Raw genomic sequence first — 99,296 nt, 5'->3', positions numbered from 1 at the left:
GATTCCCGTGTGAAAGTAGGTAATCGTCAGGCTCCCCTGCAGCATCAGAAACCCCACCCCACAAAGGTGGGGTTTCTGCGTTTACGGCGGCGCTGAACTCACTATATAAGTGAGAGCTATGAGTTTGGAACGGTCAAGCAAGCCTTGACAGCAAGCGGTTGTTCCCTCATAATCATCAGTTCTCTGCGGAGGGGTGCCCGAGTGGCTAAAGGGGGCAGACTGTAAATCTGTTGGCTTACGCCTACGTTGGTTCGAATCCAACCTCCTCCACCAGAATGCAAGCTGTAGCAGTAGTTGGGAATCCATGAATCCTTGCGGGTGTAGCTCAATGGTAGAGCAGAAGCCTTCCAAGCTTACGACGAGGGTTCGATTCCCTTCACCCGCTCCAGTAACAAAGAAGTAGCGCCCATGTGGCTCAGTGGTAGAGCACTCCCTTGGTAAGGGAGAGGTCGGCAGTTCGATCCTGCCCATGGGCACCAGAAGTACTCGGTGATTGTTTGCGCGCGGCGCAACGTACGGATAAATCCTCTTAGGAGTCGAAAATGGCCAAGGGTAAGTTTGAGCGGACCAAGCCGCACGTGAACGTCGGCACGATCGGTCACGTTGACCACGGCAAGACCACGCTGACGGCAGCGATCACGACGGTGCTGACCAAGAAGTTTGGCGGCGAAGCGAAGGCATACGACCAGATCGATGCGGCGCCGGAAGAAAAGGCGCGTGGTATCACGATCAACACGGCGCACGTCGAGTACGAAACGGCTAACCGCCACTACGCACACGTCGACTGCCCGGGCCACGCTGACTATGTGAAGAACATGATCACGGGCGCAGCGCAGATGGACGGCGCGATCCTGGTGTGTTCGGCTGCAGACGGCCCGATGCCGCAAACGCGTGAGCACATCCTGCTGGCGCGTCAGGTTGGCGTGCCGTACATCATCGTGTTCCTGAACAAGTGCGACATGGTGGACGACGCTGAGCTGCTGGAACTCGTCGAGATGGAAGTTCGCGAACTTCTGTCGAAGTACGACTTCCCGGGCGACGACACGCCGATCATCAAGGGTTCGGCCAAGCTGGCGCTGGAAGGCGACACGGGCGAGCTGGGCGAAGTGGCGATCATGAATCTGGCCGATGCGCTGGATACGTACATCCCGACGCCGGAGCGCGCAGTGGACGGCTCGTTCCTGATGCCGGTGGAAGACGTGTTCTCGATCTCGGGTCGCGGCACGGTAGTGACGGGTCGCGTTGAGCGCGGCGTGGTGAAGGTCGGCGAAGAAATCGAAATCGTCGGTATCAAGCCGACGGTGAAGACGACGTGCACGGGCGTGGAAATGTTCCGCAAGCTGCTCGACCAGGGTCAGGCAGGCGACAACGTGGGTATCCTGCTGCGCGGCACGAAGCGTGAAGACGTGGAGCGTGGCCAGGTTCTGGCGAAGCCGGGTTCGATCAATCCGCACACGCACTTCACGGCTGAAGTGTACGTGCTGAGCAAGGACGAAGGCGGTCGTCACACGCCGTTCTTCAACAACTATCGTCCGCAGTTCTACTTCCGTACGACGGACGTGACGGGCTCGATCGAGTTGCCGAAGGACAAGGAAATGGTCATGCCGGGCGACAACGTGTCGATCACGGTGAAGCTGATCAACCCGATCGCGATGGAAGAAGGTCTGCGCTTCGCAATCCGCGAGGGCGGCCGTACGGTCGGCGCTGGTGTGGTTGCCAAGATCCTCGAGTAAAATCGCGGGTTGAGGTTGCAGTAAGTGGTGCCCGGAGCCGGGCGCCAGCACCTTAGCAGGTGCCCGGCTCTACGTTCTTTTACTATCTGGCGGCGCAATACCGCCTCGCTCTTTCCAAGGAATTGTCATGCAGAACCAGAAAATCCGCATTCGCCTGAAGGCTTTCGACTATCGCCTGATCGATCAATCGGCAGCTGAAATCGTCGACACGGCAAAGCGGACTGGCGCTATCGTTCGTGGTCCGGTGCCCCTGCCGACCCGCATTCAACGTTTCGACATCCTGCGTTCGCCGCACGTCAACAAGACGTCGCGCGATCAGCTCGAAATCCGTACGCACCAGCGTCTGATGGACATCGTCGATCCGACGGACAAGACCGTTGACGCACTGATGAAGCTGGACCTTCCGGCTGGCGTGGACGTGGAAATCAAGCTGCAATAAGGCTTCTAACGCTTGCCTGGCATGCCGGGCAACGCTAAGTCATTGATTGCTTGCGGAAAACGAAGAGCCTTGCTATAATAGTGGGCTTTTCGCGCATTTGCGCAAAAAAGTCGGTGTGCTGCAGCATGGATTCATGCCCGAAACGGCACCGGCATTTTGTAAATTAGCCCCGACCAATCGCAGTCGGGAATGGAGAAAACGATGAGCCTTGGACTCGTAGGTCGCAAGGTTGGCATGACCCGTATCTTCACGGCAGAAGGGGATTCGATTCCCGTTACCGTGCTGGACGTGTCCGACAACCGCGTGACGCAGATCAAGACTGTTGAAACCGACGGCTATACCGCCGTGCAGGTTGCATTCGGTACGCGCCGTGCATCGCGTGTGACGAAGCCGTTGGCCGGTCATCTCGCCAAAGCCGGTGTTCAAGCCGGTGAAATCCTCAAAGAATTCCAGATCGATGCTGCCAAGGCTGCCGAGTTGTCGAACGGCACCGTGGTCGGTCCCGACCTGTTCGAAGTAGGCCAGAAGGTCGACGTGCAAGGCGTGTCGATCGGTAAGGGCTACGCCGGTACCATCAAGCGTTACAACTTCGCATCCGGCCGTGCTTCGCACGGTAACTCGCGCTCGCACAACGTGCCGGGTTCGATCGGTATGGCGCAGGATCCGGGTCGTGTTTTCCCGGGTAAGCGCATGACCGGTCACATGGGTGACGATACGGTAACCGTGCAAAACCTCGAAATCGCTCGTATTGACGCTGACCGCAAGCTGTTGCTGGTCAAGGGCGCCGTTCCGGGTGCGAAGGGTGGCAAGGTATTCGTTACGCCGGCCGTGAAGACGCGTGCCGTGAAAGGAGCGAAATAATGGAACTTAAGCTCCTGAATGCCAATGGTCAGGAAGGTGCAGGCGTTAGCGCGTCGGACGTAGTGTTCGGTCGCGATTACAACGAAGCCCTGATTCACCAGGTCGTGGTGGCGTATCAAGCGAATGCCCGTAGCGGTAACCGCGCGCAGAAGGACCGTGAGCAAGTCAAGCACACGACCAAGAAGCCGTGGCGCCAGAAGGGTACGGGCCGTGCCCGTGCCGGTATGTCGTCGAGCCCGTTGTGGCGCGGCGGTGGCCGGATCTTCCCGAATTCGCCGGAAGAAAACTTTTCGCACAAGGTCAACAAGAAGATGCATCGCGCAGGTCTCTGCTCGATCTTCTCGCAGCTGGCCCGCGAAGGCCGCATCTCGGTGGTCGACGAGCTGACGCTCGAAGCGCCGAAGACGAAGCTGCTGGCCGAAAAATTCAAGGCGATGGGTCTCGACTCCGTGCTGGTGATTACCGACACGGTTGACGAAAACCTGTACCTCGCGTCGCGCAACCTTGCCCATGTGGCGGTTGTCGAGCCGCGTTACGCCGACCCGCTGTCGCTGATCTACTTCAAGAAGATCCTGATCACGAAGGCTGCGGTCGCCCAGATCGAGGAGTTGCTGTCATGAGCGAGATTCGCAAGAACGATCATCGTTTGATGCAGGTCCTGCTCGCGCCGGTGATCTCCGAAAAGGCGACGCTGGTGGCCGACAAGAACGAGCAAGTTGTGTTCGAAGTCGCGCCCGATGCCACGAAGCAGGAAGTGAAAGCTGCAGTCGAGCTGCTGTTCAAGGTGGAAGTCAATTCCGTCAACGTGCTGGTCCAGAAGGGTAAAGCAAAGCGCTTTGGCCGTTTCATGGGCAAGCGTAAAGACGTGAAGAAGGCGTACGTCTGCCTGAAGCCCGGCCAGGAAATCAACTTTGAAGCGGAGGCCAAGTAATCATGGCAATCGTTAAAGTTAAGCCGACTTCGCCGGGTCGCCGTGCGATGGTCAAGGTGGTCAACAAGGATCTGCATAAGGGCAAGCCGTACGCACCGCTGCTCGACTCGCAATCCTCGACCGCCGGCCGTAACAACAACGGCCACATCACTACGCGTCATAAGGGTGGTGGTCACAAGCATCATTACCGCGTCGTCGATTTCCGTCGTAACAAGGACGGCATTCCGGCGAAGGTCGAACGTCTTGAGTACGATCCGAACCGTAGCGCGAACATCGCGCTGGTTCTGTACGCAGACGGCGAGCGCAAGTACATCATCGCTCCGAAGGGTGTGACGGTTGGTCAGCAACTGATGTCGGGTTCGGAAGCTCCGATCCGCGCAGGCAACACGCTGCCGATCCGCAACATTCCGGTCGGTACGACGATTCACTGCATCGAAATGCTGCCGGGCAAGGGCGCGCAAATGGCGCGTTCGGCTGGTACGTCGGCGATGCTGCTGGCTCGTGAAGGCATCTACGCACAGGTCCGCCTGCGCTCGGGTGAAATCCGCCGCGTTCACGTTGAATGCCGCGCGACGATTGGTGAAGTTGGCAACGAAGAGCACAGCCTCCGTCAAATCGGTAAGGCTGGCGCGAACCGCTGGCGCGGTATCCGCCCGACGGTACGTGGCGTTGCAATGAACCCGGTCGATCACCCGCACGGTGGTGGTGAAGGCAAGACGGCTGCAGGTCGCGATCCGGTGAGCCCGTGGGGCACGCCTGCTAAGGGTTATCGCACCCGCAGCAACAAGCGCACGACGAGCATGATCGTCCAGCGCCGTCACAAGCGTTAAGGAGTAGGCAATGGCACGTTCTGTAAAAAAAGGTCCGTTCTGCGACGCCCATTTGCTGAAGAAAGTTGAGGCGGCTGCAGCTTCGCGGGATAAGAAGCCGATCAAAACCTGGTCGCGCCGTTCGACGATTCTGCCGGATTTCATCGGTCTGACGATTGCTGTGCATAACGGCCGTCAACACGTCCCGGTGTATATCTCGGAAAACATGGTCGGCCACAAGCTTGGCGAGTTTGCATTGACCCGGACGTTCAAGGGTCACGCAGCCGACAAGAAGGCTAAGAAATAAGGGGCTCATGATGGAAGTGAAAGCAATTCATCGCGGTGCCCGCATCTCGGCGCAGAAAACGCGCCTTGTGGCTGACCAGATCCGCGGTTTGCCGGTCGACAAGGCGCTGAACGTTCTGACGTTCTCGCCGAAGAAGGCTGCGGGAATCGTGAAAAAGGTCGTGCTGTCGGCGATCGCGAATGCGGAGCATAACGAAGGCGCCGATATCGATGAGCTCAAGATCACGAGCATCTACATCGACAAGGCTGCGTCGCTCAAGCGTTTCACCGCGCGCGCTAAAGGCCGCGGTAACCGCATCGAGAAGCAATCCTGTCACATCACTGTGACGGTCGGGAATTAAGGGGTCATACGATGGGACAGAAAATTCATCCGACTGGCTTCCGTTTGGCCGTCAGCCGCAATTGGGCGTCGCGTTGGTACGCGAACAACAACAATTTCGCGGCGATGTTGCAGGAAGACATCGGTGTTCGTGAATACCTGAAGAAGAAGCTGAAAAACGCTTCGGTTGGTCGCGTCGTTATCGAGCGTCCGGCGAAAAACGCGCGCATCACGATTTATAGCTCGCGTCCGGGTGTGGTCATCGGTAAGAAGGGCGAGGATATCGAGCTGCTGAAGTCGGAACTGCAACGCCGCATGGGCGTTCCGGTTCACGTCAACATCGAAGAAATCCGCAAGCCGGAAACCGATGCGCAACTGATCGCGGATTCGATCACGCAACAGCTCGAGCGCCGGATTATGTTCCGCCGCGCGATGAAGCGTGCGATGCAAAACGCAATGCGTCTGGGTGCTCAAGGCATCAAGATCATGAGCGCTGGCCGCCTGAACGGTATCGAAATCGCTCGTACGGAATGGTATCGCGAAGGTCGCGTGCCGCTTCATACGCTGCGTGCTGATATCGACTACGCAACTTCGGAAGCGAAGACGACGTACGGCATCATCGGCGTGAAGGTGTGGGTCTACAAGGGCGACACGCTTGGCCGCAATGACGCACCGGTGGTTGAAGAAGTCGCCGAAGAAAAGCGTCCGCGCCGCAACGCACGTCCGGGTGGCGATCGCCGTCCGCGTCGTGATGGTGAAGGTGGTGGCCCGGCAGGTGCACGCCGTGGCGCTCCTCGTCGTGCTGGCGGTGCCGGCGGCGACGGGAAGACTGGAGAATAACGATGCTGCAACCGAAACGCAGAAAGTATCGCAAAGAGCAGAAGGGTCGTAACACCGGTATCGCTACCCGCGGCAACGCGGTGTCGTTCGGTGAGTTCGGCCTGAAGGCTATCGGTCGTGGTCGTTTGACCGCGCGCCAGATTGAAGCGGCACGTCGTGCAATGACGCGTCACATCAAGCGTGGTGGCCGCATCTGGATCCGCATTTTCCCGGACAAGCCGATCTCGCATAAGCCGGCTGAAGTACGGATGGGTAACGGTAAGGGTAACCCTGAGTACTACGTCGCAGAGATTCAACCGGGCAAGATGCTGTACGAAATGGACGGCGTAACCGAAGAGCTGGCACGCGAAGCGTTCCGTCTGGCTGCAGCTAAGCTGCCGCTCAAGACGACGTTTATCGTGCGTCAGCTCGGCGCCTAAGGAGCAAATGATGAAGGCTTCCGAACTTCACCAGAAAGATCAGGCCGCGCTCAACAAGGAGCTGTCGGACCTGTTGAAGGCGCAATTCGGCCTGCGCATGCAACTCGCGACCCAGCAGCTCACGAACACGAGCCAGCTGAAGAAGGTCCGTCGCGACATCGCACGTGTGCGGACCGTCCTGACTGAGAAGGCGAACCAGAAATGAACGATAGCGTAAAAACCTCGCTCAAGCGGACGCTGGTCGGCAAGGTCGTCAGCAACAAGATGGACAAGACCGTTACCGTGCTGGTTGAGCACCGCGTGAAGCACCCGATCTACGGCAAGTACGTTGTGCGTTCGAAGAAGTACCACGCGCACGACGATGCGAACACGTACAACGAGGGTGACCTCGTTGAAATCCAGGAAACGCGTCCGATTTCGAAGACGAAAGCTTGGGTTGTGGCTCGCCTGGTCGAGGCTGCTCGCGTCATCTGACGCCGCGAAGTTGTAGAAGTAATTGAAATCGCAGTAAGTTTCGCTTGCAAGACCGAGATTATTTGTTATAATCTCGGTCTTCCCTCTTTTATGGGAGCCCCGTCGCGGGCGAAGTTGGTGGGGGAAGCGGTTCAGGCGCCAGTCTGTTCCGAAGGATTCACCGGATTGCGATGGCGGGTTTCGTTTGCCGTCGCTGCTGTTCATACCCAAGCAGCCGATTGGCTGACGGGACCAAGACTGACCGGGTACGCCATGGTGGTGTGACCGGATTAAGTTGGGAAAGATAAACCATGATCCAGACCGAAACTCGGCTTGAAGTGGCCGACAACACCGGTGCGCGTGAAGTCATGTGCATCAAGGTTCTCGGCGGCTCGAAGCGTCGTTATGCCAGCATTGGCGACATCATCAAGGTGACCGTCAAAGAAGCAACGCCGCGCGGGCGCGTGAAGAAAGGCGAAATTTACAACGCCGTGGTGGTTCGCACCGCCAAGGGCGTACGTCGTCAAGACGGCTCGCTGATCAAGTTCGACGGCAATGCAGCAGTGCTGTTGAATGCCAAGCTCGAACCTATTGGCACCCGTATTTTCGGGCCTGTTACGCGCGAGTTGCGCAGCGAGCGATTCATGAAGATCGTTTCGCTGGCACCTGAAGTGCTGTAAGGAGTCGCGATGAACAAGATTCGCAAAGGTGACGAAGTTATCGTCATCACCGGCAAAGATAAAGGCAAGCGCGGCGTCGTGCTGTCCGTTGGCGAAGACAAAGTAATTGTCGAGGGTATCAACCTCGTCAAGAAGCACGTCAAGCCGAACCCGATGAAGGGTACGACGGGTGGCGTGGAAGCCAAGACGATGCCGCTGCAAATTTCGAACGTCGCATTGGTCGACGCGAATGGCAAGGCGTCGCGTGTAGGCATCAAGGTCGAGGGAGACAAGAAAGTCCGTTTCCTTAAGACGACCGGTGCCGTGCTGAGCGCCTGACGCTGCGGAGTAAAAAAATGGCTCGTTTGCAAGAGTTTTACAAAGAGAAGGTTGTACCCGGCCTCATCGAGAAGTTCGGTTACAAGTCCGTGATGGAAGTGCCGCGTATCACCAAGATCACCCTGAACATGGGTCTTGGCGAAGCGGTTGCTGACAAGAAGATCATCGAAAACGCCGTTGGCGACCTGACGAAGATCGCAGGCCAGAAGCCGGTGATCACGAAGGCACGCAAGGCAATCGCTGGCTTCAAGATCCGTCAGGGCTATCCGATCGGTGCAATGGTCACGTTGCGTGGTCAGGCAATGTACGAATTTCTTGACCGTTTCGTGACGGTTGCGCTCCCCCGTGTGCGCGACTTCCGTGGCGTGTCGGGTCGTGCGTTCGATGGTCGCGGCAACTACAACATCGGTGTGAAAGAGCAGATCATTTTCCCCGAAATCGACTACGACAAGATCGACGCACTGCGTGGGCTGAACATCAGCATCACGACGACTGCGAAGACCGACGACGAAGCAAAGGCTCTGCTCGCCAGCTTCAAGTTCCCGTTCAGAAACTGAGGTTACCGTGGCTAAACTGGCACTGATCGAACGTGAAAAGAAGCGTGCTCGCCTGGCCGCTAAGTACGCTCCCAAGCGTGCTGAGCTGAAAGCGATCATCGGCGATATGAGCAAGTCGGACGAAGAGCATTACGCAGCACGTCTGGAACTGCAACAACTGCCGCGCAACTCTAACCCGACCCGTAAGCGCAATCGTTGCGCAATTACCGGTCGCCCGCGTGGCACGTTCCGTAAATTCGGGCTGGCGCGTAACAAGATTCGCGAAATCGCGTTCCGCGGCGAGATCCCTGGCCTGACCAAGGCGAGCTGGTAATAGGAGAAACGTAAATGAGCATGAGTGATCCTATCGCCGATATGCTGACTCGCATCCGCAATGCGCAGATGGTTGAGAAAGTTTCGGTGACAATGCCCTCGTCGAAAGTCAAGGTTGCGATTGCGCAGGTCCTGAAGGACGAAGGCTATATCGATGATTTCGCAGTGAAGTCCGAAGGTGCGAAGTCTGAATTGAACATCGTGTTGAAGTACTACGCTGGCCGTCCGGTGATCGAGCGCATTGAACGCGTTTCGAAGCCTGGTCTGCGTGTGTACCGCGGCCGTAACGACATCCCCGTGGTCATGAATGGCCTCGGCGTGGCAATCGTGTCGACGCCGAAGGGCGTGATGACGGACCGCAAGGCGCGTGCAACGGGCGTTGGCGGCGAAGTCATCTGCTACGTCGCTTAAGGCCGAAAGGAGAGAAACATGTCTCGAGTAGGTAAAAGCCCGATCGCGCTGCAAGGCGCAGAAGTGGCCCTGAGCGACGAACGCATTACCGTCAAGGGCCCGCTGGGTACGATTTCGCAGGCTGCAAACAGCCTCGTGAAGGTGGTGAACGACAACGGCACGCTGAAGTTCGAGCCGGTGGACGAAAGCCGCGAAGCGAATGCGATGTCGGGCACGATGCGCGCACTGGTTGCGAACATGGTGAACGGCGTGACGAAGGGTTTCGAGCGCAAGCTGACGCTGGTTGGCGTTGGTTATCGCGCACAGGCGCAAGGCGACAAGCTGAACCTGTCGCTGGGTTTCTCGCACCCCGTGGTGCACCAGATGCCGGAAGGCGTCAAGGCTGAAACCCCGACGCAAACCGAAATCGTGATCAAGGGGATCAATAAACAACAAGTTGGCCAGGTCGCTGCAGAAGTGCGCGGCTATCGCCCGCCGGAGCCCTACAAGGGCAAGGGTGTGCGTTACGCCAATGAGGTTGTGATCCTCAAAGAAACGAAGAAGAAGTAAGGGTGCGCAATCATGGATAAGACTCAATCTCGCCTGCGCCGCGCTCGTCAGACGCGTATCAAGATCGCTGAGCTGCAGGTCGCGCGTCTCGCCGTGCATCGCACGAACACGCACATCTATGCGCAAGTGTTCTCGCCGTGCGGCACCAAGGTGCTCGCCAGCGCGTCGACGCTCGAAGCCGAAGTGCGTGCGCAACTGGCTGATCAGACGGGCAAGGGCGGCAACGTCGCTGCTGCGACCCTGATCGGTAAGCGCATTGCAGAAAAGGCTAAGGCTGCCGGCATCGAATCCGTCGCCTTCGACCGTTCGGGTTTCCGTTACCACGGCCGCGTGAAAGCGCTGGCTGATGCGGCGCGCGAAGCCGGACTCAAGTTCTAAGGGAAGAATTCGTCATGGCAAAGATGCAAGCGAAAGTTCAGGCTGACGAACGCGACGACGGCCTGCGCGAAAAGATGATTTCGGTCAACCGCGTGACCAAGGTTGTGAAGGGCGGCCGGATTCTCGGTTTTGCCGCACTGACCGTGGTTGGCGACGGTGATGGCCGCGTCGGTATGGGCAAGGGCAAGGCGAAGGAAGTGCCGGTCGCTGTTCAGAAGGCGATGGAACAGGCTCGCCGCAACATGTTCAAGGTGCCGCTTAAGAACGGTACCCTGCAACACGAAGTGCACGGTAAGCACGGCGCATCGATGGTCCTCCTGGCTCCGGCCAAGGACGGTACCGGTGTGATCGCTGGCGGCCCGATGCGCGCAGTGTTCGACGTGATGGGCGTGCAGAACGTTGTGGCCAAGAGCCACGGTTCGACGAACCCGTACAACCTCGTTCGTGCAACGCTCGACGGTCTGCGCAAGCAGTCGACGCCGGGTGATATCGCGGCGAAGCGCGGCAAGTCCGTCGAAGATATTCTGGGCTAAGGTGGACACCATGTCTGATAAAACTGTCAAGGTCCAGCTCGTCAAGAGCCTGATCGGCACCCGTGAAACGCACCGTGCAACGGTGCGTGGCCTGGGTCTGCGCCGACTCAATTCGGTTAGCGAGTTGCAGGACACGCCGGCTGTGCGCGGCATGATCAACAAGGTTTCGTACCTCGTTAAGGTCATCGGCTAAGCGGCTGACCAGGACTCAAGGAGTTGATAATGGAATTGAATAACCTGAAGCCGGCTGAAGGCTCGAAGCACGCTAAGCGTCGCGTCGGCCGCGGTATTGGCTCCGGTCTGGGCAAGACTGCTGGCCGTGGTCACAAGGGTCAGAAGTCGCGTTCGGGCGGCTTTCACAAGGTTGGCTTCGAAGGCGGTCAAATGCCGCTGCAACGTCGCCTGCCGAAGCGTGGCTTCACCTCGCTGACGAAGGAATTCGTCGGTGAAGTGCGTCTCTCTGATCTGGAAAAGCTGCCGGTCGATGAAATCGATCTGTTGGCTTTGAAGCAGGCCGGCCTGGTTGGTGACCTGATCAAGAGCGCCAAGATCATCGCGACGGGCGAGCTGAAGCGCAAGATCGTTGTGAAGGGTCTGGGTGCGACGAAGGGTGCGCGCGCTGCTATTGAAGCAGCAGGCGGCTCTTTTGCCGAGTAACGCGCAAGTTATTTGCCGTCACTAGCATTTGCATCGGAGAAGGTACTTGGCTAACAGTCCGAGTCTCGCAAAACCCGGTCGCAGCGCGGCGAAGTTTGGCGATCTGCGTCGGCGTGCAGTGTTCCTGCTGCTGGCGTTGATCGTCTACCGTATCGGCGCGCACATTCCGGTGCCGGGTATTGACCCGGACCAACTGGCAAAGCTGTTCCAAAGCCAGTCGGGCGGCATCCTTGGCATGTTCAACATGTTCTCGGGTGGTGCACTTTCGCGGTTCACGATTTTTGCGCTGGGGATCATGCCGTACATTTCGGCGTCGATCATCATGCAGTTGCTGGCGATTGTCTCGCCCCAGCTGGAAGCGCTGAAAAAGGAAGGGCAGGCTGGACAACGGAAGATTACGCAGTACACGCGTGTCTTTACGGTTCTGCTGGCGACGTTCCAGGCGTTCGGCATTGCCGTCGCACTGGAAAATCAGCCGGGCCTGGTGATTGATCCGGGGATGGTGTTTCGGTTGACGACGGTCGTGACGCTGGTAACCGGCACGATGTTCCTGATGTGGCTGGGTGAGCAGATCACGGAACGCGGGCTTGGTAACGGTATTTCGATCATCATTTTCGGCGGTATTGCGGCCGGCTTCCCGAACGCAATCGGTGGTCTTTTCGAATTGGTGCGAACCGGCTCGATGAGCATCATCTCGGCGATTATCGTGGTCGCGCTGATTGCTGCAGTGACGTATCTGGTTGTGTTCATCGAACGTGGCCAGCGCAAGATTCTTGTGAACTACGCCAAGCGGCAAGTCGGTAACAAGATTTACGGCGGACAGTCTTCGCATCTGCCGCTGAAGTTGAATATGTCGGGCGTGATTCCGCCGATCTTTGCATCGTCGATCATTCTCTTCCCGGCAACTATCCTGAACTGGTTTAGTTCGGGGTCGCGTACCAGCTGGTTCGCAGACACGTTGCACAACGTGGCCGAAGCCCTTAAGCCCGGTCAACCCGTGTACGTGTTGCTGTACGCGTTGGCGATCGTCTTCTTCTGCTTCTTCTACACCGCACTGGTGTTCAACAGCAGGGAAACGGCCGACAACCTGAAAAAGAGTGGCGCTTTCGTCCCAGGCATCCGCCCGGGCGATCAAACAGCGCGATATATCGACCGTATCCTGACGCGTCTTACGCTGGCTGGTGCGATCTACATCGTGTTTGTTTGTCTGCTGCCTGAATTTTTGGTACTGCGCTGGAACGTGCCGTTTTATTTTGGTGGAACGTCGCTGCTGATCATTGTCGTCGTCACAATGGATTTCATGGCGCAGGTGCAGTCGTACGTTATGTCGCAACAGTATGAATCGCTGCTGAAGAAAGCTAACTTCAAAGGCGGCGGCGTCCCGATGCGTTGAAAGGACTTATGGCCAAAGACGATGTTATCCAGATGCAGGGTGAAGTCATCGAAAACCTGCCTAACGCTACCTTTAGGGTGAAGCTGGAAAACGGCCATGTCGTATTGGGACACATATCCGGCAAGATGCGGATGCACTACATCCGAATCCTGCCGGGCGACAAGGTGACGGTTGAATTGACGCCTTACGATCTGTCGCGTGCGCGGATCGTGTTCCGGGCGAAGTGATTTGAAAAAAGGGTAATATCATGAAAGTGATGGCATCGGTTAAGCGCATTTGCCGCAATTGCAAGATCATTAAGCGCAAAGGCGTTGTGCGCGTGATTTGCAGCTCTGATCCGCGCCACAAACAGCGTCAAGGCTGAACGCCGCGCTTTTTGCTGCGCTTTTTGTTTGAGGAAAAACAATGGCTCGTATCGCAGGGGTTAACATCCCGAATCACCAGCATACCGAAATCGGCCTGACGGCAATTTACGGTATCGGCCGCACGCGCTCGCGCGACATTTGCGTCGCTGCTGGTGTGGCATTTTCGAAGAAGGTCAAGGACCTGAACGACGCAGACCTCGAAAAGCTGCGTGAAGAAGTCGGCAAGTTCATCGTTGAAGGCGATCTTCGCCGTGAAACGACGATGAACATCAAGCGCCTGATGGATCTCGGCTGCTACCGTGGCGTGCGTCATCGTAAGGGCTTGCCCCTGCGTGGCCAACGCACGCGTACGAATGCCCGTACGCGCAAGGGTCCGCGTCGTGCAGCGCAATCGCTGAAGAAGTAAGCGGAACTGACAGTTACAGGAAAACGTAATGGCTAAGGCTTCGAACAACTCCGCGGCGCAACGCGTTCGCAAGAAGGTCAAGAAGAACGTCGCCGAGGGCGTGGTTCACGTTCACGCGTCGTTCAACAACACCATCATCACGATCACCGATCGTCAAGGCAATGCACTTGCTTGGGCAACGTCGGGCGGTCAGGGCTTCAAGGGTTCGCGTAAATCGACCCCGTTTGCAGCCCAGGTGGCAGCCGAATCGGCTGGCCGCGTGGCGATGGAATACGGCGTGAAGAACCTCGAAGTGCGGATCAAGGGCCCAGGCCCTGGCCGTGAGTCCGCGGTGCGCGCGTTGCATGGTCTTGGCATCAAGATCACCGCGATCTCCGACGTGACGCCGGTACCGCACAACGGCTGCCGTCCGCCGAAGCGTCGTCGTATCTAAGACGCTTGTTTCGCTAGCGCCTGTTGCCGCCGGGTTATGTGCCGGCGACGACGGGCTGCTTGCGTTATTGAATTGACTAAGCCCACCGTTCGGCCCAAAGGGTTCGGACTAGCGCGAGCGCAAGTTTGCGTGATTAATCACAGAAGGAATCAACGTGGCACGTTATATCGGCCCTAAGGCCAAGCTGTCCCGCCGTGAAGGCACTGACCTCTTCCTGAAGAGCGCCCGTCGTTCGCTCGCTGACAAGTGCAAGCTTGACAGCAAGCCTGGCCAACATGGCCGCACGTCGGGTGCACGTACGTCCGACTACGGTACGCAGCTGCGCGAAAAGCAAAAAGTGAAGCGCATCTATGGTGTTCTCGAACGCCAGTTCCGCCGTTACTTCGCTGAAGCCGACCGCCTGAAGGGCAACACGGGTGAAAACCTGTTGCAATTGCTCGAATCGCGTCTCGACAACGTGGTGTATCGCATGGGCTTCGGTTCGACGCGCGCTGAAGCACGTCAACTCGTGAGCCACAAGGCGATCACGGTGAATGGCGTTGTGTCGAACATCCCGTCGATGCAAGTTAAGGCAGGCGACGTGGTCGCAGTGCGCGAACAAAAGAAGAAGCAGGCGCGTATTGTCGAAGCGCTGTCGTTGGCTGAGCAAGGCGGTCTGCCGAGCTGGGTCGCTGTCGATTCGAAGAAATTTGAAGGCACGTTCAAGTCGAAGCCGGAACGCAGCGACATCGCTGGCGATATCAACGAAAGCCTGATCGTCGAATTGTATTCGCGGTAATCGGATTAACGGCCGGGGCACCCCGATTGCGTTGCGCAAGGGGGCGTCTCGGCTGTTTATTTTCAGGTTGTTACCGGTCAGCCTTATCGGTGTAACGAGCCGAGGGTATTGAAAAGGAAAACCTATGCAAACCAGTTTGTTGAAGCCCAAGATCATCGCAGTTGAATCGCTTGGTGAGAGCCACGCGAAAGTGGTCATGGAACCGTTTGAACGCGGTTATGGCCACACCTTGGGTAACGCGCTTCGGCGCGTGCTGTTGTCGTCGATGGTGGGTTACGCGCCTACCGAAGTGACGATCGCAGGCGTCGTACATGAGTATTCGACGCTCGACGGTGTGCAAGAGGATGTGGTCAACCTGTTGTTGAACCTGAAGGGCGTAGTGTTCAAGCTGCATAACCGTGACGAAGTGACGGTTACGCTGCGCAAGGAAGGCGAAGGCGTTGTCACCGCTGGGGACATCGAACTCGCGCACGATTGCGAAGTGATTAACCCGGATCACGTGATTGCGCACCTGTCGAAGGGCGGCAAGCTCGACGTGCAGATCAAGGTCGAAAAAGGCCGTGGTTATGTGCCGGGCAATGTGCGTCGTTACGGCGAAGAATCGGCCAAGATCATCGGCCGTATCGTGCTGGACGCGTCGTTCTCGCCGGTTCGCCGCGTGAGCTACGCCGTTGAAAGCGCTCGCGTCGAACAGCGTACCGACCTCGACAAGCTCGTGATGAACATCGAGACCAACGGCGTGATCTCGCCGGAAGAAGCGATCCGTCAATCGGCGCGTATTCTGGTTGATCAACTGTCGGTGTTCGCTGCACTGGAAGGTACCGAAGCAACGGCTGAAGCGCCGTCGCGTGCGCCGCAGATCGATCCGATCCTGCTGCGTCCGGTTGATGATCTCGAACTGACGGTTCGTTCCGCGAACTGCCTGAAGGCCGAGAACATTTACTACATCGGCGACCTGATCCAGCGCACGGAAAACGAGTTGCTCAAGACCCCGAATCTGGGTCGCAAGTCGTTGAACGAAATCAAGGAAGTACTGGCGTCGCGTGGTTTGACGCTGGGCATGAAACTCGAAAACTGGCCGCCGGCAGGTTTGGACAAGTAAGTCGAGAAGTCATCCCGGGATAGAACCCGTCGCTGCACTGGCAAAGACGCGGATTTTCCTTTAAAATCCGCGTCTTGTCTTTTTTCACTACCGGCCCGTGCACTCGCAAACCTCCCGGTTCGCCGAGCGCGATAGAAGAGCTGGACCAAAACTTTGAATCAAAGGAATTAACATGCGTCACCGTCATGGTCTGCGGAAACTGAACCGCACGAGCAGCCACCGTCTGGCAATGCTCCGTAATATGTCCAACTCGTTGATCGAGCACGAAGTCATCAAGACGACGCTGCCGAAGGCGAAAGAACTCCGTAAAGTCGTCGAGCCGCTGATCACGCTCGGCAAGAAGCCGTCGCTGGCAAATCGTCGTCTGGCGTTCAACCGCCTGCGCGATCGTGACTCGGTCACGAAGCTGTTCGAAGTCCTCGGCCCGCGTTACGCTACCCGTCCGGGCGGCTACCTGCGCGTCCTGAAGTTTGGCTTCCGCGTCGGCGACAACGCACCGATGGCACTGGTCGAATTGCTGGACCGTCCGGAAGTCGAAGAAGTTGAAGTGCAAGAAGCTGAGTAAGCTTTCTTGGCATCGAAAAAAAGCCAGGCGCCAAGCCTGGCTTTTTTGTTTGTGGCGACGAATTTCATCGCAAGCCGTCGATTGCGGCGGCCAAATGCCGCACGCCTGCGGCGGGAGCGTCTGCGGCATCGCAAGGCTAGGTGATACGATATCGGCACTTGAATCGTGCCTGTCCGGAGCCTTTGTGAGCGTGAATGTAACCTTGATTCTGACGACGGTACCCGATGCCACCGTTGCTCAGAAGCTCGCCGCGGATGTGCTGGCCGCACGCTTGTGCGCGTGCGTCACCCAGTTGGGGACGGTTCAGTCCAGTTACCACTGGCAGGGCTCGATCGAAGCGGCGCAGGAGATTCAGTTATTGTTCAAGACGAGCAACGCACGCGCGCTGGAACTTGAGCAGTACATTCAGGCGCACCATCCGTACGACACGCCGGAAATCCTGTCGTGGCAAGCTACGGCATCGGCCGCTTACGGCCAGTGGCTCACCGCCGAAACTCAACGTCCTCTCCATGTTTAACGGTTCCGCCCGAGTTGCGCGCAATGCGCTGCGCACGTTCCTTGTTCTGCTCGGCTGTCTGATATTCACGCAGTTCGGCACGCTTGCCCACGCCGCAGACGATTTCCTCGATCCCGCCGTCGCCTTCAAGTTCAGCGCGACCGAAAAACCCGGTGAAGTCGACGTCACCTACAAGATTGCGGACGGTTACTACATGTACCGCGAGCGCTTCGCCTTCGCGACGCGGAATGGCGCGGCGACGATCGGCGAACCGCAATTGCCGGCTGGCCACGTCAAGTTCGATGAGACTTTCAACAAGAACGTTGAAACGTATCGAAATGAACTGACGATCCGTATCCCGGTGAAACAGGCAGCGGGGCCGTTCGACCTTGCTGTCACGTCGCAAGGCTGCGCCGATGCCGGTATCTGCTATCCGCCGATGGAGCGTGTGTATCACGTGAGCGGCGAGGCGTTGCAGCCGGCCGGGAGCGCCGCCGCGGCAGCCTCCACGCAGCAATCCGTAGCAGCCGGCGCGCCATGGTATGAGCGCGCCACCAGCGCTGACTATGCACAATCGCTACTGCAAGGCGGCGGTTTTTTCGCAATCATCGGGCTCTATTTCGTGGCCGGCGTCGTGCTTAGTTTGCTGCCGTGCTCGTATCCGATGATTCCAATCCTGTCCGCGATCATCATCGGCGAAGGTGCAAGAGTGACGCGGGCTCGCGGTTTTGCTTTGTCGCTGGCATATGTGATCGGCATGGCGCTCGTGTACACAGCGCTCGGCATTGCCGCCGCGCTGGTTGGGCAGAGCCTCGGTGCCTGGCTGCAGAACCCCTGGGTACTCGGTACGTTCGGCGTATTGCTGACAGTCTTCGCGCTGACCCTGATCGCGGGCTTCGACATCGCCTTGCCGCAGCGCTGGCAGGACGGCGTCTCGCGCGCATCGAGCGGACGTTCTGGCGGCAAGTTTGCCGCGGTGGCCGTAATGGGCGCGCTGTCCGCGCTAGTGGTTGGCGCCTGCATGACCGCGCCGCTATTCGCGGTACTGGCCTTCATCGCGCATACGGGCGACGCTTTGCTCGGCGGTGCGGCGTTGTTCTCGATGGGACTTGGGCTCGGCGTGCCCCTGCTGATCATTGGTCTCGGCGCCGGCACGTTGCTGCCGCGCGCAGGCGCGTGGATGAACGGGGTCAAAGTGTTTTTCGGCGTGGTCCTGCTTGCCGCGGCTTTGTGGATCGTCTGGCCGGTACTCGGCGCGACTGCGACGATGCTGTTGAGCGCGCTGTGGCTGCTGATCGCCGCAGCCGGACTTGGTCTTTTCTCGGCACCCGTAGCGGGGGCTTCCGTCTGGCGCCGGCTCGGCCGGGGTGTCGGCGCGGCGCTGGCAATCTGGGCGGCGGTGTTGCTGGTTGGCCTCGCGGCAGGTTCGTCGGATCCATTGCGTCCGCTCGCCGTTCTTGCCGCACGCGGCGGTGGGCAAGGCAACACCGCAGGCGCGTCCGGTGCCCCGAATGCGGGCTCACAGAGCGATCTGACGTTCGCTCCGGTTCGTTCCTCGGCCGAACTCGACGAGGCCGTCAAAACGGCTGCGCAGCCCGCCATGCTCGATTTTTACGCAGACTGGTGCGTGAGCTGCAAGGAGATGGAGAAGTTCACGTTTAGCGATTCGCGTGTCCAGGCGAAGTTGAAGCAGATGAATCTGCTGCGCGCCGACGTCACCGCGAATAACGCCGACGATCAAACGCTGCTCAAGCGTTTCAGCCTTTTCGGGCCGCCGGGCATCATCTTCTTCGATCAGGGCGGCAAGGAAGTGCTGCGCGTCGTCGGATACGAGTCTGCGGACAAGTTCTTGCGCAGTCTCGATCGCGTGAGTGCGTCCGGCGCCTAGCCGCCGCGGCGCGGTTCAACCGCGCGGGTCTGCATAAGGAAACGGAGGCTGGACTGAAAAGTCCGCCTCCGTTTCTTATCAAGCGTTCAGATTAGCGCCGCCCGCGAGACCGGCGTGTCATCGAATCAGATTACTTCTGTGCGCGCAAAATTCGCGCGGCATCCAGTGCGAAGTAGGTCAGCACGCCATCCGCGCCAGCCCGCTTGAACGCCAGCAGCGATTCCATCATCGCCTTGTCGTGATCGAGCCAGCCGTTCTGCGCGGCGGCTTTCAACATCGCGTATTCGCCGCTGACCTGGTACACGTAAGTCGGGAACTTGAATTCGTCCTTCACGCGACGCACGATGTCCAGATACGGCATGCCGGGCTTGACCATCACCATGTCCGCGCCTTCCTCGATGTCTGCCTGCACTTCGCGCAGCGCTTCGTTCGAGTTGGCCGGGTCAATCTGGTAAGTCATCTTGTTGCCCTTACCGAGGTTCGCCGCGGAACCGACGGCATCGCGGAATGGGCCGTAAAACGCCGAAGCGAATTTAGCCGCATAAGCCATGATGCGCGTGTGGATATAGTCCTCGCTCTCGAGCATTTCGCGGATCGCACCGATGCGCCCGTCCATCATGTCCGAGGGCGCAACGATATCGACACCCGCTTCAGCTTGCGCACGCGCCTGGTCGACGAGGATTTCGACGGTTTCGTCGTTGATCACATAGCCGGCTTCGTCGAGCACGCCATCCTGGCCGTGGCTCGTATACGGATCGAGCGCGACGTCGGTCAGCACGCCGAGCCCAGGGAAGTTCTTTTTCAGTTCGCGAACCGCGCGCGGGATCAAACCGGCGGGATTCGTCGCTTCGCGGCCATCGGGCGTCTTCAGCGAAGGCTCGATTGCAGGAAAGAGCGACAGCACCGGCACGCCCAACTCGACGCATTGCTCGGCGACACCCATCAGCAGATCCACCGACACGCGCTCGACGCCCGGCATCGACGGTACGGCTTGCCGCACGTTGGTGCCTTCGACGACAAACACGGGATAGATCAGATCGTTCGTGGTCAGGATATTTTCTCGCATCAGACGGCGCGAGAAGTCGTCACGGCGCATGCGGCGCGGACGGTAGTGCGGGTAGAAGCTCATAAACGAATCGAAGAAACGTGGATGTGTGGAGTGGACAAGTAGCGCCTGCCTCCGCTGCCGGAAACTTTTCGAGACAATGGTATATCATACCGATCGAGCAAGGCGCCCTGCGCTGACCTCCCCGCTTCTCCTCCCTGAGCGGGTGCCTGTCGTTTTTCGATTAGGCTGTTTGACCCGCCGTTAAAGCGGCGGGTTTTTTTATGGGCGGCCGAAAAGGCGTGTTTTCGCGCGCCGGGACGGCCGTTGCGCTTACTGTTGTGCGTCCGCTTCGCCTTTTGCGTTGGGGATTAGCCAACTTTCGATCAGTTCGTGCGCCTCGTCGATGCCGACGCGTTTGAGGGCCGAGAAGAGTTGCGCGGTCAATTCGCCCTGGTAGCCGGCGGTACGATATTCAGCCAAACCTTTCTGCGTCGCGCGCAACGCGTTGATGCTTTCTTGGCGCGTCAATTTGTCGCACTTCGTCAGCAATGTGTGGATCGGCTTGCCGGTCGGCGCGAACCACTCGATCATGCGCCGGTCCAGATCCGTCAACGGGCGGCGCGAATCCATCATCAGGATCATGCCGCGCAGTTGCGAGCGCGATTGCAGGTAGGTGGAGAGCAGCGCCTCCCAGTGAGCTTTGGCCGCGCCCGGCACCTCCGCGTAACCGTAGCCCGGCAGGTCGACCAGGTGTGCGGTCGGCTCGTCCGCCTTGCCCACCGAGAAATAATTGATGTGCTGGGTGCGCCCAGGGGTCTTACTGGCGAACGCGAGGCGCTTTTGATTGCACAGAATATTGATGGCCGTGGATTTGCCCGCATTTGAGCGTCCCGCAAAGCAGATCTCGGGCTGCGCGGTGGCCGGCAGGTCACGTAAGTGATTGACGGTCGTGAAAAAGCGGGATTGGTGGAGCAGGAAGGACATGATCAGGCCAGGATTCGAGACGCCGGGGAACCCGGAGTGGGGACGGGTCAAGCCCGACTGGCGTCTTAGCGATTAGCGAGTTATTGTACAATACGATGGTTTACTGAAAACCTGAGGGGGCCAGCCAGCGTGCCTTGGCGGCTCTTAGCGGTCACTCAGTCGCTGTCGTATCTTGCAAAACCTCTAAAATCCCACAAGACGAGACAGGGTGTGCGAATGAATCGACTGTGCAAGAGTCTGATGGTGCTTCAAGTAGCAGCGGGTCTTTCAGGTTTGGCAATTCAGGCACGAGCAGCAGATCCGGCAAAGCCGGACGTCAATCGGGGGCAGGCAATCGCGGTGCAGGTTTGCGCGTCATGCCACGGTGCAGACGGCAACAGTGCTGGCGGTGCGTATCCCAAGCTGGCGGGCCAACATCCCGAGTATCTCGTCAAGCAGTTGAAGGATTTCAAAACACAACCGGGCGCCAAGCAGCCCGCGCGCAACAATGCGATCATGGCGGGCATGGCTGCGGCGCTGTCCGATCAGGACATGGTCAACGTGGCTGCCTATTTTTCGACGCAGACCCCGAAGCCAGGTTACGCGCATAACAAAGATACCGTTCCGCTCGGTCAGAAGATTTATCGCGGTGGCATAGCGGATAAGGGCGTGCCGGCCTGCGCTAGCTGTCACGGGCCGACCGGTCAGGGGATTCCGTCGCAGTATCCGCGGCTGTCGGGGCAATGGGCCGAATACACGGTGGCGCAGTTGATGGCGTTCACTCAAGGTCCAGGCGCACGTAACAACAATGAGGCGATGCATGCAGTCGCGTCGCGTCTGTCGGACAGCGAAATCAAGGCTGTAGCCGATTACATCGCGGGCTTGCACTAGGAAGTCCGCACGCAAGTGCAACCGGCCCGACGAGGCCGGTACAAAACAAGAAAAGGGTGAGGGCGTCGTGTCTACGACAGCCGTTCACCCTTTTTTGCTGTTCAGTCGGAGTATGAATGATCCGCTCCGACGCGCGTCCAGCAAGGCACAGCAGGGAGCAGATTGTATCATCCGATGCAGTGCTGTGGTACAAGGCGCAGCCCGCTCCGCCTTGCCGCGCGGGTACTTACCGCGCTCTACTGCTGAGCTAATCGCCTTGAATTTGCCCGGATGGCCCATGACAGCACAGGCGCTTAATACTATTGGCTTGATCGCTAACATGCTCGGCGTGTTTCTCGCGTTCTTCTTCGGCTTTCCTCAGCCGGATCACAAAGAAGGTGGCGCGCTTGCTTTGATGCCCGCCACGACGCGAGTAGACGACAAGAGAATTCGTAGTCGGAGGAACCTGTACAAATGCGTGTCCACGTTGGCGCTCATTCTGATGTTCGTCGGCTTTGGCGTACAGGTAGCCGCACTGTGGCTAGGTCGCTAGCCTCGGTGGTAGGACCGCACGCAACCGGGGAGACATACATGACACGCGTGGTGGTGAAACGCACTGCGGCAATCCTTATCGCGATCACTGCTCCAACTGTATTCGCGCAGGCATCGATTGATCAGTTAAAGCAGCGTTGCGCTGAATACGGTTTCGCCCCGGGTTCGTCCGAACTAGCGGGCTGCGTCCAGAAGCTCGACATGCAGATGCATCAACAAGCATGCGAGCGAATAGCCCAGCAGGCGCGGTTCTTTTGCAATGGCGGCGGCTCGGACACAATTAGCCCAGCATTCTCGGCCGGTAAATGCGGAGAGGCTCAAGACGCCTTTCAAGCTAACTGCCAATAAAGTAGTCGGACCCAATTTTGCTCTGCTAATCCGTGGGCACGGTCACCTAGAACCTCGGTTTGACGAAACTGCAACTACCTGCGTAGCGGATCGAGACTAGGAAGGGCCGTACAGTGGCCTTCCTGCTTTGCTTGTCGAAGTCTGTCCTAGCGTAGTTGCTTATGTTCTCCTCGTCCACGCGCAGATTTATGCGGTCAATGGTGATTATGTCCAAGGACCAAGGGCTGTCCTTGTACTTCTTGGCGAACGAGCTAGTGTCCGAGTAGATGTCCGTTGCTCCGAGCCAGTCCGTGATGTACCGATTGCGTTGGGCTTTGCAGTCGCTGGAGAAGACATAGGTTGTGCTCGTGGCGCTGCATAGCGCATAGCGTCCGTCCGCGACGACCCCATCGCCGCTCTCAATCAGTGTGTCGCCGTGTATCGTGTATGTGCCGACCACGTGCGGGTCACGCGACGGGATCACGGCGTCTTTGGGTGCGTCGATGCCCTGTCCCCACTGCTCCCCGTCGCATTGAAGGATGGTCTTCTGAGGCGCTTCCGCGTTTGCCATGTGGCACGCGACGGCGAGCAAGATGGCGGCTGGCAAACGTCGTGCATTCTCATTCTTATTCTTGGTCATTGGCAATCGGCCCCCGATGAGTTATTTGCCCGCGTAGAACCGGATGACGGCTAGAAGCTGTTCTTCGCTTGGTGCGGCTGAAACGTACGAGCCGCCGACAGCCTGATGGACGGCGACATGCGATTGCGAGGAGGGCCAGTCTCGAATCACGGTCCCGTCACAGGTTATGCGCAGACCGCCCGTGCTGATGTCCCAAACGGCCTCGTAGTTCGACGCTCCGATTTTCTCCACGACCGTGATCTTGTGTTCGCTCATGACAGAAGCCCTTCGGAAGTTGGCACACGCAGATCATACCAATGGGAACCCCGCACCGAAATTTGTCATCGCAATCCGTGAGCACTGCGCCGACGCCTGCGCACCCAGTAACCACCGGAATGGTTCGACCTAATTTATCCCCGCGATCAGGGACCGTAGCCGCCGTGTCCTTGTCTCCAGATACTGATGGCTGGCGAGCGCCTTCAAATCTGCCAGCAACACCACGGCACGTGCATCACCCCTATTGATCGTATCGAGGCACGAGTTGAGGCGAGCCAAAATCTCGGCGTCCTTCATCTGCTCATGCTGGGACAGTACTAAGACGAAGTTCAGTCGGAAGGCGCGAATCTGCTGGTACGCGAACGCAACGTCCTCCGCCAGCTTGCCTCCGAGCAAACCGAGCTTGCCCACGTTGCTCTCATAGATAGGATCGTTCGGTGGATCGAAGTGCCGAAGCGCCGGTCGCTCCCCCTGTTCAACCGCAGTTTTCAGTGAGGTCAGCATGGTCCGTAGCAGCGGGAACGCCTGCATGTGCGAACCTAGCTCACCCGCCAACGCACCCGCCAGCGCAGTGCTATCTCGGAACCGGCGATAGTCCTCAGCCAAGAAATTGTTGACGTAGCCACCTGCCAGCACGCCAATAAGCGCGATCAACGCCGCATTGCCGTCCGCCATCATTCCCCCGATTTGTCTTATTAGACGCAGGGGTATTGTGCTGGATTCCTGCGTGGCACGGACCCAATTTTGATTCGGATTTCTGCGGGGCCTTACACGCCGCGCCCGCACGCGTACGCCCCCGTCGGCGCGCCTGAGCGCACGCGGGCGACTGCTCCATAGGGAGGGTGGGATGGTCTATGGTCGGGCTGGATGCGTGCGCCCAGGTTGGCTCATAAGGTGTACCTTGTGAGTGGGATGCAACAGAGCCGAATCGGTAGGTTCAAAAGGTTGACTGTCATTCTGAGCTATGTAAGTATTGAGCCGTACACCTTTTGAGCCACGAGGGCACAGCATGAGAACGCTTTACTACGGACGGATCAGCACGACGGACGGGCAGACGAGCGCGAGCCAATACGCAGACGCGGCGACGCAGGGAGTCGAAGCCGAGGACGTATTCATTGACGAGGGCGTGAGCGGGTATCACGTAGCTCCCAGCGACCGCGAGCAATGGGCAATTGTTGAGCGGGACTTGCGCAAGGGCGGCGTGCTGTACGTGCGATGGTTGGACCGGATCAGCCGCCGATACGATGAGCTACACGAGACGATGCAGCGCCTTATGAAAGCCAAGGTCAAGGTAGTGTGCACGCTGAACGGCATGGTGTTCGACGGCGGCGCTACGGACGCGATCAGCAAGGCGACACGTGATGCAGTGCTGGCATTCATGGCGGCACAGGGCGAGGCCGACTACCTGAACCGGCGAGAGATGCAGCGGCGAGGCATCGAGACTGCCAAGGCGGCAGGCGCGCACCTTGGACGACCGAGGGCGAGCGATCCGGCAGCGATCCGCGCATGGCGCGCAGAGCAGGGCGCAAGCATCGCAGAGACGGCGGAACACTTCGGCGTATCGGTGGCGACGGTGAAGCGGGCACACGGAGGAGAGAAGGCCCGGAGCGTGAGGGAGTCAACCGAGCAATAGGCGTGTTGGAGGCGTTGCACAGGGCCAGTCAGGAGTGATCCGGCTGGCCTTTGTTGTATCTGCGCTACAGCGATGCTGTCCCGCACCGTCTCCGGCGTGTTGTCCGATGCTTTATCCAGCAGTCACTGTCCACTGCCGTCCAGAGGCAGGCGACACAGCGCGGCGCGTTGACCCGGCGAAGTTGCGTCATTAACCTGGCCTTTCGCGGTGACTGAGCCGCAACAACCAAATAGAGGTGCAAATGGCTGTGCTGGAAGAACTTCACGTCGAGGCTTACAACGAAGGCGCGTTCTACGCGGACACGGATTGGCAGTGGGTGCGGAAGGATGAGGAGGGGCCGTCCAGCATGGCGCAGCATTGCGCCGTGTCGTGGGCGTTCATCGCCGGGACGGTTTGCCCGGAGTGGGACAACGAGCGCATGCGCCTGTCGTTCTTCATTGGGTACGAGGATCGGGCGACGGAGTTGGCGGATGCTGGGGAAGCGGGTTATGAGGCGCTGGCGGAGGCGGGGAGTGTTGCTGAAACGGAGGGATGGGTCGTGCAATCCGAGCCGTGGTCGGAGAATGCGAGCGATCAGGAGAAGGCGATGCGGGCAGTGTGGGCAGCGATGGAGGGCGCAGCGGCGCGACTCGCGAAGTTCGATTGGACAGGCAATGAGAGCGACCGGCACGCAGCCGGGGAGGCGAAGATTCGGGCCGCAAGCATGACGGAGAGCCAGTTAAGCAGTCGGACGTACGCAGAAGATGCACAAGCGCGACGGGCGATCCAGTAGCGGCGCGGTGACACAGACGAGAGCGCGAGGCCCGCCATTGAGCGGGCTTTTTGCTATCTGGAGGGCTGCGCTGAAGGGGCGCGGCGCACCACGCCGCTAAGTGATTGATTGTTAGGGACTCTCAATTTCGGTCGACTATCCAGACACAGAGCGCCGGTTGGGATTCGCTATTTCGATGGACCCACAGGCACATAGCGTTCGAGCGAAGTCTTGGGAATCCAATAACGGGACACCCACAGACACATAGCGTTCGAGGGAAACCTTGGGAATCCAATAACGATGGATGAACAAGACACATAGAAGGCGCGCCACTGCGTGCCGCTTCAGCGTTCTCGCCTATGTGGAACATCAATCAAAGCGTTGCGCCGGTGCGGCGTTGCGCGACTTCAATCACAGGAGCAGTTATGACGAGGGAAACGAAGCACGCAGAGCGCGCCGCCAAGCATCCGCTGGAGCGGAACAACGAAGCACGCGCCTACTTCGAGGCGCTGCAAGCTAGGGCGAGCCGGGGGCCGGTGGCCGTATGGCGTGAGGTAGTGGAGACGCTTACCGGGTCGTTGCCTAGCTGGGCAGCGCGTGAGCGCCGGGCGCAGACGAAGAAGGTGGCGGCGTGAGGCGCGCCAAGGCCGATGTAAGGCCTGTGCTTGCTGCTCAGGGTGGTTTCTGTGCCTGCTGCAAGACGCTCGTATCGTGGCGCAAGGCGTATCTGGCTTCTGATGGCCGGGGTGTGTGCGTGACGTGCAAGGCATCCGACAACAACCATGCGCGATGCAGTCGCGCCGCTGACCATGATCGACCGCACGCAGTTTGAAGAACGGCTCAACGCCGCCGAATGCACTGCGTGGGACAGCGTTCTCGACGGTGCCGAAAAGGCGCTTGGCAAGCTGTTACCGCGTGGGTTCAAGCGTCCCGAGATCGACAGCCGAGATGATGCGCTCTGGTCGTTGAGGTTCGCGTGTGAGGTGTCCGGCCTGACCGAGTTCGGTGATTCGCACCCGTGGAACCGACGCGATGTAGTTGCCGCGATCAAAGCCGCCGACAGTGTGAAGCTGCGTCCATTCGTCAAGCGCATGGCGCGCATCGCGTTCTGGTCGAAGTACCGGCTGCTGTACATGCCGCCCGGAGTGCGACCGCCGATGTGGCGACTGCTGGAGGAAGGCGAAGACCCGCCGCCGCCGTCCGGTCTGCGTGCTGCTGTGCCAATGGCCGAAGCTCAACCGGCTGACGATGATGGGCATCCGCTGGGCGTTCTGCATCGCCTGCGTGCGCTCTTCGACGCGCAAGACCCAGCGTTACAAGCCGATGTGATTGCGTTCGTTGATCTGGTCTACGGCTCGCACCCTGACTGGATGGTTCCCCGAGTTGCTAAACGCCGTGGCCGACCGGCTGGATCGAAGCAGCGCACGCATGCTGAACGCGCCGCCGCTGCTACGAAGAAGTCGAGGAAGACGCTGACCGAAGACGAGCGCAAGGCGAACGCCCGTAAACACTGGAATGGTCGTGTGCTCGATACGCGACGCAAGACCGGCTTTGTCGCCGATGCCGTGCTTGAAATGCGGGCCATGGACGATGCCGAGTTGTTTGAACTACTGGACATGCTCGGCGCTGATGACGCTGGCACTTTTGATTTGGAGATCGCTTGGAAACACGTGGAGAACACATCAACCCTGAAGCTGTACGCTGCAATGATTGCGTACCGATGCCCGCTGCCACTGCTGACACCGGAGACGAGCGCGAATGTGCTGCCTCGACCTTGGCGCGTGCGCCTGCTGGAATCACGATGCTGACGGACAAGCCGCGCTACAACATGGCCGGGGCGGATACCACGGACCACCGACGCGTTGGCCTGCTAGCGCAGTCCGGTTTGTGTGCGATCTGCGCGAAGAAGATCACGCTGGCAACGGCTGCATCCGATCACTGCCACCGGACGAACATGGTGCGCGGCGTTCTGTGCAAGCCGTGCAATGGCGAGTTAGGACACTGGGAAGCGGGCCGCGCTGTACCGGCGAAGTTCAACCGACGACCACGCGGGGCTGCTGCCCGCGAAGCTGCTGCCCGTCGATACCTTGCGTACTGGCATCGTGCCGCCGCGAACTGGCAAGGCGTCCATGCGTGGATTCGCTCGACGTGGGGCCAACGGACGATCACTGATGAACAGGTTGCCGAGGGCTTTGCCGCGCTGGCTCAGGCTATCCAGTGGCACGAGATCGCGCCGCCATCGTACGGCTACAGCAAGTCCATGCTCGACCTGACCGGGCCGCTGGGTGCGAACGGGAAGCCGTTGGTGCCGGTTGACCGGGATGCACTGATTGCCGCGATGCCTGAGCATGTGCGCGACCTGATGCGGGTGTTTCTGGCCGGGATCGACGCGAACCGGACCGAGAATCGGACCGAAAACCGTGCTGATCGTGCGCGCTCAAACTGGCCTGCTGACGCCTCTGCGCCCGTGCGACCGGTTAACGATGAACTGGCGGGGAACAAGCTGTGAGTGCGCCGATTGGATACGTCCGAGTCCGTCAGCCGGTTGAGCCGCCGCATGTCTCCATCGCCAATGGGAAGCTGCCGGTAAAGCGGGCCGCGACTAAGACCAGTGGGCCGGGCGCGCCGATGTCGATGGTCGCTGATCGCTACCGCGCCGCCGCGCTGCATGCGCGCCAGCATGTCGCCGGGTGCGCCGAGTGCCAACGCCGGATTGCGGGACAGATTGCCGATGTCGAACGCCTGAAGGCTTGGCTGGCTGGTTCCACCGTCTACACCGGGGCGCGCTGTCCGAAGTGCCTGACGACTGGGCGGGTGGTGCGAGATGGTAGCTGCTGGGGCTGTCGCCGGAAACGGCTGGCGGGGCGCGAGTTCATCCGGGGTTCGAAGTCTGGATACAGCGCAGACACCCAGCAAGCTCACGCCGAAGAAGCTGCTGCCCGCGTTGCTGGTGCTGGCGTGCGGTTGCGCGAGGCGTCTGTGGCGCGGCATGGATACCACGCGAGCGGCGAGTGCTGGGGCGATGGCCGTCTAGTCGTACGGCTGGTGTGCTTGCTGCCGGTCAATGGCGTCTTCGGCGCGGAACGGGTGCTGATTGATGACCCGCATTTTGAACAATGGGGAGGGGTTGAGATTGCTCGCCTCATTGAACAATACGGCGGCGCGATGGGCGCGCTGTCCGAATTACTTTACAAGCTGAAGGGCGACTGATCGCCCGGAACTGAAAGGAGAATGACATGAATGATCTGACGAAACTGCTGGGACTGTCGAAGGCCGATGCCCTGATCGTGTTGCAAGCTGAGCCCGAGGTTGAGCGCTGGGAGCGCGAGCATGGCGAGAAGTTGGAGCCGGGGCAGGTGCCCTTCGAGGGATCGGTGAACGACCCGCGCACGAAGTCCGAGATTGCCGAGAGCCGCCGCGTGCGCGATCTTGCGTGGCTGAAAGAGCGAGGCTTCTGACCGTATTCTGATACGGCATCGCGCAACCTGACGGGCGCGGGAGGCTGCTGGATCGGCCTCTCGAATCCGGTTTCTCATGAACCGCCGAAATGCTCAGAGCCTTGCTGGATAAGGCTTTGAGTGGCAATTAATTAGGTAGGTTGGTTTAGGAGTCACGCACCCCGCTTCGGAAGATTTAAAGCGCACAACCGTTCGTAAATACCCGCGCATCTGTTGCGCGCTCCCGTCAGGGCGGCGGCGAAGCTATGCCGCGAGCGCCAGCCTTCACGGGTAGGCAGTCGGATCGAAGCCTGCGAACCGCACTTGTTCCATTGTCTCCACGAGGGGCGCGAGCGGGTACGCGCCGCCGTAGCGCCGATGCACCGAGCCACCCACGTGACCCATCAGCGCCGCCGTTTCGTTCTCAGGCAGACGGCAAGCACGGCAGGCGGCGGCGAAGCCGTGGCGGAAGCTGTGGCCGGTGAGGCGCTTGTCCGTTATCCCGACGACCTGACGCAGGAACCGGGAGAGCCATTTAACGTAGCCGGTTGACTCGTGACCATCCGGGGCAGGCTTCAGACCGAACAGGCGGGGATGACCGTCGCGAGAGCGGGCGAACGCCACGAAGCCGCGCCGGATCAGTTCCGGGTGTAGTGGCACGGTGCGGACGCTCCCAGCAGTCTTGACGCCTTGACCTTCCCCAGCATCCGTGATGCGTAGTACGGGCGACGTGCGATCCTTGCCGGTGCTGTCGGTGAATGTCACCTCTGTTACGTCGGACGGGGCAAGCTGGGCCAATTCCTCAACGCGTGCGCCCGTGAATAGCTGGAGCCACGGTAGCCAGTACTTGGCGGCGGCAGGCAGGCGACCATCTACCGCGCTGCTGCGATTACGCCCGGCGGCGGCGAAGAACACGCGCAGATGGTGCGCCTCGAAGGGTTGCCGGGTAGCAGCGGCTGTGCGCTTCGCGGTGACTTTCACGCCCTTGACCGGATTCGCTTCGATTGTCCCGGCAGCAGTGGCGAAGTTCAGCAGCGTCCCAAGGCCTGTAAGCTGTTTGTTGGTGTTGACCGGGCTTTGTCCCTGAGCGGTAAGCCAGTCACGAAAGGCCAACACATGAGCGCGGATGATGGACTGGACCGGCAGCGGGCCGCACGCCTCACGGAATCTACCGATGACGAGCCGCACGAAGCGCGCCGAGCGTGGGGCTGGTGCTTTCTCCCTTTCCCATGAATCGCAAAGATCGGGCAGCAGCAGCTTGGGTGTGACATCGTGCCGCATGGCGCGGGATTGCTTGACTGGCTGTGGGATGCCAGCGAGCTTGTGGGCCTCTCGAAGCACCGCTGCTGTGCGCTGTACGGCATCCTCAAAAGCCTCTGCCTCTGCCTCCTCGACGCCCTCATCCTTTACGTGCCGGAAGTAGTACTCGTGTTCCTCTGCCTCCTCACGAGAGCGGGCGGCTATGTCCCATCCAGCGGGGCGAGGAGATACAGGGGCATCGCGTAGAGCCTGCCATTCCTGATCGAACTTGACCGACTCTATGCGACACAGACGACGAGCCTCTGTCGGGTCGGACGTGCCGAGCGCCCGTACTATCTCGGACTTGCCGACGATGCGGACCAGATCGAGCGGCACGCGCCGCCGTATGTAGTACCGTGAGCCACGGCGAAGCAATCCCGTACACATGCGATAATCTCCCATCATTGGATTTTACCCAGTGTGGTACAGCCACAAGGCACATGAAAGCCCGCAAAGCCTTATCTGGCGGGCCTCTCCAAGCTGGGCAAGGGTCCGGCATTACAAAGAGCATTCTGAATGAGCGTCACCACGTCGGGTTTGCAGTCGAAGTCGGGCAATCGCATCGCGCGCAGCATCATCGAGGTCTTGAGTTCGATGCGTTTCGCGATTGCGCTGCTCGTGATTCTGTCGATCGCCAGTATCATCGGCACCGTCCTTACGCAGGACGATCCCTATCCCAACTACGTTAATCAGTTCGGCCCATTCTGGGCGGACATCTTCCGCTCGCTGAGCCTGTACACGGTGTACAGCTCGTGGTGGTTCATGCTGATTCTCGGTTTCCTGATGGTATCGGTGTCGCTGTGCGTGATCCGCAATGCCCCGAAGATGGTCGCAGACGCGAAGAGCTGGAAGGACAAGGTCCGCGAAGGCAGCCTGCGCGCGTTCCATCACAAGGGCGAGTTCGCGGTGCACGGCTCGCGCGCGCAGACCGCCGCGGTGCTCGCCAAACTCTCGGCGAAACTCGGCTACAAGTTCGTCACGCGTGAATCGGACGGTGCCACACTGATCGCCGCCAAGCGCGGCGCGCTGACCAAGTTCGGTTACATCTCCGCGCATATCGCGATCGTGGTGATCTGCCTGGGCGGTCTGCTCGATAGCAATCTGCCGATCAAGCTGCAAATGTGGCTGTTCAACAAGTCGCCGATCAACGCCAACACGGTGATCAACGATATCCCGCCGGAACACCGTCTATCGCAATCGAACCCGACGTTCCGCGGTTACGCGTGGGTGCCGGAAGGCCAGCATGTGTCCACGGCGATTCTGAACCAGCCGAACGGCTCCCTGATTCAAGACCTGCCGTTTTCGATCGAACTGAACAAGTTCATCGTCGACTATTACTCCACCGGCATGCCGAAGCTGTTCGCGAGCGATATCGTCGTGGTCGATCATAAGACGGGCGCGCGCGTGCCGGCGCGTGTCGAGGTGAACAAGCCGTTCACTTACGACGGCGTGTCGATTTACCAGTCGAGCTTCCAGGATGGCGGCTCGCAGATGCAGATGACCGCTTACCCGATGTCCGGCGCGAGCGCGAAAACCGCGCCGTTCGGCGGCACGATCGGCGGCAATGCGCCGTTGAGCGCGGCCACGCCGCTGGCCGACGGGCAAACCGTCGAATTCACCGATTTCCGTGCAATCAACGTCGAAAATGTGTCGAACGGCAGCGGCCAGACCGACGCCCGTGGGGTTGCCGCGCATCGCACGCTGAAGGAGGCGTTCGACGAACGCCTCGGCTCCGGCGCCAAGACCTCGAAGCCACTCGATCTGCATAACGTAGGCCCGTCGGTGCAGTACAAGGTGCGTGACAAGGACGGTCAGGCGCGCGAGTACAACAACTACATGCTGCCGGTCGACGTTGCGGGCGAAAAGATGTTCCTCGCCGGCATGCGCCCGAATCCGGACGACCCATTCCGCTACCTGCGCATTCCCGCCGACACCGGCGGTACCGTCAAGGAATGGATGAACCTGCGCGCCACGCTCGAAAATCCGGCCATGCGCGCCGCTGCTGCTCACCGTTTCGCACTGCGTTCCGTGCCGGGTTCAAATACCGAACTGCAGCAGCATCTGGAAGAAAGCGCGCTACGTGTCCTGACCCTGTTTGCGGGGGCGGACAACAGCATCAAGATGCCGAACGGCCAGACGGTCGGCGGCTTCCAGGCGGTCGCCGGGTTCATCGACCATTCGGTGCCGAAGGGCGAGCAGGAAAAGGCCGCCGGCCTGCTGCTGCGCATGCTGGAAGGCGCGACGTGGGACCTGTGGCAACTGTCGCGTGAGCAACTGGGCGAGCCGGACGCCGTGGTGAATGCAGACGCCAGCCGCTTCATCCAGAGCTCGATCAACGCGATATCTGACAGCTTTTTGTATGGATCGCCGGTCTATTTACAGCTTGACTCATTCAAGCAGGTGCAAGCCTCGGTATTTCAGTTGACGCGCGCGCCGGGCAAAAAAGTCGTGTATCTTGGCAGCCTGCTCCTCGTGTTGGGCATCTTTTCGATGTTCTACGTCCGCGAACGGCGTCTGTGGTTCTGGCTCAAAGATACCGCTCACGGCACGAATGTCGTGATGGCGATGTCGAGCGCGCGCAAAACGCTCGATTTCGAAAAGGAGTTCGTCCAGACGCGCGACGCTGTCGGCGCCGCGTTGGGTGCCAAACTCGTTGAAACATCCGACGCCGCCGGCGCTTCCGACAAACCCGGCAATGCCGGCGCGCCGTCCGCACGCTCACAAGATTCGACTCGGTAAGATCATGGACTTGACTCAGGTTTCCTCTTCCTCCTCTTCAGCCTCGCGGCCGCAGAAAGCGTTCGCGAGCGAGGCGCTCAACGTCGCGCAGTATGACGAGCGGCCGTTTCTGAAACGGCTCGGTGTCGTCGACTGGCTGTTCGCCGCGTTGATGGTCGCGGGCGCGGGCTTCGCGTTGGCGCGCTATTACCCGTTCATGAATTACTACGACAAACTGGTGCTGTGCTGCGCCGTGCCGGTGTTCATCGTGCTGGGCTGGCGCTGGAAACCCGTCCGTCCGCTGATGGTGGGCATCGCCGCGCTCTCGTTGCTGGCGATCCAGATCTACCACGGCGATCTCAGCCGCGCGGATAACGAGTTCTTCCTCAAGTATTTCCTGTCGAGCCAGTCCGCGATTCTGTGGATGAGCGCGCTTTTCGTGTTTGCCACCGTTTTTTACTGGATCGGCTTGCTGTCGCGTTCGCCGACCGGTGCGGCGATCGGTTCGAAAATGACGTGGGCTGCCGTGGTGATGGGCTTCGTCGGTCTGATGGTGCGCTGGTACGAGTCGTATTTGATCGGCGCGGATGTCGGTCATATTCCAATCTCGAACCTGTACGAAGTATTCGTGCTGTTCAGCCTGATCACGGCATTGTTCTACCTGTACTACGAGCAGCACTACAACACGCGTGCGCTCGGTGCATTCGTGCTGCTGGTTATCAGCGCAGCGGTCGGTTTCCTGATGTGGTACTCGGTCGCTCGTGACGCACAGCAGATTCAACCGCTCGTGCCGGCGCTGCAGAGCTGGTGGATGAAGATTCACGTGCCGGCTAACTTCATCGGTTACGGCAGCTTCGCGCTGTCGGCCATGGTCGGCGTCGCGTATCTGGCAAAGGAGCGCGGTATGCTGGCAGACCGTCTGCCGCCGCTCGATGTGCTCGACGATCTGATGTACAAGTCGATCGCCGTCGGCTTCGCGTTCTTTACGATCGCGACGATCCTCGGCGCGCTGTGGGCCGCAGAGGCATGGGGCGGTTACTGGAGCTGGGACCCGAAGGAAACGTGGGCGCTGATCGTCTGGTTGAACTACGCGGCGTGGCTGCATATGCGCCTGATGAAGGGCCTGCGCGGCGCGGTGGCGGCATGGTGGGCGCTGACCGGCCTGCTGGTGACGACCTTCGCGTTCCTCGGCGTCAATATGTTCCTGTCGGGGCTGCATAGCTACGGCAAGCTGTAATATCCGCCGTTCTGGAGCGACTAAGAACCGCCGCGTGTTTCGCACCGGCGGTTTTTTTATGTGCAACGGAATATTCTCTGCATCCAGGGTGTTCGTTACAGCAGTACCTAGGAATGCTGGCGAATGGCCGAACGAGCCGATCATCAATATGGCCCCGTAAGATAGACAAGCGATGGGCCGGCAAGGAGCAGCACGATGTGGATCAAGCGAAGCGACAGAACGCAACTTATCGGCGATGACATCGCGCGTAGTGAAATCACGCCGCAACGAGTCTTCGAGAATCGGCGGCGTATTTTGCAGACGGCCGGTGCGGCGGGTGCATTAGCGCTCGGCAGCCTGATCGGCGTGAACGGTGAAGCGCTGGCGGCATATTCGTCACCGGATCCGAAGGCGCAGAAGCTCGCGGCGAAGACCAACGCGAAATTCGTCGCGCTCGACAAGATCACGCCGTACAGGGACATCACCACGTATAACAACTACTACGAGTTCGGCACTGACAAGTCGGATCCGGCGCAGAACGCCGGTACGTTGCGGCCGCGTCCGTGGAAGGTGAGCGTCGAGGGCGAAATCAAGAACCCGAAGGTGTACGACATCGACGAATTGCTGAAGCTCGCGCCGCTCGAGGAGCGCGTGTACCGGCTTCGTTGTGTCGAAGGCTGGTCGATGGTGATTCCGTGGATCGGTGTGCCGCTCTCGGAGCTGATCAAGCGTGCGCAGCCGACCGGCAATGCGAAGTATGTGCAATTCATCACGCTTGCCGATCCGTCGCAAATGCCCGGTCTGTCGACGCCGGTGCTCGACTGGCCGTACTCCGAAGGTCTGCGGATGGACGAGGCGATGAATCCGCTGACGCTGCTGACCATGGGCCTCTACGGACAGGTGCTGCCGAATCAGAATGGCGCGCCGATCCGGGTAGTGGTGCCGTGGAAATACGGCTTCAAGAGCGCGAAGTCGTTGGTGAAGATCCGTTTTCTCGACAAGCAGCCGCCGACCAGCTGGAATACGTATGCGTCAAACGAGTACGGTTTCTATTCGAACGTGAATCCGAACGTGGATCATCCGCGCTGGAGTCAGGCTACCGAGCGGCGCATCGGCGAAGACGGTTTCTTTACGCCCAAGCGCAAGACGTTGATGTTCAACGGCTACGGCGATCAGGTCGCATCGCTGTATCAGGGCATGGACCTGAAAAAGAACTTTTGAGCGGTGTGAGCATGGCTTCTGAAACACAACCTGTTACGCCATCAACCGAACGTGGGAGCCGGCGAGCGACGTCGACGTCGGCGTCGGCTACGGTCGCGGCAAAGCGCCCTGCCAGTGGCGCGCGCTGGATCGTGCCGGCCAAAATCGCGGTGTTTATCGCGGCGTGGTATCCGCTCGCGCGCATCGTGCTGTTCGGCATGACCGATCGGCTGGGTGCGAATCCGATCGAGTTCATCACGCGCTCGACGGGATTGTGGACGCTCGTCTTTCTGTGCATCACGTTATCTGTGACGCCGTTGCGCCGCCTGACCGGTATCCCTGCTTTGGTCCGTTTTCGCCGGATGCTGGGCCTGTACGCGTTCTTCTACGCGACGCTCCATTTCACTACGTACCTCTGGTTCGACAAGTGGTTCGATGTTGCCGCGATTCTGAAGGATATCGGCAAACGTCCATTCATCACCGTAGGCTTTGCCGCGTTCGTGCTGCTGATCGCGTTGGCCGTTACGTCGCCGCGCGCGATGGTGCGCAAACTTGGACGCCGCTGGCAGGCCTTGCATCGCGCAATCTATGTGATCGGAGCGCTGGCGATCCTGCACTTCTGGTGGATGAAGGCGGGCAAGCATGACCTGGTTTTGCCGAAGATTTACGGCGCGATCATGGTTGCGTTGTTGGGATGGCGTTTGATCCTATGGCTGCGCGAGCGAAGGTTAAAGGCGCGCTGATCAACGCCGCAATGTGCCGAACGTGCCAATGAAAAAAAGCGATGCCGCAATGGCATCGCTTTTTTCATGCTGCTGTTTGAGTTTTGACGCGTTCTGGCGAATTCAGACGTTTACGCCGGCAGAATCGTTTCACCCGCAAACAGTTGCTTGAGCTCTTCGCGAGCACGAACAACATACGCCTGTGTACCATCAACCATCACCTCGGCCGCACGCGGACGGGTGTTGTAGTTCGAGCTCATCACGAAGCCATATGCGCCAGCCGAGCGAATCGCCAGCAGATCGCCCGGTTCGACTGCGAGCAGACGCTCGCGGCCCAACCAGTCGCCGCTTTCGCAAACCGGGCCGACCACGTCGTACACATGCGCAGGCACGTCGCGCTTAACGACGGCATCGATCGCGTGATAGGCCTCGTACATCGCAGGGCGGGCAAGATCGGTCATCGCCGCGTCGACAATGGCGAAATTCTTTTCCGCGCCTGGCTTCAGAAACTCGACGCGTGTCAGCAGCACACCTGCATTGCCGACCAGCGAGCGGCCCGGCTCGAAGTACACCTCGCGATGCCCGTGGCCACGCGCTTCGATGCGATCCAGTACGGTGCGCACGAACTCGCCGATCTCCGGCGGGGTTTCGTCGTCGTACGTGATGCCGAGCCCGCCACCTACGTCGATGTGGCGAATCTTCACGCCGTCCTGCTCGATCTGTTCGACCAGTTCGAGCACCTTGTCGACCGCATCCAGATAGGGCGCGACTTCGGTGATCTGCGAGCCGATATGGCAGTCGATGCCGACCACCTCGAGATGCGTCATCGCGGCAGCGGCTTGATAGGTAGCGCGTGCTTCGTCGAACGCGACGCCGAACTTGTTCGACTTCAGGCCGGTGGAAATATACGGATGCGTTTTCGCGTCGACGTCAGGATTCACCCGCAACGAAACGGGTGCTTTTTTGCCCATTTCCGCGGCGACTGCATTCAGCCGGTCGAGTTCGGGAATCGACTCGACGTTGAAGCATTTGACGCCTGCGGCGAGGGCTTGGCGCATCTCGTCCGCATGCTTGCCGACGCCGGAAAACACGGTGTTTTCCGCTTTGCCGCCCGCGGCCAGCACGCGCGCCAGTTCGCCTGCCGACACGATGTCGAAGCCGGCGCCGAGGCGCGCGAACACATTCAGCACCGCGAGATTGCTATTGGCCTTGACGGCGACGTGCACCGTCGCGCGGCGACCGGCGCAAGCGCCTGCATAGGCATTCCACGCTTCGGTGAGCGCGGCGCGCGAATAGACGTACAGCGGCGTGCCGAACTGCTCGGCGAGTGAGACGGCGGACACGCCCTCGGCGTGCAGCACGCCGTCGACGTAGTCAAATGCGGATCGAGTCATGCGAAAGTCTTATTGAGCAGGAGTGGCGGCAGAGGCAGGTTGCGCAGGCGTAGCGGCGGAGGCGTCAGACGCGGGCGGTGCGGCAAGTTCGGTATCCGGCGACAACGAGAGCGGCGCACCGGAGGTATCCGGTATCTCACCCGTCGGGGCGGTGCTTTGCGCACCAGGTTTCAGGTCACCCGAGCTTGCTGCCGGCGGCGCTTCCGTGCGATCGGTCGGCTTGGCCGGTAGCGGCGGCACGGTGGGCAAATAGAGCGAGCCGCGTTGTCCGCAGCCGGCAAGTGCACAACCTGCGAGAATGGCTAAACCCGCTACAATCGCGCGGCCGGGCGCCGCCGCGCGCATCCGAGATACGACTCGCATGACTGTCCCTGTATAAATAATCGATGGAGTTTAGCATGTCCGATAGTGATTACCTGACCCGCGCGGAAGCCGCGCTAGCCGCCATCGAACGCGCGCTCGACGACACGGAAGCCGACATCGAACTCGAGCGCAGCGGCAATGTCCTGACCCTCGAATTCGAGAACCGCTCGAAGATCATCGTCAATCTGCAGCCGCCGATGAGCGAGATCTGGATCGCCGCAAAGGCGGGTGGATTCCACTTCCGTTTCGTCGACGGCGAGTGGCGCGATACGCGCAGCGGCACGGAGTTTTTCGCGGCGCTGTCGGAGTACGCGACGCAGCAGGCCGGCGAGCCGGTTCACTTCCAGGCGTAAGCGTTGTGCGAGAAGGATCGTCGAAATGACGACCTGAACCGGCGCGGAAATAAACGTCGGAAAGAGTGCTGAATAGATCGCCCAAATGAAACCGCCGCGCATCGAGCGCGGCGGTTTTCTTTTTCTGGCCACTCAAGCGTTTAGTGGCCGCGGAACAGATTCATGATGTCCTGCTTTTCCTGCTCGCCGACTTGCTCGGGCGCCGCCGCTGACGCGCCGCTCGCGTCGGCATCCAGTGCCGCCTGACTGATGCCGACGGTGGCGATGAAGCCGTGGCCCGGCGTGAAGTCGTCGAAATACAGTTCCGAACCCAATTCCGTCACGCCGTCGGGCATCGGCATCTTGTACTCCGGCACGCCTTTGAGCGCGCGCGCCATGTAGTCGATCCACACCGGCAACGCGAGGCCGCCACCCGTTTCCCGATCGCCGAGGCTGCGCGGGTTGTCGTAGCCGATCCAGGCGATGGCGGTAAGCGTGTGCTGATAGCCGGCGAACCATGCATCGCGCGAATCGTTGGTCGTGCCGGTCTTGCCGCCGAGATCGGTACGCTTGAGCACATTGGTTTTCGCGCCCGTGCCACGTTGCGCGACGCTTTGCAGCAGGCTGTTCATCACGTACGCATTGCGCGGCTCGATCGCGTGCGGCGCACTCTGCTCGGCGACCAGCGGTTGCGCGTGCGCCACGACGATACCGCGCTGATCGGTGACTTCAGCGATCAGATAGGGGTTGACGCGATAGCCGCCGTTCGCGAATACCGAGAACGCGCCGGCCATCTGCAAGGGCGTGACTAGACCCGCGCCGAGCGCCATTGGCAGATAGGCCGGGTGACGGTCCGCATCGAAGCCGAAACGCGTGATGTATTGCTGTGCGTACTTCGTGCCGATCTGGTTCAGGATGCGAATCGATACGAGGTTCTTCGACTTCTGCAGCGCGGTGCGCATGGTCATAGGACCGTCAAAGCCACCGCCATAGTTCTTCGGTTCCCACGCCTGGCCACCCGTTTCCGCGGCGCTGAAAAAGAGCGGCGCGTCATTGATCACCGTGGCCGGTCCGAGCCCCTTTTCGAGCGAGGCCGAGTAGATGAACGGCTTGAAACTCGAACCCGGCTGACGCCACGCCTGAGTGACGTGGTTGAACTTGTTCTTGTTGAAGTCGAACCCGCCGACCAGCGCGCGAATCGCGCCATCTTGCGGCACCACCGAAACGAACGCGCCTTCCACTTGCGGCAACTGGGTAATCGACCAGTTGCCGTCGTCGTCCTTCACAAGGCGAACGATTGCGCCGGGCCGCACGCGCTGATTCGGCTGCGCACGCGGGCCGAGCGCGAACTGCGCGAAGCGCAGGCCATCGCCCTGAATGGTCGCGACGTTGCCGTCGATGAAAGTGGCCTGCACCTGCTTCGGGCTCGCCGAGGTCACCACCGCGGCGATGATTTCGCCGTTGTCGGGATGCTCGAGCAGCGCGTCGTCGATAGCCTGTTCGCGGTCATCCGCATCGGACGGCAGATCGATGAATGCTTCCGGGCCGCGATAGCCGTGACGCCGCTCGTAGTCCATGAGACCCTTGCGCAGCGCCCGGTAAGCCACGTCCTGATCGGCCGAGTCGATGGTGGTCACGACATTCAGGCCGCGCGTGTACGCTTCCTCGCGATATTGCGCGTACATCATCTGCCGCACCATTTCCGCGACGTACTCCGCGTGCACGCTGAACTCCTTGCCCGCACCCTTGACGACTAGCGGCTGCTTGCTGGCCTCGTCGTACTGTTCCTGGGTGATGTAGTGCAATTCGTACATACGCTGCAGGATGTACTCCTGGCGGATCTTCGCGCGCTTCGGATTGACCACCGGGTTATACGCCGACGGCGCCTTCGGCAGGCCCGCCAGCATGGCGGATTCCGCCAGTGTCAGATCCTTCAGATCCTTGCCGAAGTACACGCGCGCCGCGCTCGCGAAGCCATACGCGCGCTGACCGAGATAGATCTGATTCATGTACACCTCAAGAATCTGATCTTTCGTCAGCTTCGATTCGATCTTGTACGCGAGCAGCATTTCGTAGATCTTGCGCGTGTAGGTCTTCTCGCTCGAAAGAAAGAAGTTGCGCGCCACCTGCATGGTGATCGTGCTGGCGCCTTGCGTGGCATGACCGTTGGTCAGCGCGACGAAGCCGGCTCGCGCGATGCCCGTGAGGTCGACGCCGCCGTGATCGTAGAAGCGTGCGTCTTCGATTGCCAGCACCGCTTTCTTCAGACTGTCGGGCACGTCCTGGATGTGGACGATATCGCGCCGTTCTTCGCCGAATTCGCCGATCAGCACATGATCGGCCGTATAGATGCGCAAGGGCACCTTCGGCCGGTAGTCGGTTAGCGCGTCGAGCGACGGCAGGTTCGGCGTTGCCACGACCAGCGCGTAGCCCAGCACCAGCAGCACGCACAGGATGCCGGCGACGATCAGACCCACAAAGCCCATGATGAGCTTGAGCCACAAGGGGCGTTTGCGCTTCTGCGGCGCGGGCGGCGGGGACGTAGGAGACGTGGATTGCATATGGATACCAAAAAACAGTCCCGCGATTATAGCCGCCCCGCTTTTCAGCTTTCGGCAGGCTTACTGACAGTTCTTGACAAGTCGCTGCGCCGCGCAGGAATGACTTCACTGTAGACGCTTTGATCGCACGCGGGGCACGCGTCGCGCAACGTTAGCCATTTGGCTGAGTGTCGCGCGGCGGCGCGGCTGCGCACAATTCCGTCTCGTTACCCGCGTTCGAATAGTTCGTCGCGTGAGTGTGAGGGAGGGCGTGATGACGTTCAAAAATTCGTGGCTTCAAGATGTGCGACTCGGGGCGCAGCGTTTTGCTGCGGGAATCGATCTAGGTTCACAGGCGGTGCGTCTGATCGTGGTGAGCCGGCATTCGCGCACAGGTGCCGCGCTGCATATCGAATATGCGAGCACCGTGCCGCTCGGTGCGGGCGCGATGGCCGGTACCGAGATCGCCGACCGCCTTGCAGTGGCGCGTGCGTTGCGTGATGCGTTCGCGGGTCTGCCACGCGCGTGTGCGCCGCACGCTTTGCGCTGCGCGATGGCGTTGCCTGCCTCTGCCACCTTGACCGCCACTGTGCCGCTCACACGGCTCGCCGAACTCGCCGGTTGCTCGCAGGACGGCGGCCATGAACTGGCCGAACTCGAGCCGGCGGTGATGAGCGAAGTCGAGCGCATCGCCGGCCTCGAGCGGCATGCGCTGGCCGTCGACTGGTTCGTCGACGAGACGCCTTCGCCGGTGCGTTGCGTGACGATCGCCGCCACCGCTCGCCAGCATCTCGAAGCACGTATCGAATGCGCGGCGAGCGCCGGTATCTCGCTCACCGCGATAGACGGCGAGCCGCATGCAGCCTTGCGCGCAATGCGCTATGCGGCGAGCCACGAACTCGAGCCGCACGAGCCCTATGTCGCGCTGTGGATCGGTACAGACGGCGTCTACGGCTGGCGCATAGTCGACGACTGCGTGGCGGGTGAAATGCGTTACCCCGCACCCGAGCACGCGGATCTCGCCGACGCGTTGCGCGATCTCGTTCAAGGTCCCGCAATCGACTGCGCGCTGTTGAGCGGAGAGGTCGATTTGCTCGACGGTGTGGGTTTCTCGCTTGCGGATATTGCCGACGTACTGGGCTGCACTGTGCTGCCGTTCGAATGCGCGGCGCTTGGCGGGCTCGCACGTGAACTGCACGATCCGTTGTTGCACGAGCCTGCCGCGGTCGTCGCATTCGGGCTTGCATTGCGCGGGGTGCTCGAATGATGCGCGCTCTGCGGCGCCCCGCCTTGGATGCGGCTGGCCCGAACACGCAGGCTTCGAGGCGCGGCGCCCGCTTCGCGCAGCTGTGGCTCGGAGGCTTCAATCTGCTGCCGTACAGGCAACGCAATACGCGGCTCGCATACCGGCGCCGTCTGCTCGAAGGGGCCGCCGCGGCGTTTGCCGGTCTTGCGGCAGTGCTCGCGTTGATTGGTTGGCAGGCGTTCGAAAGGGCGCGACTCGTTGCGCAGCGCACGTCGACCGATCAAGCACTCGCGCAACTGGCTGCGCCGCTCGCGGAGCACGCCAGATTGCTGCGGGAGCAAGACGAACAGCGTAAAGGCCTGGCGCGCGCGGTAAGCCTGTCCGAGCCGCTTACGCATTTGCGCGATCTGCTGGATGCGTTGAGTTTCGAACCCGGCGACGGCGTCGTGCTGCAGCAGTTGCGCCAGCGCGAGCATGAGACCGAACTGCTGGCGACCTCACGCGGGCATATCGCGTCGGCCGAGTGGCTCAAACGCCTGAGCGCAATCCGCGGCGTGCAAGGTGCGGAGGTGAACGACCTGCATCGCTCGACGCCGCGCACTGGTGCGGTCGCCGCGGGCGGTGTGAGCGGCCCGATCGAATTTGGAGCGCATCTGCGCTGGGGCAGTCCGCCGACGAAAACAACCCAACAGTCCGGCACGGCGGCGCAACGTCCCATGAAATCTGAACCATCACGAGGTGTGAAATGAGTGCGACTTTTGTCGATTTCGGCGGCGCGGCGAGCGCGCGGTTCTCTTTTTCCCATTGGATCAAGCATGTGCGTTTGCCGCTCGCTGTCTGGAGCCGTCGGCGCCGTTGGATGGTCGCATTGCTGATCTCCGCGGTGGTGTTCGGACTTGGGGCTCATGGCTGGATAGTGGCCGATCTCGGTGGGGTCGAGGCGAGTCGTACGGCATTGGAGGCGGCCACCCGGCAATTAGCGGATGCGCGCCGCGCGCTGGCGCAACTGCCTGCGCTGCGCCGGGAAGCTGCGGTCGGCGCGGGTGCACGGTTGCCCGCATCGTGGAGTTCCGCGGACGATGTTCGAATCGTGTCCGAGCTTGCGCTGCAGAACGGCGTCTCCTTGCTCTCGCTGGAACCGGGCGCGGCCAACGGCTCGGGTGCCGAAAGCATGCGTCCTGTACAACTCACCGCGCACACCGATTTCGTTCACCTGATGGCGTTTCTGCGCGGCCTGTCGGACCTGCCGGTACTGATTGTTCCCGTCGACGTCACGGTCAACCGCGATGCCGTTTCGCTAACGGTGAAGGCAACGCTGCATGTCTTCAGTGCGCTGAGGCCCGTGCCGTCAACTACCGCCACAGACGCGTTGGTCGACGAGAGTCTCGATTCGGACGACGAAGAAGACATCGTGTTCTTCGACCCGTTCGCGCTTGCACAGATGCTCGCGTCCGGCGAACCGCAAGCCGATGCTTCTCAACTGCGCCTCGTCGGCTTGCTGCACGATCGCACCCGCGGGCTCGCTTTGCTCGATACGCCGGACGGTGCGACCACGGCCGTGTTCGGGCAGCAACTCGGGGCCGAACGCGTCACGCGCCTCGACATGCTTGGCGTCACTTTGGCTAATGGCGGCGCGACGCGCACGCTGGCACTCACGGAGGCGTCTTGATGAGGCGGATGAAGTCGCCCGGCCTGAGGGTTTCGCGCGCTGCGGTTCGTGTGCACTCTGGCTTTGGCGTGCGCTTGCGTTTGCCAGCAACGGTGCGCGGAGGCGCGTTTTGTAGTCCGCGTGGCAAGCCGGTTCGCAACCTCGCTTGCCGCCTCTTTGCCATCCTCGTCGCCGGCATGGCGATAGGCGCCGGTAATGCGCACGCTTCGCTCCCGCCGCTGCCCGGCTACATGCCGATCGACGACACCATCGCGCCGTCCGATGCCCGATACGGAATACCGCCGCTGCCGCGCGGCGTCGGCGCTGAAGTGGCCAACCCGTTTCGCGACGAGCCTGTCGATGAAGGTGGCGTATCGCGAGCAACGGCAAGCACCGGAATCGAATCTGTCAACGACCTCACCGGAGCCGCGAATGCCACGGCGTCTTCGCAACGGCAAGAAGGGTCGCCGGCGGCCGATGGCGGCGCAGCCACGGCGCTCGAAGGGCCGCCGGTGCCGCTGCCTCCACTTGCGCGCCTGAGCGATGCACCCAAAACGCCCGCGGATACCCAACTCGCAGCCGACGGCAAACCGATCTCGCTTAACTTTCAGCGCGCCGAACTCGGCGCGGTGCTCAACGCGTTTGCCCAGTTCACCGGGCTGAACATCGTCGCGAGCGAGAGGGTGCGCGGCGCCGTCTCGTTGCGACTCGACAAGGTGCCATGGCGCACCGCGTTCGACACCTTGCTCGATGTCAACGGGCTGGCAATGGAGCGCCGTGGCAACGTGATCTGGGTCGCGCCGATCGCGGAGCTGGCCGCGCGTGAAAGGCAGCGTTTCGAAGCACACGCAAGAGCCGCCGATCTTGAGCCTCTCGCGAGCCGCACGTTCGAGCTGCACTACGCGCGTGCCGAAGACGTGCGGCGCCTGCTGACCGGCGCCGGAAATCAACGCGTGCTATCCAAACGCGGCGCCGCGACCGCCGATCCGCGCACCAACCTGCTGTTCGTCACCGACCTCGAAGGCCGTCTTGCGCAAATCAGTGCGTTGCTTGCGTCCGTTGACCGGCCGACACGTCAGGTGTTGATCGAGGCGCGCATCGTCGAGGGCGAGCATGGCTTTTCGCGTAACCTCGGCGTGCGGCTTTCCATGGCGGCCACCAACGCCGACGGTACCGCCCGAGGCTTGACGGGTGGTGCGGACGGCACCGTCTACGATCTGTCGGCGCGGCCCATTTCGGGTTTTGACGCCGCCACCGCCGGGCTGACCTTGTTCGCGGCCGGGGCGACGCGGCTCCTGAACATCGAACTGAGCGCGCTGGAGGCCGAAGGCCGCGGCGAAATCGTCTCGAGTCCCCGGGTCGTGACGGCAGACCGGATGAAAGCGGTCGTCGAGCAGGGCACCGAGCTGCCCTATCAGGCGAAAGTGGGGCAGGGCGTGTCGGGCGTGCAGTTTCGCCGCGCCACGCTCAAACTGGAGGTCGAGCCGCAAATCATGCCGGACGGCAGAGTGGTGCTGGACCTCGATGTCGCCAAAGACAGCGTCGGCGAGCAGACCGACGCCGGGCCTGCGATCAACACCAAACACGTACAAACGCGCGTCGAGGTCGAAGATGGTGGTACGGTGTCGATCGGTGGAATTTACGCGACCGACGACCGGGACGATGTGACGCGGGTGCCGGTCCTGGGCAAAATACCCGTTTTAGGGGCGCTTTTTCGCCATCGGGCCCATCGGGACCAGCGCAGTGAACTGGCAATTTTCATCACGCCGCGCGTCGTTCAGACAAATTAGGGGCACGCTGGCGCCGCTGTTTAGCGGCAGCCCGCAGGCTCGACAAGGCAGCCGCTTTGCCAGTAAGCTGCGGCACGAACCATACCGGATTAGCCAGAGGACACCGTTGCAAGCGCGGGACGCACACGCCAATGTATTTTTTGTAGGGCTCATGGGGGCGGGCAAAACCACCGTGGGCCGGGCCATTGCGCGCCGTCTCGATCGCCCGTTCTTCGATTCCGATCATGAAATCGAAGCGCGCACTGGCGCGCGCATCCCCGTGATCTTCGAGCTGGAAGGCGAAGCGGGCTTTCGCGACCGCGAGGCGCACGTGATTTCCGAGCTGACCGGGCGCGACAACATCGTGCTGGCTACGGGCGGCGGCGCGGTGCTGCGGCCGGAAAACCGCGAAGCGCTGCAAAATCGGGGCGTAGTGATCTATTTGCGCGCCAATCCGCACGATTTGTGGCTGCGCACCCGGCGCGACAAGAATCGCCCGCTTTTGCAGACCGAAGACCCCAAAGCGCGCCTCGAAGCGCTCTACGAAGTACGCGATCCGCTATACCGGGAATGCGCGCACTTTGTGATCGAAACCGGCCGGCCTTCAGTCAACGGACTCGTCAACATGGTTCTGATGCAGCTCGAGATGGCCGGCGTCGCCAAACATCCTGCGTCATAATGGACCGTATGATTACCGTCAATGTCGAACTGGGCGAGCGTGCCTACCCCATCCATATCGGTGCCGATCTGATCGGCCAGACCGCGTTGTTCGCGCCGCACATCGGCGGCAGTTCGGTCACGATCGTCACGAACACCACAGTCGACCCGCTCTATGGCGACACGCTGCGCGCGGCACTCGCGCCGCTCGGCAAGCAGGTGTCCACGGTCGTCTTGCCGGACGGCGAGGCGTACAAGAACCTCGAAACGCTGAACCTGATTTTCGACGCGCTGCTGGGCTCGCGCGCCGATCGCAAGACTACGCTGATCGCTCTCGGCGGCGGGGTGATCGGCGACATGACGGGATTTGCCGCGGCCTGCTACATGCGCGGCGTGCCGTTCATCCAGGTGCCGACCACCTTGCTGTCGCAAGTCGATTCGTCGGTAGGCGGCAAGACCGGCATCAACCATCCGCTTGGCAAGAACATGATCGGTGCGTTCTACCAGCCGCAGGCCGTGATCGCCGACATCGGCGCGCTGCGCACGCTGCCGGCGCGCGAGCTGGCAGCGGGCGTCGCCGAAGTGATCAAGACCGGCGCGATTGCCGACGCCGGCTTTTTCACCTGGATCGAGGCGAACGTCGAGGCGCTCAATCGTTGCGAACCCGAAGCGCTGGCCGAGGCGGTCAAGCGCTCGTGCGAGATCAAGGCGTCGGTCGTGGCGCAGGACGAGCGTGAAGGCGGCCTGCGCGCAATCCTCAATTTCGGTCACACGTTTGGTCATGCGATCGAAGCCGGACTCGGCTACGGCGAATGGCTGCACGGCGAAGCGGTCGGCTGCGGGATGGTGATGGCGGCGGACCTGTCGGTACGCATGGGCTATCTCGACGAAGCCGCGCGCAAGCGCCTGGTCGACGTGATCGTTGCGGCGCATTTGCCCACCCGGGCGCCCGCGCTGGGCGATGCGCGGTACGTCGAACTCATGCGGGTCGACAAGAAGGCGGAAGCCGGTGCGATCAAATTCATTCTGCTGAAGCGTTTCGGTGAGACGCTCATCACCCAGGCGCCCGACGCCGAGGTGCACGCCACGCTGGCCGCCGCCGTCTAGACCGATCCGGCGAGGGCCTGGCAGCAAGGCAAGGCAATAGGCACCAGCGTCATGAGGCGCCGCCCATGTTTCGGAGAATCCGGTGACAGACAGGCGCAGCGACGATGTAAAGCATGACCCGGCAGGCACGCCCGTGAGCGGCGTGCCATCGCCAGAAGCACTCGAAGCGCATCTCGCGCCGTATGCGGCGCATTCCGCCCAGTCGCGCGGGCGCCGTTATCCCGAAGCCGCGCCGAGCGCGCGCACCGAATTCCAGCGCGATCGCGACCGCATTGTCCACTCGACGGCATTCCGCCGGCTCGAGTACAAAACCCAGGTGTTCGTGAATCACGAGGGCGATCTGTTTCGCACGCGCCTCACGCACAGTCTCGAAGTCGCGCAGATCGCCCGTTCGGTTGCCCGCAATCTGCGCGTCAACGAGGACCTCGTCGAAGCCATTTCGTTGGCGCACGATCTTGGCCACACGCCGTTCGGCCACGCAGGGCAGGATGCGCTGAACGAATGCATGCGCGAACATGGCGGCTTCGAGCACAACCTGCAAAGCCTCGCGGTGGTCGACGATCTGGAGGAGCATTACGGCGCGTTCAACGGGCTGAACCTCTGTTTCGAAACCCGGGAAGGCATTCTCAAGCACTGCTCGCGCGAGAACGCGCGGCGGCTCGGCGCGCTGGGCGAGCGCTTTCTGGAAGGGCGGCAACCTTCCATCGAGGCGCAGATCGCCAATGTCGCCGACGAAATCGCCTACAACAATCACGATGTCGACGATGGCTTGCGCTCAGGCCTGCTCACGGTGGAGCAGCTTGCCGAAGTGGAGTTATGGCAAACGCATTATGTGGCGGCGCGCGGCGACTTCCCGCAGATCGAGGGGCGCAGGTTGATCCACGAGACTGTGCGCCGCATTATCAATACGCTGATCGTCGATCTGATCGATATGACTTCGCTCAATCTTGCGAAGTACGCACCCGACTCGGTGGACGCGGTGCGCGCAACGCCGCCGCTGGTCGCCCATAGCGAAGCAATCGCCGCGCAGGCTTCAGCGCTCAAGCGCTTCCTGTTCAAAAACCTGTACCGGCATTATCGCGTCATGCGCATGGCCAACAAGGCGCGCCGCGTGGTGACCGGCCTGTTCGACGCGTTCACGGATGATCCCCGGCTGTTGCCGCCGGGCTATCAGTCCGCGGACGCGTCTCGGCAGCCGCGCCTGATCGCCCACTACATCGCGGGGATGACAGATCGGTACGCGGTAAAGGAGTATCAGCGGCTGTTCGTGATCGACGACAACTGATCGGCCGGGGCCGATCTCACCGCTTGTCGCGACCTGCTTGGGTGCTAGCCGCCTAGCGCAGTCGCGACGCCAGCAGGGCCCCTGCGATCAGCGCAACGCCGCCTACGATCGCAATCGTCTGCCACGGGTTTTCGCGCACGTAGTCGTCGGCGTCGGCCATCGCGACCTCGGCGCGCTCGCGCACGGCCTCACGGGTGTCGTTCAGGCGGGCGCGCGCGGCGTCGAGTTGTTTGCGCAGTTTGCTGCGCAGCGCCACGGCGTCTGCCTGAGTACCGTCTGCCAGGGTGGATTCGAGTTCCGACATCAGCGTGCGCAGTTCGCCTGCGATGTCTTCAGCCGCATGGCGGCTATGGCGGGCGATACGTCGCGCACGGCGACTGGTGGTGGTCCAAGATTCGCCGAGGGCGTCTCGTGTGTTCGGAAGTGCTGTCATGGTCGCTCCGTCGATGAGGGTGAAAGGGTTCCGCGCTGTCACGGCACTTACACGTTGCTGCCATGTGGGGAAAACCACAGGTACGCAACTTCGGTGCCTAACCTGCGGCCCCGAAACCACCGTGACGCAGACTCCTATTCCTCAGCAGATATTGCACGAGCCGGCCCGATAGCGGGTCAAATTTACAAACGCTTACGCCTGCTCGCCGGGTGCCCTGGCCGAGCGGTCGATAAGACTGCGGGCGGCCTCCTGGCGCGCGAGAAACACGAAAAACGCCGTCATTGGATCCGGTGGATATTTGACGGCGTTGTCCAAGCCACGAAAATTCGACTACCCTAACTCAACGGCCCCAATTTCTTGACGCGTTAGAAACGGTAACCGATGTTGACGTAGGAAACGATCGGGTTCAGCTTGATCTTGGTTTGCGACTGCACGTTCAGCGTACCGACCGGGGTGTTTGCGGCGGTGTTCAGCTTGGCGGTCGTGCTGAGCGGCAGGTACGAGATCGACACGCCCGCGAACCAGTGCTGGTTGAACGCATAGGTGAAACCCGCATTAAACACCGGCTCCCACGAACTATCCGTGGAGACGCTGGTCGGACCATGCAGAACACCTGCTTCGAATGCGCCGTTGGTGATCTTCTCGTCGGTGAACCAGATACGGCTCACACCAATGCCGAGATACGGGCGGAACGAAGCGGTTGGAGCATTGAAGTAGTACTTGAACAGCAGAGTCGGGCTCCACTGTTTCGCCTGACCGATCTTGCCGAATTGTTCGAGGCTGCCCGTGCCGTTCAGGTCGAACGAAGGCGGGACCCCGATCACGAATTCGGTTGCGATGTGATCAGTGACGAAGTAGCCGGCTGTGAAGCCGAGCGTGTCGGCTGAACTGAGTGATGCGCCGGTGTTGGGTTCTGTGATGTTGGTTGGACTGCCGCCTATGCTCGTTACTCTCAACGGTTGGCTACTTGATTGAGGCGCAAGATGGAACCAGCCTGTCGTAACGTAAAAGCTTCCGGCCGATTGCGCGTGTGCTGCCGTCATGCAGGCGAGCGCCGCGATCCCCGTTACGGCCTGTTTTAATTTCATATGTGCTCCTCCAGAAAAGGCCCGCTCATTATGACTACAACGTTTGAAACAAACCATACGCGGCGGCTAGAGCTTTCTCCCTAGGCTCCGCGCGGTTTCCGGCTTAGCCGCGCTGCGCCGAACCCCGGGCGCGCGCGGTTGTTTGGACCTTCGGGTATGTACCAACGCGACTATTGGATACTCCAGCATGGCACGGCTTGCACGTCTTTATGTTCCTGACCAGCCGCAGCACGTCATCCTCCGTGGACTCGATCAGCAGCCCGCATTTGTCGACGACCAGGACTACGAGCTTTTCATCGACTGCCTGAAAGCGGCTTCGCGCGACCATCATTTGTCCATCCACGCGTATGCGTTGATGCCCGGCGCTGTGCAACTGCTCGTCACGCCGACTGAAGAGTCGAGCCTGCCGAAGGCGATGCAGGCGGTGGGGCGCCGCTATGTGGCTCACTTCAACCGGCGTTACGCGCGGCGCGGCACCCTTTGGGAAGGACGCTATCGCGCCACGGTGATCGAAGGCGAGCGCTACTTCCTGCTCGCGAGCCGGGTCGTCGAGATGTGCCCAGTGCGTACCGGGCTCGTCAGCGCACCCGAGGACTATCGCTGGTCGAGTTACCGCCACCACATCGGCCTGACGCTCGACAGCCTGATTACGGATCATCCGCTGTACTGGTCGCTCGGCAACACGCCGTTCGAACGACAGCGGGCCTACCGTGAGTTGTGCGAGCAGCCGCTCGACGAGCGCGAAGCCAGCCAGCTTCAGCAGGCCACCTTGAAAGGTTGGGTTCTGGGCAGCGATACCTATCGCGAATGGGCGGCGCGGGCTGCCAACCGGCGCGTTTCGCCGCTGCCGCGCGGGCGGCCGCGCAAGGTCCGCGAAACGCCGCAGACGCAATAAAGCGTTTCGCATCAAAGGGCTGTATCGAAACGGCATCTTCGCATGCCGTTTTCTTTTGCACCTTTTTGATGTGGCACCAATAAAAAATAGCCGCAATGCACCAATCTGATAATTGGGGTCTAATCATCATGTTTTATTTGCTATTCCATTGATTCGTCGCGTATATTCCGAATTCCGGCACTTTCCGAGACGCGCGGCATCAAGCGTACGAAGTCGCCGACGTGGTTGCGGTGCGAACTGCGGCAATAGAAAAACGGTTTAACGGCCTGTCCGGCCCCTCACAGACGGTGTCCCCATGAACGACCACCAGCAACCGACTCACCCGGTTCCCGCCGCGCAGGGTCTGTACGACCCGCAAAACGAACATGACGCCTGTGGCGTCGGCTTCGTCGCTCACATCAAGGGCAAGAAGAGCCACGAGATCATCGAGCAGGGCCTGAAGATTCTCGAGAACCTCGACCACCGGGGCGCCGTCGGCGCCGATCCGCTGATGGGCGACGGCGCGGGCATCCTGATCCAGATTCCGGACGGTTTCTATCGTGAAGAAATGGCCAAGCAGGGCGTTGTGCTGCCGCCGCACGGTGAATATGGCGTCGGCATGGTCTTCCTGCCGAAGGAACACGCTTCGCGTCTGGCCTGCGAACAGGAACTGGAACGCACGGTGAAGGCAGAAGGTCAGGTGGTGCTCGGCTGGCGCGATGTGCCGGTCGACCACACCATGCCGATTTCGCCCACCGTCAAGGCGAGCGAGCCGCTGATCCGCCAGATCTTCATCGGCCGCGGCAAGGACATCATGGTGACCGACGCGCTCGAGCGGAAGCTGTACGTGATCCGCAAGACGGCGAGCCACCGCATTCAGGCGCTCAAGCTCAAGCACGGCAAGGAATACTTCGTGCCGTCGTGCTCGGCGCGCACGGTGGTCTACAAGGGCCTGCTGCTGGCCGGGCAGGTCGGCGTGTACTACCGCGACCTGCAGGACGAGCGCACGGTGTCGGCGCTGGCGCTTGTGCACCAGCGCTTCTCGACCAACACGTTCCCGGCATGGGAACTGGCTCACCCGTACCGCATGATCGCCCACAACGGCGAAATCAACACGGTGAAGGGCAACGTCAACTGGCTGAACGCCCGCACCGGCGCGATCGCCTCGCACGTGCTCGGCGACGATCTGCCGAAGCTGTGGCCGCTGATCTATCCGGGCCAATCGGACACCGCCTCGTTCGACAACTGTCTCGAACTGCTGGTGATGGCCGGCTACCCGCTCGTCCACGCCGTGATGATGATGATCCCGGAAGCGTGGGAACAGCACACGCTGATGGACGACAACCGCCGCGCGTTCTACGAATACCACGCCGCGATGATGGAACCGTGGGACGGCCCCGCCGCGATCGCCTTCACCGACGGCCGTCAGATCGGCGCCACGCTCGACCGTAACGGCCTGCGCCCGGCGCGCTACATCGTCACGGATGACGACCTGGTCATCATGGCGTCGGAAGCGGGCACGTTGCCGATCCCCGAGTCGAAGATCGTCAAGAAGTGGCGTCTGCAGCCGGGCAAGATGTTCCTGATCGACATGGAACACGGCCGCATCATCGACGACAAGGAACTGAAGGACAATCTCGCCAACGCCAAGCCTTACAAGAGCTGGATTGACGCCGTGCGCATCAAGCTCGACGAAATCGAGGCGAAGGCCGAAGACGTCCAGACGGAACGCCGCGAAGCCGCTGCGTTGCTGGATCGCCAGCAGGCGTTCGGCTACACGCAGGAAGACCTCAAGTTCCTGATGGCGCCGATGGCGCAAGCCGGCGAAGAAGCGGTCGGTTCGATGGGCAACGACTCGCCGCTCGCGGTCATGTCCAACAAGAACAAAACGCTCTATCACTACTTCAAGCAACTGTTCGCGCAAGTCACGAACCCGCCGATCGACCCGATCCGTGAAAACATGGTGATGTCGCTGGTGTCGTTCGTCGGTCCGAAGCCGAACCTGCTGGACACGAACAACATCAACCCGCCGATGCGTCTCGAAGTGTCGCAGCCGGTGCTCGACTTCAAGGACATCGCCAAGATCCGCGCGATCGATCAGTACACGGGCGGCAAGTTCAGCTCGTACGAACTGAACATCTGCTATCCGGTGGCGTGGGGCAAGGAAGGCATCGAGGCGCGTCTGGCGTCGCTGTGCGCGGAAGCCGTCGATGCGGTGAAGTCCGGCTACAACATGCTGATCGTGTCGGACCGCAAGACCGACCGCGACAACGTCGCGATCCCGGCGCTGCTCGCCACGGCCGCGATCCACACGCACCTCGTGCAACACGGTCTGCGCACCAGCGCGGGTCTGGTCGTGGAAACCGGCTCGGCGCGTGAAACGCACCACTTCGCGCTGCTCGCGGGCTACGGCGCGGAAGCCGTGCACCCGTACCTCGCAATGGAAACGCTGGCCCAGTTGGCAAGCGGCCTGAAGGGCGACCTGTCGGCGGAAAAGGCGGTCTACAACTTCACCAAGGCAGTCGGCAAGGGCCTGCAGAAGGTCATGTCGAAGATGGGCATTTCGACCTACATGTCGTACACCGGCGCACAGATTTTCGAAGCGGTGGGTCTGGCCGAAGATCTGGTGTCGAAGTACTTTAAGGGCACCTCGTCGAAGGTCGGCGGGATTGGCCTGTTCGACGTCGCGGAAGAAGCGATCCGTCTGCATCGCGACGCGTTCGGCGACAACCCGATCCTCGCGAACATGCTCGACGCGGGCGGCGAGTACGCGTATCGCGTGCGCGGCGAAGAACACATGTGGACGCCGGATGCGATTGCCAAGCTGCAACACTCGGCGCGCAGCAACTCGTACCAGACGTACAAGGAATACGCGCATCTGATCAACGATCAGACGAAGCGCCATATGACGTTCCGCGGCCTGTTCGAGTTCAAGCTCGATCCGGCCAAGGCCATCCCGCTCGACGAAGTCGAACCGGCGAAAGAAATCGTCAAGCGTTTCGCCACCGGCGCGATGTCGCTGGGCTCGATCAGCACGGAAGCGCACGCCACGCTGGCGGTTGCGATGAACCGCATCGGCGGCAAGTCGAACACCGGTGAAGGCGGCGAGGACGTGAACCGTTATCGCAACGAACTGCGCGGCATTCCGATCAAGAACGGCGACACCATGAAGTCGGTGATCGGCGACGAAGTGATCGTCGACATTCCGCTGAAGGAAGGCGATTCGCTGCGCTCGAAGATCAAGCAGGTGGCGTCGGGCCGTTTCGGCGTGACGGCGGAATACCTCGCGTCGGCCGATCAGATCCAGATCAAGATGGCACAAGGCGCGAAGCCGGGCGAAGGCGGTCAGTTGCCGGGCCACAAGGTGTCGGAATATATCGGCAAGCTGCGTTACTCGGTGCCGGGCGTTGGCCTGATTTCGCCGCCACCGCACCATGACATCTACTCGATCGAAGATCTGGCGCAGCTGATTCACGATCTGAAGAACGCCAACTCGGCAGCCAGCGTGTCGGTGAAGCTGGTGTCGGAATCGGGCGTCGGCACGGTGGCCGCGGGTGTCGCCAAGGCGAAGGCCGATCACGTCGTGATCGCCGGCCATGACGGCGGCACGGGTGCATCGCCGCTGTCGTCGGTGAAGCATGCCGGCACGCCGTGGGAACTGGGTCTGGCGGAAACGCAGCAAACGCTGGTGCTCAACCAGTTGCGCGGCCGTATCCGCGTGCAGGCCGACGGTCAGATGAAGACCGGCCGCGACGTCGTGATCGGCGCGCTGCTCGGCGCGGACGAATTCGGCTTCGCGACGGCGCCGCTCGTCGTCGAAGGCTGCATCATGATGCGCAAGTGCCACTTGAACACGTGCCCGGTCGGCGTCGCAACGCAAGATCCGGTGCTGCGCGCGAAGTTCCAGGGCCAGCCGGAGCACGTCGTCAACTTCTTCTTCTTCGTTGCGGAAGAAGCGCGCGAAATCATGGCGCAACTGGGCATCCGTAAATTCGACGACCTGATCGGCCACGCCGAACTGCTGGACATGAAGAAGGGCATCGAGCACTGGAAGGCGAAGGGTCTCGATTTCTCGCGCGTGTTCTATCAGCCGCAAGTCGCAGCGGACGTGGCGCGCAAGCACGTCGACGTGCAGGACCACGGTCTCGACCGCGCTCTGGATCACGTGTTGATCGAAAAATCGAAGGCCGCGATCGAGAAGGGCGAGCACGTCTCGTTCATCCAGCCGGTGCGCAACGTGAACCGCACGGTCGGCGCGATGCTGTCCGGCACGATCGCGAAGAAGTACGGCCACGACGGTCTGCCTGACGATACGATTCACATCCAGTTGAAGGGCACCGCGGGTCAGAGCTTCGGCGCGTTCCTCGCACGAGGCGTCACGCTGGATCTGGTCGGCGACGGTAACGACTACGTCGGCAAGGGCCTGTCGGGTGGCCGCATCATCATCCGTCCGACCAACGATTTCCGCGGCAAGTCGGAAGAAAACATCATCTGCGGCAACACGGTGATGTACGGCGCGATCGAAGGCGAAGCGTTCTTCCGCGGCGTTGCCGGCGAGCGTTTCTGCGTGCGCAACTCGGGTGCGACGGCGATCGTCGAAGGCACGGGCGACCACGGTTGCGAATACATGACGGGCGGCACGGTGGTCGTGCTCGGCGAAACGGGCCGTAACTTCGCGGCCGGTATGTCGGGCGGTATTGCCTACGTGTTCGATCCGGACAACACGTTCGCGGGCAAGTGCAACAAGTCGATGGTCGCGCTCGATCCGGTCTTGCAGCAGGCCGAACAGGAACGCACGGTCGACAAAGGCCTGTGGCACAGCGGCACGACCGACGAAGCGCTGCTCAAGGGGCTCATCGAACGTCACTTCCAGTTCACGGGTTCGCCGCGTGCAAAGGCGCTGCTCGAAAACTGGGACGCGTCGCGCCGTCAGTTCGTGAAGGTATTCCCCACCGAATACAAGCGCGCGCTGGGCGAGATGGCCGCGAAGAAGGCGAACAAGGAAGTGCTCGCCGCCTGATCCTGCCACCGCAGACGTCACAGTCACAACTAGCCGTACCCGCCGCGCCGGCAGCATCCCGGTCCGCGCGGCGGGTGTAGATCACCCCACCTGATACAGATAGAGAAGAGAACCACATGGGCAAGGCAACCGGTTTTCTCGAGTATGAGCGCCGCCACGAGGCGTATGAAGCTCCGCTCACGCGTGTGAAGCACTACAAGGAATTCGTCGCGGCATTGACTGACGAAGAAGCCAAGATTCAGGGCGCGCGTTGCATGGACTGCGGCATTCCGTTCTGCAACAACGGCTGCCCGGTGAACAACATCATCCCGGACTTCAACGACCTGGTGTTCCATCAGGACTGGAAGAACGCGATTGAGGTGCTGCACTCCACCAATAACTTCCCGGAGTTCACGGGCCGCATCTGCCCGGCGCCGTGCGAAGCGGCCTGCACGCTCGGCATCAACAACGACCCGGTCGGCATCAAGTCGATCGAACACGCGATCATCGACAAGGCCTGGGCTGAAGGCTGGGTCGCGCCGCAGCCGCCGAAGCACAAGACCGGCAAGAAGGTCGCTGTGGTCGGGTCCGGCCCCGCTGGTTTGGCGGTCGCGCAGCAACTCGCGCGCGCGGGGCACGATGTCACGGTGTTCGAAAAGAACGACCGGATTGGCGGCCTGCTGCGTTACGGCATCCCCGACTTCAAGCTCGAAAAGTGGCTGATCGACCGCCGCATGCGTCAGATGGAAGCTGAAGGCGTGACGTTCCGCGCCAACGTGTTCGTCGGCAAGGCGGATTCGCTGCCGGCGCATATCGGCAACACGGCGAAGGAAACCATCACGCCGGCCGAACTGAAAGAACAGTTCGACGCCGTGGTGATCGCGGGCGGTTCGGAAACGCCGCGCGATCTGCCGGTGCCGGGCCGCGAGCTGGAAGGCATCCACTACGCGATGGAATTCCTGCCGCAGCAGAACAAGGTCAATGCCGGCGACAAGGTCGCGAACCAGTTGCTCGCCAAGGGCAAGCATGTGGTCGTGATCGGTGGCGGCGATACGGGTTCGGACTGCGTCGGCACGTCGAATCGTCATGGCGCGAAGAGCGTCACGCAATTCGAACTGCTGCCGCAACCGCCGGAAGAAGAGAACAAGCCGCTCGTATGGCCGTACTGGCCGATCAAGCTGCGCACCTCGTCCTCGCATGACGAAGGCTGCTCGCGTGACTGGGCAGTCGCCACCAAGCGTCTCGAAGGCAAGAACGGCAAGGTCGAAAAGCTGATCGCCGCGCGCGTCGAATGGAAGGACGGCAAGATGCAGGAAGTGCCGAACTCGGAATTCGAAATGAAGGCGGATCTGGTGCTGTTGGCCATGGGCTTCACGCAACCGGTGTCGCCGGTGCTTGAGGCGTTCGGTGTCGACAAGGATGCGCGCGGCAACGTGCGTGCGTCGACCGAGGGTGACAAGGCGTACTACACCTCGGTGGACAAGGTCTTCACCGCGGGCGATATGCGTCGTGGCCAGTCGCTGGTGGTGTGGGCGATTCGCGAAGGCCGTCAGTGCGCACGTTCGGTCGATGCATTCCTGATGGGGCATTCGGAACTGCCGCGCTAACGTCTCTGTGACCAGAGTTAGTGCTTCAGCATTTGCTCTGGTCCCATGCAACTCGATTGCTGCCGGTTTCCGCGTGATAGCGCGGAAACCGGCTAATGCTTGCAGGACGAGGTGGAGACGACAAAGCGGTACATAAGCCGTACCCCAAAGCGGTAAAAAACAAAGCCGGGCGCCTGAGAGGGTGACCCGGTTTTTCCGTCTTCGCGACGCGCTTTTATTCGCGGTAGCGGTTCAAAGTGAGCCCGTCCAGATCGATCTCCGGCTTGTGCTGCGTGATCAAATCCGCGACCACCCGGCCCGAGCCCATCGACATCGCCCAACCCGTCGACCCATGTCCGACGTTCAGCCAGAGATTGTCCACGCCGGACGGCCCGAGTAACGGCGCGCCATCGGGCGTCATGGGCCGGCGGCCGACCCAGAAGTGCGCGGAGGTCGGATTGGCCGCGTGCGGAAACCAGTCGCTGAGTACCTTCATCAGCGTCTGCAAGGCTTGCTCGCGCAGGGTTGTCTGGCGATTGCCAAGCTCAGCCGTGCCGGCCACGCGCAGGTTGTTGCCAAAACGCGTGATCGCCGTTTTCAACGATTCGTCCATCAGCGCCGCCAGCGGCGCTTTTTCTTCGTCGGTGATCGGCAGCGTGGCCGAGTAGCCTTTCACCGGGTAGAGCGGCACCTTCACGCCGAGCGGCGCGAGCAGCGTCGCGCTGTCGACCCCCAGCGCCACCACCACGGCATCCGCTTGCAATGTCTCACTGCCGCGCTCGCTTTCGAGATTGACCGCATGCACCGCACCGCCTCGCACGTCGAGCGAACTCACGCGGGTATCGAAGCGAAACCGCACGCCGTTGCGTTCGCAGATCGCCCGCAGTTCACGGGTGAAGCGGGCGCAATCGCCGGCTTCGTCGTTGGGGAGATAGAGGCCGGAGATCGGCGTCTGGCGGGCCCAGCGCAGACCCGGCTCGATCTCGACACACTGCGCGGCGCTGACTTCACGGTACGCGATGCCCGCGTCGCGCAGCACCGCCAACGCCGGCTGCGCGAGTTCGACATCGTATTCGCTGCGGAACAACTGCAGATAGCCCTGGCTGCGGCCATAGTCGAACGGATGACGGGCGCGGAATTCGTGCAGACACTCCCGGCTGTAATAGGCGATGCGTTGCATGCGCTGCTTGTTGACGCGAAAGCGTTCGAGATCGCATTCGCGTAGCCAGCGCATGATCCAGCGCCATTGAGCCGGGTCGAGGGTAGGGCGGAAGATCAGCGGCGAGGCCGGCTTGAACAGATACTTGAAGATCTTGGCCGGCATGCCGGGCGCGGCCCACGGCGTCACATAGCCCGGCGCGATGACACCGGCGTTGCCGAAGCTGGTTGAGAGCGCGACGTCCGGCTCGCGCTCGATCACGGTGACCTCGCAGCCTTGCTGGCGCAGATAAAACGCGGTGGCGACGCCGATCACGCCGCCGCCAAGAACAATCGTTTTCATGTGGTTGTACGGCGGTTTCAGGCGCTCGGACGAGTCGCGCCGAGCACTTTGCCCTTGGTTTCAGGCAGACACACCGCGGCAACGATCACCAGCAGATAGCCCGACCCGGCGATGATGCCCATCGCCTTCACTAGCGTCATGGTTTGTGACAGTGTACCGACCAGAATCGGAAAGAACGAGCCGAGACCGCGGCCCAGGTTGTAGCAGAAGCCTTGCCCCGAGCCGCGGATCGAATTCGGATAAAGCTCCGACAGGTAGGCGCCCACGCCCGCGAAAATCCCTTGCACGACGATGCCCAGCGGGAAGCCGAGGGCGAGCATCATGCCGTCGGTGATCGGCAGCATCGTGTAGACCATGCCGAGCACGAACGAGCCAATCGCGAACAGCACGAACGAAGCGCGGCGGCCGATCTTGTCGCACAGAATCGCGCCGACGATATAGCCAGTGAACGAGCCGACGATCAGCACGATCAGATAGCCGCTCGTGTTGAAGACTGACAGGTGGCGCACGGTCTTCAGATAGGTCGGCAGCCAGGTGGTGATCGCGTAATAGCCGCCGAGCATGCCGGTGCAGAGCACGCTGCCCAGGATGGTCGTTCTGAGGTGAGGGAAGGCGAAGATCTGCAGGAAGTGCGAGGTGTCGAAACCGCTATCTCGAGCCTGACGGGTTTCGAGAAAGATTTCCGGATCGCTGACATTGCGGCGGATGTAGATGATCCACAGCGCGGGCAGCAGGCCGATCCAGAAGCAGGCGCGCCACGCATACTGTTCCGGCAGCAGCGCGAAGAACGCCCAATAGATGATGGCCGCCGCGGCCCAGCCGAATGACCAGCTGCTCTGCACGGTGCCCACGGCTTTGGCGCGATGCTGAGGTGAGCGGATGGTTTCGGCCATCATGATCGTCACGACCGACCATTCGCCGCCAAAGCCAATGCCTTGCAGCGTGCGGGTGGTCAGCAGTTGCCAGAACGAGTGGGTGAAGCCCGACAGGCAGGTAAAGATCGCGAAGGTGGCAATGGTCCACTGGAGGACCCGCACGCGTCCGTAGCGATCGGCGAGAATCCCGGCGAGCCAGCCGCCGATCGCCGACGAAATCAGCGAACTGGTCGCGATCATGCCGGCTTCGCTTTTGGTCATGCCCCACGTCGCGATCAGCGTCGGAATGAGGAATGAATAGATCATGAAATCAAAGGCGTCGACTGCGTAGCCGCCGAAGCCGGCATAGAGGGTGCGGCGTTCGCGCTGAGTCAGTTCGGTGAACCATTGGAGAGAGGGCATGTTTTTTTGTTGTCTCCAGGTGGTTTTTGCCTTCCGGCGGCTAGATCGTGGGTTTTTTGTATTCTAAGGGGATGGGGCGGGGCGCGGCCAGTTGTGGTCAAAAATGGCAGCCGACTAACGGACGGCTAAGGGACGGCTAAGGGACAGGTAAGGAACTCCATTCCGGTTCCTTACCAACTACTACTATGTAACCCAAAAATAATCGGCCGCCGTTAAACTGCGCCGGCAGCGTTCGAGCTGCGACTACCCTCCTCACGTCCGCGCTCGCTACTGCCAATGCCCGCAACCGCAAAAAACTGCTCGCCGTTCCGCCGCCCCGCGAGCACGCCTTTGCGGGCAGATTACTCGCGCCGCGCGTTCCTGAGGTCTTCGGCAAGTGCGTTGCTACTTTCCGGCATGGGGAGCACCCTGCTATCGGCTTGTGGGGGCGGAAATCTGGACACCGATCAGCCGGCCACGCCGCGCCTCGCCTCGGTGAGTAACTTTCGCGACGTAGCGGGCGCAGCCGCCGGCTATCCCACGGTCGACGGCAGGCAGATGCGCCGTGGCGCCTTCTATCGGGCGAACGCGCTGACCCTCAGCACGGCCGATGCGGCCGCCCTCGACAAACTCGGCATTGCTTCGGTCTACGATCTGCGCACGCCCGGCGAAATTGCACGCACGGCGGATGTCTTGCCGAGCGGCGCGATATCGGAGACGCTCGATGTGCTGGGCGTCAATGATTTCGTTACGCCGACGTTCGATACGGCGGCGGCCGCCGTCGCGTTCATGGAGGGCGAGGCGCGCGCCTATGTCACCGGCGCGGCCCAGCGCGTCGGCTATGGTGAACTCCTCACGCGGCTCGCCAATGGCGCCGGCGCGCAACTGTTCCATTCCAGCGCGGGTAAGGATCGAGCCGGCTGGGTTGCGGCGCTCCTGCTCAGCATCGCCAACGTGCCGCTCGACGTCATCATGCAGGACTATCTGCTGAGCAACGTCTATCTGGCTCAATCGATCCAGGCGCGGACGGCCACGTTGCAGGCGCAGGATGGCGACACTGTCGCAGCGATCGAGTCGCCGCTCTTCAATGTCCAGGAAAATTATCTGCAAGCAGGGTTCGATCAGGTGCAGGCGAGCTACGGCACCATGGCGAGCTATCTGACGCAAGGCCTTGGCCTCTCGCAAGCGACGATCGACATGTTGCACGCCCGCCTCGTCGTGTGATTTGCGCTGGCCGCGCCAGGTGTCGCGCGGAACACGCCGGCGGGACAGACGAAAAAAAGTCCGCCCCATGTAACCGGGCGGACAGAGAAGGGCGGCATCGAGGTTGCCGGGGGCGACTGTAAGGCCACAACGCCCGCGCAAACGCGTTCAGTAAGGACGAGTAAGCGCTCTTGCCTGCGAAGCCCGCTCAGCCCTTCCCAACCTTCCTCATGACTGTGCCGGCGCAACCGGCAATTCGATCCGTACTTCCAGCCCGCCTTGCGCATGATTGCCTACCTGGCAGCGGCCGCCGCGATCGTGCGCAAGCCGTGCGACGATCGCGAGACCCAGGCCGCAATGACCTTCGCCGCCGCGCGCGGCGTCGAGCCGCACAAACGGTTTCATCGCCGCCGCGACACGGTCGTCGGGAATGCCCGGGCCGTGGTCGCGCACGCTGATGATCCAATGCCGGTCGTTGCGCGCCGTGGCGATGTCCACCGGCGGTGAGCCGTGCTCGAGCGCGTTGTCGACGAGATTCGTGACCAGCCGGTCGAGCAGGGTGCGCGGCAGCGCGAACGACGAACCGGCGCGCAGATCGAGCGTGAACAACGGTGTCTCGGCACTGTCGCTGGCGGAAAACTGTTCCCGCAGGAATTCGTCGACTTCGACCGGCGGCCCCGCATCGGCGGACTGGCCCGCAAACTCCAGAAACTGCTGGACGATGTTGGTCAGTGAATCGACGTCACGGATCAGGCCGGCCCGCTCGTTTTCCGCGACCAGTACGCTCGCGCGCAACTTCAGCCGTGTCAGCGGTGCTTTCAGATCGTGGGCGACGCCGGCCAGCATGACCGCCTGGTCGTCGCCGGCCTCATTCAGGCGCCGCATCATATCGTTGAAGGAGCCGATCAGATCGCGCAACTCGCGCGGGCCTTGCACGGTCACGGGTTCTGGCCGGCCGCCCGAACCGAACGCACGGGCCGCATCGGCCACGCGCGACAACGGCCGCTGCATCTGCCAGACCGCGAACAGCGAAAGGATCAGCGCGGCCGCCAGCATCGAGATGGATTCGATCAGGAAGCGCGGGCGCGGTGGGACGTCGACCGGCACGACAACCCAGTTCGACTTGCCGGGAAGCAGTACCCATAACTGTGGCGGACGCAGGTCGTCGACGGCGATCTGCGTGCCGGGCGGCAGGTTCTCGCGCAAATGCCGGCTCAGTTCGACCAGCGGATGGGCGGAGGGCGCGTGCAGATGGACGCTCGACGGCATGTTCCAGGTGGGCACGAGATGCACGCGCATGGCGGGCGCCAGCGCGGCGCCCTTCATCGGCTCGCCGTTGATGGCTTGCAGCACCAGCAGAATGCCGCGCGCGAAGCCGTCGATTTCGTGACGCGGCGGCTGCATCACCACCAGCACGAACCAGCCGGCCTGAATCGCGAACAACACCGCTGTCGACAGCAACGCCATTCTGCCGAACAGTGTGTTCAGCGGGTTTCTCATGCGCTTGAGGCAGCCTCGTCGGCGAATGGGGTGCCGTCGGCGTCGGGTACGAACACGTAGCCTTTGCCGCGCACCGTCTGTACGTAGCAGGGGTTGGACGGATCGTCCTCGATCACGCGGCGCAGACGCCAGATCGGCACGTCGAGGCTGCGGTCGCGGAACGCGAGATTGTCGCGATGCACGAGATCGTGAATCAGCACGCGCGACAGCACCTTGTACGGATTGTTGATGAAAATCTTTAGCAGCGCGAATTCACTGTCGCGCAGCGGCAGCTTCGTGTCGTCGCGTGACAGCGAGCGGGTGGCGAAGTCGAGTTCGAACGGGCCAAAGCGATACGGCTTGCGGGCTTCCGGCGCACTGGTGGTGGACGGCCCGCGGCGGCGTAACACCGTGTGGATGCGCGCGAGCAGCTCACGAGGGTCGAACGGCTTGGTCAGATAGTCGTCCGCGCCGAGCGATAGCCCGACGATGCGGTCGGCCACCGTGCCGCGCGCCGTGACGAAGATGACCGGGATGTCGTCGCCGGCGGCGCGCAGTGCGGTGAGCGCGCGTAAGCCGTCGGTGTTCGGCATCATGATGTCGAGCACGACGACCGACGGCCGTTCGCGTTCGAGCCGGCGTTGTAAATGGGTGCCGTCGTGCAGCACGGACGCGTCGAAGCCGTTCGTCTGCAGAAACTTGCAAAGCAGATCGCGTACGACCGGATCGTCGTCGACGATAAGGACCTGTGGATTCATGGCGAAATTCTAGACCGGCCCGCGCGACGCACGCCCGACTGTTTTCTTACCAATGCTTACCTAAACTCGCAGCGTCTTTGCAGATTCCGGCGTCAGTCCCGCCACCAAAGGCTCACCGCCTGTTTCACGGCCACATATTTGGCAATGCGCGCGTAACGGGTGAGTAATGCGCCGACCGGGTGCAACTCGGTGCGGCAGTCGTTTTATATGGCTTGAATGGCTCCACAGGATCAAATCCGCCCCCAATTGCTACCGCCGGCAATGGGTCGCAACGGGTCGTAAGAACCGCCGGAAAGCGCGTGTTCCTTCGTGCATCGCCACCGCCTGTGCAGCGAGATGATTCGTCGTGCAGTACGTTGCGTCGCATGTCGAAAACAGCCTAACGCCTTGGGCCCACGGCAAGCGGCGTGAAATCGAAACCTAGCGCCACGCGAGGCTCATCATGACCATTCACAGCCATCTCGGTTCAACCCGCTTTTCTTCGCTCGCCCCCATGTCGGCGGCGGAAAAGCCCGCAACTTCAAACACCGCGGCGGCGACGCCGCAGGCACCGGAGTCCGTTAGCGAGGCGCAGCCGTCGCCGCCCTCGCTGCCGTCCGGGCTCGTCGGGCATCACGTCAACACGACCGCCTGACGCATCGAGGCCCGTGTGTCGACCTCAAGCATTCCTGAGCGCATCGTTCGTGTCGCTGCGTGGTTGATGCTCGGCGCGGCGCTGCTGCCACTCGGCGGCTGCGCCGTTGCCGCGCTGCCGTGCCGGCTGACGTCGGCCACGCTGAAAATCATTCCGGTCGTCGGCCATGCCGCGGCCACACCGTTCGACATGTGTGCATCCGCCATCGACTGAATCATGACACTCAAACGGATTGCCTTTGCGTTGGCGTTGCTGGGCGGCCTGTTTTCGGTGGCCGCCGAGGCGCAACCGGTCGCGCGCGACGCGAACGCAGCCGGTGCTGCGTCGAAGAGCGCTTTGCCTGAGGCGCGCCGGCGCTCGCAGGACATGCCGTTTGCGTTTCGCGGCATCGCGCTCGGCCTCACGCTCGACGAATTTCGCGCCGGCGCGACCGTGCGCGCCACGCCGGTTGGCAGCGTACCGGTCTGCGAGACGGACGTGCAGGCCGGCGCACTCGGCATGCGGCTGAAATCACACGAGAGTCTGACGGTTGCGTGCCGCTGGGCGCATCGCGCTGACGACGGCTGGGCAGTGTCGCAAGCCGTCGTCGACGGCGCACCGGCACTGGAGCACGTGCTGCGTTTTGCGCGTGTCGACGGCCAGAGCCCACTGCGTTTGTACGAGATTTCTTTTGTGATCGACGAGATCACCGCCGAAGACTTGCGCGACGCGCTTGCCGACCGCTATGGCGCGCCGCGTCTGGTGACGCAAAGCGTGTCGTCGCCGGGCGCGCTGCCGGTCTACGTGTGGGACAACGCGGTGAGTTCGATCACCTTGTGTTTTTTGCCGGGAACGCGCAACGGCACGCTCACCTATCTGTTGAAGGGCTCGGACGCATGGGTGAAATCCGTCGTGCGGCAGTGGCAGGCAAGCGGCGCCGAGGCGGGGTGATGTGCCGCCTCGTCCGCCGCGCGGTTTGCGGGATCACGCGTGGCGTCGATTGCGTCGTTAAGCGAAGCATCGGCAGCGCGACCGCACGGTCCGTATTCATTCCGGCCGATCCGGCCAAGGAGCAACTATGACTGCGCTACGTCTGACTGTCACGCTAGGCGCGGCAGCCTGTCTCGCGGCTTGCGGCAGCAGCCAGCCACCGTCAATCGTAGAAACGCCGATGTCGCCGCCGATCGCCTCGGCGCCGCTGAACGTCAATACGCAGGGCGCGATCTATCAGGCCGGCGCGCCGTTGCTGCTTTACGAAACGCCGCGTGCGCAGCATATCGGCGACGTGCTGACGATCCGTTTGTCGGAGTCGTACAGCGGCAACAATAGCTCGACCGCGGCCGCGAGCCGCTCGAGCAGCATCACCGCGACCGCTGCGGATCAGTCGACCAACGCCGCTGCGCGGCTTGCGAGGCTGTTCAATGTCGGCTCGGCCAGCACCGACTACAAAGGACAGGGCAGTCTCACCGACACCAGCGGCATGACTGGCACACTCGCTGTGACGGTGATCGGCACGATGTCGACCGGCAATCTGGTGGTGTCGGGCGAGAAGGTCATCGCGATGAGCGGCAATCGCGACCGCTTGCGCCTGTCGGGTATCGTCAATCCGAAGGATATCGAAGCCGGGAATTATGTCGCGTCGAGCAAGGTCGCCAATGCACGTATCGAACAGGCCGGCGTGGGGATGGTGTCCGACGCCACCACGATGGGCTGGCTGCAAAGGATGTTTCTGAGCGTGCTGACTTTCTGAGGTCGATCGTGGTGCGCGCGAGTTGTGCGACACGCCGGGGCGCGCTCTCTCAGGTCTTACGAAAGCGGCGCCGCGTTGCGTTCCGCCGCGCCGATCTCACCGTCCGGTACGAACACGTAGCCGCGGCCCCACACAGTTTGCACATAGCGCGGCTCGGACGGGTCCACCTCGATCAGCCGCCGCAAACGCCAGATCGATACATCAAGGCTGCGATTGCGATGCGCCTCGCTATTGCCGTGCAGTTTCTCCAGCAACTGCGCGCGCGTGAGTACCGTCATCGCGTGCGTGACGAATACCTTGAGCATCGCGAACTCGCTCGAGCGCAGTGGAATGCGTTCCCCATCGCGGCGCAGTTCGCGCGCCGGAAAATTCACCTCGAAGCGGCCGAAACGATAGGGCGCGCGTTGCTCCGGCGCGCTCGGCGCAATCGCACCGCGGCGGCGCAGGACCGTGCGAATCCGCGCGACCAGTTCACTCGGTTCGAATGGCTTGCCGAGATAATCGTCGGCGCCGAGTTCGAGGCCGATCACGCGGTCGATCGGATCGGCGCGAGCGGTCAGCAGGATCACGGGAATATCGTCACCGGCGACACGCAATGCGCGCAGTGCGCTGATGCCGTCGAGCTCCGGCATCATGATGTCGAGCACGATCAGCGCGGGGCGCTCGTTTTGCAACGCGCGCTGCAGCGCCATACCGTGTTCGAGCGTGGACACATTGAAGCCACGCCCTAGCAGATATTCGCTGACGAGTTCGCGGACGACGGGGTCGTCGTCGACGACCAGAATGGATTGGTTCATCCAGGTCATCTTAGTGATCCGCGCGAGCGTCGCAAAGCACGCAACGCTTTCGAATCCTTTCTCGTGTAAGAGAAAGCAAGCAGGCGGGTCTGCTTCTTCTAGTTTGCCAGCGATGTCTGCATCGTTTGCATCGGTTGCCGTTCCAGGTCGGTTTGATCGATCACCATCTTGTCGATCAAACCATTGAGTTTGGTCGATGCGGTGGAGAAGCGGTCGGTATTGAGGCCGCCGGTCTGGTAGCGCGCGGTGACGAGAATGCGCCCGTGCTGGATCAGCGTCAGATCGATGATCGACAGATACTGGATCGTTTCGTCGCTGAACGAACGGCGGCCGTAATCGATCGCCGCGTTGTAGACGAGACGCGCCTCGCATCCGGCGGGCGAGGTGCCCGGATTGTAGACGTCCGAACGAATCCCGCGCCGGTCGAGCGCGAGCTGCAGTGCCGGCACGAAATCACCAACCGATACTGTTTGATTCACTTCGATGCAGACGTTGTGCACGTCTGCCCGCCGGCCGTTGACGAAGGTCGGCGACGAGTAGTTCGCCGCGATCGCGTAGCCGGCCTGAATCACGGAGCCGGTGGCGTCGGCCGCTGAGATCAGCGTCCACGCGCAGCCGTTCAGACCTAACGCGAGGGACGCCGAGGCAGCGAGCCGGGCCCCGGGCCGCCGCAACATGACCCACGCGGCCAAAGGGGCTCGCGTGAAAGCGTGAGCGCGCAAGGGTGGCATGGAGGTCATGATGCGGTGCCTGGTAGCGGTGAAGATGTGCGGCGTCACAAAGGGGCGCTGCGAATAACGGTGCAGGGTAGCGGTAACGGCTCGCGGCAAGCAGGGTCCACGCTCAGCGCGTGACGCGCAGGCGTAGTTCGTTTTGCCCTTGCACGCTGGCCGTGACGCTCACGCGCCGGTCATCGGTGGTCACGATGAAATGCTGACGCGTCGGCGTGTTGACGTCGTGCACGACGTTCGGAAAGCAGGCGGCGATATCGGCGCCGAATTCCTCGAGCGGATCGTTGACCACGCCGTCGGCTTGCCAGTGCGCGCGCCAGTGGCAATCGTAGGCGTGCGCGTTGGCGCGGCAGTCGTCCGCGGCTGAGACACCCGGCAGTTGCGCGGCGGGTTGCGCGTGCAACTGCTTGAAGTCGGCAGCACTGACGATATGTTTGAGCGCAGGGCAAACGTCCGCGGGTTCGGCGGGCTGGGCGGCAAGCGCCGCATGCGTGGCGCTCGCGAGCAGCAGGGCTGCGCCAAGAGCGAGCGCTGCGCGCTGGGTCGAAGGATGAGAGCGGCGATCGAATGACATGTGCGGAGAGTCCGGTAGCAGTGAGTGGCGTGGCGGACCGGAGAGGGTACGGCCCGCACGACTATCGTCGCTGCAGCAGGGGCTTTTCAAAGCGGGGAACAGCTTGCCCGCTTCGCGAGTGCTTTCGAACTCTTCTCGCGTGTTTCAGGATGTTGCGACGTGTGGGCCGATTGCGCGCAAGGTCTCGCGGCAAGGTCTCGCCAATAGGCGTGCGGCGTTGCCGCGCTGACGAGCGGCGTGCCGCCTAGCCAAGCGTGAGGCCGCCGTCGATATGAATCACCTGGCCGGTGATGTGACGCGCTTCGTCGGAGAGCAGGAACGCGATCAACGCCGCGATATCCGCCGGTTCGGCGACGTGGCCAAGCGGCGTCGCCTCGGCGGCGCGAGTCCACACCGATGCATTATCGGCACTTGGACCGCGATCTTTACGGGTGTAGCCGGGCGCCACGCAATTGACGGTCACGCCATGCGCCGCTAGTTCTGCGGCGGCGGTTTTGGCCAGCGATTCGAGTGCCGCTTTCGCGGCGGCCGTAGCGGCGAATGGCGCATCGACGCGATAGCGATGCGCGACGAACGAACTGAGCGCGACCACGCGGCCTCGCTCCGAGGTCGCCAGTGCCGGCGTGGCTCGCTTGACGAGCGCGGCGAAGGCGCCCGGCATTGCAGCGAAGGCGGCGTTGAACGCATCCGTGTCGAGTGCGTTCAGCGTTTGCCGTTGCGCGTGGCCGGCATTCGCGACCAGTTGGTCCAGCGCGCCGAACTGCGCGAGCGTTTGATGAATCACGTGCTCGGGGGCGCCGCGTTCAGCCAGATCGGCGCATACCGTCGCGCAGTGTGCGCCGTTCGCGCTGCAATCGGCGGCGACCTGCGCGAGACGCCGGCGCGCTTCGTCGTCGGCCCCGCGTGCGTGCAGCATCAGCGCGGTGCGCGGCGCGGCGATGCGCCGTGCCAATGCCGCGCCGATGCCGGAACCCGCGCCGGTGATCAGCACGACCCGATCGAAGCCGGAGTCGCTCATTTCAGTCGTGCTGTTCGCGTCATCGGCTCGGCTCATGTCGCTCTCGCTATGCAGGCTGCTGATGCTGCTTGTGCTGTTTATGCGGCGATCGGTTCGCCCGAACGCTCGACGTCGAGCGTGTCGCCATGGAACGCCGCCAGCGATTCGCGATGCGCGACACTGACGATCGCCGCCTTCGGCAGCCGTTCGGTGAACAGGTGATAAAGACGCGCTTCGTTTTCCGCATCGAGCGCGCTGGTCGCTTCGTCGAGGAACAGATAGTCCGGTTTGTGCAACAGCACGCGGGCGCCGGCGAGGCGTTGTTGTTCGCCTGGCGAGAGGATGCGCGTCCAGTGCCCCGATTCCTGCAGGCGCTCGGCGTATTCCGAAAGATGGCAGGTGACGAGCGCTTCACGGCATTCTTCGTCGGTGTAGGTGTCCGCGGGGGACGGATAGGCGAGCGCGGCCTTCAGCGTGCCGATCGGCATGTAGCTGACCTGCGGGATGAACATCATGCGTGCGTTGACCGGTGCGTCGATCGAGCCGTCGCCGAACGGCCACAAGCCGGCGAGCGCGCGCATCAGCGTGCTCTTGCCGGAGCCGGACGGACCCCGCACCAGCCAGCGCGAGCCCGGTGTGATCGCGATATCGCGGATGCGCGACAGCGGGTTGCCGTTCGGCAGCGCAAGCTGGAGGCCGTCGGTGGAAAGCCGGTCTTCATCGACGAAATGCAGGTTGATGCCGCCATGCGCGGTGGCCGGCGACACGGACTCCTTCAGACGCGGCGCATGCACGATGCGCTTGAATTCACGCAACCGGTTCACGGTTGCGCGCCACTCGACGAGCGTGCCGTAACTATTGATGAACCACGAAAACGAATCGCTGACGGTGCCGAATGCTTGCGAGATCTGCATCAGCACGCCGAATGAGAAAGCGCCTGCGAAGTAGCGCGGCGCGGCGACGACGATCGGGAATATGATCGCGATCTGACCGTAGAAGCTCAGCACGAAGGTGAGCCGCTTGGTGTACTTCATCACCTGCCACCAGTTGTCGCGGATACGGCCGAACAGCGTGTGCGCGTTCGTCTTCTCCGTTTCCATGCCGTTGTAGAAGGCGATCTGTTCGGCGTTCTCACGAAGGCGGATCAGGCCGAAACGGAAATCCGCCTCGACTTTCTGTGCCTGGTAGTTAATCGGCACGAGCGGGTGGCCGACTTTCTGGATGATCAGCGAGCCCACCACGGCGTAGAGCGCCGCGGCCCACACCATGTAGCCGGGAACCTGTATTGGCATGCCGCCGAGCGAAATGGTCAGCGCGCCGGCCAGCGACCACAGGATCGTGATGAACGAGACCAGCGTGACGACCGTGGAGAGCAGGTCGAGCGTTAGCGAGAGCGTGGTGGTGGCGAACGATTGCAGGTCGTCGCTGATCCGCTGGTCGGGGTTGTCGGCGAGCCGGTCGCGTTCGATCCGGTAGAAGGCGCTGTCGCGCAGCCATTCGTTGAGATAACGCGTGGTCAGCCACTGGCGCCAGCGGAAGCCGAGCATCTGGCGCAGATAACGGCCGTACACGGCAAGGATGATGAAGCCGAACGCGAGCCCGGTGAACACCATCAGCAGGTGCGGAAAGTCGTGCACGTTCTTGGTCTGCAGCGCGTTGTAGAAGTCGGCGCTCCAGCGATTCAGGCGCACGTTGATCCACACGACGAGCAGATTCATCACGATGATCGCGACGAGCAGCCCCCACGCCGTTTTTCGTTCTTCGGAAACCCAGTAAGGTTTGATCAGGCTCCAGGCGGAGACTTTTTCGTCCGGCGGCAGCGCGGGGCTGGAAGCGGTATTCGGTGTCATGAGCATCCTGATGAAGTGCTGGCCCATCTGGCCGGCCCATTTCGGACCGGCCCCACGGCGGTTTGCGGTACGGCCCCGGGCGTCATGCTCGACGAACCCACGCCCGGGTGAGCGCCTGATTCTGGCGCGAGGCCCTTAAGCGAAAATTAATTTCCACCCGGCGGCTGCGTCTCGACGCCGCGCGCGCGGCCAGGCGGCCCCGCAGTATCCGGTGCTGGCATTGTGCCAGAGCGCCGGCTCCAGCCATATTGGCGGACCGAAAGATGGTGCCGGATCAACTGCCGCGCGCCTGCATGGGCCATCGGTTTGCGGGCGTTGCGCCTTTTATGGTCTAATGACCTTCGACGAAACAGGGGTGCTTTGCCCACAGGCTGCGTGATTCTCATGCAGCGGCGGCGAGGCTGAGAGAGACCCTTTGCACCCGATCCGGGTAATACCGGCGCGGGAAGTTTCCGGAAGCAGCCAGTCTTCCATTCCCCGCCGGGCGGCGTCAGCTATTGGGACGCGCGTTTTGCCCGGCCGGCCTCACCCGCCGGTTTCGTCCTGGGTACGTGCGTTTTTAGGCCGTACAGAAAGGACTCGATGACCGCTTATTCTTCATACATGTGTTTTACTGCTCGCCGCGCTTCAGCCGCTTATGTTGATGCGCCGTGCTGCTGCGTTGCCGTCCGTCGCGGCTCGGAGCGGGCGCGATGAACCGTCCTGCTCAACCTGATTTTGCGGTACTCGGCGGCGGGCTGTGCGGGCGTCTGGTCGCATGGCGTCTGGCCGGCGAAGGGTATCGCGTGGCGCTCTACGAGCGCGGCGACGCCGCCGGCTCGCAAGCTGCGGCCTGGGTCGCCGCCGCCATGCTGGCGCCGTTGGCAGAAGCCGCTAGCGCCGAATTGCTGATCACGCGTCTCGGCGCAAGCTCGCTCGAGACCTGGCCGCAAGTGCTGGCCGAATTGCCCGAACCGGTGTTCTTCCAGCGCAATGGCACGCTTGTGGTCTGGCATCACGCCGACCGGACCGAAGCGCCGTTGTTCGAGCGCCGCGTGCGCTCGAACGCGCCTGCCGAATTGCTCGACGGCGGCTTTGTGACGCTGGCCGGCGCGCAGCTCGGTGCGGCCGAACCCGCGTTGGCGGGCCGCTTCAATCAGGGCTGGCTGCTGCCGCATGAAGGTCAACTGGATAACCGTCAGGTGCTGGCCGCGCTTGCTGCGGGCCTGGTCCAGCGCGGTGTCGATACGCACTGGAATACTCCGGTCGACGATCACGCGCTGCCGCCTGCGCGCGTCACGATCGACTGCCGGGGCTTGGGCGCGAAACCCGTGCTGCCCACGCTGCGCGGCATCCGCGGCGAAGTCGCCCGTGTGCATGCGCCCGGCATCAAGTTGACGCGGCCGGTGCGATTACTGCATCCGCGCTATCCGCTGTATATCGCGCCGAAGCAGGACGATCTCTACGTGATCGGCGCGACCGAGGTAGAAGGCGAGGACATGTCGCCGGTCAGCGTGCGCTCGGCGCTCGAGTTGCTGAGCGCGGCGTTCTCCGTGCATCCCGGCTTCGGCGAGGCACGCATCCTCGAATTGAATTCGCAGTGCCGCCCGACTCTGCCGGACCACCGTCCGGCCTTGCTGTGGGATGGCGCGCAGACGCTGCGCGTCAACGGCCTGTACCGGCACGGCTACATGATCGTGCCCGAAGTCGCCGACGAAGCCGTGCGCTTTGCCGCGGCGCTGCTCGACGGCCGCATTGGCGACGCCGATGCTTTCGCCGACTGGCAACGCGCTGCGCGCTGGAGCGAGCTGTTTCAACTGGACTGTGCGCGGGAACCGGCATGAGCGTTGCGCATCCGCGGATGAAATAACCGCGGGCAAGCCAGCACGTGCCGCTCCCGCTATTGACTGAACCGTATTCGAACACCATGGACATTCACATCAATCAGAAGCCGTTGTCGCTGCCCGAAGGCGCGACTGTCGCCGATGCGCTCGCCGCGTTCGGCGCGCGTCCGCCGTTCGCGGTCGCACTGAACGGCGATTTCGTCGCGCGCACCCAGCATGCGGCGCGCGCGCTGCAGCCGGGCGACAAGCTCGATGTCGTGCAACCCGTGGCTGGCGGCTAAGCCGCGCACCACGCCTTGCCGGAGACCAGGATTATGCAAATGACTGCCCCCCAAACCGCCGACGCGCTGACGCTGTACGGCCAAACCTTCGCGAGTCGGGTGCTGCTCGGCACTTCGCGCTATCCCTCGCTGCAATCGCTGTCCAATTCGATCGATGCGGCGCGACCCGGCATGGTGACCGTTGCTTTGCGCCGGCAGATGAACGAAGGCGGCGCCGAAGCCGGCTTCTTCGACCTGCTCAAGCGCCACGGCGTGCCGCTTTTACCCAATACCGCCGGCTGCCTGACGGTCGGCGAGGCGGTGACCACCGCGCACATGGCGCGTGAAATTTTCGAAACAGACTGGATCAAGCTCGAACTGATCGGCGACGACTACACGTTGCAGCCCGATCCGATTGGCCTGATCGAAGCGGCCACGCAGTTGATCAAGGACGGCTTCAAGGTGCTGCCGTACTGCACCGAAGATCTCGTGATCGGCCGCCGTCTGCTCGACGCGGGCTGCGAGGCGCTGATGCCGTGGGGCGCGCCGATCGGTACCGGCAAGGGCGTGATCAATCCGTACGGCCTGCGCGTGTTGCGCGAACGTCTGCCGGATGTGCCGCTGATCGTCGACGCCGGCCTCGGCGTGCCGTCGCACGCGGCGCAGGTAATGGAGTGGGGCTTCGACGGCGTGCTGCTGAACACCGCCGTGTCGCAGGCAACGCACCCTGACGCGATGGCGCGCGCCTTTGCGCTGGGCGTCGAAGCGGGCCGCCAGGCTTTTCTGGCGGGGCCGATGGCCGAGCGCGAAAGCGCGCACGCGAGCACGCCGGTGATCGGCATGCCGTTCTGGCATCAAGACGGGAGTGCTGCATGACGCAAACTTTGCCTTTGACCGGCCGCGACCTCTTCTGGCCGCCCGCCGATGAACTCACCGAAGCCGCCGAGCGGATCCGCGCCCGCCTGGGCGACTGGCCGCCGACGCACGCGCCGTGGCGCATTTGCCTGACCGCGCCGGACGAGCCGAACGGCGGCGACCTGATCGTTGTCGCCGACGCGCAGCAGCACGGCGAACAGGTGGCGCGCTGGCAGGTGCAGGGCGCCGGCGTGATCGTCGCAGCCGAGAATGCGGCGACGCTCCATCTGGGCGGCGAGAAATACGGGTTGGAAGGCCATCTGGCGGAAGACTGGATAGCCGCGCTGGCGGCGTTTCTGGACTGCGGTTTCGATCCGCACGACGCGCTGGTGCTGGCTCTGGCCTGGCGTGACGGCGACGAAACCCGTGCGGACGACGCCTTTCCGGCCGATATCGCCCGCTTCCCGCGTCTGACCGGCCTGCCGGCCGCGCCGGCGCAAGCTTTCGCGCGTTGTCCCGACCGGCTCGGCCTGTATCCGGTGCTGCCGAGCGCGGAATGGGTCGAACGGGTGGCGGCCTTCGGCGTAAAGACAATCCAGTTGCGCCGCAAATCGGCCGAACCCGCCGACGAGTTGAAGCGCGAAATCGCCCGCTCTGTCGCTGCGGGCCGCAAGCACGATGCCCAGGTTTTCATCAACGATCACTGGCAGGCCGCGCTGGAAGCGGGCGCTTACGGCGTCCACCTGGGCCAGGAAGACGTGCACACGGCCGATTTGTCAGCGCTTGCCAGCGCCGGCATCCGGCTTGGCCTGTCGACGCACGGTTTCTACGAGATTCTGAAAGCACTGCATTTCCGGCCCAGCTATATTGCTTTGGGCGCCGTGTTCCCGACCACGACCAAGGTCATGCCGACCGCACCGCAGGGGCTCAAGCGTCTGGCGCGGTATGTCCGCCTGCTCGACGGAGTCGTGCCGCTGGTGGCGATCGGCGGGATCGATTTGCAGGTGCTGCCCCAGGTGCTGGCGACGGGTGTAGGCTGCGCCGCGGTTGTGCGCGCCGTGACCGAGGCCGCCGATCCGGCTGCCTCGGTTTCTGCGCTGCAACATGCGTTTACGCAATAATCGTCAAAGTCAGTAAAGGGACAGGGCACCTCACGGCAGCTTTTGCATGATGGCCCTATAATTCGGCCTTCCGTGTAAAAGGACTGTCAGTTTCGTGTCTTCCTCCCCCGAGACCTTACTCGAGCTGCGTGACGTCGACTTCGGTTATGGCGACCGGCTCGTCCTGTCGAACCTGAATCTGCGCTTCAAGCGTGGCCAGGTCGTCGCGGTCATGGGCGGCTCGGGTTGCGGCAAGACCACGGTGCTGCGCCTGATCGGCGGTCTGGTGCGCGCGCAGCGCGGCCAGATCCTGTTTCAAGGCCAGGACATCGGCCAGCAGACGCGCGACGGTCTCTACGCGCTGCGCCGCAAGATGGGCATGCTATTCCAGTTCGGCGCCCTGTTCACCGACATGTCGGTGTTCGAGAACGTCGCGTTCGCACTGCGCGAGCACACCGACCTCCCAGAAGAGCTGATCCGCGACCTCGTATTGATGAAGCTCAACGCGGTTGGGTTGCGCGGCGCGCGCGATCTCGCGCCGTCGGAGATTTCGGGCGGCATGGCGCGGCGCGTGGCGCTGGCCCGGGCGATTGCGCTCGACCCCGAGCTGATGATGTACGACGAACCGTTCGCCGGCCTCGATCCGATCTCGCTCGGCATCACCGCGAACCTGATTCGCGCGCTGAATCAGGCGCTTGGCGCAACCTCGATTCTCGTCACGCACGACGTCCCGGAATCGTTCGCGATCGCCGATTACGTCTATTTCCTCGCCAACGGCGGGGTGCATGCCGAAGGCACCCCGGCCGAGCTGCGTGCGTCGACCGACGCCACGGTGCGCCAGTTCATCGACGGCGCGCCGGACGGTCCATTCAAATTCCACTACCCCAGCCAGACGCCACTCGCGGCGGACTTCGGCATTGGCGGAGGTCAGTCATGATCAGTGCTTTGGGTCGCTCGGTGATCGACGGCTTGGGCACGGCCGGCTATGCCACGCGTTTCTTCTTCCGGCTGCTGTTCGAATTTTTCCCACTATTGCGCCGGCCGCGCCTTGTCACGAAGCAGATCCACTTCGTGGGTAATTATTCGCTGGTGATCATCGCCGTGTCGGGGCTGTTCGTCGGTTTCGTGCTCGGCTTGCAGGGGTATTACACGCTCAACCGCTATGGTTCCGAGCAGGCGTTGGGGCTGCTGGTCGCGCTTTCGCTCGTGCGCGAGCTCGGACCGGTGGTCACCGCGCTCCTGTTCGCGGGCCGTGCCGGCACGTCGCTCACGGCCGAGATCGGTTTGATGAAGGCCGGCGAGCAACTCACCGCGATGGAAATGATGGCGGTGGATCCGGTGAAGGTGGTGGTGGCGCCGCGGCTGTGGGCGGGCATTATTGCCATGCCGATTCTGGCCGCGATTTTCAGCGCGGTCGGTGTGTTCGGTGGTTATGTGGTGGGCGTGCTGCTGATCGGCGTCGATGCCGGCGCGTTCTGGTCGCAGATGCAAGGCGGCGTCGATGTCTGGCGCGATGTGGGCGCCGGGATCATCAAGAGCATAGTGTTCGGCCTCGCGGTGACCTTCGTAGCGCTGTTTCAGGGCTACGAAGCCAAGCCGACGCCGGAAGGCGTGTCGCGCGCCACGACCAAGACGGTCGTGTACGCATCGCTTGCGGTGCTCGGCCTCGATTTTCTGTTGACCGCACTGATGTTCAGCTAAAACTGCGCTGCACGTTTCTGCTCCGCGAACGCGCCTGGGTTCGCGCGTGAGCGAAGCGGCAGCAGCGTGGCGGATTCACTTTGGGATGACGATGAAAAAGACTGCTCTCGACTTCTGGGTCGGCCTGTTCGTGGTGTTGGGTTTCGTGGCGTTGCTGTTTCTCGCGCTGAAGGCAGGCAATATGAGCTCGTTGTCGTTTCAGGCAACGTACCCGGTCAAGCTCAAATTCGACAATATCGGCGGACTGAAGGCGCGCGCACCGGTAAAGAGCGCGGGCGTGACGGTCGGCCGGGTCGACTCGATCGGCTTTGACAGCAATTCGTATCAGGCTGTCGTCACGATCGACATCGACAAGCAATACCCGTTTCCGAAAGATACCTCGGCGAAGATCCTGACTTCGGGTCTGCTCGGCGAGCAATACATCGGGCTCGAACCCGGTGGCGATAGCGAGATGCTTAAGGCGGGTGACACGATTTCGATGACGCAGTCGGCGATCGTGCTGGAAAACCTGATCGGACAATTCCTGTACAGCAAGGCCGCGGACTCGGGTGCGTCCAAGCCTGGCGCGGGTTCGGCTGCGCCTGCGGCCGCCCCTGCCACGGTGCCCGCGCCGGCGGCATCGACTCCGCCCGCCTCCGGCGCGGCCGGTCAATAAGGAGAATAAAAATGCAGACCCTACGCAAACGAGGCGTGCGCACTGTCCAGATAGCGACGTTCGCACTGGCGGCCGCTACGCTAGCCGGCTGCTCGAGCGTGCCGACCCCGACCAAGGGCGACCCGCTCGAGGGCCTGAACCGCACCATCTTCACCGTCAACGACAAGCTCGACCAGTACGCGCTGAAGCCGGTCGCCAAGGGTTACGTCTTCATCACGCCGCAGCCGGTGCGCGACAGCGTCACCAACTTCTTTTCGAATATCGGCGACGTCTACATTGCGGCGAACAACCTGCTGCAGTTGAAGATCACCGATGGCGTCGAAGACATCATGCGGATCGTGATCAATACGGTGTTCGGCGTCGGTGGGCTGTTCGACGTGGCGACGCTCGCCAAGCTGCCCAAGCACGACAACGACCTCGGCCTGACGCTCGGTCACTATGGCGTGCCGGCAGGTCCCTACCTCGTGCTGCCGTTGTTCGGTCCGAGCACGGTGCGCGATGCGGTCGGCTCGATCGGTAATTACTATGTCAATCCGCTCAGCTACATTCACCCGGATGGATTGAGCTGGGCGTTGTACGGCCTGAATGTGATCAACACGCGTGCGAATCTGTTGAGCGCGAGCGACGTGCTCGAAGGCGCCGCGCTGGACAAGTATTCGTTCGTGCGCAACGCGTATCTGCAACGCCGCCAGTATTTGTTGTCGGACGGCAAGCAATCGCAGGCGCTGCCGAACTACGGCGACGAAGCGCCGCTGCCGAAGTATGACGACGTGGAGGGCGGCGCGGCTGCGGCGCCGGCAGGCACGCAGGGTGCTGCCGCGAACGCGTCGGGCGCCTCGGGTGCAGCGGCTGCAACGCCGCCGCAAGCCGGCACGGCAGCAGCGCCGGAAGCTGCTTCAGGCAGCGCGGCAACGCCGCCGCTCGATCTGAACGGCGGTCCGGAAACCACGCAGATTCCGGCGGGTCAACTGGTCCCGCCGCAGCGGTTTAACTTCCCGTCATTCAAATTGCGTTGATCGTGCAGCCGTAACACCTCGAAACGACTCTCGCAGTTTGCGCATGGATTGCTGCTGAACTCGCGTGTTAATGTCGGCTCAAACGGTTGCACTATTTTTAAAGCAAGGCTCGATATGAAAAAATTCTTCCTGTTTCCTTTGTTTGCTGCGCTGTTTTCGTTCGCCAGTGCCGGTGCCTCGGCACAAACGGTCGACTCCAGTTCGCCTGACGCCCTGATCAAGACCGTCACACAGCAAGTGATCGACGCCGTGCGCGCCGACAAGTCGATCCAGCAAGGCGACATTTCGCACATCACCCAGCTCGTCAACGAAAAAATCCTGCCGTACACCGATTTCCGCCGCACCACGCAGCTGGCAATGGGCCGCAACTGGCGCACCGCCACGCCGGAGCAGCAAAATCAGGTGGTCGAGCAGTTCAAGATGCTGCTGATCCGCACGTACTCGGGCGCGCTCGCCCAGGTCCGCGATCAGCAGATCCAGTACAAGCCGTTCCGCATGAACCCGGACGACACCGACACGGTGGTTCGCTCGGTCGTGATGAACAACGGCTCGCCGATCGAACTCGACTACCGTCTGTACAAGACCCCGCAAGGCTGGCGCGTCTATGACATCAACGTGCTCGGCGCGTGGCTGATCCAGGCGTATCAGCAGCAGTTCAACGAGCAGATCCAGCAGAAGGGCGTGGACGGGTTGATCCAGTTCCTCACGCAGCGTAATCAGCAACTCGCCGCGGGCAAGCAGTCGTGAGCGAAGTGCTGAACGCCGCCGTCGCGAGCCGCTTCGAAAGCGGCGCGACGCTAACCCACGAGAGCGCGAAAGCCGCGTTCGAGGCGGGTTTGCAGCGTATCGCGGCGGGCGCGAACGGCGTGGACTGCGCGCCGCTCGTGCAATTCGATTCGACCGCGCTCGCCGTCCTGCTCGCGTGGGAGCGTGCCGCTCAGGCACGCGGCGCCGCGTTCCAGATCGTCAACCTGCCGGCTGGTCTCGCCAGCCTTGCACAAGCCTATGGCGTCGACACCCTGTTGTGTCGGCCGCAGTGAGCGCTCAAGTGCCGACTCTCCTCTCAGGCTGCTTGCAGCGCGCACGACATTGACGCTCCCATAGCGTCACTTCCAATCGCCCCGGCTCAGCCGGGGCCGCCGATTTTTGCCCTATAATCAAACGTTTTTTGGGGCATATAACCGGCCCCAATTTCGTCCCTTCCAGCATTTTTGCGCCCCCTCGGGGCTCCTTTAGGCGCCGCGACGCACGCGGCCCATAGTCATGTCAGCCATAGAAATTCGTAACGTCAAGAAGCGCTACAAGGACTTGCAAGCGCTCAAGGGCGTCAGCCTCACGGTGGAAGAAGGCGAGTTCTTCGGACTGCTCGGTCCGAACGGCGCGGGCAAGACGACGCTCATCAGCATACTCGCCGGTCTCGCACGCGCCGATGAAGGCAGCATCGCGGTTCGTGGCCACGACGTAGTCAGCGACTTCCGCGACGCGCGCCGTGCGCTCGGCGTGGTGCCGCAAGAGCTCGTGTTCGATCCGTTCTTCACCGTCCGCGAAACCTTGCGCATCCAGTCCGGTTACTACGGGCTGCGCAATAACGACGCGTGGATCGACGAGATCATGGCCAATCTCGACCTCACCGACAAAGCCGACGCCAACATGCGCGCGCTATCCGGCGGCATGAAGCGTCGCGTGCTCGTCGCGCAGGCGCTGGTGCACCGGCCGCCGGTGATCGTGCTGGATGAGCCGACCGCGGGCGTCGACGTCGAGCTGCGTCAAACCTTGTGGAAATTCATCTCGCGCCTGAATCGCGAAGGTCACACGATCGTGCTGACCACGCACTATCTGGAAGAAGCCGAATCGCTGTGCGACCGCATTGCGATGTTGCGGCGCGGCGAGGTCGTGGCGCTCGAGCGCACCAGCACGCTGCTGCAACGCTTCGCCGGCATGCAGTTGTTCCTGCGCTTTACAGAAGGCGTGTTGCCGGCCGAGTTGCGTCCCCTCGAAGTGGACAGCGGCACGGGCAACGGCAATGGCCGTCAGCATCTGCTGCGTCTGGCGAGCTACGACGACGTCGAGCGGATTCTCGCGCAGTGCCGCGCGGCGGGCTGTACATTCGAAGAAATCGAGGTCCGCAAAGCCGACCTCGAAGATGTGTTCGTTCAGGTGATGAACGGTCCGGAAGTGATCGAGGGGCTTGCATGAGCGGTTACAGTGGTTTCAGTACGCTGTTTTACAAGGAAATCCTGCGTTTCTGGAAGGTGGCGTTCCAGACCGTGCTGGCGCCGGTCATCACCGCGCTGTTGTATCTGACGATTTTCGGCCACGCGTTGCGCGGTCACGTTCAGGTCTATCCGGGCGTCGAGTACACGAGCTTCCTGATTCCCGGCCTCGTGATGATGAGCGTGTTGCAGAACGCCTTTGCGAACAGCTCGTCCTCGCTGATCCAGTCGAAGATCACCGGTAACCTGGTGTTCGTGCTGCTGCCGCCGCTCTCGCACTACGAGATGTTCGGCGCGTACGTGCTCGCTGCTGTGGCACGGGGTCTGGCGGTCGGCTTCGGTGTGTTCATCGTGACGATCTGGTTCGTGCCGGTCAGCTTCAGCGCGCCGCTTTACATCATCGCGTTCGCCATCTTTGGCGCGGCGATCCTGGGCACGCTTGGTTTGATCGCGGGCATCTGGGCCGAAAAGTTCGATCAGCTTGCTGCATTTCAAAACTTTCTGATTATGCCGCTCACGTTCCTCTCGGGCGTGTTCTACTCGACGCACACGCTGCCGCCGGTATGGCGCGAAGTGTCGCGGCTCAATCCCTTTTTCTACATGATCGACGGCTTTCGCTACGGTTTCTTCGGGATGTCGGATATCAATCCGCTCGAGAGCCTCGCGATCGTTGCCGGTTTCTTTGTGGTGCTGGCCGTGGTGGCGATGCGCATGCTCGCTTCCGGCTACAAACTGCGCCACTGATCAGGAGCTTCTCTCATGTTGCCGACTCCCGAACAGGTCAAGCAATACATCGCGGCTGGACTCGCTTGCCAGCATCTCGAAGTCGAGGGCGACGGTCAGCATTTCTTCGCGACCATCGTTTCGCCGAGCTTCGAAGGCAAGCGTTTGATCGCGCGCCATCAACTCGTGTATGCGGCGCTCGGCGACCGCATGCGCGAAGAAATCCACGCGCTCAGCATGAAGACGCTGACGCCCGCCGAATGGCAGAACGCGTAATCTGGAAATTTAGTGCGAATTACTCAAGAAGGGCGCGACGCCGGTAGCGGCGCGTCGAACAAAGTCAAAGCGGGCCCGGCTGAAGTCCGGGTCGATCAGGAACTGACAGGCATGGATAAACTCGTCATTGAAGGTGGCTACCCGCTGTCGGGCGAAGTCGTCGTCTCAGGCGCGAAGAACGCGGCGTTGCCGATCCTGTGCGCGAGTTTGCTCAGCGCGGAGCCGGTGCATCTGGAGAACGTGCCCGACTTGCAGGACGTGCGCACGATGCTGAAGCTGCTCGGCCAGATGGGCGTGCGCATCGAGAGCGGTGAGGGGCGGGTGTCGCTGGATGCATCGAAGGTCGATAACCTCGTCGCGCCGTATGAAATGGTGAAGACCATGCGTGCGTCGATTCTGGTGCTCGGCCCGCTGGTGGCGCGCTTCGGCCACGCGAGGGTGTCGCTGCCGGGTGGCTGCGCGATCGGCGCGCGTCCGGTGGATCAGCACATCAAGGGCCTGCAGGCCATGGGCGCGGAAATTACAATCGAGCACGGCTTCATCGAAGCGCGCGCGAAGCGTCTGAAGGGCACGCGTATCGTGACCGATATGATCACCGTGACGGGCACCGAAAATCTGCTGATGGCAGCGGTGCTGGCTGAAGGCGAGACGGTCATCGAGAACGCCGCGCGGGAGCCGGAAGTGGGTGACCTCGCGCATCTGCTGGTCGAGATGGGCGCAAAAATCGAAGGTATCGGCACCGACCGTCTGGTCATCCAGGGCGTCGACAGGTTGCATGGCGCGAAGCACACGGTGATTCCGGATCGTATTGAAGCCGGTACATTCCTGTGCGCGGTCGCGGCCGCCGGCGGCGATGTCACCTTGCGTAAAGTACGTCCGCTGATCCTGGAAGCCGTGACCGAAAAGCTGCGTGAAGCAGGCGTCACGGTCGAAGAAGGCGACGACTGGATGCGCGTTCGCATGGACAAGCGGCCGAGCGCGGTGAGCTTCCGCACGTCCGAATATCCCGCGTTCCCGACCGACATGCAGGCGCAGTTCATGGCGCTCAACACGATCGCCGACGGCACCTCGCAAGTGGTCGAGACGATCTTCGAGAACCGCTACATGCACGTGCAGGAATTGAACCGCCTCGGCGCGAGCATCACGATCGACGGCAACACCGCGCTCGTGACCGGCGTCGAGAAACTGTCCGGCGCGAAGGTGATGGCAACCGACTTGCGCGCTTCGGCGAGCCTGGTAATCGCCGCGCTGCGTGCCGAAGGTGAAACGCTGATCGACCGCATCTACCACCTGGATCGGGGTTACGACCGGATGGAAACCAAGCTCAACGCCATCGGCGCCAAGGTGCGCCGTATCGCCGGGAGCCAGGCATGAGTTCGATGCCGCAAACGTCGTCGTCGCCGGCCGTGAGCGCGCCGCTTACGCTGGCTTTGTCGAAAGGGCGTATCTTCGAAGAGACGCTGCCGCTGCTCGCCGCGGCCGGCATTGAAGTCGCCGAAGATCCGGAGACCTCGCGCAAGCTGATTCTGCCCACCACGGACGCGAATGTGCGCGTGATCATCGTGCGCGCCACAGATGTTCCGACCTACGTCGAATACGGCGCGGCCGACTTCGGCGTGGCAGGCAAAGACGTCCTGCTCGAGCACGGCGGCAGCGGGCTGTATCAGCCGGTCGACCTGGATATCGCGCGGTGCCGGATGTCGGTGGCGGTGGCGGCCGGATTCGACTACGCGAACGCGGTGCGCCAGGGCGCACGCCTGCGCGTGGCGACCAAGTACGTTGAGACCGCACGTGAGCATTTTGCCGCCAAGGGTGTGCACGTCGACCTGATCAAGCTGTACGGTTCGATGGAGCTGGCGCCGCTGGTCGGTCTCGCTGACGCGATCGTCGACCTGGTGAGTTCGGGCAACACCTTGCGCGCCAACAATCTTGTCGAGGTGGAGGAGATCATGCAGATTTCGTCGCGCCTCGTTGTGAATCAGGCGGCGCTGAAGCTCAAGCGCGCCGCGCTGCGGCCGATCCTCGACGCATTCGAACGCGCGTCGAAGGCCGGCACCGCGGCCGCCTGAAGTGTTTGACCACGCGCGTGGTCAGGCTTTAACGCGCGCCTTACCGAAACGGATACCCGTATGTCTATCAAGATTCGCAAACTCGATTCCAGCGCGCCCGACTTTCACAAGGCGCTGCACGCGGTGCTCGCGTTCGAGGCGAGCGAAGACGAAGCAATCGAGCGCTCGGTCGCGCAGATTCTGAACGACGTGAAGGCGCGCGGCGATGCCGCGGTGCTGGAGTATACGAACCGCTTCGACCGGGTCGAGGCGAAGAGCGTCGAGGCGCTCGAGTTGCCGATGTCGGAACTCGAAGCCGCGCTGGAAAGCCTCGAGCCGAAGCGCCGTGCGGCGCTCGAAGCGGCGGCGGCGCGCGTGCGCGGTTACCACGAGAAGCAGAAGATCGAGTGCGGCAGCCATAGCTGGCAGTACACGGAAGCCGACGGCACCGTGCTCGGCCAGAAGGTCACGCCGCTGGATCGCGCGGGTATCTATGTGCCGGGCGGCAAGGCGGCGTATCCGTCGTCGGTGCTGATGAACGCGATTCCGGCCCGCGTGGCCGGTGTGCGTGAAATCGTCATGGTCGTGCCCACGCCGGACGGCGTGAAAAATCCGCTGGTGCTGGCGGCTGCCTTGCTGGGCGGTGTGGATCGCGTGTTCACGATCGGCGGCGCGCAGGCAGTGGGCGCACTGGCGTACGGCACGGAAACGGTGCCGGCGGTCGACAAGATCTGCGGCCCGGGCAATGCCTATGTCGCGTCGGCCAAGCGCCGTGTGTTCGGCACAGTCGGGATCGACATGATCGCCGGGCCGTCGGAAATTCTCGTGTTGTGCGACGGTACGACGGACCCGCGCTGGATCGCGATGGATCTGTTCTCGCAAGCCGAGCACGACGAGCTCGCGCAATCCATCCTGCTGTGTCCGGACGATGCATTCATTGCCCGCGTGCGTGACGCGATCAACGAATTGCTGCCTACCATGCCGCGTCAGGACGTGATCCGCGCGTCGCTCGAAGGCCGTGGTGCGCTGATCAAGGTGCGCGATATGGCCGAGGCCTGCGCGATTGCCAACGACATCGCGCCGGAGCATCTCGAAATCTCCGCGCTGGAGCCGCATCAATGGGGTCAGTTGATTCGCCATGCCGGCGCGATCTTCCTCGGCCGCTACACCAGTGAAAGCCTCGGCGACTACTGCGCGGGGCCGAATCATGTGCTGCCTACGTCGCGTACCGCACGGTTTTCGTCCCCGTTGGGCGTCTACGATTTCTTCAAGCGCTCGAGCGTGATCGAGGTCAGCGCGGAAGGCGCGCAGACACTGGGTGAGATCGCCGCCGAACTCGCTTACGGCGAAGGCCTGCAGGCTCACGCCCGTAGTGCTGAATACCGGATGCGGCAAGGCGGCTGACCGTACAGGCGCGGGGCGGGCATCAAACCGATGCCCGCGAAATTTACCGACGGATTTCGCGCGGTTTCCCGTTAAATAACGACAATACAGACCAACCTGGGGCAGTCCCCAAGCCGCCGATACCCGCTGCCGGGCCGGCGTCCTTCATGTGGGCCGGTCCACTGACTTATGACGACACCTCAAGACATCATCCGCCGCGACGTGCTCGCGATGACGAGCTATCCGGTTCCTGACGCCACGGGCTACATCAAGCTTGATGCGATGGAAAACCCGTTCCCGCTGCCGCCGGTGCTTGCCGCCCATCTGGGCGAGCATCTGGCCGGGGTGGCGCTGAACCGCTACCCGGCGCCGCGGCCGGAAGCGCTGATCGAAAAGATCAAGCGCGTCATGGGCGTGCCCGCGGGTTGCGAGGTGCTGCTGGGTAACGGCTCGGATGAAATCATCAGCATGGTGTCGGTGGCGTGCGCGCAACCGGGCGCCAAAGTGCTCGCGCCGGTGCCGGGTTTCGTGATGTATCAGATGTCGGCGAAGCTGGCGAATCTGGACTTCATCGGCGTGCCGCTGAAGTCCGATTTCACGCTCGACACCGAAGCGATGCTGGCGGCGATCGCCGAGCATGAGCCGGCGATCGTCTATCTGGCCTACCCGAACAATCCGACCGGCACGCTGTACGACGACGCGGACATGGAGCGCATCATCGCCGCAGCGAACAAAAGCCTGGTGGTGATCGACGAGGCCTACCAGCCGTTCGCGCAGCAAAGCTGGCTGCCGCGTGCCGATGCGTTCGACAACGTCGTTGTGATGCGCACCGTGTCCAAGCTCGGTCTGGCCGGGATCCGCCTCGGTTATCTGGTCGGCAAACCCGCGTGGCTCACCGAATTCGACAAGGTGCGGCCGCCGTACAACACCAACGTGCTGACGCAAGCCGCCGCCGATTTCCTGCTCGATCACGTCGACGTGCTCGACGCTCAAGCCGCGCAATTGCGTGAAGAACGCACGAAACTCGCGCAAGCCGTGGCCGAGCTGCCGGGTGCCGAAGTGTTCCCGAGCGCCGGCAACTTCCTGCTGGTGCGGGTGCCTGATGCATCCGTTATGTTCGAAACGCTGCTGGCAGCACGGGTTTTGATCAAAAACGTGAGTAAAATGCATCCATTGCTGGTCAATTGCGTGCGTTTGACCGTCGGTTCGCCCGAAGAAAACGCCCAGTTGATCGCCGGACTGAAACTCGTATTGCACTGAACGGCTAGCTGAATGGCCGCGTGAGCGCCTTTCCCCATGGCGAAAAGCGCGCGGGCCACCGCTCGCTGTTTCCCATCCCACCTACCTATCGCTTTCTAGCTAGATTCGAGGAATTACCATGCGCCTTGCGGAAGTCGTTCGCAATACCAGCGAAACGCAGATCCGTGTGAAGATCAATCTGGACGGCACCGGTCAGCAGAAGCTGGCCACCGGCGTGCCGTTTCTTGATCACATGCTCGACCAGATCGCACGGCACGGCTTGTTCGATCTCGACATCGAAGCGCATGGCGACCTCGAAATCGACGACCACCATACGGTCGAAGACGTCGGCATCACGCTCGGTCAGGCCGTTGCCAAGGCAATCGGCGAGCGCAAGGGCATTCGCCGCTACGGTCATGCCTACGTGCCGCTCGACGAAGCGCTGTCGCGCGTCGTGATCGATTTTTCCGGCCGTCCGGGCCTCGAATTCCACGTGCCGTTCACGCGCGCGCGCATCGGCACGTTCGACGTCGATCTCTCCATCGAATTTTTCCGCGGCTTCGTGAACCACGCCGGCGTCACGCTGCATATCGACAACCTGCGCGGCTTGAACGCCCATCATCAGATGGAAACGGTGTTCAAGGCGTTCGGGCGTGCCTTGCGCATGGCCGTCGAACTGGACGAACGCGCGGCGGGGCAGATTCCGTCGACCAAGGGCAGCCTTTAAGCGCTCATTTACCAGTCTCGAGACCAGGACCGGCTGCGCTTGCCCGCACCCGGTGTGCGATGGACATTCTGAAGTCGTTTATTTCGCTGTTGGCGCTGATCAACCCGGTCGGCGCCATTCCGTTCTTTATGAGCCTGACGGCGCATCAGAGCGACGTGGAGCGGCGTAGAACCATCCGTATCGCGGCGATTTCGGTGTTTTGCGTGATTGCGGTGACCACGCTGCTCGGGCAGCAGATCATCAGCTTCTTTGGCATTTCGGTCGGGTCGCTTGAAGTCGGTGGCGGGATCATCATGCTGCTGATGGCGATCAACATGCTGAACGCGCAGATCGGCAATAGCCGTTCGACGCCGGAAGAGCGCCATGAAGCCGAGCAGAAGGACAACATCGCCGTCGTGCCGCTGGCGATTCCGCTATTGACCGGCCCGGGCGCGATCAGCACCACGATTATTTACGCGGCCGGTTCGGCGCACTGGTACGACCGGTTGAGCCTCGTGGCGATCGGCGCGGTACTGGCGGCGATCTGCTTTTTTTCGCTGCGCCTCGCTGAACCGATTGCCCGCTGGGTGGGTCGCACGGGGATCAACATCGGCACGCGGCTCATGGGTTTGATGTTATCGGCGCTGGCGGTGGAATTCATCGTCGATGGATTGAAGGCATTGCTGCCTAACTTGAAATGAAAACTTCGATAGCGATTGTGGATTACGGAATGGGCAACCTGCGTTCGGTTGCCCAGGCATTGCGCAAAGCCGCGCCGGAAGCGGACGTGGCGATCGTCGATCAGCCCGAAGCAATCCGTTCGGCCGACCGCGTGGTGCTGCCCGGTCAGGGCGCGATGCCCGACTGCATGCGCAGTCTGGCCGAATCCGGCCTGCAGGAGGCGGTCATTGAAGCCTCGCGCAGCAAACCGCTGATGGGCGTGTGCGTGGGCGAGCAGATGCTGTTCGACTGGAGCGCGGAAGGCGATACGCCTGGCCTGGGCCTGCTGCCGGGCAAAGTGCTGCGCTTCGACCTGGAAGGCCAGGTGCAGGACGACGGTTCGCGCTTCAAGGTGCCGCAAATGGGCTGGAACCGCGTGCGTCAGGCGCTGCCGCATCCGTTGTGGGACGGCGTTGCGGACAACGCGTTTTTCTACTTCGTGCACAGCTATTACGTCGTGCCGGACAACGCCGCCCATACCACGGGCGAAACGGTGTACGGTGTGCCCTTTACCTCGGCGGTGGCGCGGGATAACATCTTCGCGACCCAATTCCACCCGGAAAAGAGCGCCGAGGCGGGGCTGCGCGTGTATCGCAACTTCGTGCACTGGAACCCGTGAGCGCCTTTTTTCGTTCTGTTGCCGTGCGCCGTTCCGCGACCCGCGGGGCGGTTGCCGCGCGCCGCCACCGCAGCACGTTGATTTCCTCGCGAGAGGGCGCCCGGCAAGGGTGCCGAAAGAGTTGTACTAAACTAGCGGAACGGCGTTACGGCGAGCTGGCTTACCAGACGCTGCCGCCAACCTTCAACCACCTCCCAGACAACACCCGATTGCTATGCTGCTGATTCCCGCCATCGACCTGAAAGATGGTCAGTGTGTACGCCTCAAACAGGGCGATATGGACCAGGCGACGATATTTTCCGAGGAACCGGCGGCAATGGCCCGGCATTGGGTCGACCGCGGCGCCCGCCGTCTGCATCTTGTCGATCTGAATGGCGCATTCGCCGGCAAGCCGAAGAACGAAGACGCGATTCGCGCGATCATCGAGGAAGTGGGTGGCGAGATTCCCGTCCAGCTGGGCGGCGGCATCCGCGACCTGAACACGATCGAGCGCTATCTGGACGACGGTTTGTCTTACGTCATCATCGGCACGGCTGCGGTGAAGAATCCGGGCTTCCTGCAGGATGCCTGCACGGCTTTCGGCGGCCACATCATCGTCGGGCTGGATGCGAAAGACGGCAAAGTGGCCACCGACGGCTGGAGCAAGCTGACCGGCCATGAAGTGGCTGATCTGGCGCGCAAGTTCGAGGATTATGGCTGCGAGTCGATCATCTACACGGACATCGGCCGCGACGGCATGCTGCAGGGCATCAACATCGAAGCCACGGTTCGGCTGGCGCGCGCGGTGAAGATTCCGGTGATCGCGAGCGGTGGCCTGTCGAATCTCACGGACATCGAATCGCTATGCGAAGTCGAGGACGAGGGCATCGAGGGCGTGATCTGCGGCCGGGCAATCTACTCGGGCGATCTGGACTTCGCGGCGGCGCAAACCCTCGCGGACCGGCTGCGCGAATCGGACGACGCTTAAGGTCGAATGCCTGAAGCGCCGCGGTCAACCTGGAATCGGCGCGGCAGGCAGCAGCGAACTCGAAAGCGGACGCAACGGCGTGTTCTGAAAGCGCGTCAAGCCGCATCTTTGTTTGCACATTGTTGCGGTATGACGCGGCTCGCCGCGCCGGCACAGCGCCGCTCGTGAAGATTCAGGCGAGCGGCCTCATCAGCGGTATTGGCAGAATTGCAAGATCATGGCTCTAGCTAAACGCATCATCCCCTGTCTCGACGTCACGGCTGGACGCGTGGTCAAGGGCGTCAACTTCGTCGAACTGCGCGATGCCGGCGACCCGGTCGAAATCGCGCGCCGCTACGACGACCAGGGCGCCGACGAACTCACCTTCCTCGACATCACGGCTACTTCGGACCAGCGCGACTTGATCCTGCCGATCATCGAGGCGGTCGCCTCGCAGGTGTTCATTCCGCTGACGGTCGGCGGCGGCGTGCGCGCCGTCGAAGACGTGCGGCGGCTGTTGAATGCGGGCGCGGACAAGATCAGCATGAACTCGTCGGCGGTCGCGAATCCGCAACTCGTGCGCGACGCGACGGACAAATACGGCTCGCAGTGCATCGTCGTTGCGATCGACGCGAAGCGCGTCTCCGCGGACGGCGAACCGCCGCGCTGGGAAGTCTTCACGCATGGTGGGCGCAAGGCCACCGGCCTCGAGGCCGTCGAATGGGCGCGCAAGATGGCCGAACTGGGCGCGGGCGAGATCCTGCTGACCAGCATGGACCGCGACGGCACCAAGAGCGGCTTCGATCTCGCGCTCACGCGCGCGGTGTCCGATGCCGTGTCGGTTCCCGTGATCGCCTCCGGCGGCGTCGGCTCGCTGCAGCATCTGGCCGACGGCATCAAGAACGGTCACGCGGACGCCGTGCTGGCCGCCAGTATCTTCCACTACGGCGAACACACCGTGGGGGAGGCCAAGCGCTTCATGGCCGATCAAGGCATTTCGGTGAGGTTGTAACGTGACGAATTCTTCGGCAGCAGATTGGCTCGACAAGGTCAGGTGGGACGCGAACGGCCTCGTGCCGGTGATCGCCCAGGAAGCCTCGAGCAACGACGTCCTGATGTTCGCGTGGATGAACCGCGAGGCACTGGCGAAAACCGTCGAAACCGGCCGCGCGGTGTACTTTTCGCGTTCGCGCCAGCGCCTGTGGTTCAAGGGCGAAGAATCCGGCCACGTACAGCATGTGCATGAAGTGCGGCTCGATTGCGACGAAGACGTGGTGCTGCTGAAGGTCGAGCAGGTGTCGGGCATCGCTTGCCACACCGGCCGTCACTCGTGCTTTTTCCAGAAATTCGAAGGCACGGTTGAAGATGGTGGCTGGGTCGCCGTCGATCCCGTGTTGAAAGACCCCGAACACATCTACAAATGACGCAATCCACGCAATCTACGTCCACCATGGACACGCTGCTGCGCCTCGCCGCGATTATCGACAGCCGCAAGGGCGGCGATCCGGACGTCTCCTACGTGTCGCGCCTGTTCCACAAGGGCGATGACGCAATCCTCAAGAAGATCGGCGAAGAAGCCACCGAAGTCGTACTGGCCGCCAAAGATACGCGCCACGGCGGCGCGCCGAAAGCACTGGTCGGTGAAGTAGCGGACCTCTGGTTTCACTGTCTCGTGATGCTGTCGCATTTCGACCTGAGTCCGGCTGACGTGGTTGCCGAACTCGAGCGCCGTGAAGGCCTGTCGGGCATCGAGGAAAAGGCGCTGCGCAAGAGCCGCGAACGTGAAGCAAACGGCGACTGAATACCGCCTGCCTGCCGCGATGTCTTGAAGTGGCGAACGTCGGCACCCACATTGCACTGAACGCATAGGATCGCATCCTCGGGAGGACGCAAGCATGGAACAGTCGCAAGGGAATTATCCGCCGCCGGTCTACCGCAACGCGATCGAGCCGGAGCGCGAACGCAGTCTGCGCACGCTCACGCATGTGCTGTACGCGCTGTATGCGGTGCACTGGCTGACGGGGGGGCTGACGATTCTGATCGCGATCATCATCAACTACGTGAAGCGCCCGGATGTGGTGGGCACGCCGTATGAGGCGCATTTCGAGTGGCAGATCCGTACGTTCTGGATGGCTTTGCTGGGTTATGCGATCGGCGGGCTGCTGTTGTTCGTGCTGATCGGCATTCCCGTTCTGTGGGCCGTCAGCATCTGGATGTTGTACCGTATTATCAAAGGCTGGCTGTATCTGTACGATAACAAGCCGTTCGCGAATCCGCGTGGCTGGGTTTGAGTCGAGTCCGGTTGCGGCCGGGCGGGACCTGAACCGCGTCGCGGCACGCTTCGCGCTGTAGCCACACTGTGTCAGGAATACGATGAGCCACGACCCAAACTGCCTGTTCTGCAAGATCGCCGCCGGCGAAATTCCGTCGACCAAAGTTCACGAAGACGAAGAGTTTGTTGCCTTTCGCGACATCCGTCCGGCAGCCGAAACGCATGTGCTGGTGATTCCTCGCAAGCACATCGCCACGCTGTCGAATTGCACCGAAAGCGAGGCGCCGCTGCTTGGTAGAATGCTTGTTTTAGTGGCGCGTCTGGCTGAGCAATTGGGCGTGGCGTACACCGGTGGCGAAACCGGTTTTCGCACGGTAATCAATACGGGGCCAGGTGGCGGGCAAGAGGTGTATCACCTGCACGCGCACATCCTGGCCGGGCCGCGGCCATGGCAGCGGATGGGTTGACGGAAAAGGGCGCTACCGAAGGTGCGCGGCGAGGTTTGGCCGTCAGCACCTGCAACACCGGCAACACCGTGGTTTTTTACCAGGTTGTAATGACGGCGACGTGATCGCCGGGTCAGAATGGCACACCGTGTCGCGGGTCGAATCGAAACAGCCCGCGGCAACGTATAGATGGAGCGTCCGCGCTTCGATTCACGCCGCAAGGCGCACGAGTTTTGCCGCATCACGATGCGGTGTCGGGGTTAAGGAGAGTAGTCATGGGTTCGTTGAGCATTTGGCATTGGCTGATCGTGTTGTTGATCGTGGCGCTCGTGTTCGGCACGAAGAAGCTGCGCAACATCGGTACCGATCTGGGTGGCGCGGTGAAGGGTTTCAAGGAAGGCATGAAGGAAGCCGAAACGCCCGCAGGCGAAGCGCAACAGCGCGAACTGCCGCGTAACGGCACCGTGGATGTGGATGCGAAGGAAAAGACGCCGCGCTCCGGCGATTACCGCTAAGCCGCGGCCCAACCGCGTTACTGACGGACACTTCACTTCATGCTGGACCTCGGTCTAACCAAGATGGCGCTGATCGGCGTCGTCGCGCTGGTCGTACTCGGGCCTGAGCGCCTGCCTCGCGTCGCCCGTACGGCCGGCGCGTTGTTCGGCCGCGCGCAGCGGTATATCAACGACGTGAAGGCGGAAGTGACCCGCGAAATCGAACTCGACGAATTGCGTCGCATGAAAACGGAGTTCGAAGCGGCGGCGAGCAACGTCGAAACCAGCGTTCACGACAATCTGCGCAAGCATGAAGCCGAACTGAACGATGCGTGGAACAGCGGCACGTCGGTGTCGCCGAGCATTGCCGGCGGCGCGCTTGAAGACGTCGGCAATTCGTCGTGGCCGATCAGCACGCCACCGGCAGGCCCTAAACGCAAAAACTGGCGCGTCAAGCAGACCGCCATGCCCACCTGGTACAAGCGCGCCACTGCGCGCCGTACGCGCGTGCAATCGGGTGCGGCGCGCGTGGCGCGGCATACGCCGGCCACCATGCGTCGTCCGACGCGGTTCTTCTGATGATCAGAACGACAATCTCTAACCGAGGGCCGGTGTGAGCGACCCCCAGCAAACCCAGGACGAAGGCACTGAAGAGACCTTCATTTCCCACCTCGTTGAACTGCGCGACCGCATCATCCGCGCCGGCCTGGCCGTCATCGTGGTGTTCATCGGGCTCGTATATTGGGCGCCGGATATCTTCCGGCTGCTGGCGCGGCCCCTGATGCAGAATCTGCCGAAGGACGGCAAGATGATCGTCACCGACGTCACCGGCTCGTTCTTCGTGCCGATGAAGGTGACCATGCTGGTCGCCTTCGTGATCGCGTTGCCGATCGTGCTGTACCAGATCTGGGCGTTCGTCGCGCCGGGTCTGTACCAGCATGAGAAGAAGCTGGTCGGGCCGCTGGTGGGCAGCAGCTACACGCTGTTCCTGTGCGGCATGGCGTTCGCGTACTTTGTGGTGTTCCCGACCATTTTCCGCGTGATGGCGCACTACAACGCGCCGCTCGGCGCGGAGATGACGACCGACATCGACAATTACCTGAGCTTCGTGCTCACCATGTTCATCGCGTTCGGCGTGACGTTCGAAGTGCCGATCGTGGTGGTGCTGCTGGTCCGCATGAACGTGCTGACTATCAAGAAGCTCAAGGAAATCCGTCCGTACGTGATCGTGGGCGCGTTCGTGATTTCGGCGGTGGTGACGCCGCCGGACGTGTTCTCGCAACTGATTCTCGCGATTCCGCTGATCGTGCTGTACGAGGCGGGCATCATCGCGGCGCGCCTGATTGTGGGCAAGCAGAAGCCCGTGATTGCAGACGATAGTCCCCCGGGTTGAACGCAACGCACTTCAAGCAAAAAGGGCAGCTCCGTCAAGGAACTGCCCTTTTTTGTTTTGCGGTGCCGCCAGCGTGGGCGCTATCGATATCTTCTCAACCGCCGTCGTCGTCCTGATCGCCGCCGCCGCCATTGTCTTCCGCCGGTTGCTTTGGCGGCGGTGGGCGCTTGCCGATGGTCACGTCCAGATCCATCTCGCGGCTCTTGCGCACCAGGTGGACCTTAGCAGCCGTGCCCGGCTTGATCTGCGCGATTACATTCAGGAGGCGCGTGGTGTCGGTAATCTCCTGGCCGTTCACGCTCACGAGGATGTCACCCGGCTTGATGCCCGCACGGTCGGCCGGTCCGTTCTTCAGCACGCCGGCGACAATCGCCCCCGACTTCTGTTCGAGCCCAAACGATTCGGCGATTTCCGGCGTCACGTCCTGCGGCTCCACGCCGATCCAGCCACGCGTGACCGAACCCGTCGTGATGATGCTTTCCAGCACGCTGCGCGCGGTCGACACAGGAATCGCAAAGCCGATGCCGAGCGAGCCGCCCGAGCGCGAATAGATGGCGGTATTGATGCCGAGCAGATTGCCGTTCACGTCGACCAGCGCACCGCCGGAGTTGCCCGGGTTGATCGCCGCGTCGGTCTGAATGAAGTTTTCGAACGTGTTGATGCCGAGGTGATTGCGCCCGAGCGCGCTGACAATGCCCATGGTCACCGTCTGCCCGACACCGAACGGATTGCCGATCGCCAGCACGACGTCGCCCACACGTGTCTGATCCATGCGGCCGAGCGTGATGGTGGGCAGATTGGTCATGTTGACCTTCAGCACAGCCAGATCGGTCTCGGGATCGACGCCGATCACCTTCGCCTCGGTGGTGCGACCATCGGCCAGGGCGATTTCGATCTGATCGGCGCCGTCCACGACGTGCTGGTTCGTTAGAATGTAACCTTCCGAACTCACTATCACACCCGAGCCCAGGTTCGACGCGGGTTGTTCCTGCTGCTTGCCTTTGTTCTTGTCACCAAAGAAGTAGCGGAACAATGGATCTTTCGCGCGCGGATCGGGCGGCAGTGAGCCATCCTTGCTGGAGAACACGTTGACGACCGCGGGCATGGCTTTTTGCGCGGCGTCCGCATACGACGCCTGTGCGGGGCCCGTGCCGATGCCTGGCGCCACTTCCCGAAGGGCGACGATCGGTTCGGCGAGTTGCTTGCCGAATTGCCCTTGACGCTGGAGCCACTGCGGTTTGAGCGTCGCAATGATGAACATCAGCGCCAACAGCACAGTCACCGCTTGGGCAAAGAACAGCCAAAAGCGTCTAAGCATCTGAAGACTAGAGGTTTATATGGATCGGATCGAACTTGAATTGTACTTGAACAATCTTCTTGAAACCGCGCGTTTCAAGGACTATTGCCCCAATGGATTGCAGGTGGAGGGGCGCCGCAGGATCAATAAGCTCGCGACCGGCGTGACGGCTTCGGTGGCCTTCCTCGAGGCCGCGCTCGACTGGGGCGCGGACGCGGTGCTGGTCCATCACGGCTACTTCTGGCGCAACGAGGCGCCGCAAATCACCGGGCGCAAACATGCGCGCCTGAAGCTCCTGATCGGCAACGACCTGAACCTGTTCGCCTATCACCTGCCGCTCGACGACCATCCCGAGTTCGGCAACAACGCGCAGATCGGCCAGAAGATGGGCTGGATCAGCGACGCGCGCTTTGGCGAGAACGATCTCGGCTGGCTCGCCACCTTCCCGATGCCGATCACGCTCGCGCACTTCACCGCGCAAGTCGAGCAGACGCTCGGGCGCACGCCGCTCGTGTTTGGCGACCCGGATCGCGAACTGCGCCGCGTCGGCTGGTGCACGGGGGCCGCACAAGGCATGTTCGACGCTGCCATCAATGCCGGCGCCGACGTTTATCTAACCGGTGAAGTGTCGGAGTCGGTGATGCACACCTCGGCGGAAAGCGGCGTGGCGTTCCTCGCAGCCGGCCATCACGCCACCGAGCGTTTTGGCGTGCAGGCGGTGGGCAAGCATCTGTCCGAGCAGTTCGATATCGAACACGTGTTTATCGATATCCCTAATCCCGTCTGAAACTGAAAATTGGCATTAGATAAGAAAAAGGCACGAATAACGTAGAGGGTACTTAAAAGGAGGTGCAGAAAAGTTTGCGATCCGTACGGAGAAACCCTGACTTATCAAGGGCTTCGCACGGTTTTTGGCAATGGGGCCTTGTAAATGCCGACTCCATTCGCGCAAACTAGCGGCGGTAGAAGCGACGTGAAGGAAAAATCCAACTCAGAAGTGGGGCGTGTAATGCGAGACAAGGAAGATGAACGCGTCGACGGCGGCCGCCGTACCTGGCTGATAGCGACGACCGTAGCAGGTGGCATAGGAGGCGTTGCCACTGTCGTACCCTTTGTTAGTTCGTTTGCACCATCTGAAAAGGCCAAGGCGGCAGGCGCCCCGGTCGAAGTCGATATCAGTGATCTCAAGCCCGGCGACATGAAAACCGTTGCCTGGCGTGGCAAACCGGTGTGGATCATCAACCGCACCGACCGGATGCTTACCGATGTCCAGAAAGCCGATAACGAAGTAGCGGATCCCCACACCAAGAATCCTTTTTCGATGCCGTTGCCGGAGTACTGCAACAACGAGTTCCGTTCGCGCACCGACCATAAGAATCTTTTCGTCGCTGTCGCCGTGTGCACCCATCTGGGCTGCACGCCGACGCCGCGCTTCCAGGAGGGGCCGCAGCCCAATCTTCCAGACGACTGGCCAGGCGGCTTCCTGTGCCCTTGCCACGGCTCGACCTATGACATGGCCGGCCGCGTCTTCAAGAACAAACCTGCGCCGCAGAACCTCGACATCCCGCCTTACATGTTCACGTCGGCTACCAGCCTCGTGATCGGCAAGGACGAGAAAGGAGAAGCGTAATGGCGATCGATCATGAAGTAGAGACAACCGGGCTGGTTGGCTGGATCGACCGGCGCTTCCCCATGACGTCCACATGGAAGAAGCACGTTTCCGAGTACTACGCGCCGAAGAACTTCAACTTCTGGTACTTCTTCGGTTCGCTCGCATTGCTGGTGCTGGTCAATCAGATCGTCACCGGTATTTTCCTCACCATGAACTACAAGCCCGACTCGACGCTCGCGTTCGCGTCGGTCGAGTACATCATGCGCGAGGTGCCGTGGGGCTGGCTGATCCGTTACATGCACTCCACGGGCGCGTCGATGTTCTTCGTCGTCGTGTATCTGCATATGTTCCGCGGGCTGCTGTACGGTTCGTATCGCAAGCCGCGTGAGCTGGTGTGGGTGTTCGGTTGCGCGATCTTTCTGTGCCTGATGGCCGAGGCGTTTTTCGGCTATCTGCTGCCGTGGGGCCAGATGTCGTTCTGGGGCGCGCAGGTGATCGTGAACCTGTTCTCGGCGATTCCGTTCATCGGGCCGGATCTGTCGTTGTGGATCCGCGGCGACTACGTCGTGTCGGACGTGACGCTGAACCGCTTCTTCGCATTTCACGTGATCGCGATTCCGCTGGTGCTGATCGGCCTCGTGGTCGCTCACCTGGTGGCGTTGCACGAAGTGGGGTCGAACAACCCCGACGGCATCGAGATCAAGGCGAAGAAGGGCGCGGATGGAATTCCGCTCGACGGCATTCCGTTCCATCCGTACTACTCCGTGCACGACTTCATGGGCGTCTCGGTGTTCCTGATGATCTTCGCGGCGATCATTTTCTTTGCGCCGGAGATGGGCGGGTATTTCCTTGAGGCTAATAACTTCATTGCCGCCAATCCGCTGCAAACGCCGCAGGAAATTGCGCCGGTGTGGTACTTCACGGCATTCTATGCGATGCTGCGCGCCACTACCGATCCGTTCAAGATCGTGCTGATGATCATCGTCGCGTTGCTTGGGCTGTTTGCACTGGTGCGCGCGCGTGGCAAGTGGAAGCTCGGTTTGCCAGTGCTCGCGGTGCTCGTGGTGCTGGCCATGGCCTTCACCGAATCGAAGTTCTGGGGCGTGGTGGTGATGGGCGGCGCGGTGATCTCGCTGTTCTTCCTGCCGTGGCTCGACCGCTCGCCGGTAAAGTCGATCCGTTACCGGCCGTTTTTCCACAAGGTGTTCTACGGGATCTTCGTGCTCGCTTTCCTGACGTTGGGCTTCCTCGGCACTAAACCGCCGTCGCCAGCCTCGACGTTGATTGCTCAGGTATGCGCGCTGATCTATTTCGCGTTTTTCCTCGGCATGCCCGTCTGGACGCGGCTTGGCACGTTCAAGCAGCCACCCGAGCGGGTGCGGTTCAAGCCCCACTAATCGCGAGCCAGGAGAACACGAAGATGAAAAAACTGCTTTCGACGTGCGCGCTGATCGGCGCGACACTGCTCGCGGTGCTGGCCGGGCCGGCGCACGCGGACGAGAATTTCCCTCTCGACCGCGCGCCCGATAACGCGGAGAATTTTGCTTCGTTGCAGCACGGCGCACAATTGTTTGTAAACTACTGCCTGAATTGTCACAGCGCGAATCTGATGCGCTACAGCCGGCTGACCGACCTCGGCATTACGCCGAACGAAATCCAGTCGAACCTGCTGTTCACCACGGATAAAATCGGCAACACCATGACGGTGGCGATGCGCCCGGAGGACGCGAAAGCGTGGTTCGGCGCGAGCCCGCCGGATTTGTCGGTGGAAGCGCGGGCGCGTGGCAAGGACTGGCTCTATACGTATTTGCGCAGTTTTTATCGCGACAATACGCGGCCGACCGGCTGGAACAATCTGGTGTATGAAAACGTGAGCATGCCTCACGTGTTGTGGCAACTTCAGGGGCAACGTACCGCGAAGTTCGGTGACGAAGTCGACGAAAAAACCGGCGAGACAGTGCACAAATTCGTCGGCTACCAACAGGTCACGCCGGGGACGATGTCGCCGGTAGATTATGATTCTGCTGTGGCCGACCTCGTGTCGTACCTGTCATGGATGTCCGAACCGACACAGAAAACCCGCAAGCAGCTAGGCGTGTGGGTGCTG

At 61.8% G+C, this 99,296-nt stretch carries 116 protein-coding genes, 3 tRNA genes and 1 riboswitch (1 of these 120 running past the window's edge); of the genes, 98 read left to right on the top strand and 21 right to left on the bottom strand.

The window, feature by feature from the left end; translation table 11 throughout:
• The first annotated feature begins 187 nt into the window (after window positions 1-187).
• The 35 genes from HWX91_RS38820 (at window position 188) to dsbD (ending at window position 18,931) form a co-directional block, all read left to right on the top strand.
• Window positions 188-273: transfer RNA gene (locus HWX91_RS38820), tRNA-Tyr, on the top strand.
• Window positions 274-314: 41 nt separating this feature from the next.
• Window positions 315-388 (top strand) — tRNA-Gly (locus HWX91_RS38815).
• Window positions 389-404: 16 nt separating this feature from the next.
• Window positions 405-479, top strand: a tRNA-Thr gene (locus HWX91_RS38810).
• A gap of 63 nt (window positions 480-542) precedes the next feature.
• Window positions 543-1,733, top strand: coding sequence for an elongation factor Tu (gene tuf, locus HWX91_RS38805; RefSeq protein WP_025496714.1), 1,191 nt, complete (start codon window positions 543-545; stop codon window positions 1,731-1,733).
• A gap of 127 nt (window positions 1,734-1,860) precedes the next feature.
• Window positions 1,861-2,172, top strand: a complete 312-nt coding sequence (gene rpsJ / locus HWX91_RS38800) for a 30S ribosomal protein S10 (RefSeq protein WP_006998489.1) — start codon at window positions 1,861-1,863, stop codon at window positions 2,170-2,172.
• Between the two features lie 201 nt (window positions 2,173-2,373).
• Complete coding sequence (gene rplC, locus HWX91_RS38795) at window positions 2,374-3,033, top strand: 50S ribosomal protein L3 (protein ID WP_007180137.1); 660 nt, start codon at window positions 2,374-2,376, stop codon at window positions 3,031-3,033.
• On the top strand, window positions 3,033-3,653 hold the full coding sequence (rplD, locus tag HWX91_RS38790; RefSeq protein WP_007180136.1) for a 50S ribosomal protein L4: 621 nt from the start codon (window positions 3,033-3,035) through the stop codon (window positions 3,651-3,653). Before rplC ends, rplD begins: the two co-directional genes overlap by 1 nt.
• On the top strand, window positions 3,650-3,964 hold the full coding sequence (rplW, locus tag HWX91_RS38785; protein WP_028199567.1) for a 50S ribosomal protein L23: 315 nt from the start codon (window positions 3,650-3,652) through the stop codon (window positions 3,962-3,964). Before rplD ends, rplW begins: the two co-directional genes overlap by 4 nt.
• A gap of 2 nt (window positions 3,965-3,966) precedes the next feature.
• Window positions 3,967-4,794 carry a 50S ribosomal protein L2 gene (rplB, locus tag HWX91_RS38780; protein ID WP_028199568.1) on the top strand — a complete coding sequence of 276 codons (828 nt, stop codon included), beginning with the start codon at window positions 3,967-3,969 and terminating at the stop codon, window positions 4,792-4,794.
• Window positions 4,795-4,804: 10 nt separating this feature from the next.
• Window positions 4,805-5,080 carry a 30S ribosomal protein S19 gene (gene rpsS, locus HWX91_RS38775; protein ID WP_004199273.1) on the top strand — a complete coding sequence of 92 codons (276 nt, stop codon included), beginning with the start codon at window positions 4,805-4,807 and terminating at the stop codon, window positions 5,078-5,080.
• Between the two features lie 7 nt (window positions 5,081-5,087).
• The gene (gene rplV / locus HWX91_RS38770) at window positions 5,088-5,420 is read left to right on the top strand and encodes a 50S ribosomal protein L22 (RefSeq protein ID WP_007180133.1); all 333 of its coding nucleotides are present in this window, start codon (window positions 5,088-5,090) and stop codon (window positions 5,418-5,420) included.
• 11 nt (window positions 5,421-5,431) lie between these two features.
• Window positions 5,432-6,238, top strand: coding sequence for a 30S ribosomal protein S3 (rpsC, locus tag HWX91_RS38765; protein WP_020070582.1), 807 nt, complete (start codon window positions 5,432-5,434; stop codon window positions 6,236-6,238).
• Between the two features lie 2 nt (window positions 6,239-6,240).
• Complete coding sequence (gene rplP / locus HWX91_RS38760; protein ID WP_007180131.1) at window positions 6,241-6,657, top strand: 50S ribosomal protein L16; 417 nt, start codon at window positions 6,241-6,243, stop codon at window positions 6,655-6,657.
• A gap of 10 nt (window positions 6,658-6,667) precedes the next feature.
• Complete coding sequence (rpmC, locus tag HWX91_RS38755) at window positions 6,668-6,862, top strand: 50S ribosomal protein L29 (protein ID WP_007180130.1); 195 nt, start codon at window positions 6,668-6,670, stop codon at window positions 6,860-6,862.
• Window positions 6,859-7,131: a 30S ribosomal protein S17 gene (gene rpsQ, locus HWX91_RS38750; protein WP_007180129.1), complete on the top strand. Its 273-nt coding sequence runs from the start codon at window positions 6,859-6,861 to the stop codon at window positions 7,129-7,131. The genes rpmC and rpsQ overlap by 4 nt, the downstream gene beginning before the upstream one ends.
• Before the next feature lie 290 nt (window positions 7,132-7,421).
• A complete protein-coding gene (rplN, locus tag HWX91_RS38745; protein WP_006052212.1) occupies window positions 7,422-7,790 on the top strand; it encodes a 50S ribosomal protein L14 in 369 nt (122 codons plus the stop codon).
• Between the two features lie 9 nt (window positions 7,791-7,799).
• Window positions 7,800-8,108 carry a 50S ribosomal protein L24 gene (gene rplX, locus HWX91_RS38740; protein WP_028199569.1) on the top strand — a complete coding sequence of 103 codons (309 nt, stop codon included), beginning with the start codon at window positions 7,800-7,802 and terminating at the stop codon, window positions 8,106-8,108.
• A 17-nt stretch (window positions 8,109-8,125) separates the two neighbouring features.
• On the top strand, window positions 8,126-8,665 hold the full coding sequence (gene rplE, locus HWX91_RS38735) for a 50S ribosomal protein L5 (RefSeq protein ID WP_006052214.1): 540 nt from the start codon (window positions 8,126-8,128) through the stop codon (window positions 8,663-8,665).
• 7 nt (window positions 8,666-8,672) lie between these two features.
• Entirely contained in the window at window positions 8,673-8,978 is a 306-nt protein-coding gene (rpsN, locus tag HWX91_RS38730) for a 30S ribosomal protein S14 (RefSeq protein ID WP_006052215.1), read from the top strand.
• A 14-nt stretch (window positions 8,979-8,992) separates the two neighbouring features.
• Window positions 8,993-9,388, top strand: a complete 396-nt coding sequence (gene rpsH / locus HWX91_RS38725; RefSeq protein ID WP_006052216.1) for a 30S ribosomal protein S8 — start codon at window positions 8,993-8,995, stop codon at window positions 9,386-9,388.
• Window positions 9,389-9,406: 18 nt separating this feature from the next.
• Window positions 9,407-9,937 carry a 50S ribosomal protein L6 gene (gene rplF / locus HWX91_RS38720; RefSeq protein ID WP_028199570.1) on the top strand — a complete coding sequence of 177 codons (531 nt, stop codon included), beginning with the start codon at window positions 9,407-9,409 and terminating at the stop codon, window positions 9,935-9,937.
• A 12-nt stretch (window positions 9,938-9,949) separates the two neighbouring features.
• Complete coding sequence (rplR, locus tag HWX91_RS38715) at window positions 9,950-10,315, top strand: 50S ribosomal protein L18 (protein WP_006052218.1); 366 nt, start codon at window positions 9,950-9,952, stop codon at window positions 10,313-10,315.
• Between the two features lie 14 nt (window positions 10,316-10,329).
• Window positions 10,330-10,848, top strand: a complete 519-nt coding sequence (gene rpsE / locus HWX91_RS38710; protein WP_006052219.1) for a 30S ribosomal protein S5 — start codon at window positions 10,330-10,332, stop codon at window positions 10,846-10,848.
• 10 nt (window positions 10,849-10,858) lie between these two features.
• On the top strand, window positions 10,859-11,041 hold the full coding sequence (gene rpmD, locus HWX91_RS38705) for a 50S ribosomal protein L30 (RefSeq protein ID WP_028199571.1): 183 nt from the start codon (window positions 10,859-10,861) through the stop codon (window positions 11,039-11,041).
• 29 nt (window positions 11,042-11,070) lie between these two features.
• A complete protein-coding gene (gene rplO, locus HWX91_RS38700; protein ID WP_028199572.1) occupies window positions 11,071-11,505 on the top strand; it encodes a 50S ribosomal protein L15 in 435 nt (144 codons plus the stop codon).
• A 46-nt stretch (window positions 11,506-11,551) separates the two neighbouring features.
• Window positions 11,552-12,898, top strand: a complete 1,347-nt coding sequence (gene secY / locus HWX91_RS38695) for a preprotein translocase subunit SecY (protein WP_028199573.1) — start codon at window positions 11,552-11,554, stop codon at window positions 12,896-12,898.
• Between the two features lie 8 nt (window positions 12,899-12,906).
• Window positions 12,907-13,125, top strand: coding sequence for a translation initiation factor IF-1 (infA, locus tag HWX91_RS38690; protein WP_004521905.1), 219 nt, complete (start codon window positions 12,907-12,909; stop codon window positions 13,123-13,125).
• 20 nt (window positions 13,126-13,145) lie between these two features.
• Window positions 13,146-13,262 carry a 50S ribosomal protein L36 gene (gene rpmJ, locus HWX91_RS38685; RefSeq protein WP_004199844.1) on the top strand — a complete coding sequence of 39 codons (117 nt, stop codon included), beginning with the start codon at window positions 13,146-13,148 and terminating at the stop codon, window positions 13,260-13,262.
• A gap of 41 nt (window positions 13,263-13,303) precedes the next feature.
• Window positions 13,304-13,669, top strand: coding sequence for a 30S ribosomal protein S13 (gene rpsM, locus HWX91_RS38680; RefSeq protein WP_006052223.1), 366 nt, complete (start codon window positions 13,304-13,306; stop codon window positions 13,667-13,669).
• 28 nt (window positions 13,670-13,697) lie between these two features.
• On the top strand, window positions 13,698-14,102 hold the full coding sequence (gene rpsK / locus HWX91_RS38675; RefSeq protein ID WP_006052224.1) for a 30S ribosomal protein S11: 405 nt from the start codon (window positions 13,698-13,700) through the stop codon (window positions 14,100-14,102).
• 154 nt (window positions 14,103-14,256) lie between these two features.
• Window positions 14,257-14,880, top strand: coding sequence for a 30S ribosomal protein S4 (gene rpsD, locus HWX91_RS38670; RefSeq protein ID WP_028199574.1), 624 nt, complete (start codon window positions 14,257-14,259; stop codon window positions 14,878-14,880).
• Window positions 14,881-15,004: 124 nt separating this feature from the next.
• Complete coding sequence (locus HWX91_RS38665) at window positions 15,005-15,982, top strand: DNA-directed RNA polymerase subunit alpha (RefSeq protein ID WP_028199575.1); 978 nt, start codon at window positions 15,005-15,007, stop codon at window positions 15,980-15,982.
• Window positions 15,983-16,154: 172 nt separating this feature from the next.
• On the top strand, window positions 16,155-16,547 hold the full coding sequence (gene rplQ / locus HWX91_RS38660) for a 50S ribosomal protein L17 (RefSeq protein ID WP_006052227.1): 393 nt from the start codon (window positions 16,155-16,157) through the stop codon (window positions 16,545-16,547).
• Window positions 16,548-16,731: 184 nt separating this feature from the next.
• Entirely contained in the window at window positions 16,732-17,064 is a 333-nt protein-coding gene (cutA, locus tag HWX91_RS38655) for a divalent-cation tolerance protein CutA (RefSeq protein WP_028199576.1), read from the top strand.
• Window positions 17,057-18,931: a protein-disulfide reductase DsbD gene (dsbD, locus tag HWX91_RS38650; protein ID WP_028199577.1), complete on the top strand. Its 1,875-nt coding sequence runs from the start codon at window positions 17,057-17,059 to the stop codon at window positions 18,929-18,931. Before cutA ends, dsbD begins: the two co-directional genes overlap by 8 nt.
• 130 nt (window positions 18,932-19,061) lie before the next feature.
• Here dsbD and hemB read toward each other — a convergent pair whose 3' ends face one another.
• Window positions 19,062-20,060, bottom strand: coding sequence for a porphobilinogen synthase (gene hemB, locus HWX91_RS38645; RefSeq protein WP_028199578.1), 999 nt, complete (start codon window positions 20,058-20,060; stop codon window positions 19,062-19,064).
• A 249-nt stretch (window positions 20,061-20,309) separates the two neighbouring features.
• A complete protein-coding gene (yihA, locus tag HWX91_RS38640) occupies window positions 20,310-20,963 on the bottom strand; it encodes a ribosome biogenesis GTP-binding protein YihA/YsxC (RefSeq protein WP_028199579.1) in 654 nt (217 codons plus the stop codon).
• 216 nt (window positions 20,964-21,179) lie between these two features.
• Between yihA and HWX91_RS38635 the strand changes: the two genes are divergently transcribed.
• The 3 genes from HWX91_RS38635 (at window position 21,180) to HWX91_RS38625 (ending at window position 22,712) form a co-directional block, all read left to right on the top strand.
• The gene (locus HWX91_RS38635; RefSeq protein ID WP_028199580.1) at window positions 21,180-21,833 is read left to right on the top strand and encodes a c-type cytochrome; all 654 of its coding nucleotides are present in this window, start codon (window positions 21,180-21,182) and stop codon (window positions 21,831-21,833) included.
• 277 nt (window positions 21,834-22,110) lie between these two features.
• Window positions 22,111-22,365, top strand: a complete 255-nt coding sequence (locus tag HWX91_RS38630) for a hypothetical protein (protein WP_028199581.1) — start codon at window positions 22,111-22,113, stop codon at window positions 22,363-22,365.
• A gap of 38 nt (window positions 22,366-22,403) precedes the next feature.
• A complete protein-coding gene (locus HWX91_RS38625; RefSeq protein ID WP_028199582.1) occupies window positions 22,404-22,712 on the top strand; it encodes a hypothetical protein in 309 nt (102 codons plus the stop codon).
• A gap of 46 nt (window positions 22,713-22,758) precedes the next feature.
• Here HWX91_RS38625 and HWX91_RS38620 read toward each other — a convergent pair whose 3' ends face one another.
• The 3 genes from HWX91_RS38620 to HWX91_RS38610 form a co-directional block, all read right to left on the bottom strand.
• Window positions 22,759-23,331, bottom strand: coding sequence for a hypothetical protein (locus tag HWX91_RS38620; RefSeq protein ID WP_028199583.1), 573 nt, complete (start codon window positions 23,329-23,331; stop codon window positions 22,759-22,761).
• Between the two features lie 21 nt (window positions 23,332-23,352).
• Window positions 23,353-23,586 carry a hypothetical protein gene (locus HWX91_RS38615; RefSeq protein ID WP_028199584.1) on the bottom strand — a complete coding sequence of 78 codons (234 nt, stop codon included), beginning with the start codon at window positions 23,584-23,586 and terminating at the stop codon, window positions 23,353-23,355.
• A gap of 129 nt (window positions 23,587-23,715) precedes the next feature.
• A complete protein-coding gene (locus tag HWX91_RS38610) occupies window positions 23,716-24,264 on the bottom strand; it encodes a hypothetical protein (protein ID WP_028199585.1) in 549 nt (182 codons plus the stop codon).
• Window positions 24,265-24,595: 331 nt separating this feature from the next.
• Between HWX91_RS38610 and HWX91_RS38605 the strand changes: the two genes are divergently transcribed.
• From HWX91_RS38605 to HWX91_RS38575, 7 genes are all read left to right on the top strand, one after another.
• Window positions 24,596-25,219 carry a recombinase family protein gene (locus HWX91_RS38605; RefSeq protein WP_042276676.1) on the top strand — a complete coding sequence of 208 codons (624 nt, stop codon included), beginning with the start codon at window positions 24,596-24,598 and terminating at the stop codon, window positions 25,217-25,219.
• Between the two features lie 241 nt (window positions 25,220-25,460).
• On the top strand, window positions 25,461-25,991 hold the full coding sequence (locus HWX91_RS38600; RefSeq protein WP_028199586.1) for a hypothetical protein: 531 nt from the start codon (window positions 25,461-25,463) through the stop codon (window positions 25,989-25,991).
• Between the two features lie 404 nt (window positions 25,992-26,395).
• Window positions 26,396-26,605 (top strand): hypothetical protein, encoded by a 210-nt coding sequence (locus tag HWX91_RS38595; protein ID WP_028199587.1) that lies wholly within the window; start codon window positions 26,396-26,398, stop codon window positions 26,603-26,605.
• Between the two features lie 147 nt (window positions 26,606-26,752).
• Window positions 26,753-27,778 (top strand): hypothetical protein, encoded by a 1,026-nt coding sequence (locus tag HWX91_RS38590; RefSeq protein ID WP_028199588.1) that lies wholly within the window; start codon window positions 26,753-26,755, stop codon window positions 27,776-27,778.
• Entirely contained in the window at window positions 27,772-28,479 is a 708-nt protein-coding gene (locus HWX91_RS38585; RefSeq protein WP_052660811.1) for an endonuclease domain-containing protein, read from the top strand. Before HWX91_RS38590 ends, HWX91_RS38585 begins: the two co-directional genes overlap by 7 nt.
• Window positions 28,480-28,598: 119 nt before the next feature.
• Window positions 28,599-29,180 carry a hypothetical protein gene (locus HWX91_RS38580; protein ID WP_028199589.1) on the top strand — a complete coding sequence of 194 codons (582 nt, stop codon included), beginning with the start codon at window positions 28,599-28,601 and terminating at the stop codon, window positions 29,178-29,180.
• Between the two features lie 26 nt (window positions 29,181-29,206).
• Window positions 29,207-29,428: a hypothetical protein gene (locus HWX91_RS38575; RefSeq protein ID WP_028199590.1), complete on the top strand. Its 222-nt coding sequence runs from the start codon at window positions 29,207-29,209 to the stop codon at window positions 29,426-29,428.
• Window positions 29,429-29,692: 264 nt separating this feature from the next.
• Here HWX91_RS38575 and HWX91_RS38570 read toward each other — a convergent pair whose 3' ends face one another.
• A complete protein-coding gene (locus HWX91_RS38570) occupies window positions 29,693-31,093 on the bottom strand; it encodes a site-specific integrase (protein ID WP_028199591.1) in 1,401 nt (466 codons plus the stop codon).
• Window positions 31,094-31,222: 129 nt separating this feature from the next.
• Here HWX91_RS38570 and HWX91_RS38565 point away from each other — a divergent pair, with 129 nt between their 5' ends.
• The 4 genes from HWX91_RS38565 (at window position 31,223) to msrQ (ending at window position 36,583) form a co-directional block, all read left to right on the top strand.
• Window positions 31,223-33,445: a cytochrome c biogenesis protein ResB gene (locus HWX91_RS38565; protein WP_028199592.1), complete on the top strand. Its 2,223-nt coding sequence runs from the start codon at window positions 31,223-31,225 to the stop codon at window positions 33,443-33,445.
• Between the two features lie 4 nt (window positions 33,446-33,449).
• The gene (gene ccsB, locus HWX91_RS38560; RefSeq protein WP_028199593.1) at window positions 33,450-34,661 is read left to right on the top strand and encodes a c-type cytochrome biogenesis protein CcsB; all 1,212 of its coding nucleotides are present in this window, start codon (window positions 33,450-33,452) and stop codon (window positions 34,659-34,661) included.
• Window positions 34,662-34,856: 195 nt separating this feature from the next.
• A complete protein-coding gene (msrP, locus tag HWX91_RS38555) occupies window positions 34,857-35,861 on the top strand; it encodes a protein-methionine-sulfoxide reductase catalytic subunit MsrP (protein WP_028199594.1) in 1,005 nt (334 codons plus the stop codon).
• A gap of 11 nt (window positions 35,862-35,872) precedes the next feature.
• Entirely contained in the window at window positions 35,873-36,583 is a 711-nt protein-coding gene (gene msrQ, locus HWX91_RS38550; protein WP_028199595.1) for a protein-methionine-sulfoxide reductase heme-binding subunit MsrQ, read from the top strand.
• Window positions 36,584-36,693: 110 nt separating this feature from the next.
• On the opposite strand, the gene lysA is transcribed toward msrQ, so the two are convergent.
• Both lysA and lptM read right to left on the bottom strand, forming a co-directional pair.
• Window positions 36,694-37,956: a diaminopimelate decarboxylase gene (gene lysA, locus HWX91_RS38545; protein WP_028199596.1), complete on the bottom strand. Its 1,263-nt coding sequence runs from the start codon at window positions 37,954-37,956 to the stop codon at window positions 36,694-36,696.
• 9 nt (window positions 37,957-37,965) lie between these two features.
• On the bottom strand, window positions 37,966-38,319 hold the full coding sequence (gene lptM / locus HWX91_RS38540) for an LPS translocon maturation chaperone LptM (RefSeq protein ID WP_028199597.1): 354 nt from the start codon (window positions 38,317-38,319) through the stop codon (window positions 37,966-37,968).
• A 35-nt stretch (window positions 38,320-38,354) separates the two neighbouring features.
• Here lptM and cyaY point away from each other — a divergent pair, with 35 nt between their 5' ends.
• Window positions 38,355-38,672: an iron donor protein CyaY gene (cyaY, locus tag HWX91_RS38535; RefSeq protein ID WP_028199598.1), complete on the top strand. Its 318-nt coding sequence runs from the start codon at window positions 38,355-38,357 to the stop codon at window positions 38,670-38,672.
• A 140-nt stretch (window positions 38,673-38,812) separates the two neighbouring features.
• On the opposite strand, the gene HWX91_RS38530 is transcribed toward cyaY, so the two are convergent.
• A complete protein-coding gene (locus tag HWX91_RS38530; protein ID WP_028199599.1) occupies window positions 38,813-41,212 on the bottom strand; it encodes a penicillin-binding protein 1A in 2,400 nt (799 codons plus the stop codon).
• Between the two features lie 253 nt (window positions 41,213-41,465).
• Here HWX91_RS38530 and pilM point away from each other — a divergent pair, with 253 nt between their 5' ends.
• The 7 genes from pilM to HWX91_RS38495 all read left to right on the top strand — a co-directional run bounded on the left by pilM (window position 41,466) and on the right by HWX91_RS38495 (window position 48,903).
• Window positions 41,466-42,458: a type IV pilus biogenesis protein PilM gene (gene pilM / locus HWX91_RS38525; RefSeq protein ID WP_028199600.1), complete on the top strand. Its 993-nt coding sequence runs from the start codon at window positions 41,466-41,468 to the stop codon at window positions 42,456-42,458.
• Window positions 42,455-43,186, top strand: a complete 732-nt coding sequence (locus tag HWX91_RS38520; protein WP_375792430.1) for a fimbrial assembly protein — start codon at window positions 42,455-42,457, stop codon at window positions 43,184-43,186. Before pilM ends, HWX91_RS38520 begins: the two co-directional genes overlap by 4 nt.
• Entirely contained in the window at window positions 43,183-44,106 is a 924-nt protein-coding gene (locus HWX91_RS38515) for a hypothetical protein (RefSeq protein WP_028199602.1), read from the top strand. The genes HWX91_RS38520 and HWX91_RS38515 overlap by 4 nt, the downstream gene beginning before the upstream one ends.
• Window positions 44,106-45,875 carry a type IV pilus secretin PilQ gene (locus tag HWX91_RS38510; protein WP_390417378.1) on the top strand — a complete coding sequence of 590 codons (1,770 nt, stop codon included), beginning with the start codon at window positions 44,106-44,108 and terminating at the stop codon, window positions 45,873-45,875. Before HWX91_RS38515 ends, HWX91_RS38510 begins: the two co-directional genes overlap by 1 nt.
• Before the next feature lie 106 nt (window positions 45,876-45,981).
• A complete protein-coding gene (locus HWX91_RS38505) occupies window positions 45,982-46,533 on the top strand; it encodes a shikimate kinase (RefSeq protein WP_028199604.1) in 552 nt (183 codons plus the stop codon).
• A gap of 8 nt (window positions 46,534-46,541) precedes the next feature.
• Window positions 46,542-47,618 (top strand): 3-dehydroquinate synthase, encoded by a 1,077-nt coding sequence (gene aroB, locus HWX91_RS38500; RefSeq protein WP_042276723.1) that lies wholly within the window; start codon window positions 46,542-46,544, stop codon window positions 47,616-47,618.
• 82 nt (window positions 47,619-47,700) lie between these two features.
• Complete coding sequence (locus tag HWX91_RS38495; protein ID WP_028199606.1) at window positions 47,701-48,903, top strand: deoxyguanosinetriphosphate triphosphohydrolase; 1,203 nt, start codon at window positions 47,701-47,703, stop codon at window positions 48,901-48,903.
• Window positions 48,904-48,955: 52 nt separating this feature from the next.
• Here the strand turns inward: HWX91_RS38495 and HWX91_RS38490 are convergent, their stop codons facing one another.
• Both HWX91_RS38490 and HWX91_RS38485 read right to left on the bottom strand, forming a co-directional pair.
• Window positions 48,956-49,336, bottom strand: a complete 381-nt coding sequence (locus HWX91_RS38490; RefSeq protein ID WP_028199607.1) for an ElaB/YgaM/YqjD family protein — start codon at window positions 49,334-49,336, stop codon at window positions 48,956-48,958.
• A gap of 365 nt (window positions 49,337-49,701) precedes the next feature.
• A complete protein-coding gene (locus HWX91_RS38485) occupies window positions 49,702-50,424 on the bottom strand; it encodes an OmpW/AlkL family protein (RefSeq protein WP_028199608.1) in 723 nt (240 codons plus the stop codon).
• 187 nt (window positions 50,425-50,611) lie between these two features.
• Here HWX91_RS38485 and HWX91_RS38480 point away from each other — a divergent pair, with 187 nt between their 5' ends.
• The 3 genes from HWX91_RS38480 to HWX91_RS38470 all read left to right on the top strand — a co-directional run bounded on the left by HWX91_RS38480 (window position 50,612) and on the right by HWX91_RS38470 (window position 57,904).
• Window positions 50,612-51,319 (top strand): transposase, encoded by a 708-nt coding sequence (locus tag HWX91_RS38480; RefSeq protein ID WP_028199609.1) that lies wholly within the window; start codon window positions 50,612-50,614, stop codon window positions 51,317-51,319.
• 295 nt (window positions 51,320-51,614) lie between these two features.
• A complete protein-coding gene (locus tag HWX91_RS38475; RefSeq protein ID WP_028199610.1) occupies window positions 51,615-56,318 on the top strand; it encodes a glutamate synthase-related protein in 4,704 nt (1,567 codons plus the stop codon).
• 116 nt (window positions 56,319-56,434) lie between these two features.
• A complete protein-coding gene (locus HWX91_RS38470) occupies window positions 56,435-57,904 on the top strand; it encodes a glutamate synthase subunit beta (protein ID WP_028199611.1) in 1,470 nt (489 codons plus the stop codon).
• Window positions 57,905-58,118: 214 nt separating this feature from the next.
• Here HWX91_RS38470 and HWX91_RS38465 read toward each other — a convergent pair whose 3' ends face one another.
• Both HWX91_RS38465 and HWX91_RS38460 read right to left on the bottom strand, forming a co-directional pair.
• Window positions 58,119-59,384 carry a D-amino acid dehydrogenase gene (locus HWX91_RS38465; RefSeq protein ID WP_028199612.1) on the bottom strand — a complete coding sequence of 422 codons (1,266 nt, stop codon included), beginning with the start codon at window positions 59,382-59,384 and terminating at the stop codon, window positions 58,119-58,121.
• 17 nt (window positions 59,385-59,401) lie between these two features.
• Entirely contained in the window at window positions 59,402-60,661 is a 1,260-nt protein-coding gene (locus HWX91_RS38460) for an MFS transporter (RefSeq protein ID WP_028199613.1), read from the bottom strand.
• Between the two features lie 276 nt (window positions 60,662-60,937).
• Here HWX91_RS38460 and HWX91_RS38455 point away from each other — a divergent pair, with 276 nt between their 5' ends.
• Window positions 60,938-61,864, top strand: coding sequence for a tyrosine-protein phosphatase (locus tag HWX91_RS38455; RefSeq protein ID WP_028199614.1), 927 nt, complete (start codon window positions 60,938-60,940; stop codon window positions 61,862-61,864).
• A gap of 207 nt (window positions 61,865-62,071) precedes the next feature.
• Here HWX91_RS38455 and HWX91_RS38450 read toward each other — a convergent pair whose 3' ends face one another.
• Entirely contained in the window at window positions 62,072-63,343 is a 1,272-nt protein-coding gene (locus HWX91_RS38450; RefSeq protein ID WP_028199615.1) for an ATP-binding protein, read from the bottom strand.
• On the bottom strand, window positions 63,340-64,080 hold the full coding sequence (locus tag HWX91_RS38445) for a response regulator (RefSeq protein WP_028199616.1): 741 nt from the start codon (window positions 64,078-64,080) through the stop codon (window positions 63,340-63,342). Before HWX91_RS38445 ends, HWX91_RS38450 begins: the two co-directional genes overlap by 4 nt.
• 442 nt (window positions 64,081-64,522) lie before the next feature.
• Between HWX91_RS38445 and HWX91_RS38440 the strand changes: the two genes are divergently transcribed.
• The 4 genes from HWX91_RS38440 to HWX91_RS38425 all read left to right on the top strand — a co-directional run bounded on the left by HWX91_RS38440 (window position 64,523) and on the right by HWX91_RS38425 (window position 66,443).
• The gene (locus tag HWX91_RS38440) at window positions 64,523-64,714 is read left to right on the top strand and encodes a hypothetical protein (RefSeq protein ID WP_028199617.1); all 192 of its coding nucleotides are present in this window, start codon (window positions 64,523-64,525) and stop codon (window positions 64,712-64,714) included.
• Window positions 64,715-64,729: 15 nt separating this feature from the next.
• Window positions 64,730-64,927 (top strand): DUF6726 family protein, encoded by a 198-nt coding sequence (locus HWX91_RS38435; RefSeq protein WP_028199618.1) that lies wholly within the window; start codon window positions 64,730-64,732, stop codon window positions 64,925-64,927.
• A 3-nt stretch (window positions 64,928-64,930) separates the two neighbouring features.
• The gene (locus HWX91_RS38430) at window positions 64,931-65,644 is read left to right on the top strand and encodes a hypothetical protein (protein ID WP_028199619.1); all 714 of its coding nucleotides are present in this window, start codon (window positions 64,931-64,933) and stop codon (window positions 65,642-65,644) included.
• A 127-nt stretch (window positions 65,645-65,771) separates the two neighbouring features.
• Window positions 65,772-66,443: a flagellar basal body L-ring protein FlgH gene (locus HWX91_RS38425; protein WP_028199620.1), complete on the top strand. Its 672-nt coding sequence runs from the start codon at window positions 65,772-65,774 to the stop codon at window positions 66,441-66,443.
• A gap of 56 nt (window positions 66,444-66,499) precedes the next feature.
• Here the strand turns inward: HWX91_RS38425 and HWX91_RS38420 are convergent, their stop codons facing one another.
• The 5 genes from HWX91_RS38420 to HWX91_RS38400 form a co-directional block, all read right to left on the bottom strand.
• The gene (locus HWX91_RS38420; protein WP_028199621.1) at window positions 66,500-67,240 is read right to left on the bottom strand and encodes a response regulator; all 741 of its coding nucleotides are present in this window, start codon (window positions 67,238-67,240) and stop codon (window positions 66,500-66,502) included.
• Window positions 67,241-67,338: 98 nt separating this feature from the next.
• Complete coding sequence (locus HWX91_RS38415) at window positions 67,339-67,980, bottom strand: hypothetical protein (protein ID WP_028199622.1); 642 nt, start codon at window positions 67,978-67,980, stop codon at window positions 67,339-67,341.
• Between the two features lie 103 nt (window positions 67,981-68,083).
• Window positions 68,084-68,545, bottom strand: coding sequence for a hypothetical protein (locus tag HWX91_RS38410; protein WP_028199623.1), 462 nt, complete (start codon window positions 68,543-68,545; stop codon window positions 68,084-68,086).
• Window positions 68,546-68,789: 244 nt separating this feature from the next.
• The gene (locus HWX91_RS38405; RefSeq protein ID WP_028199624.1) at window positions 68,790-69,563 is read right to left on the bottom strand and encodes an SDR family NAD(P)-dependent oxidoreductase; all 774 of its coding nucleotides are present in this window, start codon (window positions 69,561-69,563) and stop codon (window positions 68,790-68,792) included.
• Between the two features lie 77 nt (window positions 69,564-69,640).
• Window positions 69,641-71,392 carry an ABC transporter ATP-binding protein/permease gene (locus HWX91_RS38400; RefSeq protein ID WP_028199625.1) on the bottom strand — a complete coding sequence of 584 codons (1,752 nt, stop codon included), beginning with the start codon at window positions 71,390-71,392 and terminating at the stop codon, window positions 69,641-69,643.
• Between the two features lie 341 nt (window positions 71,393-71,733).
• Window positions 71,734-71,857: riboswitch (TPP riboswitch) on the top strand.
• Between the two features lie 227 nt (window positions 71,858-72,084).
• Between HWX91_RS38400 and HWX91_RS38395 the strand changes: the two genes are divergently transcribed.
• From HWX91_RS38395 to tatC, 29 genes are all read left to right on the top strand, one after another.
• A complete protein-coding gene (locus HWX91_RS38395; RefSeq protein ID WP_028199626.1) occupies window positions 72,085-73,215 on the top strand; it encodes an FAD-dependent oxidoreductase in 1,131 nt (376 codons plus the stop codon).
• 83 nt (window positions 73,216-73,298) lie between these two features.
• The gene (gene thiS, locus HWX91_RS38390) at window positions 73,299-73,496 is read left to right on the top strand and encodes a sulfur carrier protein ThiS (protein ID WP_028199627.1); all 198 of its coding nucleotides are present in this window, start codon (window positions 73,299-73,301) and stop codon (window positions 73,494-73,496) included.
• A gap of 39 nt (window positions 73,497-73,535) precedes the next feature.
• A complete protein-coding gene (locus HWX91_RS38385) occupies window positions 73,536-74,351 on the top strand; it encodes a thiazole synthase (protein ID WP_028199628.1) in 816 nt (271 codons plus the stop codon).
• Window positions 74,348-75,451 (top strand): thiamine phosphate synthase, encoded by a 1,104-nt coding sequence (gene thiE, locus HWX91_RS38380; RefSeq protein ID WP_081833218.1) that lies wholly within the window; start codon window positions 74,348-74,350, stop codon window positions 75,449-75,451. Before HWX91_RS38385 ends, thiE begins: the two co-directional genes overlap by 4 nt.
• A 94-nt stretch (window positions 75,452-75,545) precedes the next feature.
• On the top strand, window positions 75,546-76,367 hold the full coding sequence (locus HWX91_RS38375) for an ABC transporter ATP-binding protein (protein WP_028199629.1): 822 nt from the start codon (window positions 75,546-75,548) through the stop codon (window positions 76,365-76,367).
• The gene (mlaE, locus tag HWX91_RS38370) at window positions 76,364-77,131 is read left to right on the top strand and encodes a lipid asymmetry maintenance ABC transporter permease subunit MlaE (protein ID WP_028199630.1); all 768 of its coding nucleotides are present in this window, start codon (window positions 76,364-76,366) and stop codon (window positions 77,129-77,131) included. Before HWX91_RS38375 ends, mlaE begins: the two co-directional genes overlap by 4 nt.
• A gap of 91 nt (window positions 77,132-77,222) precedes the next feature.
• Entirely contained in the window at window positions 77,223-77,786 is a 564-nt protein-coding gene (gene mlaD, locus HWX91_RS38365) for an outer membrane lipid asymmetry maintenance protein MlaD (protein WP_028199631.1), read from the top strand.
• 11 nt (window positions 77,787-77,797) lie between these two features.
• Entirely contained in the window at window positions 77,798-78,802 is a 1,005-nt protein-coding gene (locus HWX91_RS38360; protein WP_028199632.1) for an MlaA family lipoprotein, read from the top strand.
• 114 nt (window positions 78,803-78,916) lie between these two features.
• Window positions 78,917-79,549 (top strand): MlaC/ttg2D family ABC transporter substrate-binding protein, encoded by a 633-nt coding sequence (locus tag HWX91_RS38355; RefSeq protein ID WP_028199633.1) that lies wholly within the window; start codon window positions 78,917-78,919, stop codon window positions 79,547-79,549.
• Window positions 79,546-79,842: an STAS domain-containing protein gene (locus tag HWX91_RS38350; protein WP_028199634.1), complete on the top strand. Its 297-nt coding sequence runs from the start codon at window positions 79,546-79,548 to the stop codon at window positions 79,840-79,842. Before HWX91_RS38355 ends, HWX91_RS38350 begins: the two co-directional genes overlap by 4 nt.
• Before the next feature lie 223 nt (window positions 79,843-80,065).
• Window positions 80,066-80,998: an ABC transporter ATP-binding protein gene (locus HWX91_RS38345; RefSeq protein ID WP_028199635.1), complete on the top strand. Its 933-nt coding sequence runs from the start codon at window positions 80,066-80,068 to the stop codon at window positions 80,996-80,998.
• A complete protein-coding gene (locus HWX91_RS38340; RefSeq protein ID WP_028199636.1) occupies window positions 80,995-81,759 on the top strand; it encodes an ABC transporter permease in 765 nt (254 codons plus the stop codon). Before HWX91_RS38345 ends, HWX91_RS38340 begins: the two co-directional genes overlap by 4 nt.
• 15 nt (window positions 81,760-81,774) lie before the next feature.
• Window positions 81,775-82,014, top strand: coding sequence for a BolA family protein (locus HWX91_RS38335; protein WP_028199637.1), 240 nt, complete (start codon window positions 81,775-81,777; stop codon window positions 82,012-82,014).
• 102 nt (window positions 82,015-82,116) lie between these two features.
• Window positions 82,117-83,388 (top strand): UDP-N-acetylglucosamine 1-carboxyvinyltransferase, encoded by a 1,272-nt coding sequence (gene murA, locus HWX91_RS38330; protein WP_311734552.1) that lies wholly within the window; start codon window positions 82,117-82,119, stop codon window positions 83,386-83,388.
• A complete protein-coding gene (gene hisG, locus HWX91_RS38325; RefSeq protein ID WP_028199639.1) occupies window positions 83,385-84,083 on the top strand; it encodes an ATP phosphoribosyltransferase in 699 nt (232 codons plus the stop codon). Before murA ends, hisG begins: the two co-directional genes overlap by 4 nt.
• A gap of 60 nt (window positions 84,084-84,143) precedes the next feature.
• Complete coding sequence (hisD, locus tag HWX91_RS38320; protein WP_028199640.1) at window positions 84,144-85,466, top strand: histidinol dehydrogenase; 1,323 nt, start codon at window positions 84,144-84,146, stop codon at window positions 85,464-85,466.
• Between the two features lie 168 nt (window positions 85,467-85,634).
• The gene (gene hisC / locus HWX91_RS38315; RefSeq protein WP_028199641.1) at window positions 85,635-86,705 is read left to right on the top strand and encodes a histidinol-phosphate transaminase; all 1,071 of its coding nucleotides are present in this window, start codon (window positions 85,635-85,637) and stop codon (window positions 86,703-86,705) included.
• A gap of 118 nt (window positions 86,706-86,823) precedes the next feature.
• A complete protein-coding gene (hisB, locus tag HWX91_RS38310; RefSeq protein WP_028199642.1) occupies window positions 86,824-87,411 on the top strand; it encodes an imidazoleglycerol-phosphate dehydratase HisB in 588 nt (195 codons plus the stop codon).
• Between the two features lie 59 nt (window positions 87,412-87,470).
• A complete protein-coding gene (locus tag HWX91_RS38305; RefSeq protein ID WP_028199643.1) occupies window positions 87,471-88,091 on the top strand; it encodes a YchE family NAAT transporter in 621 nt (206 codons plus the stop codon).
• On the top strand, window positions 88,088-88,729 hold the full coding sequence (gene hisH / locus HWX91_RS38300; protein ID WP_028199644.1) for an imidazole glycerol phosphate synthase subunit HisH: 642 nt from the start codon (window positions 88,088-88,090) through the stop codon (window positions 88,727-88,729). The genes HWX91_RS38305 and hisH overlap by 4 nt, the downstream gene beginning before the upstream one ends.
• Before the next feature lie 214 nt (window positions 88,730-88,943).
• Entirely contained in the window at window positions 88,944-89,696 is a 753-nt protein-coding gene (gene hisA / locus HWX91_RS38295; RefSeq protein WP_012434504.1) for a 1-(5-phosphoribosyl)-5-[(5-phosphoribosylamino)methylideneamino]imidazole-4-carboxamide isomerase, read from the top strand.
• Between the two features lie 217 nt (window positions 89,697-89,913).
• The gene (gene hisF / locus HWX91_RS38290) at window positions 89,914-90,687 is read left to right on the top strand and encodes an imidazole glycerol phosphate synthase subunit HisF (protein ID WP_028199645.1); all 774 of its coding nucleotides are present in this window, start codon (window positions 89,914-89,916) and stop codon (window positions 90,685-90,687) included.
• Window position 90,688: 1 nt separating this feature from the next.
• Entirely contained in the window at window positions 90,689-91,099 is a 411-nt protein-coding gene (gene hisI, locus HWX91_RS38285; RefSeq protein ID WP_028199646.1) for a phosphoribosyl-AMP cyclohydrolase, read from the top strand.
• Entirely contained in the window at window positions 91,096-91,476 is a 381-nt protein-coding gene (locus HWX91_RS38280; protein WP_028199647.1) for a phosphoribosyl-ATP diphosphatase, read from the top strand. The genes hisI and HWX91_RS38280 overlap by 4 nt, the downstream gene beginning before the upstream one ends.
• 94 nt (window positions 91,477-91,570) lie before the next feature.
• Window positions 91,571-91,966, top strand: a complete 396-nt coding sequence (locus HWX91_RS38275) for a DUF4870 family protein (protein ID WP_028199648.1) — start codon at window positions 91,571-91,573, stop codon at window positions 91,964-91,966.
• A gap of 82 nt (window positions 91,967-92,048) precedes the next feature.
• On the top strand, window positions 92,049-92,414 hold the full coding sequence (locus tag HWX91_RS38270; protein ID WP_028199649.1) for a histidine triad nucleotide-binding protein: 366 nt from the start codon (window positions 92,049-92,051) through the stop codon (window positions 92,412-92,414).
• Between the two features lie 254 nt (window positions 92,415-92,668).
• Entirely contained in the window at window positions 92,669-92,908 is a 240-nt protein-coding gene (gene tatA, locus HWX91_RS38265; protein ID WP_028199650.1) for a Sec-independent protein translocase subunit TatA, read from the top strand.
• Between the two features lie 39 nt (window positions 92,909-92,947).
• The gene (gene tatB, locus HWX91_RS38260; protein WP_028199651.1) at window positions 92,948-93,466 is read left to right on the top strand and encodes a Sec-independent protein translocase protein TatB; all 519 of its coding nucleotides are present in this window, start codon (window positions 92,948-92,950) and stop codon (window positions 93,464-93,466) included.
• 34 nt (window positions 93,467-93,500) lie between these two features.
• Window positions 93,501-94,280, top strand: coding sequence for a twin-arginine translocase subunit TatC (gene tatC / locus HWX91_RS38255; protein WP_028199652.1), 780 nt, complete (start codon window positions 93,501-93,503; stop codon window positions 94,278-94,280).
• A 94-nt stretch (window positions 94,281-94,374) separates the two neighbouring features.
• Here tatC and HWX91_RS38250 read toward each other — a convergent pair whose 3' ends face one another.
• On the bottom strand, window positions 94,375-95,598 hold the full coding sequence (locus HWX91_RS38250) for a Do family serine endopeptidase (protein WP_028199653.1): 1,224 nt from the start codon (window positions 95,596-95,598) through the stop codon (window positions 94,375-94,377).
• A 19-nt stretch (window positions 95,599-95,617) separates the two neighbouring features.
• On the opposite strand from HWX91_RS38250, the gene HWX91_RS38245 reads away from it, so the two are divergent.
• From HWX91_RS38245 to HWX91_RS38230, 4 genes are all read left to right on the top strand, one after another.
• Window positions 95,618-96,364: a Nif3-like dinuclear metal center hexameric protein gene (locus tag HWX91_RS38245; protein ID WP_028199654.1), complete on the top strand. Its 747-nt coding sequence runs from the start codon at window positions 95,618-95,620 to the stop codon at window positions 96,362-96,364.
• A gap of 222 nt (window positions 96,365-96,586) precedes the next feature.
• Window positions 96,587-97,207, top strand: a complete 621-nt coding sequence (gene petA, locus HWX91_RS38240) for a ubiquinol-cytochrome c reductase iron-sulfur subunit (RefSeq protein WP_028199655.1) — start codon at window positions 96,587-96,589, stop codon at window positions 97,205-97,207.
• The gene (locus HWX91_RS38235; RefSeq protein WP_028199656.1) at window positions 97,207-98,586 is read left to right on the top strand and encodes a cytochrome b; all 1,380 of its coding nucleotides are present in this window, start codon (window positions 97,207-97,209) and stop codon (window positions 98,584-98,586) included. The genes petA and HWX91_RS38235 overlap by 1 nt, the downstream gene beginning before the upstream one ends.
• Window positions 98,587-98,609: 23 nt before the next feature.
• Window positions 98,610-99,296, top strand: the 5' portion of a protein-coding gene (locus HWX91_RS38230) for a cytochrome c1 (protein ID WP_028199657.1). 69 nt of this gene lie beyond the right edge of the window; only the first 687 of its 756 coding nucleotides appear in the window; it begins with the start codon at window positions 98,610-98,612; the stop codon falls past the right edge of the window.

Source organism: Paraburkholderia fungorum (genome assembly GCF_902833645.1).
GTDB classification, from domain to species: Bacteria; Pseudomonadota; Gammaproteobacteria; order Burkholderiales; family Burkholderiaceae; genus Paraburkholderia; species Paraburkholderia fungorum.
This window is presented reverse-complemented; position numbering and strand designations above follow the sequence as displayed.

Coding starts and splice junctions, on each gene's coding strand:
- HWX91_RS38415 (WP_028199622.1), bottom strand. CDS start 67,980: ATGACCTCCATGCCACCCTTGCGCGCTCACGCTTTCACGCGAGCCCCT.
- rplD (WP_007180136.1), top strand. CDS start 3,033: ATGGAACTTAAGCTCCTGAATGCCAATGGTCAGGAAGGTGCAGGCGTT.
- HWX91_RS38355 (WP_028199633.1), top strand. CDS start 78,917: ATGAAAAAATTCTTCCTGTTTCCTTTGTTTGCTGCGCTGTTTTCGTTC.
- HWX91_RS38250 (WP_028199653.1), bottom strand. CDS start 95,598: ATGCTTAGACGCTTTTGGCTGTTCTTTGCCCAAGCGGTGACTGTGCTG.
- HWX91_RS38245 (WP_028199654.1), top strand. CDS start 95,618: ATGGATCGGATCGAACTTGAATTGTACTTGAACAATCTTCTTGAAACC.
- HWX91_RS38445 (WP_028199616.1), bottom strand. CDS start 64,080: ATGAATCCACAGGTCCTTATCGTCGACGACGATCCGGTCGTACGCGAT.
- mlaE (WP_028199630.1), top strand. CDS start 76,364: ATGATCAGTGCTTTGGGTCGCTCGGTGATCGACGGCTTGGGCACGGCC.
- hisC (WP_028199641.1), top strand. CDS start 85,635: ATGACGACACCTCAAGACATCATCCGCCGCGACGTGCTCGCGATGACG.
- rpsC (WP_020070582.1), top strand. CDS start 5,432: ATGGGACAGAAAATTCATCCGACTGGCTTCCGTTTGGCCGTCAGCCGC.
- rplN (WP_006052212.1), top strand. CDS start 7,422: ATGATCCAGACCGAAACTCGGCTTGAAGTGGCCGACAACACCGGTGCG.
- tuf (WP_025496714.1), top strand. CDS start 543: ATGGCCAAGGGTAAGTTTGAGCGGACCAAGCCGCACGTGAACGTCGGC.
- hisA (WP_012434504.1), top strand. CDS start 88,944: ATGCTGCTGATTCCCGCCATCGACCTGAAAGATGGTCAGTGTGTACGC.
- HWX91_RS38440 (WP_028199617.1), top strand. CDS start 64,523: ATGACCATTCACAGCCATCTCGGTTCAACCCGCTTTTCTTCGCTCGCC.
- lptM (WP_028199597.1), bottom strand. CDS start 38,319: ATGCGAGTCGTATCTCGGATGCGCGCGGCGGCGCCCGGCCGCGCGATT.
- HWX91_RS38625 (WP_028199582.1), top strand. CDS start 22,404: ATGACACGCGTGGTGGTGAAACGCACTGCGGCAATCCTTATCGCGATC.
- petA (WP_028199655.1), top strand. CDS start 96,587: ATGCGAGACAAGGAAGATGAACGCGTCGACGGCGGCCGCCGTACCTGG.
- lysA (WP_028199596.1), bottom strand. CDS start 37,956: ATGACTCGATCCGCATTTGACTACGTCGACGGCGTGCTGCACGCCGAG.
- rplP (WP_007180131.1), top strand. CDS start 6,241: ATGCTGCAACCGAAACGCAGAAAGTATCGCAAAGAGCAGAAGGGTCGT.
- tatB (WP_028199651.1), top strand. CDS start 92,948: ATGCTGGACCTCGGTCTAACCAAGATGGCGCTGATCGGCGTCGTCGCG.
- tatA (WP_028199650.1), top strand. CDS start 92,669: ATGGGTTCGTTGAGCATTTGGCATTGGCTGATCGTGTTGTTGATCGTG.
- HWX91_RS38270 (WP_028199649.1), top strand. CDS start 92,049: ATGAGCCACGACCCAAACTGCCTGTTCTGCAAGATCGCCGCCGGCGAA.
- rplC (WP_007180137.1), top strand. CDS start 2,374: ATGAGCCTTGGACTCGTAGGTCGCAAGGTTGGCATGACCCGTATCTTC.
- HWX91_RS38480 (WP_028199609.1), top strand. CDS start 50,612: ATGGCACGGCTTGCACGTCTTTATGTTCCTGACCAGCCGCAGCACGTC.
- rplB (WP_028199568.1), top strand. CDS start 3,967: ATGGCAATCGTTAAAGTTAAGCCGACTTCGCCGGGTCGCCGTGCGATG.
- hisF (WP_028199645.1), top strand. CDS start 89,914: ATGGCTCTAGCTAAACGCATCATCCCCTGTCTCGACGTCACGGCTGGA.
- HWX91_RS38470 (WP_028199611.1), top strand. CDS start 56,435: ATGGGCAAGGCAACCGGTTTTCTCGAGTATGAGCGCCGCCACGAGGCG.
- rplR (WP_006052218.1), top strand. CDS start 9,950: ATGGATAAGACTCAATCTCGCCTGCGCCGCGCTCGTCAGACGCGTATC.
- rplW (WP_028199567.1), top strand. CDS start 3,650: ATGAGCGAGATTCGCAAGAACGATCATCGTTTGATGCAGGTCCTGCTC.
- hisH (WP_028199644.1), top strand. CDS start 88,088: ATGAAAACTTCGATAGCGATTGTGGATTACGGAATGGGCAACCTGCGT.
- dsbD (WP_028199577.1), top strand. CDS start 17,057: ATGTTTAACGGTTCCGCCCGAGTTGCGCGCAATGCGCTGCGCACGTTC.
- HWX91_RS38580 (WP_028199589.1), top strand. CDS start 28,599: ATGTCGATGGTCGCTGATCGCTACCGCGCCGCCGCGCTGCATGCGCGC.
- HWX91_RS38520 (WP_375792430.1), top strand. CDS start 42,455: ATGATGCGCGCTCTGCGGCGCCCCGCCTTGGATGCGGCTGGCCCGAAC.
- rpsJ (WP_006998489.1), top strand. CDS start 1,861: ATGCAGAACCAGAAAATCCGCATTCGCCTGAAGGCTTTCGACTATCGC.
- rpsH (WP_006052216.1), top strand. CDS start 8,993: ATGAGCATGAGTGATCCTATCGCCGATATGCTGACTCGCATCCGCAAT.
- HWX91_RS38360 (WP_028199632.1), top strand. CDS start 77,798: ATGCAGACCCTACGCAAACGAGGCGTGCGCACTGTCCAGATAGCGACG.
- HWX91_RS38410 (WP_028199623.1), bottom strand. CDS start 68,545: ATGTCATTCGATCGCCGCTCTCATCCTTCGACCCAGCGCGCAGCGCTC.
- yihA (WP_028199579.1), bottom strand. CDS start 20,963: ATGTCCTTCCTGCTCCACCAATCCCGCTTTTTCACGACCGTCAATCAC.
- HWX91_RS38600 (WP_028199586.1), top strand. CDS start 25,461: ATGGCTGTGCTGGAAGAACTTCACGTCGAGGCTTACAACGAAGGCGCG.
- HWX91_RS38620 (WP_028199583.1), bottom strand. CDS start 23,331: ATGACCAAGAATAAGAATGAGAATGCACGACGTTTGCCAGCCGCCATC.
- thiS (WP_028199627.1), top strand. CDS start 73,299: ATGGACATTCACATCAATCAGAAGCCGTTGTCGCTGCCCGAAGGCGCG.
- HWX91_RS38400 (WP_028199625.1), bottom strand. CDS start 71,392: ATGACACCGAATACCGCTTCCAGCCCCGCGCTGCCGCCGGACGAAAAA.
- HWX91_RS38450 (WP_028199615.1), bottom strand. CDS start 63,343: ATGAGAAACCCGCTGAACACACTGTTCGGCAGAATGGCGTTGCTGTCG.
- HWX91_RS38460 (WP_028199613.1), bottom strand. CDS start 60,661: ATGCCCTCTCTCCAATGGTTCACCGAACTGACTCAGCGCGAACGCCGC.
- infA (WP_004521905.1), top strand. CDS start 12,907: ATGGCCAAAGACGATGTTATCCAGATGCAGGGTGAAGTCATCGAAAAC.
- rpmJ (WP_004199844.1), top strand. CDS start 13,146: ATGAAAGTGATGGCATCGGTTAAGCGCATTTGCCGCAATTGCAAGATC.
- mlaD (WP_028199631.1), top strand. CDS start 77,223: ATGAAAAAGACTGCTCTCGACTTCTGGGTCGGCCTGTTCGTGGTGTTG.
- rpsK (WP_006052224.1), top strand. CDS start 13,698: ATGGCTAAGGCTTCGAACAACTCCGCGGCGCAACGCGTTCGCAAGAAG.
- HWX91_RS38465 (WP_028199612.1), bottom strand. CDS start 59,384: ATGAAAACGATTGTTCTTGGCGGCGGCGTGATCGGCGTCGCCACCGCG.
- hisD (WP_028199640.1), top strand. CDS start 84,144: ATGTCTATCAAGATTCGCAAACTCGATTCCAGCGCGCCCGACTTTCAC.
- msrQ (WP_028199595.1), top strand. CDS start 35,873: ATGGCTTCTGAAACACAACCTGTTACGCCATCAACCGAACGTGGGAGC.
- HWX91_RS38235 (WP_028199656.1), top strand. CDS start 97,207: ATGGCGATCGATCATGAAGTAGAGACAACCGGGCTGGTTGGCTGGATC.
- rpsM (WP_006052223.1), top strand. CDS start 13,304: ATGGCTCGTATCGCAGGGGTTAACATCCCGAATCACCAGCATACCGAA.
- rpsE (WP_006052219.1), top strand. CDS start 10,330: ATGGCAAAGATGCAAGCGAAAGTTCAGGCTGACGAACGCGACGACGGC.
- HWX91_RS38485 (WP_028199608.1), bottom strand. CDS start 50,424: ATGAAATTAAAACAGGCCGTAACGGGGATCGCGGCGCTCGCCTGCATG.
- rpsQ (WP_007180129.1), top strand. CDS start 6,859: ATGAACGATAGCGTAAAAACCTCGCTCAAGCGGACGCTGGTCGGCAAG.
- HWX91_RS38510 (WP_390417378.1), top strand. CDS start 44,106: ATGAGGCGGATGAAGTCGCCCGGCCTGAGGGTTTCGCGCGCTGCGGTT.
- HWX91_RS38615 (WP_028199584.1), bottom strand. CDS start 23,586: ATGAGCGAACACAAGATCACGGTCGTGGAGAAAATCGGAGCGTCGAAC.
- rplX (WP_028199569.1), top strand. CDS start 7,800: ATGAACAAGATTCGCAAAGGTGACGAAGTTATCGTCATCACCGGCAAA.
- pilM (WP_028199600.1), top strand. CDS start 41,466: ATGACGTTCAAAAATTCGTGGCTTCAAGATGTGCGACTCGGGGCGCAG.
- HWX91_RS38605 (WP_042276676.1), top strand. CDS start 24,596: ATGAGAACGCTTTACTACGGACGGATCAGCACGACGGACGGGCAGACG.
- HWX91_RS38585 (WP_052660811.1), top strand. CDS start 27,772: ATGCTGACGGACAAGCCGCGCTACAACATGGCCGGGGCGGATACCACG.
- aroB (WP_042276723.1), top strand. CDS start 46,542: ATGATTACCGTCAATGTCGAACTGGGCGAGCGTGCCTACCCCATCCAT.
- HWX91_RS38565 (WP_028199592.1), top strand. CDS start 31,223: ATGAGCGTCACCACGTCGGGTTTGCAGTCGAAGTCGGGCAATCGCATC.
- rpmD (WP_028199571.1), top strand. CDS start 10,859: ATGTCTGATAAAACTGTCAAGGTCCAGCTCGTCAAGAGCCTGATCGGC.
- HWX91_RS38405 (WP_028199624.1), bottom strand. CDS start 69,563: ATGAGCGACTCCGGCTTCGATCGGGTCGTGCTGATCACCGGCGCGGGT.
- HWX91_RS38665 (WP_028199575.1), top strand. CDS start 15,005: ATGCAAACCAGTTTGTTGAAGCCCAAGATCATCGCAGTTGAATCGCTT.
- HWX91_RS38345 (WP_028199635.1), top strand. CDS start 80,066: ATGTCAGCCATAGAAATTCGTAACGTCAAGAAGCGCTACAAGGACTTG.
- HWX91_RS38575 (WP_028199590.1), top strand. CDS start 29,207: ATGAATGATCTGACGAAACTGCTGGGACTGTCGAAGGCCGATGCCCTG.
- HWX91_RS38385 (WP_028199628.1), top strand. CDS start 73,536: ATGACTGCCCCCCAAACCGCCGACGCGCTGACGCTGTACGGCCAAACC.
- HWX91_RS38635 (WP_028199580.1), top strand. CDS start 21,180: ATGAATCGACTGTGCAAGAGTCTGATGGTGCTTCAAGTAGCAGCGGGT.
- msrP (WP_028199594.1), top strand. CDS start 34,857: ATGTGGATCAAGCGAAGCGACAGAACGCAACTTATCGGCGATGACATC.
- HWX91_RS38275 (WP_028199648.1), top strand. CDS start 91,571: ATGGAACAGTCGCAAGGGAATTATCCGCCGCCGGTCTACCGCAACGCG.
- HWX91_RS38425 (WP_028199620.1), top strand. CDS start 65,772: ATGACTGCGCTACGTCTGACTGTCACGCTAGGCGCGGCAGCCTGTCTC.
- rplV (WP_007180133.1), top strand. CDS start 5,088: ATGATGGAAGTGAAAGCAATTCATCGCGGTGCCCGCATCTCGGCGCAG.
- HWX91_RS38335 (WP_028199637.1), top strand. CDS start 81,775: ATGTTGCCGACTCCCGAACAGGTCAAGCAATACATCGCGGCTGGACTC.
- ccsB (WP_028199593.1), top strand. CDS start 33,450: ATGGACTTGACTCAGGTTTCCTCTTCCTCCTCTTCAGCCTCGCGGCCG.
- HWX91_RS38430 (WP_028199619.1), top strand. CDS start 64,931: ATGACACTCAAACGGATTGCCTTTGCGTTGGCGTTGCTGGGCGGCCTG.
- HWX91_RS38515 (WP_028199602.1), top strand. CDS start 43,183: ATGAGTGCGACTTTTGTCGATTTCGGCGGCGCGGCGAGCGCGCGGTTC.
- HWX91_RS38280 (WP_028199647.1), top strand. CDS start 91,096: ATGACGCAATCCACGCAATCTACGTCCACCATGGACACGCTGCTGCGC.
- HWX91_RS38395 (WP_028199626.1), top strand. CDS start 72,085: ATGAACCGTCCTGCTCAACCTGATTTTGCGGTACTCGGCGGCGGGCTG.
- HWX91_RS38610 (WP_028199585.1), bottom strand. CDS start 24,264: ATGATGGCGGACGGCAATGCGGCGTTGATCGCGCTTATTGGCGTGCTG.
- cyaY (WP_028199598.1), top strand. CDS start 38,355: ATGTCCGATAGTGATTACCTGACCCGCGCGGAAGCCGCGCTAGCCGCC.
- rpmC (WP_007180130.1), top strand. CDS start 6,668: ATGAAGGCTTCCGAACTTCACCAGAAAGATCAGGCCGCGCTCAACAAG.
- rplQ (WP_006052227.1), top strand. CDS start 16,155: ATGCGTCACCGTCATGGTCTGCGGAAACTGAACCGCACGAGCAGCCAC.
- HWX91_RS38570 (WP_028199591.1), bottom strand. CDS start 31,093: ATGTGTACGGGATTGCTTCGCCGTGGCTCACGGTACTACATACGGCGG.
- hisG (WP_028199639.1), top strand. CDS start 83,385: ATGAGTTCGATGCCGCAAACGTCGTCGTCGCCGGCCGTGAGCGCGCCG.
- hemB (WP_028199578.1), bottom strand. CDS start 20,060: ATGAGCTTCTACCCGCACTACCGTCCGCGCCGCATGCGCCGTGACGAC.
- HWX91_RS38455 (WP_028199614.1), top strand. CDS start 60,938: ATGCCCGCAACCGCAAAAAACTGCTCGCCGTTCCGCCGCCCCGCGAGC.
- HWX91_RS38595 (WP_028199587.1), top strand. CDS start 26,396: ATGACGAGGGAAACGAAGCACGCAGAGCGCGCCGCCAAGCATCCGCTG.
- thiE (WP_081833218.1), top strand. CDS start 74,348: ATGACGCAAACTTTGCCTTTGACCGGCCGCGACCTCTTCTGGCCGCCC.
- HWX91_RS38340 (WP_028199636.1), top strand. CDS start 80,995: ATGAGCGGTTACAGTGGTTTCAGTACGCTGTTTTACAAGGAAATCCTG.
- HWX91_RS38475 (WP_028199610.1), top strand. CDS start 51,615: ATGAACGACCACCAGCAACCGACTCACCCGGTTCCCGCCGCGCAGGGT.
- HWX91_RS38630 (WP_028199581.1), top strand. CDS start 22,111: ATGACAGCACAGGCGCTTAATACTATTGGCTTGATCGCTAACATGCTC.
- HWX91_RS38530 (WP_028199599.1), bottom strand. CDS start 41,212: ATGCAATCCACGTCTCCTACGTCCCCGCCGCCCGCGCCGCAGAAGCGC.
- HWX91_RS38305 (WP_028199643.1), top strand. CDS start 87,471: ATGGACATTCTGAAGTCGTTTATTTCGCTGTTGGCGCTGATCAACCCG.
- HWX91_RS38490 (WP_028199607.1), bottom strand. CDS start 49,336: ATGACAGCACTTCCGAACACACGAGACGCCCTCGGCGAATCTTGGACC.
- HWX91_RS38420 (WP_028199621.1), bottom strand. CDS start 67,240: ATGAACCAATCCATTCTGGTCGTCGACGACGACCCCGTCGTCCGCGAA.
- rplE (WP_006052214.1), top strand. CDS start 8,126: ATGGCTCGTTTGCAAGAGTTTTACAAAGAGAAGGTTGTACCCGGCCTC.
- hisB (WP_028199642.1), top strand. CDS start 86,824: ATGCGCCTTGCGGAAGTCGTTCGCAATACCAGCGAAACGCAGATCCGT.
- rplF (WP_028199570.1), top strand. CDS start 9,407: ATGTCTCGAGTAGGTAAAAGCCCGATCGCGCTGCAAGGCGCAGAAGTG.
- HWX91_RS38590 (WP_028199588.1), top strand. CDS start 26,753: ATGCGCGATGCAGTCGCGCCGCTGACCATGATCGACCGCACGCAGTTT.
- rpsS (WP_004199273.1), top strand. CDS start 4,805: ATGGCACGTTCTGTAAAAAAAGGTCCGTTCTGCGACGCCCATTTGCTG.
- rplO (WP_028199572.1), top strand. CDS start 11,071: ATGGAATTGAATAACCTGAAGCCGGCTGAAGGCTCGAAGCACGCTAAG.